Source organism: Marinobacter sp., assembly GCF_046484525.1.
Lineage (GTDB): Bacteria > Pseudomonadota > Gammaproteobacteria > Pseudomonadales > Oleiphilaceae > Marinobacter.
Map to the genome: position 1 here is coordinate 1 of NZ_JAWOIS010000059.1, position 89337 is coordinate 89337.

An 89337-nucleotide genomic window follows, 5' to 3' on the forward strand; every position below is an offset into this window, starting at 1 on the left:
GTGGAAGGCAGGGAGCGTGATGCATTGGTCGAATGGAAGGGCAGACCTACGGCCGCATCACCCTGATGTTCTGTGCCTTCACCGGTGCCCCGCGCATTCTGCGCCTCTACGGCCGGGGCGAGGTGATCCTGCCGGGTGAAAACGAATGGCAAGAACTCCGCGCCCACTTCCCGGCAGTACTGCCACCGGCACGACAACTCGTACGGATCAAGGTAGAGCGGATCCAGACCTCCTGGAGACCGGGCATCCCGGCTTCGCCGGGCAGATGCCCGAGGACGAGTGGGATGCGATCTCGCTGAACTATACCTCGGGGACGACAGGCGATCCGAAGGGCGTGGTCTATCACCACCGCGGCGCGATGCTGCTGGCGCAGTCGAATGCGCTGCATGCGCAGATGGGGCCGCATCCGGTCTATCTGTGGACCCTGCCGATGTTCCACTGCAACGGCTGGTGTTTCCCCTGGACCGTTACCGCCATGGCCGGCACCCACGTATGCCTGCGTCGCGTTGACCCGGAGAAGATCCTGCAGCTAATCCGCGATCACCAGGTGACCCACATGTGCGGGGCGCCCATCGTTCTGAACGCGCTGCTCAATGCGCCAGCCGCGGCCAAGGCCGGAATTGACCACGAGGTCAAATCCATGACCGCCGGTGCGGCACCCCCCGCCCAGGTTATTGGTGCGGTGGAAGTAATGGGCATCAAGGTGACCCACGTTTATGGTTTGACCGAAGTGTATGGCCCGGTGACCGTATGTGCCTGGAAGTCCAAGTGGGATGAGCTGCCGCTGGATGACCGGGCCCGGAAAAAGGCACGCCAGGGCGTTCGCTACCATACCCTGGCCGGCACAATGGTCGGTGATCCCAACACCATGGAACCTGTGCCTAAAGACGGCAAGACCATTGGCGAAATCTTCCTGCGCGGCAACACCGTGATGAAGGGCTACCTGAAGAACCCGACCGCCACCGAAGAGGCCTTCCGTGGTGGCTGGTTCCACACCGGTGACCTGGCCGTCTGGCACGAGGACGGCTACATGGAAATCAAGGACCGCCTGAAGGACATCATCATCTCCGGTGGCGAAAACATCTCTACCATCGAGGTGGAGGATACCCTGTACCGCCATCCGGCCGTGCTGGAAGCGGCGGTGGTTGCCCGCCCGGACGAGAAGTGGGGCGAGACTCCCTGCGCGTTCATCACCCTGAAGCCGGAGGCCGACGAGGTCAGCGAAGAGGACATCATCGGCTTCTGCCGCGAGCACCTGGCCCGGTTCAAAGTACCGAAAACGGTCGTCTTCACGGAGCTGCCCAAGACCTCCACGGGCAAGATCCAGAAGTTCGTGCTGCGGGATCAGGCCAAAAAGCTGGACTGATCCATTGACCGGCTGCGCCAGCCCGGCGCAGCCGGTATGTCACCACAAAAGCAACATCATCAGGCACACGCGGCGCGCGTGGGTCTGGAGACCATTTTATGCAAATATTTCACCGCAACAACGGCGAAGAGTAGCCGTACTGGCCCGCTGGCCCCTTCAAGATCCGACTCCCGTTTGTCCATTACCGCTGGGAATTCGCGGAAATGGTCCAGGCCCTGTTCGCCCTGCAGTTTCTGGTATTCATCATTTTCCTGGTGCTGTTTGCAATCAGCTGGTCAATCTTGCCGTTGCTTAGCGCTGCATCTGCCGCCTTCAGGTCGGGGTCGATGTTCCCTGCCGGCATGGGTCACATTGATTTCTGCTTCAAAACCATCCGTCCATCCGGTTGCCGGCGAACGCAAATGCAGGCTCATACCGGAACCCGAAGCAATGGCCTCGGCTATGGCGAGTCCCAGGCCGGAGCCGACTGCCTTGGTGTCGTAACGGGAAAACCGATTTCGTAGCGCGGCCAGTTGGTCAGGTGGCACGATGTCGCCTCCGTTGCAGACTCTCACTCTGCCATCGTCGGTCATGCTGACATCCACGGGCTGTTGCTCGGAGCCATGTTTCAGTGCGTTTTCGATCAGGTTGCGGGCCAGAATGGCAAAAGCATCCGGATCGAGGAGGGAGTTCACTTCATGGTCCGGCAACGTCAGGCGAATCCGGCCAGGCGCCAGAGGTTCAAAGTCGCGGCTGATCATGGTGAGTATTGGCACAAGGTTATGCGGTTCTTGTGAAAGGGCGCCTCCGCCTTCGGCCTTGGCAAGTTCGAGCAGCTTGCCGGACAATGTGGACAGGCCGTGCAGCGCCTCTTCGATCTCAGCCACATTCTCTCTCAGACGGTGATCCTCAAGCTGCGTTTTCAGCCGTTGCACCTTGGCCAGTGCCGTGGCCAGCGGGGTGCGCAATTCGTGAGCGCTGTTGGCGGTGAAACTCCGTTCAGCGTCAAGCGCGCGGTTCAGCCGCTCCAGCAGCCGATTGACGGCAACCGCTGTCGGTTCGAACTCTTCAGGGAGCCGGTCTTTGTCCACGGGTGAGAGGTCGCTGGCTCCCCGGGCTTCGATCGAGTGCTGGAATTCGATCACCGGGCGCAGGGATAACCGGACAACCCACCAGATTCCGAACAGGCTGACCGGAATCAGGACAAACAGCGGCACCAATAGAGCCAGGCCAGCTTCCAGCGCGGCTTCGTGCCGGTGGGCCAGGGGTTCGGCGACTTCAATGTAGAGGGTGTCACTGACCGCTGACGCGCCATAAATCCGATGTGTGGATGTGTTGGTGAAGCCTTCGAGGGGCGGATCCGCAAAGACACTGGGGTCGGCATCGTGGGACTGCAGCAGAAGATTGCCCTGGCGGTCCCTGACCACGTAGGTGAGGTACTCGTCATGCTCCTTCAGTGCAGGAGCGGTTTGATTTCCGGTAATGGTCTCGCGATTCAGGATGTCGGTAACCGCCAGCGGCAGAATGCGTTGGGCGGTTTCCTCAAGGGCGCTGTCGAAGACTTCGTTCATTTCATGCTGCGCCACCAGCCCGGATGCAGCAACGCCCAGCAGCCACAGGAGAGTGGCTCCCAGGGTGAGGCCAATACCCAGGCGTTTTTGCAGGCTGCGGTTATGTTTCATGGGTTTCCAGACGGTAGCCCATGCCCCGGACTGTTACGATGGCATCGTGCCCCAGCTTTTTTCGCATACGGCTGACATAGACTTCAATGGTGTTGCTTTCGATTTCCGCCCCGAAGGCATACAGCCGATCCTCCAGCTGCTGCCTCGAAAGCAGCATCCCGGGCCGCTGGATGAAGCCCTCGAACAAGGCCCACTCGCGGGCCGTCAGTTCCACCGGCTGACCATTGCGCTGAATGCGGTGATCGCGAAGATCCACCTCCAGGTTACCCACCTGTATCAGCGGATTCGGGTTGCCCCTGTAACGACGGGCGACGGCGGCCACACGGGCGGACAGTTCGGACAGATCAAAGGGTTTTATCAGGTAGTCGTCGGCACCGGCATTCAGTCCCTCAATGCGGTCAGATACCTGGTCCCGGGCCGTAAGAATAATCACCGGGGTGCTATTTCCGCTGGCTCTGATGGTTTTCAGAAAATCCAGACCATGGCCATCCGGGAGCATCAGGTCGAGAAGAATCAGGTCGTAGGTGGTGGTTTGGAAGCTGGCTTCAGCAAAACTCAGTGACGGCACCCAGTCCACGGCATGGCCATCTTCGGTGATCTGATCCCGCACGGCCTCTCCCAGGCCCACAGTATCCTCCACCAGCAATATTCGCATAGCTCACCTTTGATGCGATTTGTGAAAAAGATACTACAGCCTGAACCTGACAGCAGCCTTAAAAGTCAAGGAACGGCCCTGTTTTCTGATCAGCTTCAGCTGGCTGTCAGGTTCCGGCGCTAGCCTGATCGTGAAGATTCCCGGAGCTGATCTGAGGAGACACCATGATCCGGCTGATATTACCTTTCATTCTTGTGGTTACGGGCCTGTGGGCATGGAGCCTGACAACATCTGGCGGGCCGTGGTCCGTCTATGACCAGGGCCTCTTGCTCAGCGGGTGGTTATCCATCGCCTTGCTGTCCCTGACCATGATGCTGGCCCTTCGCCCGGCCTGGCTTGAGAGGCCCATGGGCGGGCTGGACAAGATCTACCGCACCCATAAATGGGCGGGCATTCTTGCGGTGACCTTCGCGGCGGCTCACTGGTTGATCGAGATGGGTGACGATGTCATCGAAGCGATCTTTGGTGGCGTCAGGCGACTCGAAGACCTGCACTACGGTGGGTTTATCGAGGTCATGCGCGATGTCGCAGAAGAGGTGGGCGAGTTTGCCATTTACCTGTTGTTCGCCATGTTGCTGATCACGCTGTGGCGAAAGTTTCCCTACCGGTACTGGCGGTATCTGCACCGGGCAATGCCTGCGCTTTACCTGCTGCTCGCGTTCCATGCGGTCTGGCTTGCTCCGCTGGATTGGTGGCGGCAACCCATCGGTTGGCTGATGGTAGCCCTGTTAGCAGGCGGCAGCCTTGCCAGCATGCTTTCACTGGCCGGAAGAGTCGGTCGACATCGTCAGGTGCAGGGCACCATCTCAGCCATCGATACCCCGGAACCGAATATCACCGAGGTGACTTTGGACCTGGGCCAGGCCTGGCAGGGGCACCGACCCGGGCAGTTTGCCCTGGTGACCTTCAACAAGCTGGAAGGCTCTCATCCCTTCACCATTGCCAGTGCCGATGGCGGTGATGGCCGGGTCACTTTCCTGATCAAGTCCCTCGGCGACTTCACCCGTAACCTCGCCCATAAGATCAGGGTGGGTCAGCCGGTGACCGTGGAAGGTCCCTACGGTTGCTTCGATTTCAATCGAAGAAATCACAAGGCCCACCAGATCTGGATTGCCGGCGGCATTGGTGTCACGCCGTTTCTCGCCTGGCTCGAAGCGGCGAGTGCCGCCAACCAGCCCGCACCCGAAGCGGATTTGCATTACTGCACCCGCAACGCGGACCGGGACCCAGTGGTAGGCCGGCTTCAGGCGCTTTGCCAGGATTTTCCAGGCATCAAGCTGCAGATTCACGACAGCAGCAAAGGGGAGAGCCTTTCGGCAGAAGCCCTGTCTGCCAGTGAGCTCTCGGGTGCCAGGGCTGAGGTCTGGTTCTGTGGCCCGGCAGGGCTGGGGCAGACCCTGGAGCGGGGGTTGCGCGCGGCACCGTTGCGTCTGTCACGCTTCCACAAGGAAGCCTTCCAGTTCCGTTAACCCGTCCCGGGGCGTTCAGGCCAGTGTCAGCTTTGCGCCCCAGAATAGCTGTTGTGGATTCAACAGGAGACATCCCATGAAAACCAAACCTGTGATTATCAGCCTCGCGGTACTGTGCCTAAGTGCACCGGTGCTGGCGGACGATGACTGTGACGATCCGGTGACTGACTGGCAGCCACGGGAACACTTGCGTCAGAAGCTGGAGGCGAAAGGCTGGACGGTCTACCGCATCAAGGTGGATGACGGTTGTTATGAAGTGAAGGGCCTGGCCCCGGAGGGATTTGGCGCTGAGGCCTCGTTCGCACCGGCCTCTCTCGAACTGATGGAGCTGGAGCGGGAAGACGACGATGACGATGACGACGATGAAGACAGTTATGACCGAGGTGACGGCAACGCCCGGGACAAGGCTCAGACCGATCGTCCGGTTCCCCGTAATGGCATCGTCAAGGGGCGTCCGACAGTGACCGTGGAATAACCCACTCATTGTTTTACCCGCTGTTTCTGCAATTCAACGTGATACCGGAAATACGGTATGAAGAGGTACGGTATGAAAAAGATTCTTCTTGTTCTGGGCCTGGCTGTCTCTGTCGCCTTGCCCGCTCTGGCTCAGGCTCGTGAAGTGACCTTCACAACCGAGTTGCTCGACTACGGCGGAGATGGCGCCTACATGGCCCTCTACATGACGGATGCGTCCGGTGCGTATCAGGGAACGCTCTGGGTTGCCGGAAAAAAGTCCAAGTACTACAAGCACCTGAGCGGCTGGGCCCGTGGCAGCAGGCTGGACCCTGCGGAATATGACGGGCTGACGGGCGCCAGCATCACCAGCGGCCGAACCCTGAAAATCACCCTTGATCTTGATGACGCTCTGATTGACAGCGGCCATGAAGTCCGTGTTGACACCGCGGTTGAGGATATGCGGGACAACCGGGCCGATGTTGCGGTACCGCTGACCACCGAGGGGGCGGGCAAGCCGGTCTCGGGGCGGGGTTACGTTCGCTCGTTCCGCTACGATTTTTAATGGATAGCGAGGAGCCAGGGTGATGTTGCGTCAATTGCACGGTCTGCCCGGTCTGTTTGCGGTGGTGTTTCTGGTGACACTGGCTGTTACCGGTTCAATCCTGGCCCTCGCACCAGCGTTGGACCGGGCCGGTGCAGTGGTTCCACCGGCCGGCGAGGTCAGCGTTGCGCAGATGGCAGGACGGGTGGTGGCAAACTACCCGGGTACTGAACAGATTGTGCGTGACCTCTCCGGCCAGGTGGTCGTTTACTACAGCCGTGATGGCCAGGCCGGGGCGGATCTGGTCAATCCGGTGACCGGCGAGCGTCTGGGGGCCTACCAGCCATCGGCGTTCTTTGTCTGGATCAGGGACCTGCACCGCTCGTTCCTGCTGGATACGCCAGGGCGGATGATGGCGGGCATCTCGGCCGCATTGATGTTGCTTGTCTGCCTATCGGGCATGGTATTGCTGGCTCGTCGGAGCGGTGGCTGGAGAGCATTGATGCAGCCGTTGGCCGGCACCGGCAGTAAACGGGTTCATGCCGAAGTGGCCCGGTTGGCGGTTTTGGGGCTGTTGTTGTCGGCACTGACCGGAAGTTTCCTGTCGGCCCAGCGATTTGGTCTCATACCCGAGGTCTCCGACCTGGGACCAGGTTTCCCGGCCGAGGTTTCCGGGGGCCAACCCCGTCCGGTGGACCAGCTTCAGGCGCTCTCAGAGGTTGATCTTAACGATCTCCGGGAACTGGTGTTTCCCTATCCTGATGACCCTCAGGACGTGTACTCCCTGACCACCACCGGGTGCTACGGCTTCGTTGATCAGGCTACCGGCGAGCTGCTGCAGTTCCAGCCCCGGTCCACCGGCAGCATGGTCCAGCAATGGATCATGAGGTTGCATACCGGTGAGGGCCTCTGGTGGCTGGGCGTGATCCTCGGTGTGGCTGCGCTTGCCGTGCCGGCGCTATCGGTGACAGGAGCTGTCATCTGGTGGCAGCGGCGCCGGTTGTCGTTACAGGCCCAGGGCAATGCCGCTGCCGCCGAGGCCGACGTGATTGTTCTTGTGGGGTCAGAGGCCGGTGCTACCTGGGGCTTTGCCCGGGCATTGCAGGCGGGCCTGACCAAGGTGGGATATCGGGTGCATTGCGTGGAGATGAACGCATTGGCGCATTCTTATCCAAAGGCTTCTATGTTACTCGTGCTGACCTCCACCTACGGTAACGGTGAGGCGCCGGCCTCTGCCGGGCGATTCATGGAGCGACTTCGCGACTTCAGGGCCGGAAGCGCGCTGAAATATGCCGTACTGGGGTTTGGTGACCGTCAGTTCCCGAACTTCTGCCGGTTTGCTCTGGAGGTAAATGAAGCACTGGCCGGCAAAGGGCTGAGCCAGATACAACCCGTTGAACTGATTGACCGCTGTTCCGCTGCCCGGTTCAGCGAGTGGGGTGACCGGCTTGGCACTGCGATCGGGACTCCGCTTTCCCTGAGCCATGATCCGGTCCCACCGCGCACCTTCCGGCTGGAGCTTGCAGAACGTGTGGATTACGGGCTGGCAGTGCAGGCGCCGACCAGCATCCTGCGCTTCCGTCTGGCAGACGCGCGGCAGGGATGGCGGTCCTGGTTTTCCCGGTCTGGCCGCAATAACCTGCCAGCGTTCGAGGCGGGCGACCTGCTCGGCATCCTGCCGCCACAAGGGGAAGAAGCGCGGTTTTACTCGCTGGCTTCATCTGCCAGTGAAGGGGTAATTGAGATCTGTGTTCGCAAACAGCCCGCTGGCCTTTGCTCCGGTTACCTGCATGGCCTGAAACCGGGTGACAGTGTTGAGGCCTTCATTCGCCAGAATCCGGGGTTTCGCCCGATCGCTGGCACAGTGCCCGTCATTCTGATTGGCGCCGGTGCGGGGATCGGTCCGCTGACCGGGTTTATCCGGAATAACACCGACCGCAACCCCATGTACCTGTACTGGGGCGGGCGAAGTGCGAATTCGGACTTTCTCTATCAACCGGAACTGGGGCACTACCTTGAGGATCGCCGGCTAACGGGGCTGAGTACCGCATTCTCAAGATCCGATGAAAGGGCCTACGTGCAGGACAGGCTCCGGCAGGATCAGACAGCCTTGCGGCAGATGATTGATACCGGTGCCCAGATTCTGGTGTGTGGCGGCAGGGACATGGCCGCCGGGGTGAAACAGGTTTTCGAAGAGATTCTTCAACCCTTGAGGCTGGAGGTGGATGATTTGAGAGTACAGGGGCGTTATCTGGAGGATGTGTACTGAGTCGGGCCTGGCCTTGATCCCGGCTTTCCATGAACTATTCATGTACGAAAAGGGCGCGGCGCATTGACGATTTGTCATATCGTGACAAATTGTCTCATTTATCCTGTCGTTGTCTTTTCGGCAGAATCCGGGTGAGGTTAAACTGGCTCTTCCGGTTAAAAAGTAGACGAAGTTCAATGCGGTGATAACAATAACCTGACGACAGGAGGCCACCATGTCAGTCAGCTCGACCCCGGAAGGGGTGTCTGTCGCACCCCGGCACATCCATTTCGATGTCAGCGAGGACCTGAAATCCTTCTGGCATGGCAACGACGCCTTCCGCACCGCCTTTTTCAATGCGTTGTCGCTCCAGTTTCCCGATGGGGAACAACAGTTCATCAACGCCGTGAGGTTTTACCGCGACAGGATTGAGGATCCCAAGCTCAAGCAGGAGATTCGGGGCTTTATCGGCCAGGAGGCTCTGCACAGCCGCGAACATAAGAGTTACAACGAGGCACTGAAGGCCCGTGGCTATGACATTGATGCGATCGACCGGCGGTTCCGCAAGCACATGGAATGGGTCGGCAAGTTGCCGGCAAGTCGTCAGCTGGCTGGCACCTGTGGTGCAGAGCACTACACGGCGGTTCTGGCCAATGCCATCCTGAAGAACCCGGAGTGGATGGGGGGCGCCACGCCCGCCATGAAACAGCTCTGGCGCTGGCATGCCATCGAGGAAACCGAGCATAAATCGGTTGCGTTTGATGTCTACCGGGCCTGCGTGGGTAATGAGCGATTGCGCCGGATCGTGTTCCTGTTCGTGACCTGGAATTTCTGCAAGTACACCTTCCTGAATACCTGCAGCCTGCTGCGCACCGATGGCAAGCTCTGGAGTGTCCGGACCTGGTTGGGCGGGCTGAACTTCCTGTGGGGAAAACCGGGCGTCATTCGCCAGTGCCTGCCCGAGTTTCTTGCCTACCTGCGCAAGGACTTCCACCCCTGGCAACAGGATAACCGGCGCCTGCTGGCCGAGAACCTGCAGGAGTTGGAAGGTCTGGATGCACCGAATTGAGCGAGTGCTGAAATTCCACCCCGCTTATGTAAAACTTGGCGACTCAAAAAAACGACAAAATAAAGGGCGTTCCCGAAGAGGAATGGCCCGCAGCTGGAGAGTCTCACCATGCGAGTAGGTTTGATCGTGGATTCCGCGTGTGATCTGCCCTATGAGTTCAGTCGCAAGCACGACCTCTTTATCCTCCCCGTGACCGCTGTCATCGACGGCCAGACCTACATCGACGAACACGACCCGGTCCGAACCCAGGAGTTCTACCAGAGCGGGCTCCTGCAGAAAGGGCATCATGCCCAGACCCATGCCTTCACTGAGGAGCAGATCCATGATCTGTTTATGGAGAAGATCGTCACCCAGTTCGATGTCGCTATCTGTGAAACGGTCACTCGTAGCCGTAGCCTGATCTTCGAGAACGCCACCAAGGCGATGAACAGTGTTCTGGCCAATTACGAGAAAGCCCGAGCTGCAGCCGGCCGGGAAGGCAAGTTCTCCATGCGGGTGATCGACAGCAAACAGATTTTTGCCGGTCAGGGCCTGCTTGCAGCCCATACACTGAGGTTGATCGGTCAGAAGCTCTCCAAGAACGCCCTGCGCCATGAGGTGGAGTCCTTCACTGACAAGATCTATACCTGTGTCATCCCCAGGGATCTTCACTACATACGCGAGCGTGCCCGCCGCCGCGGTGACAAAAGCATCTCGGCGGTTGTCGCCTTCCTGGGTAAGGCTCTCAACATTACGCCGGTGATTTTCGGGCAGGGCGCCGAAGCCCAACCGGTAGCGAAAACCCGCAACTTTGATGTGGCCGTGGAAAAAGTCATGAATTACGCGGCGGCGCGGGTCGATGCCGGCCTTCTGACGCCCTACGTCAGCCTTTCCTGCGGTCTGACCTGGACCGAGATTGAGGACCTGCCCGGCCTGAACCGGTTGCGGGATGCCTGTGAACGCAACGGTGTCGAGCTGTTGCTGTCCCAGATGGGAATTACCAGCAGCATCTATGTTGGACCCGGTAGCCTGTGTCTCGCCCTGGCAGCGGAACCCCATACCTTCAACGATTTTCAGTAATTGCGGGCGCCGGCGCTGTCGGCGTTCCCTAATCCGTTTGACCTCTCTGCAACCGTAAGCCCGTAGTTTGGGCAACCCCCCGGATGTCGGCTTCGTGTTAGCCTCGGAGTTGTTGTTTCCATCGCCCACAAGGATTGACCCTACCATGACCAAGTCCGCTGGCAGTCTGGCTGACAGGCTGTACGAAGAGCATGTCCGCCATGAGATGGCCGCCCTGAAGGGGGCGAAACTGAAGAAATTTCTAAAGCGGGAGCTTGACGAGCTGTTGGACCATGCCGGACGAATTACCCTGAACCGGGTAGCCAGCATCGATCAGGTGATGGGCGTGATCGAGCGCGTAGTCGTTGAAATGGAACTGGATGCCGGCATCCCCGAGCTGGCCGCCGAGATGGCAACGGAAGTCATGAACTCGCCGGTCCAGGCCAAGACCACCCTTGGCGAGATCATCTCCCGTGAGCAGGCCACCGGTTTCCTGGAGGAGGCTCTTGAGCTGCGACAGCAGCGGGAACGGGTCATCAGTGAGATCATGGCCCATCCGGTCTACCAGGAACTGGTGTCCAATGTGGTCTATCACGGGCTGGTCAACTACCTGTACGAAGACAACCTGATCGCCCGCTCCGTACCCGGGGTGGGCTCCATGATGAAGTTTGGCAAGAAGGTCGCCAACCGGGCGGTGCCGGGCCTGGACGAGACCTTTGAGCGGCGCATCAAGGCCTGGCTCGCGGACAGCCTGCCCGGCCTGATCGCCCGCAGTGAGGCGTTCCTGCACCGGGCGCTCAGCGATGACGAACTCCGGGACAGCGTGATGGCCGCCTGGGTGGCGGTGGAAGACAAGACCATCGCCGAGCTCCGCGAAGGGCTGGGGGATGTCGAGTTGCAGGAGTTCGTGGTCCTTGGCTATGAATTCTGGTTGCAGTTCCGCAGGACCGGCTATTTTGAAGGCTGTGCCCGGGCCGTGGTGGAGCACCTGTTCGCCAAGTACGGCGACCGGCCGGTGACGGACCTGCTGAATGATGTGGGGGTTACCCGCGAGGTGATTCGCACGGAAATCGAGGCCTACGGGATTCCGGTTACGGACGTCCTGCGGGAAGAGGGCTATCTCGAAGCCCTTGTCCGGCGCAGGCTTTCTCCATTCTACCGCTCTTCGGCGGCAAAAAGATTACTGGCCGGGGAGGAATAGGGGGCATGCTCTAAAGGGCACTGCCGTCGCAGGCAGGGTCACAAAAAAAGGGAAGCCTCGGCTTCCCTTTTTTATAATCGGTACCCGGAGCTCAGCGCTCCAGATACTGCAATTTGTTGGGCTTACCGTCCCATTCCTCGGCGTCCGGCAGCGGATCTTTCTTCTCGGTGATGTTCGGCCACTTGGCCGCCAGATCGGCGTTGATTTCCACAAACTGGACCTGATCCGCCGGCAGTTCGTCCTCGGAGAAGATCGCTTCGGCCGGGCACTCGGGCTCACACAGTGCGCAGTCGATGCACTCGTCGGGGTCGATTACCAGAAAGTTCGGGCCTTCATAGAAGCAGTCCACGGGGCAGACTTCCACGCAGTCCGTGTATTTGCACTTAATGCAGTTATCAGTAACGATAAAAGCCATAGTCAGATCCCTGGTCGTAGAGTGTTCAGTCTCATCAGGAGCCGGATAGTGCGAGCCCCTACCTTATAATTTGGTGCGCGATATTGTAGGGAGCGCTCCCTGAAGGGGCAAGCTTTCGCCTGCTATATCCTTATTACATAGGTCATTTCCGCGCAAATTTCCCGCTATTTATCCATTAAATCCCGCAGCTCGTAAAGCCGGTTCAGGGCCTCTCGGGGCGTCAGGTCATCGAGGTCGAGCTTCTTTAGCGCTTCTTCCACGGCGCTGGGCTCCAGGCTGGCAAACATATCACCCTGAAACACGGGCTCACTCACCCTCTGCCTGGCCCCGGAATGACCGGATTCGGGCTGCTCCGGGGCCTGGTCAGTCACGGGGGCGCTGGGGCTGGCGCTGCCTTCGAGATGGGTCAGCTGTGCCTTGGCATTGCGGATGACATCCTGGGGTACACCCGCCAGTTGGGCGACCTGGAGTCCGTAGCTCTGGCTAGCGGGGCCATCGTGAACGTTGTGCAGGAACACGATGCTGTCGTCGTGTTCGGTCGCGGTCAGGTGCACGTTGACGGCGTGCTCCAGGTCATCGGCCAGCTGGGTCAGTTCGAAGTAGTGGGTTGCGAACAGAGTATAGCAGCGAATGTTCTTTGCCAGGTGCTCGGCGGTGGCCCAGGCCAGGGACAGCCCGTCGAAGGTGCTGGTGCCCCGGCCCACCTCATCCATCAGCACCAGACTGTGCTCGGTGGCGTTGTGCAGGATATTGGCGGTTTCGGTCATTTCCACCATGAACGTGGAGCGGCCGCCGGCGATGTCATCGGAGGAGCCCATGCGGGTGAAAATACGATCCACCGGCCCGAGCCGCGCCCGGTTGGCGGGAACGAAACTGCCGGTGTAGGCGAGCAGGGCAATCAGGGCCGCCTGGCGCATATAGGTGGACTTACCGCCCATGTTCGGGCCGGTAATGACCAGCATGCGACGCTTGGTGTCCATCAGCAGGTCATTGGGCACAAATGGTTCGTCCAGAAGCTGCTCGACCACCGGGTGCCGGCCTTCCTCGATGTCAAAACCCGGTTGGTCGGTGAATTCCGGTGCGGCAAAGCGCAGAGAGGTTGCCCGCTCGGCGAAGTTGCTCAAAACATCCAGCTCCGAGAGGGCCTGGGCGGCATCCTGCAGCGGCGCCAGCTGCTCGGCGACGCTTTCGAGGACCTGGTCGTACAGCGCCTTTTCCCGGGCGAGTGCCCGGCTCTTGGCACTAAGGGCCTTGTCCTCGAATTCCTTCAGCTCCGGCGTGATGAAACGCTCGGCGTTTTTCAGGGTCTGCCGGCGGATGTAGTCCGCCGGTGCCTGGTCCGATTGCGCCCGGCTGATCTCGATGTAGTAGCCATGCACCCGGTTGTAACCCACTTTCAGGGTGCTGATGCCGGTGCGTTCCTTTTCACGGGTCTCCACATCCAGCAGGTACTGGCCGGCGTTTTCGCTGATGTTGCGCAGTTCGTCCAGTTCCTCGTCAAAGCCTTCCCGGATAACGCCGCCGTCCCGGATCACCACCGGTGGATTGTCGATGACGGCCCGTTCCAGCAGGTCGGCCAGCTCCGGATACTCGCCGATAATGGTGGCCAGCTTGACCACGTGGTGGGAGTTCACCGGTTTCAGGGTTTCCTGGAGTTCCGGTAGGGTCTGGAAAGCATCCCGCAGCCGGGCCAGGTCCCTGGGGCGTGCCGATCGCAGCGCCACCCGCGCCAGCACCCGTTCAATGTCGCCCACCTGTTTGAGCAGGTCATGGACCGGCTCGTAATGGAAGCCGTCGAGCAGGGCGGAGACCGCCTGCTGACGCTGGCGGACCACGTCCACGTCCCGAAGCGGGCGGTTCAGCCAGCGGCGCAGCTCGCGGCCCCCCATGGCGGTGGCGGAGCGGTCCATCACCCAGGCCAGGGTATGCTGGTGGCCGCCCATGAGGTTGGTGTCGATTTCCAGGTTGCGTCGGCTGGTGGCATCGAGGATCACCGCTTCTTCCCGGCGCTCTCGGGTCAGCTTGCGGATATGGGGCAGGGCGGTACGCTGAGTCTCTTTCGCGTATTGCAGCAGGCAGCCGGCGGCGCAGATGGCCAGGTGCAGGTCTTCACAGCCGAAACCGGTGAGGTCTCGCACCTGTAGCTGCTGGGTAATCACCCGGTGGGCCGTGTCTCCCTCGAATAGCCAGGGCCCCTGGCGGCGGATGCCGGTGAAACCTTCGAGGATCTCGCCGTAGGGAAAGTCCTCGCTGATCAGGATTTCCGCGGGACGAAGGCGTTGCAGTTCCCCCTGGAGTGCTTCCAGCCCGTCCAGTTCCGCGACCGCAAAACGCCCGCTGGAAATATCCAGGGACGCAAACCCGAACTGCTCCCGGTGGCTGTAGATGGCGACCAGCAGGTTGTCGCGCCGGTCCTCGAGAAAGGCCTCGTCGCTCAGGGTGCCGGGCGTGACGATCCGGACCACCTGTCGTTCCACCGGTCCCTTGCTGGTGGCCGGGTCACCGATCTGTTCGCAGATGGCGATGGATTGACCCGCCCGGACCAGACGGGCAATGTAACTCTCGGCGGAATGATACGGCACGCCAGCCATGGGAATCGGGTTGCCGCCGGACTGCCCCCGGGCGGTCAGGGTGATGTCCAGGAATTCGGCAGCCTTTCTGGCATCTTCGTAGAATAGCTCGTAAAAATCCCCCATGCGGTAGAACACCAGCTCATTGGGATGCTCGCCCTTGATTTTCAGGTATTGCTGCATCATCGGGGTGTGCTTGGATAATTCGCTAGAACCCTTGCTGTTACTCGCTTTCGGCATACTTCCTCATTTGCTTGGGGCAATCTTGGGGCAAAATGCACCACTTTTTTTCAATTCTTGCCAGATGAACTCGGCCTCATCCTCGGATTCGGAATCCATCCACCGACCGAAAACTCGAACTAACATGGAATAGTCTTTGTGGCCCATCTGGTTGGCTATGTACGCGATGTTACCATGGGCAGTAAGAGACCAGCAGGCATATGTATGCCGAGTCTGATAAGAAACACGGCGCCGGACATTGGCTCGGTTGAGGAGCTTATCCCACTTCGTCGCCCAGCTATTTGGAGATTTCTTGCCTGGATGGGAGCAACGAGAGGTGTCAGCTTTACTGTCTTTGTCTGGTGTCGAGAGATGTGAATAATTTCTGTCTCCTGAGTCTGTCCTTCACTCAAGCGCAACAGTGCATCCACTGCTTCCAGGGCAGGTGGCACCAACCAGACGGGACACTAGCTTAAGTAGTCCCTTATCAGGCACAGCTCGTCGTATGTATCGTTTGTTTCTTTCAACATCTTCCCTGGCAAGCGCGCACAGCTCACCGGGGCGGAGTCTTGTATAAACCGCGAGGGTCACTAGCCTGGATTTCTCATAGGTCACCAACAAGTCTCGCAGACTGGGCGGGTTACCGCCATGGCTGGTCAATTCCGGCCATGGTTGACCAATAACTAATCAATTTCTGTTGTCCGGACACACTGCCCCCTTTCCTCCGTTGAGTCGGGCCGGGGGAGCCCGGGCATTTACCCCGGGACCAGCCGGCACACCAGGTCAGAGAGTTCGTCTTTGTAAGGATAGGCGTCACTCATCAACACCCGTATGCCTCGGGTGTTGCGAATGATGACCGCGCCGACCTTGATCACCTTCAGCCGCCACTGATTGGTCCACCACTGCGTGCTTGAGGTTCGATCCGCGAACAGGCGCAGCTGTTGATCCTTGATCCGGTTCTCCATGTCGCCCCGGTCGCACCAGTTCAGCAATCGGGGACGATAGAAGCCGCTGCCACCCCGGAACACGATGCGGGTATCGGGCCAGTACTGCCGAATGAACCGTACCAGCAGGACCAGAATGGCCCAGCTGTGACGACTGTCGCTTCGGTTGCTGGTGCGTAGGTAGCTCACCAGCAGGAGACGGCCGCAGAACACGTACAGTGGAAAGTAACAATGGTGGTCGAAGTAGGCATTAAAGAACTTGCCGGGCTGGTCCCCATGCACCGGAACGTCGGTACTGTCAAAATCCAGCACGATTTCTTTGGGTGGCGCTTCATGCTGTTCAATGAAGTGATGCCACAGCAGTTCGTGGGCTTTGACCACTGCCTGTCGGTCCACTCGCTGCTCCATCCGGCATCGGAGGTGTTGTGGCCACCGGAGAAATCGGCTTCAATTTGACGGCGAGAGAGTGGCGAGAAGGTCAGTTTTTCAGGTGCAATTTTGGAAGCGGCTGTTCGTGTTCGGCGGATTGGTTAGGTTCTTGAAACTATAGCACTTTCAGCCGCTTTCTTTTATACCCGCATGAGAAATCCGGGCTGGTCAAGATAGTGGAGTATCCGCAGAGCAGTCGCTTGCTGCGTTAGACCGAGTATTTGCGGTGGAGATTGCTCCGAGGGAAGTGGCCTGTGTCATCGTTGAGCCAATTCAAGGAGAAGGCGGTTTGCGTTTACTTTGCCCCGATTTGCCAAAGCGCTGCGCGCAATTTGCGATAAGTATGATATTTTATTGATTTCTGACGAAATTCAATCAGGTTTTGGGCGAACCGGGAAGCGTTTTGGATTCAGTCATCTGGGCATTGAGCCCGACCTGTTGATATTAGGGAAAAGTATGCCATCAGGACTCCCTCTCGCTGCATTGGTCGGTTGTAAGGAATTGATGGATGCCGTTACCAAAAGGAGCGCTGGGAGGTACCTGTTCAGGTAATGCAGTGGCCTGTGCCGCTTCATTGGCAGTCATGGATATCATGCAAAACGAGGCACTAACCACATGGACAAATCAGCAAGAAGCGGCGATTGTTAATGCCTATCAGGCATGGAAAGGATGTGGGCGTTTCCCCATGCTTGGAGTTCCGACAGGCATTGGCGCAATGCGAGGCATTGTCTTTGAGCGGAGCCAAGTGTGATGGATGAGGGTCTCGACATGATAAAGCAGGCGTTGGAGACACTGCAGGAATGATTGCAATGGTTAGCGGGCTGAAAGTAATCCAGAGAGGTTGAAAAGGGTACCATGCAAAACAGAGCAAAAGTGGTTGATGAAAATTTTACTCGCCGGGTGAAAGCGGGAGATTTGCCATCCTCCCAAATTTCCTTGTCTCTCGAGGATGCTGGCTTGACCCCCTCGGAATTGGTCGAGTTGTTTGAATCGCAGCTGTTGAGCCGCCACCTGGACCTGCAGTCTCGGCTGCTTCAGGCGCGCGGTGAATCATTCTATACCATCGGCAGTTCCGGTCATGAAGGTAATGCGGCCATCGGTAAGGCGTTTGATTATCGGGATATGGCATTTTTGCATTACCGTGGTGCGCCGTTCTTGATCCAACGCAGCAAGCAGCTGCCGGGGGAAACCATTCTCTACGACCTGCTGCTCTCTTTTGCGGCTTCTGCCGATGACCCCGTCTCCGGCGGGCGGCATAAGGTGCTTGGCAGTAAAAGTCTTTTTGTGCCGCCGCAGACCAGCACCATTGCATCCCACCTGCCCAAAGCCATGGGGGCAGCCTACAGCATTCCCTTGGCCAAACGAATGAAGCTCGACGGCAACCTGCCCCACGACGGCGTGGTGCTGTGCAGTTTTGGCGACGCCTCCGCCAACCACTCGACCGCGCAGGGCGCGATCAATGCGGCAGCTTGGGCGGCCTACCAAAAAGTGCCAATGCCGCTGGTGTTCGTGTGCGAGGACAACGGAATCGGCATCTCGACAGCCACACCTAGCGGCTGGATTGCCTCCAGTTTCTCTAACCGTCCCGGATTGAAATATATCTACTGCGATGGCTTGAACTTGCTGGATACCTACCAGAAAGCCCGTGAAGCCGCTTTTTATGCCCGATGTTACCGGCAGCCGGTTTTTTTGCATATGCGAACGGTGCGCTTGATGGGGCACGCCGGATCCGACGCCCAGACTGTGTACCTGGAGCGTCAGGCTATCGAGGCCATGGAGGCGCAGGACCCCTTGCTGCATACGGCAAGGTTGCTGATCGACCAAGATGTGCTTACTGCAGTACAGATCTGTGAGCTTTATGAAGCGGTGCGCGAACGCACGGCGCGGGTTGCGGAGCAGGCGATCAAGCGACCGAAGTTGGAGACGCCGGCGCAGGTGATGGCTTCGCTGATTCCACCGAAGAAAAAACTACCAGCCTTCGAACGGGCGGCGCCTGAGGCGCGCGACAAGATCTTTGCGCGGGAGAGCCGTGCTCTCGGCGAACCGCAACATATGGCTCGGCTGATCAACTGGACTCTGGCTGACCTGATGCTGGAGCAGGAAAATATTATCCTGGCCGGTGAGGATGTCGGTCCCAAGGGTGGCGTCTACAACGTCACCAACAGGTTGTCGGAACGATTTGGTAAACATAGGGTGATCGACACTCTGCTCGACGAGCAGAGTATTCTCGGGCTCGCGATAGGGCTTGGCCACAACGGCTTCCTGCCGATTCCCGAGATCCAGTTCCTGGCGTACGTGCATAACGCCGAAGACCAGATTCGAGGGGAGGCAGCCACCCTGAGTTTCTTTTCCAAGGGCCAATTTACCAATCCGATGGTTATTCGAATTGCGGGGCTGGCTTACCAGAAAGGTTTTGGTGGGCATTTCCACAACGACAACTCCCTCGCCGTGTTCCGGGATATTCCCGGCTTGGTGGTCGCCTGTCCCTCTAACGGCGCCGATGCCGCCGGGATGCTGCGCGCCTGTGTAAAACTGGCGCAGGAGGAGCAGCGGGTAGTGGTCTTTGTCGAGCCAATCGCGCTCTACATGACCCGGGATCTGCATGAAGAGGGCGATGGCCTGTGGACCCATCATTACGTGCCGCCAGCCGAGGCCGAGCCAATTCTGCCCGGGGAATTCGGTCAGTATGGTGCGGGCCGCGACCTCTGTATTCTAACCTATGGCAACGGCTACTTCCTTTCCCGCCAGGCAGCGAAGGTGTTAGAGGAGCAACACAGGGTGGGTGTGCGGATCATTGACCTGCGCTGGCTGGCTCCGCTTAACGAGGCGCAGCTGGCGGAGGCGATTGCGCCCTGCGCGCATCTGTTGATTGTCGATGAATGCCGGAGGGCCGGCTCGGTCAGTGAGGCACTGATGGCCATGGTCCAAGAGCAGGTGCAGTCACAACGAGTGGAGCGGGGAGAGCCGGCACTGAGGGTCAAGCGCCTGACGGCGGAAGAAAGCTTTATCCCGCTGGGGCGGGCGGCTACCAGTACGTTGCCTGGTAAAGAGAGCATCCTGTCTTCGGCCTTGAATCTATTGGGCAAAGATGGCGCGCTGTCTACCGTCAACACCAAAACCGCTTAATCGGGCGACCTGGAGAGCAAGAATATGAAACAGAAAGCGTTGGTGATATGTCCAGGGCGCGGTACCTACAATAAAGAGGAGCTGGGTTACCTGCAGCGGTTTCACGTTGCAGAGGGCGGGAGTGACAAAGCTGAGTTTTTTGCACGTCTCGATAGCTACCGTGAACGCCAAAATCAAGTGCCCATAAGCGAACTGGACGGTCGAAAATCATTTTCCATGCGTGAGCATACCCGGGGGGACAACGCGTCACCGCTGATTCATGCTTGCGCTTATGCAGATTTTCTCAGTATCGACCGGGAGCGGTTTGACGTGGTGGCTGTCACCGGCAATTCGATGGGGTGGTATATAGCCCTGGCCGTCGCTCAGGCCTTGAAGGAGCCCGCTGCGATCGAGGTGATCAACACCATGGGCACCCTGATGCAGGAGGGCTTGATTGGTGGTCAGCTGATCTATCCTTTGGTTGATGAGGATTGGCGACTGATACCCGGGCGGCGCGATGCCCTGCTGGAGCTGATGGCCAGTGTCAACCGGCAGACAGAGGCAGAGCTTTATATCTCGATCGAACTCGGTGGCATGCTGGTATTCGGCGGCAATGAGGTGGCGCTTGCACGGTTGCAGGAGCAGTTACCTCCCGAACAGGGGCGCTTTCCGTTGCGTCTGCACAACCATGCCGCTTTTCATACGCCCCTGCTGGAGGCGATATCCGATCACGCTCAGCGGATCCTGGGCCGAGACCTCTTTAGCGCGCCGTTGCTGCCACTGGTCGATGGTCGTGGTTATATCTGGCATCCCTACAGCACCGATATTGCGAGGCTGCATCGGTATACCCTGGGCCATCAAGTTTATTTGCCTTACGATTTTTCGAAAGCGGTGGAGGTGTCGGTTAAGGAGTTTGCTCCCGACAGGATCATTATTCTCGGCCCCGGCAACACCTTGGGTGGTGCGGTCGCTCAGGCGCTGATCAACATCAACTGGCAGGGCCTGGCGTGCAAAGCGGACTTTATTGACCGACAGAAACAAGACCCTTATGTGTTGGCGATGGGTATGGAGGAGCAGCGATCAAAAGTTTGCGGCTAATGTGTTCCCGAACCACCGGGCTCCAAGTGCGTCCAGCGATCTCCAGGTTTCGGAACAAGAGCCACTCTTACATTTTTTTGACTGCTGCTGTCATTGCTAGCCAAATTTCTGGCCCCCTGCGCGGGGCTCGATAGCTGTGGTGTTTGGGAATCAAAGAGGTTGCTTCTGCGGTACTTGCAGGGTTAGAACAAGATAAACAGGTAGAGTTGTATGACACAGGTATTCAAGCTTCCTGACTTAGGGGAGAGTATAGAAAATGGAACAGTCGCCGAAATCTACGTAACCGCTGGTGATCTGGTTGAATCTGGCCAGGTGGTGATGGAAATCGAAACGGACAAATCGGTCGTCGAGATTCCCATCGATAGCGGGGGACTGGTTGAGAAGGTCATGGTGGCGGTGGGGGATGAGGTTTCGACCGGCACGGGTTTGCTTGAGCTGGATACTTCGGTCACTGCGGTAGCTGCTCAGGCAGGCCAAGCCGAGCCCGCAGCACCTCGGGTGGAAAGCGATATCGAGGAAAGTACGTCGGCTGTCAAAGTCGAGCAAGTTCCGCAGTCCATTGCCGTGGCATCACAAACTGAGCGTGCATATAAGCGCGTGGTTGATGTAGCGATCCCCAATCTGGGGGCCGAGCGGATGCAGGGGGTAGTTATTAATATCCCGACTGGTGAGGGTGAGTTGGTACGGAAAGGGCAGGCCCTGCTGGAGATTGAGACCGATAAGTTTGTGCTGGAAATTCCGGCGGAGTTTGACGGCCAGATCGTGGAAATCGTCACGGCTATAGAGGAACAGGTGGTTCCCGGGCAAGTGGCATTGCGCATTGCCACTGATTTTTGCTTTCCGGATCCAGCGGTTGCCATGCCTGAGGATGAGATTCCTGGCCGCAGACATGATCCAGTCGAAAAAAGTGTGGTGATAGCTGGACCGAGGACGCGTCGACTAGCCCGAGAGTTGGGTGTTGACCTAGGCGCGGTTGCGCAACGTCAGGGCCGGGAGCGGGTGGAAAATGTCGATGTCACTGCTTATGCCAGGGCCGTGATTGAAGGAGGCACAGGTACGCCAGTATCAGCGTCCAATGCTTCTGATAACCACGGCTGGTTGCAGGCAGAAATCGATATGACGAAACTGTCTGCATGGCTGGAGCAGCGATTTCCACATCAGGACCATTCGCCATGGCGGACGACGGCCCTGGTCGTCAAGGGGTTGGCCATGGCGTTGGTTCCATTGGACGGGAGTGATCCGTTGGTTGAAGTGAGGATGCCACAAGCGCAGCGGATGACTTCTGTAGTCATTGCGCAGCCCTGCCAACAAAGTCTCGGCCTGATTGCTCAACGCTTAAGTTTAGCGCCGGTTGAGAGTGAGTGGGTGCCCGGGCGAAGCGGCGCAGTGACCTTGGTGGACTTGGGGGCTACTGGTTTGCAGTGTATGCATATTCCTGTCGGCTGCGACCAGTTGGTCAATGTGGTGGTTGGGGCCAGTAGGAGAGAACATCAATCTGTCGAAGATGCCACGAAGGTACGGCTGATGATGCCCATCAGCATGAGTTTTGATACGCGTCAACTGAGTGTGGAGCAGGGGATGGCCTGTTTGCAGCGTTTGAAAGGGTTGTTGGAAGACCCCATCGCGTTCGCTTTTGGCGACTGATGCTCAGTGTTCTATTTCAAGAATACCATTTTACTCAGTGAAATAGCGCTGTTGATGACAATGGCTCTTTCAAGGCAAGTGCAACGTCGAACGATCTTATAAATCTGGCTTTTCCGTTTGGTTGAAAAAGACTCTCAATATCGCGCGTTTTATCTCTTCGCGAAGGAGATAGCGGGATACGCTCACGGTGATAGCCCCAGCCGGCGTGCCATCAGTGGTGGAGATGGCACGTCCAAAGCAAAGGAATTTCTTTTCATTTTCTTCATCGGGACATGTTGACGACTATGTTTCCGAGTTTGCGCTGTCGCACCTCGAAACTTCTTCTGCTCGAGCCACATGGACCACTCCATTATTCACCAGAGTGGCGGGCCTCTGAGGGATCTCGCAGCCAATGTTCTTGTTTTCCTGATAACTCAATGTAATCCAGTTTATCTGCGCAATAGACGGGGATATTCGAAACTGGAGGTAACGACAAAACTTTTTTTGTGCGCTTCGACCGTCCTGACCGATCAGCATGGAATCCATGAGCGGCTTGTTGTTGCCCGAGAACCCTATGTGTCAGCGTAATTGTCGCCTGAAAATGGAGCAATCAGCTTAAAACGACATAACCTATGCCAGTTTCGTGTAATTTCATTTTTCAGTTAATTAGAGCGTGATGACCAATAGTTTTTCGGTTTTGGCCGACCTATGACTGTCTTTGCATGGTTTTTCGTGGTTACCCTCTGGCGGCGATTTCAGACTTAACAACGAGCCACACCGGACTGTGATCAAATCTACACTGGCAGGTAGTGTTAATAAATTTCAGGCTGTCATTAAGGTGCAATTATGAATTTAGAAGTGGCGTTTATTGCCTATGGATCCTTTTTCGCGGCCGTCACCACAACATGTTTGCTTGGACTCATTTTCGCAGACGCGCTTGAAAAGAAGGCGCGACAATATCTTCGAGAGCGCAATCAGCGAGAATGAGTTTTTACCCGGGTTGCTCCCGCTGGTAGCCCCGGACGGGCGAGTGGAACAGCAGAATGGGTGTCAAATATTGAATCCGGATGGCCTGAGTTCTCTGGGGCGCTTGGGGCAGAGTTGGGGCAAATTCATCAATGTTTTACCGTGTTTCCGGGTTTTCTTGAACATCCAGGATTTGCTCAGCCATGCGCCCTGCAAGGCTTCAAGCTGTATAGGTGTACAGTATTTGGGCATCATCGGGGAGTGCTTGGAGAGATCGGTCTGGGCTACTGACATGGATGAGTCCGGGTTGCCTTGCCTTTGGATGAAGCCGTGAATTGTAAGAAAGTAACGGCGGCGATGAAATAAAGGGATTGTATCCCCATACAGGAAGGAGCGGATGATGGCGACGGGTGATCAGGAGCTGGAGCAGGCCGGGGTTCGCCTGGGTAAACTGCTGCAGAAGCAGGGGCGCACTATTGCCACAGCGGAGAGCTGTACCGGTGGTTGGGTAGCCAAGGTACTCACCGATCGCCCGGGTTCGTCCGCCTATGTGATGGCCGGTTTGGTGACCTACAGCGACAGCGCCAAACAGGCCTTGCTCGGGGTGTCGGCGGAAACCCTGGGACAGCATGGCGCTGTCAGTGAGCCGGTTGTCCGCCAGATGGTGGCCGGCGCGGTTCAGGCCGCGGGGGTGGATGTGGCCGTTGCGATCAGCGGCGTTGCTGGTCCTGGCGGTGGCAGTCCCGGCAAGCCGGTGGGGATGGTCTGGTTTGCCTGGGGCAGTGGTCCGGACCAGACCGAGGCCGTGGTCAGGCACTTCGACGGTGATCGTGATGAGGTGCGTCGTCAGTCGGTTTTGTTTGCATTGCAGGCAGTTAGCGGCTTCCTTGAAGGGGCGTGACATTTTTCTTGACCGGGTTCACGGGTTGGGGGTTGGTCTCCCCGTTAGCTTATGTTTTAATACTGTTCAAATATACAGGGAATCTGCTGGATGAGCACAGCCGTTTCCCTTCCGGATTCCGCTGCCAATACCTTGGAATGACTTGGCAGCCCAGTCGACAAGGGGTTTTGTACCAATGGAAGACAACCGCAAGAAAGCACTTAGCGCAGCACTGAGCCAGATTGAACGCCAGTTCGGCAAGGGTGCCGTCATGAAGATGGGGGATCAGCCCCGTGAAGCCATTCCTGCGGTGTCTACCGGGTCCCTGGGGCTGGACGTGGCTCTGGGTATCGGTGGTCTTCCTTATGGTCGAATCTGCGAGATCTACGGTCCGGAGAGTTCCGGTAAGACCACGCTCACCCTGCAGGTGATTGCTGAAGCCCAGAAGGCCGGAAAAACCTGTGCCTTCGTGGACGCCGAGCACGCCCTGGATCCGGTCTATGCCGAAAAACTGGGTGTCAACGTCGACGACCTGCTGGTGTCCCAGCCGGACACCGGGGAACAGGCCCTGGAAATCGCGGACATGCTGGTCCGCTCCAACGCCGTTGACGTCATCATCGTTGACTCCGTAGCGGCCCTGACGCCGAAAGCCGAAATCGAAGGTGAAATGGGCGACAGCCACGTCGGTCTGCAGGCGCGACTGATGTCCCAGGCACTGCGGAAATTGACGGGTAACGTCAAGCACGCCAATTGCCTGATGATCTTCATCAACCAGATTCGCATGAAGATCGGTGTCATGTTCGGATCTCCGGAAACCACCACCGGTGGTAATGCCCTGAAATTCTATTCCTCTGTGCGGCTGGATATCCGCCGCATCGGCTCCGTGAAAGAAGGCGATGAGGTGGTCGGTAACGAGACCCGCGTCAAGGTCGTAAAGAACAAGGTCTCGCCGCCGTTCAAGCAGGCCGAGTTCCAGATCATGTATGGAAAGGGCATCTACCACATGGCCGAAGTTCTGGATATGGGCGTCAAGGAAGGCTTCGTGGACAAGTCCGGTGCCTGGTACTCCTACAACGGCGACAAGATCGGCCAGGGCAAGGCGAATGCCTGCAAGTTCCTTGAAGAGAACATGGATATTGCCAACGAGATCGAAGCCAAGGTCCGTGACAAGTTGATGCCCAAGCCGGAAAAGAAAGAGGCCGCCGCTGAGGCGCCGGCGGAAGCCAACGGAGAACTGCTCTAAAGTTCGGTTTGTCGGGGGAGGATGCCATGAAGCGACTACTCATCGTTGCCCACGCGCCTTCCCCGAATACCCTCCGTTTACGGGACGCTGTTGAAGATGGCGCCCGCCACGAAGACATCGAAGCGGTCGAAGTGGTGGTCAAGGCACCGCTGGACGCCGGTCCTGATGACATCCTCGCCTGCGACGCCATCATCCTCGGTACCACCGAAAATCTGGGCTATATGAGCGGTGCCCTGAAAGACTTTTTTGACCGCAGTTATTATCCCTGTCTGGAGAAGACCCAGGGCTTGCCTTTTGCCTATTACATCCGCGCCGGCCACGATGGCACCGGTACCAATCGTGCCATCGAGAGCATTACTACGGGCCTTCGCTGGAAACTCGTACAGGATCCACTGATCTGTCGTGGTGAATACCGGGATGAGTTCGAGGAGCAATGCCGGAAGCTCGGCATGTACGTGGCAGCCAGCCTGGATGCCGGGCTGATCTAGCTGGCCAGGCGGTTGTAGAAGCCTTCGATGCGGGACAGGGCATTGTCCATGGCCCGGGAATAACCTCTCTTGTCGAGACAATAGCTGAACTGGACGCTGACCCGGTAGCCGGTCTGGAATGGCTGGCAATCCACCACCTTTGCACCAACCCGTGACTCGGCGATGTATTTTCCCTGCAGATCCATAAAGAGACGGGCGCCTGGAGTCATTGGTCGAGGGCACAGTACCGCCATGCCGTAGCGGTTGAGATCAAGACAGCTAACCGCGATGACATTCCTGCCTAGGCCAAAGAAGCCCCGTTCCTGTACGCGTACTTTCAGGCACGAAGCCGGATAGCGATCCTTGATTCTGCGATCAGCGGAATCATGCGTCATAACTGGGCATCCATTGCGTTTCTTGTCTTGTGCTGGCCTGAACCATGGCCGGGTGACCAAGTTTAGTGTCCGGATCGGCGGCTGAAAAATGACCGGCTGTGATTTTGTGCGCTGGTTAACAAAACCCGGGGAGGCCCTGGCTGCTAAAACTTTGGGTGAAACGCGACATGACGGCCCGCAGAATCTACAATGGGCCGCCAAAGAAAGACGATAAATCACCAATGCATTCTGACTGTTACAGGAACACACATTGAAGTCACTGCCTCTGCATCAGCTGTACAAGGCCTGCGTACTGAAAGACCTGCCATTCAAAACCACCCGGCAGCTGGAACCCCTGGCGGAGATTGTTGGCCAGAACCGCGCTCAGGAAGCCGTCCGGTTTGCGCTGGCGATGCCCCATGGCGGGTACAACGTCTATGCGGTCGGGCGTAACGGGCTGGGTAAGCGCACCATGATGCTTCGCTACCTGGAGCATCATGTGGATACCGAGCAGCAGAGCCATGACTGGTGCTATGTCGCCAATTTCGAAGAGCCGAGGGTGCCAAAACTGTTGCAGTTGCCGGGGGGCAAGGGCACCCAGCTCAAGCACGATATGGAAAAGCTGATGTCGCGCCTGGTCAAGGTGATTCCTCAGACCTTTGACAGTGACAGCTTCCTGGAGCGGTCCGAACAGCTGAAGAATGAATACGCGCAGAAGCAGGAAGAGGAACTCGAGAAAGTGGCCACCCAGGCCAAGCGCAAGAAGGTGCGCCTGACGGTCTCGACGCCCGGGGGCTATCGTCTGGTGGCGATGAACGGTGAAGAGCCTCACACCGCGGAGACCTTCCAGGCGCTGACCGAAGAGCAGCGGGACAAGTTTGAGGATTCCATCAACAAGCTCGAGAAGAGACTCCGCCAGGCCCTGCGCAAGATTGCCGACTGGGAGCAGGAGTACGCCGAGAAGCAGCAGGCACTGAATCAGGAGACCCTGGAGGGTATTTCCGGTCACCAGATTGATGAGCTGATCGGAAAGTATAAGGATCTGCCCAATGTGGTCGGTTACCTGGAAGCGGTACGTGCCGATCTGGTGGAAAACCTGGACATCTTCCTCGAAGATAACGACGAGCAGGCAGCCATCGCCTACGCCTCCCTGGACAAGAAAATGCCCCGGCGTTACCTGATCAACCTGCTGGTGCACCAGAAAACCAATGAGGTGCCGGTGGTGGTCGAGGACAATCCCACCTATCACAACCTGTTCGGCTACGTGGAGAACGTAACGTACAAGGGCACCGTGTTCACCGACTTCTCCCTGATCCGGCCGGGCAGCCTGCATCGTGCCAACGGGGGTTACCTGCTGATGGACGCCATTAAGGTCCTCGAGCAACCCTTTGTATGGGACGGCCTGAAGCGGGCACTGCGTTCACGCACCCTGCAGATCAATTCCCTCGAGCGGGAAATGACGCTGTCCGGAACCATTTCCATCGAGCCCGAGGCAGTGCCGCTGGATGTGAAGATTGTGCTGTTCGGGGACCGGGAAACCTGGTTGCTCCTGCAGGAATATGATTCCGAGTTCGCCGAACTGTTCCGGGTGACGGCGGACTTCGAGAACGAGATGTACCGCACCGACGACAGCCAGTTGCTGTACGCCAAGTTCATCGCCAGTCTGGTGGTGGAGAAGGATCTGCTGCATTGTTCCAACAAGGCAGTTGCCCGGATCATCGAGCACAGCGCCCGCATGGCGGAGCACCAGAACCGCCTGTCTCTGCATGCAGCCGACATCGCCAACCTCCTGCGCGAGTCGGATTTTTGGGCCCGCCAGGCCAAGGCCCGGCTGATCACCGAGGTTCACGTGGAGCGGGCCCTGGAAAGCGCCCGGTACCGCAGCAGCCGGATCCGGGACCAGTTCTATGATTCGATCCGCGATGGATCCACCCTGGTCACCACCACGGGCGCCTGCGTGGGCCAGGTCAACGCTTTGTCCGTGTTGTCCACCGGTGGCTTCGAGTTTGGTCTTTCCAACAGGGTGACCGCGACCTGCTACTATGGAGATGGTGGTGTCGTGGATATCGAGCGTGATGTGAAGCTCGGTGGCAACATCCATTCCAAGGGCGTGATGATTCTCACCTCGTGGCTGTCCTCCCTGTTTGCCGTGGAGGACCCGATGCACCTCTCGGCCAGCCTCACTTTTGAGCAGAACTATGGCGAGGTGGAGGGAGACAGCGCATCGCTGGCGGAACTGTGTGCGCTGGTGTCATCGCTGTCCGGTGTGTCCGTGCGCCAGGATCTGGCTATTACCGGCTCGGTCAACCAGTTCGGCGAGGTGCAGCCCATCGGTGGCGTGAACGAAAAGGTTGAAGGTTTCTTCGCCACCTGCCAGCTGAAAGGCGGGCTCACGGGGACTCAGGGCGTGGTCGTGCCCACTACCAACGTCCAGAACCTGATGCTCGACAGCGAAGTGGTCCAGGCTGTTCGGGGCGGGAAATTTGCAGTCTATGCCGTGTCCCATGTGGAAGAGGCCATCGCCTTGCTGCTGGGCCGCCCGGCGGGCAAGGCCGACAAGAAGGGCCGGTACCCGAAGCAGAGTGTTTTTGGCATTATCCAGCAACGGCTTGAAAAAATGCATGAACACGAGCGCCAGGAACACGCGAAAGAAGAACATAAGGATCCGTCAATTCACTGACCGGAAACGACAAGAAAACGGACAGGAGAGAATACACCCATGACTGATATTCAGCAGACGGTATACGTAGTAGAGGATGACGAGGCGGTGCGGGATTCGCTGGAGCTACTGTTGAAATCCGACAGTAAGCCGGTGAAAACCTATGAGAGCGCCAATGCCTTTCTCAAGGATTATTCCGACAAGATGGCCGGCTGTATCGTGCTGGATATCCGGATGCCAGGAATGGACGGCATGGAACTGCAGAAGAAGCTGAACGAGAAGCACTCGATCCTGCCGATCATTTTTGTCACCGGTCACGGTGATGTGCCCATGGCAGTTGATGCCATGAAAGAGGGCGCGGTGGACTTCATCCAGAAGCCCTACCGCGAGGAAGCCCTGCTTGAGAAAATCGAAGCTGCCCTGGAGCAGGATCTCGAGCAGCGCAAGACCCTGGACCAAAAGCAAGAGATCATCCGTCGCATCAAGAGTCTGACCCCGCGGGAGCACGAAATCATGGACCGCATGATCGCCGGTCAGGCCAACAAGGTGATCGCGATCGAACTGGAGATCAGCCAGCGCACCGTGGAAATCCACCGTTCCCGGGTGATGCACAAAATGGGCACCCACTCCCTGGCCCATCTGGTGCGTATGGTCTTGTCCGTAAAGGACCTTATCGACTAAGCCGGGTGGCACCGGCATGATAGCCGGACGTTTCTAACCGGCCACGTTTGTATGACTGAAGCTGTCTGCGAGAACTCCGAGGTGACGGTTCTGCTGGTTGATGACAACCCGCAGAACCTGAAAGTCCTCTACGAAACCCTGAAAGACAAAGGCTACCGGCTGCTCATTGCCAACGAAGGCGAGAAAGCGCTGGACCTTGCCGACCGGCATCAGCCGGAAGTAATCCTGCTGGACATCATGATGCCCGAAATGGATGGTTACGAGGTGTGCCAGCGCCTCAAAGCCGATCCCCAAACGGCCGATTGTGCTGTGGTTTTCCTGTCCGCATTGGATGACTTGCAGGCCAAGGTCAAGGGTTTCAATCTCGGCGGGGCCGATTACATCTCCAAGCCCTTCCAGTCCCAGGAAGTCATTGCCCGGGTCAAGACCCATGCCCGTGTGATCCGGCTCGAGCGGGAACTGCAGGCCCGCAACCGGGAACTGCAGGGCGACCAGGCCCGGATCCTCAATTCCATCAGCGAGGGTATCTACGGGCTCGACGAGAACGGCGTCATCGAGTTTGCCAACCCGGCTGCGGGCGAAATTGCCGGTGTTCCCGTTGACGAGCTGATTGGTCGCAACTTTTTTGATACCCATTTTGCCACCGCGTCGGACAACCCGGACGGGTTGCCGGTGCAGATGACCTGTCGCCAGGGCCAGGCCGAAGGCCAGCGCGACATACGCATGTTGCGCATGGACGGTTCCGGATTCCCGGCTGAGTACCGTGCCACGCCCAAGCTGGATAACGACGAGCTTCATGGGGCGGTTGTTGTTTTCCGGGATATCACTGCGGAGCTTGAGAGCGAAAGAGAGCTTCAGGAGGCCCGGGAACTGGTCCAGGAACAACGCGACCAACTGGCCCATACCTCACGCCTGACCACCATGGGCGAGATGGCCGCCGGCTTTGCCCACGAGGTGAATCAGCCGCTGACGGCGATCACCAATTATGCCCGGGTCGCCAAGCGCATGGTGGGCAAGGAATCCCCGGACCTTTCCCTGTTGCAGGAGACCCTCGACAAGATCGAGGCCCAGTCCCACCGCGCCAGCGAGATCATCCGCCGGATCCGTCGGTTCATGAAGAAGCCGGCGACCGGCAAGGAGGTGCTTTCAGTTCCCACCCTGCTGGAAGATACCCGCCAGTTTGCGGAAGTGGACATGCGCAACAATGAAGGCGGTATCCAGGTCACCATTGACGAAGATCTGCCCGAAGTTCTGGCTGACCCGATCCAGGTCCAGCAGGTGGCTCTGAATCTGATCCGCAACGCCCTCGAAGCAACACGCTCGGCCGATTCATCCGTGCCGGTGGAAGTCAGTGCGCGCCTGGCCGGAAACAGCTGTGTGCGGGTCGAGGTGCGGGACCACGGCGTCGGCCTTCCGGAAGAGGCCGAAGAGAAGCTGTTCCATCCATTCTACACCACCAAGGACGAGGGCATGGGTATCGGGCTGGCTACCTGTCGTTCGCTGATCCTGGCCCAGGGTGGCGAAATCGGCTTCGAGCGCCCCGAGGATGGCGGCGCCCGGTTCTTCTTCACTTTGCCGGTTGCCGGTGCCGAAGGAGAGCCCTGCAAGGCGTCAAAGAGCACCGACGAAAACTAAAGCCAGTCGATGCGTCCGCTCAGGTGGGGCGCATTGCCCTTGCTGTTCAGTAGCTGGTAATCACAGCCCTCTTTTCCCGATTGCCAGTTCAGTAGCGCCGTTCCCGGCAGGAACAGGGGTTTCTTGAACTGGCAGCTGACCCTCAGAGCACCGCTCTTCCATCCTTCCTGCTGCTCCAGCAATGCCAGTGCCCGGGCTTTGCTCCACATGCCGTGGGCAATGGCCCTGGGAAAGCCGAATGCCTTTGCGCTCAGGGCGTGCATGTGAATCGGGTTACGGTCGCCGGAAACCGAGCCGTACTGCCGGCCAATCGACTCCGGTGCCTGGATGCTCAGTGTGTTCGCATAGCGCTCCAGTTCCGGGCGCGCCGTTTTGCCCGCCGGCTTGTCGTTCTTCCGCGCCTGGCGAAACAGGTTGGTGCTGGTCTCCTCCCAGGCCAGGGCGCCGGCAGAGCGGGCCTCGGTAATGAGATCGAATTCGATGCCGCGGTCGGTGCGTTGCTGGTTGCCCAGGTGCACGGTAAGGTCCAGTGATTCGCCCTCGCCAATGGGGCGGTGTTGTGTAATGGTGTTGCGCAAATGCACCAGGCCCAGCAGGGGCAGGGGGAAGTCCGGTTCGGTGAGCAGTTTCAGGTGCAGTGGAAACGCCAGGATGTGCGGCCAGGTGATGGGGGCATGGGTATGCTGATCAAACCCGCAGATTTTCTTGTAGTCCCGCAACTGGCGAGTCACCGTGGATGCACCCAGGAGATGCGCTTCAATTGCCGGAATTTCAGGGGCATCTCCGGCGCCGGCCTTTTTCGGAAGCAGCGCTTTTGCAAACATCGGCATCAGTGGCGGCGGTGTGTGGCGGTAAATCAATGGGTTTGGCATGGTGCAGGTCTCCTTGTGGCCTGATATGCTCTAATATAAGACGATGGTCTTAGAGTCTGGCAAACCCGGCCAGAACAGGCATTGACTTGGCGAGCCCGGCCGGTTGTCCAGCCGGTCAAGGTAGTACCCATAAAAAATAAAAGCAGGATCCTATGCAGGAACTTCGTGACGCGGGAGTGATGTTACGCCTGATCTACGAGGCAATGAAGAAAAAGGGTATCGACACCGATGCCATCTTCAGTCGTTTGGGCGTGGATGAAAGTTACGTATACACCGATCAGTTGCGGACGCCCCACAGTGCGCAACTGTACTTCTGGCAGGCCGTGGAAGACGTATCCGGCGATCCGGATATCGGGTTGCACCTTGGGCCGCTGCTGCCCGCCTACAAGGGTCAGGTGCTTGAGTACCTGTTTCTAAGCAGTCCGACCTTCGGTGAGGGGTTGCGCCGGGCCCAGAACTACCAGCGCCTTTTGAGCGATGCGGCCAATACCGATTTCTTCATCGAGGGCGATGACGCCTGCATGGTGCTCGACGCCGCATCCGACGCCGTTCGTCGTCTGAAGCACTTCAACGAGTGCTTTGTCCAGGGCCTGATCACTTTCTTCCAGTCCGTTACCGATGACAATTTCTACCCGTCGCGCATCGAGTTCGAACATGATCGCGAGGAAGGGCAGGAGCACGCCCGGGAGGTCCTGGGTTGTGATGTGGCTTTCGGGGCTGACGAGAACCGGTTGTACTTCCCGGCCACAATGCTGGCCCACGCCTCGCCCCATGCCGAACCGGAGTTGCTTGACCTCCATGAGCGGTTTGCCAGCGAGCAGGTTGCGCGCCTGGAGAAGAAAGACATCGTGGGGCAGGTGGAACGGATTGTTGCCGAGCTGCTGGACAGTGGTGAAGTGACCCTCGATGCGGTTGCCGAACGCCTCGGTATCAAGCCCCGAACCCTGCGGACCCGCTTGACCGAAGCCGAAACCAGTTTCAACCAGGTGCTGGCGGAGTTCCGCTATCGCCTCGCCCGGCAGTTGCTGGCCACCACGGACGAATCCATTGATGAGATCGTCTATCTGACTGGCTTCTCCGAGCCCAGTACCTTCTATCGGGCGTTCAAACGCTGGTCTGGCATGACCCCGATCGAGTATCGGAAGACATCCCAGGGCAAGGATGCACTGGTCGACGCCATGTAAGAAAACTTTTTCGGACTTTTTTCAGGAAAAACGTTGACATGGTCGGGGGCGTCTTTATAATGCGCCCTCGTTGTCACCGAGCAGTCACACAGAGGGCTGCAGGCCTTTCGAGGCCTAGGTGGTAACCCACGCGGAGCGGTAGTTCAGTTGGTTAGAATACCGGCCTGTCACGCCGGGGGTCGCGGGTTCGAGTCCCGTCCGCTCCGCCATTTTTATCCCCCCTTTGTTTTCTCCTGATCCATTCCGGATTCTGAAATATTCCTGTCACACAAAGTGTTTACCTTGGCGATTAAAGTTCGCACGAGGGTAACGTCATGTCTGACTACGAAGAAGAGTTGCTGGAAACCCGGCTGGATGAATTCGAGGATGATGGTGAGTTTAGCGACGACGCCACTGAGCTTTAAGGTTAATCTCCTGTTTTTCTGTTCATCCGCATTTGCCGGCGATGCTCGCCGGGGCTGATTCCGAACCAGCGCTGGTAGGCTTTGTGAAAAGCCGGTGGGTTGGCAAAGCCCAGAAGCCAGGCAATTTCCGACAGGGAGCTGTTGGTTTCCCTGAGATAGTCCAGTGCCAGCTGTTGTCGGGTCTGATCCAGTAGCAGTCGGAAGTTCGTGCCCTCTGCCGCCAGTTGCCGCTGCAACGTCCAGGGCGAGGTGCCAAGCCGGGCGGCAATAGTGTGCAGCCCCGGCGTTTCGCCACGGAACAGGGGTGTCATCAAATGCCGCACCTGGTCCGAGGTGCTCCATCCCCGTTTGATCCTTTCCAGTTCACGTTCACACATCACGCAGAGTTGCTCGTGCATGGCCGGGTGCGACTGATTGCTCGGTTGGTGCCAAGCGCTGTTCTTGAGCGTCAGGTTGTTCTCTGCGGCGCCGAATTCCACCGGGCAGCGGAACCAGCTTTCAAAAAGATCATCCAGGCCGATGGAGGGATATTCGATGCGCACCCTTTCAAGTACGTCATAACGGCCGGTCAGGGTGCGTGCCAGCTGGGCCCAGGCTGCGAGCACCGAGTCCACGACGAAGTAATTGAACCGATTGTAGGGGCGGATCGAGTAGAAGCTGATTTCCCTCCTGTCGGGGTTGGCACCAGGATGGCCACGACTGTTCTGGCTGGTCAGCCGGGAATAGCGCACCAGTCTTATCAGCGCCTGCCCGATGGTTGGTGCGGTTTCCGCGGCCAGGCCAGCGAGGCCGGCGTCGATTGGGCGGGATAAGGCCCCCATTCGCAGTCCCAGTGCCCGGTTACCGGTCAGTCTGATGGCTGCTTCTCCCATTCGCATAAAGCGGGGGATGCTGATTCGGGCTTCCGGGGAGGCCAGGGCAGTCTCTTCCAGATTGAATTGCCTCGCCAGCGCCTCGTCGTCTGCCCCTTCCTCCGCCGCCGCGCGCAGTAGCACCGAGACATACAGGAGGCTGATGTCGCCGAGGGCGTTGCGGGTTTCGGGCTTTGAGGGTGTTCTCACGGGGCACTCCTGGTTAAGTGTCGTTCCAGGATAACATAAAGTAGTTTGAGGATATTGAGAGCGATCAGCTGGATCGCTACTTTGTGGCGTATAACGAAAGACAACCGCAACGCTGGCTTCCAATACGAGGAGATCAATATGACCGCAACACCGGGCACGCAGAAATACCCGCACCTTCTGGAACCGCTGGACCTGGGCTTTACCCGTCTGCGGAACCGGACCCTGATGGGCTCCATGCACACTGGCCTGGAGGAAGCAAAAAATGGTTTCGACCGTCTGGCAGCGTTCTATGCTGATCGCGCCCGTGGTGGTGTTGGCCTTATTGTTACCGGTGGTATCGGCCCCAACGAGGAGGGCGCGGTCTTCCAGCACGCGGCCAAGATGAGCACCGAGGAAGAGTCCGATCGGCACAAGGTGATCACCAAGGCAGTGCATGAGGCTGACGGCAAGATCTGCATGCAGATTCTCCATGCCGGCCGCTATGCCTATTCGCCCGCGCTGGTGGCACCATCGCCGATCCAGGCACCGATTAACCCGTTCAAGCCCAGGGAGCTGGAGGAGGAGGGCATCGAGAAGCAGATCAATGACTATGTAAACTGCTCGGCACTGGCCCAGCGGGCCGGGTACGACGGCGTCGAGATCATGGGCTCCGAGGGCTACTTCATCAACCAGTTCATCGTCACCCACACCAACCAGCGCACGGATCGCTGGGGTGGCAGCTACGAGAACCGGATCCGCCTGCCGATCGAGATCGTGCGCCGGGTCCGGGAGCGAGTCGGTGAGAACTTCATCATCATTTACCGTCTGTCCATGTTGGATCTGATCGAGGATGGCAGTACCTGGGAAGAGGTGGTCCACCTGGCCAAAGAGATCGAGAAGGCGGGTGCCACCATCATCAACACCGGCATCGGCTGGCACGAGGCCCGGGTGCCCACGATCGCCACCTCGGTCCCCCGTGGCGCCTTTACCAAGGTCACGGCCCGTCTGAAGGGGGAAGTGGGTATTCCGCTGGTGACCACCAACCGGATCAACATGCCCGATGTGGCCGAGAAGGTCCTGGCTGAAGGGGATGCCGACATGGTGTCCATGGCCCGTCCGTTCCTGGCGGACGCGGACCTGGTGCTGAAGGCTGCGGAAGACCGTGCCGACGAGATCAACACCTGCATCGGCTGCAACCAGGCGTGCCTGGATCACACCTTCAGCGGCAAGCTGACCTCCTGCCTGGTCAACCCCCGAGCCTGCCACGAAACCGAGCTGACCTACGTGACGACAGCCAATCCGAAGTCCATCGCCGTGGTTGGCGCCGGCCCTGCCGGTTTGGCGTTTGCGACCGTTGCGGCCGAGCGGGGTCACAAGGTCACCCTGTTTGACGCAGGCAGTGAAGTCGGTGGTCAGTTCAATGTCGCCAAGAAAATCCCGGGCAAGGAGGAGTTCCATGAGACCCTCCGTTACTACCGGGTGATGCTCGACAAACACGGCGTGGATGTCCGCCTGAACACCCGTGTCAGCGCCGATGACCTGAAAGCCGGAGGCTTTGATGAAGTGGTCCTGGCCACCGGTGTTAAGCCGCGGACTCCGGAGATCGAGGGTATCGACCATCCAAAGGTGATCGGTTACCTGGATGCGTTGCTTGAGCGCAAGCCCGTCGGCCGGAAGGTGGCGGTCATCGGTGCCGGCGGCATCGGATTCGACGTCTCCGAGTTCATCGTGCACCAGGGGGCTTCCGCGTCCCTGGACACCGGCGAGTTCATGAAGGAGTGGGGCGTTGATCTGAGTGCCGAACATCGTGGTGGTATCCAGGGGGTGACTCCGGAAGTGCCGGAGCCGGCGCGTGAGGTTTACCTGCTTCAGCGTAAGGCGTCCAAGGTGGGCAAGAACCTGGGCAAGACCACGGGCTGGATTCATCGGACGTCCCTTAAGAACCGCCATGTGCAGATGGTTCCGGGAGTTTCCTATCGCAAGATTGATGACGAAGGTCTGCACATCACCGTGACGCCAAAAGGTGCCGAGAAAGGTGAGGACAAGGTACTGCCAGTGGATACCATCATCATCTGTGCCGGCCAGGAACCGCTGCGCGATCTCCAGGCCGGTGTCGAAGCCGCCGAAATCCCGGTGCACCTGATTGGCGGTGCTGATGTGGCTGCCGAGCTTGATGCCAAACGGGCCATCGATCAGGGCAGCCGGCTGGCCACAGAAATTTGATCACAAAACGTTGCAGTTTTTATCTGTCCATCGACATTTGTCTGGCTAGACTATTGGAAAGCCTACGGTTATCCGTAGGCTTTCTGGTATTGGCGCATGCCGCTGGACGAATTTTCCGATGGAACGCTCCGGGGAAGCGCAGCGTGTAAGTGTCCAATTTCTGAATCCTGGAGATGGAATAATGGTTTCTGCCGATCAGGCAACTGATGGCTACTCAGCCGTGTTTTTTATGGAGGAGGGGCGTATAGCCCGTCAGATGCGCGCTTCCGAGTTCGGCGCTTTTCTCGACGGTTATGTCGGTTTATCTGACCTGGCGGAAACGGACGTAAAGGCTGTCCTGATCGAGCTGGGGGGCGACCTTCTGGTGCGTTCCCTGGTGTTCTTCAGGATCTGGTTTGATGACGAGGGCCGCGCCGACACCAGCTGGAATATTCCCATTGAGGCATTGGCCAAAGACGGTGCCAAGGGGCCGGATATGGGTGCGGGCCCGATCCGCCTGGTGTGTCGTAGCCAGTGCCCGGATCCGACGTTCGCCAAGGAGCTTTGGGACCCGGATATGACGCCGGGCAACAACCATTTTCAGGCCATCCGAAAAGCGGTGGAAAGCAATACCCTGAGATTCCAGAAGATTGAGCCCGTCCAGGAGGACATTCCCGTCCTCAAGGCCAGGGAAGAGCCGGCCGGGGAGAAGGAAGACGACGGGGCTGCGCCGGCAGACCGCGGCCGCCTGGCGCGGCTGATCCGCGAACAGCGATTACGCATCAAGACCCTGCAGAGCGTGCACCGGGATTCCCTGGCGGATCTCCAGCGCGAGCACCGCAATGAAATGCAGTTCCTGCGTAGCGAGATGGCCGATCTGCAGCAGAAATACGAACGCCAGCGGCTGGCCAGTGAACAGCTCAAGCAGCGACTCTCCGAGCGCAACGAGCAATACCTCTCCATGCAGGAGCAAATCGGGAGCGCCGACGAGGATAAAAAGCGGGATGACGCCAACGCCGGTGCTGAACTGGTTCTGCTCAGGGAGCAACTTGAGCGCAAGCAGCGTGAGCTGGAAATGCGTGACGAGAAAATTGTCTCCCTGGAGGAGGAGAATAACGAGTTGCGGCACCGGGAGCCGCAGGAGAGTTCCATTCTTGACCATCTGCGCAAGCAATCAGTCTTTCTCGTGGCCTACCATGCCGGCGTGGGCCACCTGACTCTGCCTTATGAAGACATTGAAGCCTATTTCACCAACCCCGTGGCCTATGCCTCCGATCGTTGTGGCATGAACGAACCGGCCTACCGGGAGTGGCTCGAGCACTATGAGAACCCGGTGTGCTGCCACAAGGACGGGGATGGCAACCAGTGTGCCGAACCCATCATGCGGGTCAGTCAGCCGGCGGAGTTCCGCCCGGGTGTGGACGACCACTGCGAACAGCACCAGGCCTGACCTGATCCGCGCATCTTTTTTCAGAATCCTACTGACTTTCGTTACACTGTACGCCATCGTTGCAGGGTAGCGGAGGTGCTGTTCCCTGTTGCATCCCGGGATCACAGGACATTTCATGGATCAGTTCAGGAATATCGGCGTAATCGGACGGATGGGCAGTGTCAAGGTGGTGGAGACGCTGAGACAACTCAAGCAGTATCTGCTTGCCCAGAACTACCAGGTCATTCTGGAAGAAGACACTGCGGGAATGGTTCCTGGTCATGGCCTGCAGGTGGCCAGTAAGAAACTGCTGGGCGAAATCTGCGACCTGGTGATTGTTGTCGGCGGTGACGGTAGCTTGCTGGGTGCTGCCCGTGAGCTGGCAAAGTCCAAGATCCCCCTGTTGGGGGTGAACCGGGGGCGTCTCGGGTTCCTGACCGATATCTCCCCCTCGGATCTGGAAGAGCGCCTCGGCAAGGTACTGGAAGGGGAGTACATCGAGGAAACCCGCTTCCTGCTTGACGGCAACGTCGAGCGTAACGGGCAGCCGCTCGGATTCGGCAGTGCCCTGAACGACGTGGTGTTACACCCAGGCAAATCCACACGGATGATCGGTTTTGACCTGTTTATTGACGGCCACTTTGTTTACAGCCAACGCTCCGATGGCCTGATCGTATCCACGCCTACCGGTTCCACGGCTTATTCACTGTCAGCCGGCGGGCCGATCATGCATCCGAAGCTCGACGCAATCGCACTGGTGCCCATGTTCCCCCACACCCTGAGCAGTCGCCCGATCGTGGTGGACGGCAAGAGTGAGATCAAGCTGGTCATCGGAGATACCAACGAGACCTACCCGCAGGTGAGCTTTGATGGCCAGATGAACATTTCCTGTGCGCCCGGGGATATCATCCGGATCACCAAGAAGCCGTTCAAGATCCGCCTGATCCATCCGACGGACCATAACTTCTATGCCACGTGCCGTGACAAGCTTGGCTGGGCAAGTGAAATCGCAGCGAGCTGATGATGGCTGGTAAGAATCGTTCCGCACATCGCGGCTTTGATATCATCGGTGACATCCACGGATGCGCCCATACACTGGAAAAACTCCTGGACAGGATGGGGTACCGCAAGGCCAACGGGGTTTACGAACACCCCCGGCGCCAGGCGGTATTTATCGGCGACATCATTGACCGGGGTCCCCGCATCCGTGAAGCCCTGCACCTGGTCCGGGACATGGTGGAGCATGGATCGGCCCGGATTGTCATGGGGAACCACGAATACAATGCCCTGGGTTATTGCACCCGTGCGCGTCCGGGCAGTGGCAAAACCTGGTTGCGGGAGCACAACCCGCGTCATGACCGACTGATCAGGGAAACCCTTGAGCAGTTCGATGCCCACCCCCACGAATGGAACGAGTTTCTGGAGTGGTTCTACACCATCCCTCTGTTCATCGAGGAAGAGGACTTCCGGGTGGTGCATGCCTGCTGGGACGGGGATCTGATCGAGAAGTTCAAACAGGTCCAGGGTGGCGCTTGCATTGACGAGGATTTCCTCCACGCCTCGGCGGCCATCGAATCTTTCGCCGGACAGGTAATGGATACGCTCCTTCGGGGTACGGACCTGCGTCTGCCGGAGGGTATGTCGATCACGGGCAAGGACGGCTATGTCCGCGAATTCTTCCGGACCAAGTTCTGGGCCGACCAGCCCCATACCTATGCCGATGTGGTGTTCCAGCCCGATCCGTTACCGCCAGAAGTGGCCAGGCACGTGCTGGCAGAAGACGAGCGCAAGCAGCTCATCAGTTACCCCCTGGACGCGCCACCGGTCTTCGTCGGCCATTACTGGATGGAAGGTCGTCCCGCGCCGCTGAAGCCCAATGTCGCGTGTATCGATTTCAGTGCGGTGAAGTACGGCAAGCTGGTGGCCTACCGGTTTGACGGCGAGCGGGCACTTTCCCGGGACAAGTTTGTCTGGGTAGATGTGGAGCGGCCGGAGGCTCCGGAGTACCCCACCAGCGAAGACAGTGTTACGCGTTAGCGGCTTGTCTTCCGGTGAGATAATACCCCTGATCATGAGGTGAGAATTGTATCGGGTAAAGCAGTTGGATACCTCGGTGAACCTTGCCGACTTCAGCCAGTGGCTGAAGGATCAGGGCGTGGGGCATCGAATCACAGAAGAAGGCGGCCAGCAGGTGCTTTGGCTGGAACATGAAGAGCACACCGGGCCGGTCCTGGCGGCCCTTGAGCGCTACCTCGCGGAACCCGGGCTCAGGGAAGTAGTAGCAAACCAGAACCGCTCGCCGGCCTTTGTCGGAGGACGCTGGCAGCCAGCACCCCGGCACGCGCCGATGGTCCTGGGGCTGATCGTTTTTGCCGTGCTGATGGTCTGGCTGACGGGGATGGGCTCCAATGAGGTCTCCGCCGTACTGATGGTGGTGGATCCCCGCAATTTTGACTGGACCACCTTCGGCAATCGCATTGATGCGCTTTCGACCACACTTGCCAGTGGCCAGGTCTGGCGCTTGATCACACCGGATTTCCTGCATTTCAGCTGGACCCACATCATTTTCAATTCGGTGATGCTCTGGTTCCTTGGTAGCCAGGTTGAGTGGTTTGATGGTAAGGGTCGGCTGATGGCCCTGTTCCTGGTGACCAGCCTGTTGTCCAATGGTTTGCAGTACCTGGTTTCAGGGCCTTTGTTTGGTGGCCTGTCCGGTGTGGTGTACGGGATTCTCGGTTATTGCTGGCTGAGCCAGCAGCGAGCGCCCCGATTCCAGTTCCCGCCGGCGCTGGTGACCTTTGCGGTGATCTGGATGGTTCTCGGTTTTACCCCATTGCCGGAAATGCTGGGGCTGGGCAGGATGGCCAATGAGGCCCACCTGGGTGGTTTTGTCGCCGGACTGCTCTGCGCGCTGGTTTTGCCCGTAAGGAGAAGGTGAGCGGTATCAAAAAAGCCCCGCCAGAGGGCGGGGCGTAAAGAGAGCTTGTAGCTCCTGATGAGAGAGACCAAATGATATGACCGTTGTCATTTGGCGACGTAATGATAAATATTATCGTTTGCATCCGTCAAACGATTCTGCCGATTTTTTTGTGAAGGTTTTTTTCAGGAGAGCGGAATGACTTACCAAGAGCTGATCGAACGTCTGGACCCGGCGGTATACCGGAACCTTCGCCAGTCCATTGAGCTGGGAAAGTGGCCGGATGGTCGCAAGATGACAGCCGAACAACGCGCTATCAGCCTGGAAGCGGTGATTTACTACGAGAACAAACACAACGTACCCGAAGAAGAGCGGGTGGGTTACCTGGATCGTGGCAGCAAAGCGGGAACGGCCTGTGATCCTTCCGTCCAGCACACCACCAGCCAGAACCGGGATATCGATCCGGACCAGTTCGTAGAGGTCAAGTCTTGAGCGAAGCCATCGATGTAACCGGCCGGTTGCGCAAGATGCCGGTAGAGGCGGGACAGCCGGTTTCCTACACCATTGCCGTTGGTGATGCCCGGGTTCCGTTGAATCACCTGATCGGTCATTCCATCCGGATCGATTTTGACGGGGTTATCCGCTGCATCCATTGCGACCGCAAGACCAAAAAGAGTTTCAACCAGGGCTATTGCTATCCCTGCTTCCGCAAGCTGGCGGCCTGCGACAGCTGCATCATGAGCCCGGAAAAGTGTCACTACCACCTTGGCACCTGTCGCGAGCCGGAGTGGGGGGAGGCCCACTGCATGGTCGAACACGTGGTGTATCTGGCCAATTCGTCCGGACTCAAGGTCGGCATCACCCGCGCTTCACAGGTGCCGACCCGCTGGATTGATCAGGGGGCGGTGGAGGCCATCCCCATGGTCCGGGTCAGAACCCGCTACATCGCTGGCCTGGTGGAAGTGGCATGCAAGAGCCATGTCACTGATCGCACCAACTGGCGCGCCATGCTCAAGGGTGATGTGCCGGAACTGGATCTGGTGGAAGAGCGTCAGAAAATGCTTGCGGCCATCGCCACCGATATTGCCGAACTGCGTGAGGTGCACGGTGACGACGCCATCCGGGAAGTGGACGAATCCGGGCTCGGGCTCAGTTATCCGGTCGAGGTCTGGCCGTCAAAGATCAAAACCCATAATCTGGACAAGACACCGGAAGTGGAAGGAATACTGGAAGGCATCAAGGGCCAGTACCTGATTCTCGACACCGGCGTGATCAATATCCGCAAATTTACCGGGTATGAGGTCCGCTTCCGGGCAGACGCCAGCTGAACAGAACTCCGTGGAGAATGTAATGCGTAGCAACCAGCCACAAACCATTTACCTGAGCGAATACAAAGTACCGGCGTATCTGGTTGATCATGTGGATCTCAGGTTTGAGCTTTTCGAGGACGGCGCCCGCGTACACAGCACGCTGTCGGTGCGCCGGAACCCGGAATCCAGTGAGGACGGTGCGCCGCTGGAGTTGGACGGCGACAGCCTCAAGCTGGAATCCGTCGCCCTCGATGGCGCCGGATTGTCGGCGTCCGATTACGAGGACCGGGGCGATCAGCTGGTCATCGCCTCGGTGCCCGAGCAGTTCGAGCTCTCCGTGGTAACCTGGATCGAGCCACGGAACAACACCCGCCTCGAAGGTCTGTACATGTCCTCCGGCATGTTCTGTACCCAGTGCGAGGCCGAGGGCTTCCGCTGCATTACCTTCTTCCCGGATCGCCCGGACGTCATGGCCCGTTTCCGGACCCGTATCGAGGCGGACAAATCGTCGTATCCGGTACTGCTGTCCAACGGTAATGACGTTGACCGGGGCGAGCTTGATGACGGCCGTCATTTTGTCACCTGGGAGGACCCGTTCCCGAAGCCCTGTTACCTGTTTGCCCTGGTGGCTGGCGATCTGGTGGAAAAACGGGATACCTTCCGGACCTGTTCCGGTCGCGACATCGACCTGCGCATGTATGTGGAGCCGCGGAATGCGGAGAAATGCGACCACGCCATGGACTCCCTGAAACGGTCCATGCGCTGGGATGAGGAAGTCTATGGTCGGGAATACGATCTGGATATCTTCATGATCGTGGCCGTCGACGATTTCAATATGGGCGCCATGGAGAACAAGGGCCTGAACATCTTCAACTCGTCCTGTGTCCTGGCAAGCCAGGATACCGCCACCGATGCCGCATTCCAGCGCATCGAGGCGATTGTCGCCCACGAGTACTTCCACAACTGGTCCGGTAACCGGGTCACCTGCCGTGACTGGTTCCAGCTGAGTCTGAAGGAAGGTTTCACCGTGTTCCGGGATTCCCAGTTCTCCGCCGACATGGGATCGCCGACGGTGAAGCGTATCGAGGACGTTACCCTGTTGCGCACGGCCCAGTTTGCCGAGGATGCCGGCCCCATGGCCCACCCGGTGCGCCCGGCTTCCTACATGGAAATTTCCAACTTTTACACCCTGACCATCTACGAGAAGGGCGCCGAGGTGGTGAGCATGATTCACAACCTGCTCGGGCCGGAGATGTTCCGCAAGGGCTCCGATCTTTACTTCGAGCGTCATGACGGTCAGGCGGTAACCACCGATGATTTTGTCCGCGCCATGGAAGATGCCTCGGGGCGTGATCTGAGCCAGTTCCGTCTCTGGTATGAGCAAGCGGGTACACCGGTGCTGAATGTCTCTGATGAGTTTGATCAGGAGCGGGGCCTTTATCGCCTGACCATCGAGCAGCACATCCCGGATACCCCGGGGCAGAGCAACAAGAAGCCGCAACACATTCCGTTTGCCGTGGGCCTGTTGGGCAGCCGGGGTGAGGCCCTGCCGCTCATACTTGAGGCGGGCGAGGAACACGCGCCGGCCGAGCGGGTGCTGGAGCTCACCGAGGCGAGCCATACCTTCGAATTCCACGGCATCAGTGAACGCCCCGTGCCCTCGCTCCTGCGTCACTTCTCCGCGCCGGTCCGGGTAAATTACCCGTGGTCGCGGGAACAGTTGCTGTTCCTGATGAGCCACGATCCCGATGGGTTCAATCGCTGGGATGCCGGCCAGAGGCTGGCGGTGGACGTGATCCAGTCCCTGGTGGGCGCAGCCAAAGACGCGGCGGTCGAGCCCAGACTGGTGACTTCCTATCGCCACCTGATCTGCGACTCCTCCCTGGATCAGGCGCTGGTGGCCAAGATGCTGCAGCTGCCTTCAGAGGCGTACCTGATCGAGCTGGCGGACAATGCCGATGTCCCGGCCATCCACCGTGCCCGGGAACGGGTGCTCAAGCACCTGGCCATCTCGTTGCGGGATGAACTGGTTGCCTGTTACCGGCGCAATTTCGAGTCTGGAGACTACGAGATTACCCCCGAAGCGATTGCCCGCAGGAGTTTGCGCAATACGGCCCTGGCATGGCTCCTGATGATCAATGACGAGGAAGGGCGTGAGCTTGCGTTCCGCCAGTTCCGTGGGGCCGATAACATGACGGATCGTATGGGCGCACTTAGGGCCCTGGTGAACTCCGACTACGGGGAAGACCGCAACCTGGCGCTGGAAGAGTTCTACCAGCAGTTTCGGGAAGATCCGCAGGTGATCGAACAGTGGTTCTCCGTTCAGGCTGCCAGCGAGCGCGCCGGCCAGTTGCCGCAGATTCACGCCCTGCTGGAGCATCCGGCATTCGATTGGAAGAATCCCAACAAGGTGCGTTCGGTCGTCGGTGCCTTTGCCGGGCAGAATCTGGCCGCTTTCCACAGTCCGGATGGTTCGGGCTATGACTTCCTTGCCGAGCAGGTCTGCCGGCTGGATGACAGCAATCCCCAGATCGCCGCACGGCTGGTCACGCCCCTGACCCGATGGCGGAAGTTTGCACCGGCGTATCGGCAGCGGATGCAGGCAGCGCTGGAGCGAGTCCGGGACAAGGCTGGCCTCTCCAGGGATGTGTACGAGGTGGTTCATAAATCCTTGGCAGACTGAACCCGGTGATATTGTCCGGCTGTGATGGTAAATCCGTCGTCACAGCCGGATACAAAATCGCACTTTCGGTCGATAGACAATAGTGCGCGATCGGGTAACCTGACTGAACGTCTCAATTTCTATGAGGCCACAATAAAAAAGCCCCCGGAAGAGGCTTCCAGACGGATTAAAGGTTAGATCATGAGATATAACAAAAAGATGCTGTTGGGCAGCCTGCTCGCCCTGTCTGTCTCAGCTGTACCCGCCTACGCAGCTGTCTCCCAGAGTGAGGCTGCCCGTCTCGGCAACGAACTGACGCCATTTGGCTCTCCGACGGCCGGTAACGCCGCTGGAACCATCCCCGCATGGGATGGCGGACTGACTGAACCGCCAGCCGGTTACAAGGAAAGCGGTCAGCACCATATTAATCCCTTCCCGGACGATGAGGTGCTGTTTACGATCACAGCCCAGAACATGGACCAGTACAGCGAGTACCTGACCGACGGTGTCAGGGCCATGTTCGACACCTATCCCACAACGTTTCAGGTTCCTGTGTATCAGACCCGCCGCAGCCATGCCGTGCCGGACTGGGTGGTCCGGAACACCCGGGATAACGCCACAAGTGCCAATATCGTGGGCGAGGGCGCCGGTATTGAGGGGGCCTACGGTGGCTATCCTTTCCCGATTCTGCATGGCAATGACGAAGAGAAAGCGTGGCAGGTAATCTGGAACCATCTGACCCGCTGGCGCGGTGTCTATGTCACTCGCCGTTCCAGTGAGGTGGCTGTTCAGCAGGATGGCGACTACTCTCTCGTGACATCTCAACAGGAAGCTTTCTTCAACTATTACAACCCGGAAGGTGACGTGAGTACCCTGGACAACGTCATCTTCTACTACCTGTCATTCACCCAGTCCCCGCCTCGGCTGGCCGGGGGTGCGATCCTGATTCATGAAACCATGAACCAGATTGTCAACCCCCGTAATGGTTGGGGTTATAACGCCGGCCAGCGCCGGGTCCGTCGCGCTCCAAACCTCGGTTATGATTCCCCGATTGCAGCTTCCGATAACCTCCGTACCGCCGACGATACGGATATCTTCAATGGTGCCCTGGACCGTTACAACTGGACTTACGAGGGCAAGCGAGAGATCTACATTCCCTATAACAATTACCGTATCGGGGAAAAAGGCCTGTCCTATGACGATATCCTCGGTATCTCCCACATCAATCCTGAACTGACCCGTTGGGAACTGCACCGGGTGCACGTGGTTGAGGCAACCTTGAAGTCGGGTGAACGTCATATTTATGGCAAGCGCCGTTTTTATGTCGACGAGGACAGCTGGAATACCGTTCTGCTGGACCAATACGACGGCCGCGGCGAGTTGTGGCGCGTCACCATGGGTCTACCCAAGAATTATTATGAATTACCCGGTGTCTGGACGGTACTGGACGTCTATCATGATCTTCAGGCCCGCCGTTATCACGTTCTCGGACTCGATACCGAAGAGCCGAATACCCGGGTATTCACCGACAAGGTTCCCAACAGGCGTTACTTCTCGCCGGCCTCGCTGCGCCGCAGGAGTGTTCGCTGAGGCGCGAGGATCGCAACCCCGCCCAGATGGATTGGCAATCAACATACCGGCAGCCGAGAGGCTGCCGGTATGTTTACAGTTAAAACCGGCTTTGCCGGACAGAGACACACAGTAAAAACAACCGATAGGCAAACCGAATGGCTACAAGCTTGATGCGTAAAACCCTGGGTGCAACCTGCCTTGGGCTTTCCATGGCCTGTGCATCTCCGACTGTATGGGCAGTGGGGGATTTGCTTGAAACACCGGCCCGTCCGACGGAACTCGCCCCACAAAGCCTGCTGAATGATGTTGCCGTTGCCGGCGACCGTATCGTAGCGGCCGGGGAGCGTGGGCACATCATCTACTCCGACGACGAGGGTCAAAGCTGGACCCAGGCCGAAGTGCCGGTGTCCGTTACCCTCACCGGCGTGGATTTTGGTATTGAAAATCACGGCTGGGCTGTGGGCCACAGCGGAGCTGTGCTGCATTCGAGCGATTCCGGGGCAACCTGGGAGCTCCAGCTGGACGGTATCCGGGCGGCTGAGCTGGCCATTGCAAGCCAGGAGGATGCCATTACCGAAATGGAGGAGCGCATCGAACAAGCGCCTGAAGAAGAGAAAGAAGACCTCGAGTGGGCACTGGATGATCTGTTTTTCCGCCTGGAAAACATGCAGGCGGACCTGGATATCGGTCCGGTCAATCCGTTTCTGGATGTCTGGTTCGAGAACGACAGCCATGGCTTCGTCGTTGGCGCCTACGGCATGATCTACCGCACGACCGATGGCGGGGAAAGCTGGCAGGACTGGTCACCGAAGCTGGACAACCCCCAGGGTTTTCACCTGAATGCCATTTCCAGGGTTGCCGGCGGTGCCCTGTTCATCGTGGGTGAGGCTGGCCAGATCCATGTGTCCATTGACGGCGGCGAAACCTGGGAGCGTCGTGAGAGCCCTTACCCGGGGTCATTGTTCGGCGTGATTGGCACCGGTCGCGTCAACGAGGCCCTGGCCTTCGGTCTTCGGGGCACCCTGATGTATTCCGCGGATCTCGGAAAATCCTGGTCTGTGGTCAATACCGGTTCCACGGCAACGCTCAATGATGGCGCAGCAGAGGGTGACCGGATCATCCTGGTCGGAAATGGTGGGGCTGTGCTCACCAGCGGCAACGGAGGAGATACCTTCCGGGAATACCTCCGTGATGATCGCCAGGGAGTAATGGGAGTGGTGCCGGTTTCGGACACCAATCTGCTCCTGGTGGGCGAGGGTGGCGTCAGGCACGCCGACCCCCAAGGCAAAAACCTTCAATAACGCCCTGATGTGGCAACAACAGAACCGATAATAGAGGGGCTTTTGAATGTCCAACCCGACGCATGACAAGGGCGAACATTACCTGACCACGCCCAAGGCGGAACCGTTCCTGGAACGTCTGATTTTCAATAATCGGGCAATCATCCTGGTTCTGCTGACCATCTTGACCCTGTTCCTCGGCTACAACGCGGTCAAGATTCAGCCGGATGCCAGTTTCGAGCGGATGATCCCGCTGGAGCATCCCTACATCATCAACATGCTCGAGCACAGGGATGACCTGGAAAACCTGGGTAACTTTGTGCGGATCGCCGTGGAATCCAAAGACGGCGATATCTTCTCGCAAGAATACATGGAGACCCTGAAGCAGATCACCGACGAGGTTTTCTACCTCAATGGGGTGGACCGTTCAGGTCTGAAGTCGCTGTGGACCTCCAACGTGCGCTGGGTGGAAGTAACCGAACAGGGCTTCCAGGGTGGCACCGTCATTCCGGATGACTACGATGGCTCCCGGGAGAGCCTGGAACAGCTGCGTCAGAACGTGCTGCGTTCCAATGAAGTTGGCCGGCTGATTTCGGATAACTTCAAATCCACGATTGTCTACGCACCACTGTATGAGAGCGATCCGGAAACCGGTGAGCCCCTGGATTACGGTACTTTTTCGCGTCAACTTGAAGAGAAGATCAGGGAAAAGTACGAAGCCCAGAATCCGAACATTGACATTCATATTGTCGGCTTTGCCAAGAAAGTGGGGGATCTGATCGAGGGTATCGGCTCCATCGCCTGGTTTGCCGGTATCACCATTGCGCTGACCACACTGTTGCTGTTCTGGTACTCCCGCAGTGTTTCCGGAACCCTGGTGCCGGTCTTTACCTCCATCATCGCGGTGTTCTGGCAGCTTGGTACCCTGCGGCTGCTGGGCTATGGCCTGGACCCGTACTCCGTGCTGGTCCCATTCCTGGTGTTCGCTATCGGTATCAGTCATGGCGTGCAGATCGTCAACGCCATGGCAGTGGAAGCGGCCAAGGGCTTTGACGCCATCACCGCTGCCCGGCTTGCGTTCCGCGCGCTTTATATTCCGGGCATGCTGGCTTTGATCTCCGATGCCTTCGGGTTCCTGACCCTGTTCTTCATCGAGATCGATGTTATCCGGGATCTGGCGGTTGCCGCCGGTATCGGTGTCGCTTTTGTGATCATTACCAACCTGGTGCTGCATGTACTGATCATGTCCTACTTCGGTATCTCCAAGGGTGGCGTGCGCCATGTGCAGAACCATGGTGAGAAGCAGGATCGCAAATGGCGCCTGCTGTCCAACTTTTCCCACCCCGGAGTGGCGCCGATCTCGCTGCTGATTGCAGTGATAGGCCTCGGTCTTGGCCTCTACTACAAGCAGGACCTGAAAGTGGGTGACCTGGACCAGGGCGCACCAGAACTGCGCAAGGACTCCCGCTACAACAAGGATAACGCCTACATCATCAACAACTACTCCACCAGTGCCGATGTCATGGTGGTGATGGTGAAGACACCGGAGGAGCAATGCACCCAGTACAGTGTGCTGAGGGCTATGGACTCGCTGCAGTGGGAACTGGCGAACACGCCGGGCGTGCAGTCCACGGCATCGCTGGCAGATGTCTCCAAGATCGTCACCAAGGCGCTGAACGAAGGCAACTGGAACTGGTATGCCATTTCACGTAACCAGACCATCATCAATGCCTCCATCCGTAATGCGCCTTCCGGGCTGATCAACACCGATTGCAGTCTGACACCGCTGCTGGTGTTCCTGGAGGATCACAAGGCTGAAACCCTGCGCACGGTGGTTGAAGTGGTCGAGGAGTTCGCCCAGACAAACAGCAATGAGGAGCATACGTTCCTGCTGGCTGCCGGTAACGCGGGTGTTGAAGCGGCCACCAACGAGGTTATCTCCAAAGCCAAGAACATGATGCTTGCCTTCGTCTATGGCGTGGTGAGCCTGCTGTGCCTCCTGACCTTCCGTTCCATCCGCGCGGTACTGTGTATCGTTATCCCGCTGGGTCTGACTTCGATCCTGTGTGAGGCGATCATGGCGGTCTCGGGTATCGGTATCAAGGTGGCCACCCTGCCGGTCATTGCGCTGGGCGTGGGTATTGGTGTGGACTATGGCATCTACATCTACAGCAAACTTGAGAAATACCTGCTCGAAGGCAAGACCCTGCAGGACGCGTACTTCGAAACCCTTCGCTCCACCGGTAAAGCTGTGGTCTTCACCGGCGTGACCCTGGGTATCGGTGTTGTGACCTGGATCTTCTCTCCCATCAAGTTTCAGGCGGACATGGGCTTTCTGTTGTTCTTCATGTTCCTCTGGAACATGATCGGTGCCATCTGGCTGCTTCCGGCACTGGCCCGCTTCCTGCTTCGTCCGGACCGCATGCTTGAAAAGGCGAGGACAGCGAAATAAGATTGCCAACGACGAACAAAAAAGCCTGCGTCGCGGGCTTTTTTGTTGTTGGGTCAATTGGTTAGAGAGCTAACTCTGGCTTTATTTATGCTGTAAAGTGGTTTATGTTCTCATACGGGCGCGAAATATGTCCGTTTGAGAGACGGGCATTCTTTAATTACAACGAACAGAAAAGGAACGACTCACATGACACTTAAACTCAAAGCTTCCGCTCTTGCTGTAGCCGCTGCGGTCAGCTTCGGTGCTGCCTCCACTTCGGTCTCTGCGCAAGAGCAGCGTTTCGTGACCATCGGTACCGGCGGCGTGACTGGTGTTTATTATCCCGCCGGTGGTGCCATCTGCCGTCTGGTCAACATGGACCGGAAAGAGCACGGTATCCGTTGCTCTGTCGAGAGCACCGGTGGTTCCGTGTACAATCTGAACGCAATCCGTCAGGGAGAGCTGGATCTGGCTGTGGCGCAGTCGGACTGGCAATACCATGCCTATAATGGCACTAGCCAGTTTAAAGACGATGGCGCCAACAAGGAACTGCGCGCGGTTTTCTCTCTGCACCCGGAGCCGTTCACCGTTGTTGCCAGCAAAGCCTCCGGCATCAAGACCTTTGAAGACCTCGAAGGTAAGCGGGTTTCCGTAGGTAACCCGGGTTCCGGCCAGCGTGCCACCGCAGAGGTGCTGATGGATGAAATGGGCTGGACCATGGACAAGTTCTCCCTGGCCGCCGAGCTGAAGGCAGCCGAACAGTCCCAGGCCCTGTGTGATGGCAACATCGATGCCTTCTTCTACACCGTTGGTCACCCGTCTGGTTCGATCAAGGAAGCGACTACTTCCTGTGACAGCGTAATCGTCAACGTGAGCAACGATGCGACCAAAACTCTGATCGGGGAAAACCCGTACTACCGTAAGGCGGTCATTCCGGGTGGTATGTACCGTGGCTCGGACGAAGATGTCACCACCTTCGGTGTGGCGGCAACCTTCGTCTCCTCCACTGACGTACCCGAGGACGTGGTTTACGAAGTTGTGAAGGCGGTCTTTGAGAACTTCGACAGCTTCAAGCGTCTGCACCCGGCTTTCGCTAACCTGAAGAAGGAAGAAATGGTACAGGATGCCCTGAGTGCTCCGCTGCACCCGGGTGCAGCGAAGTACTACAAGGAAGCTGGCCTGATCGACTGATCTGGCGTTTTGCTCAAAATCGGCCGCGGGCAGCCTCGCCCGCGGCCATTCATGATCTTCCCGATTTTTCCCTCTGACAGGATCCGGCTATGACAAATAGTGACCCGAGAGCCGGGGATGCCATCGATAAGCAGAAAGTTGAGGAATTCCTCCAGACCGAATCGGGCGGCAGGGCTGCAACAGGACCCGCCGCTGGCATTCTCTTTATCGTTCCTCTGCTCTGGTCTCTTTTTCAGCTTTGGATAGCGTCACCGCTGCCCTATATTTTCGAAATCGGCGTGTTCAATTCCACGGAAGCACGTTCGATTCACCTCGCATTTGCCTCGTTCCTGGCATTTGCGGCTTTTCCCATGATCCGGGGTAAGCACCAGAATCATGTTCCGGTATTTGATTGGATACTGGCCCTCGCGGCTGCTTTTGCGGCCTCTTACCTTTACGTTTTCTATGATCAGCTTTCCACCCGTCCCGGGGCGCCCAATACCCAGGACATGGTTGTGGCCCTCGGCGGGCTCGTGTTGTTGCTTGAAGCGACCCGTCGTGCTCTGGGGCTGCCGCTGACGATTGTGGCCGGTGTTTTCATCATCTATTCCCTGGCCGGCCCCTACATGCCGGACGTGATTTCCCATAAGGGCGCAAGCCTGAGCAAGCTGGCCTCTCATCAGTGGCTGGGTACCGAGGGTGTGTTTGGCGTAGCCCTCGGGGTTTCAACCAGTTTTGTGTTCCTGTTTGTCCTTTTCGGTGCCTTGCTTGAACGGGCCGGGGCCGGGAACTACTTCATCAAGGTCGCGTACGCACTGCTGGGCCATATGCGTGGAGGTCCTGCCAAGGCGGCCGTGGTCTCCAGTGGTCTGAGCGGAGTGATTTCCGGCTCCTCCATTGCCAACGTGGTAACCACCGGTACTTTCACCATTCCGCTGATGAAGCGGGTGGGCTTCCCCGCCACCAAGGCAGGTGCTGTTGAGGTGGCTGCGTCCACCAACGGCCAGCTGACGCCGCCGATCATGGGGGCAGCCGCGTTCCTGATGGTGGAGTATGTGGGTATTTCCTACATCGAGGTCATCAAGCACGCGATCTTGCCGGCGATGATCTCCTATGTGGCCCTGATCTACATCGTGCATCTTGAGGCCTGCAAACTGAATATGAAGGGTATTGAGCGCCTGGATCGTCCAACCCTTGCCCAGCGTATGTTGAACTGGGTTGTGATTGTGCTCGGCCTTTGCGTGCTGACCTTTGCGGTCTATTACGGCATCGGCTGGATGAAAATTGTTCTGGGTGAAGCTGCTATATGGGTTCTGACTCCCTTGCTGCTGGCGGTCTATATCGGGCTGGTCGGCTACGCCAGCAGGTTTCCGGATCTTGAGGAAGACGATCCGGAAACAGCTCTGGACGAGCTGCCTCCGGTCGGTCCGACCGTCAAAACCGGTCTTTATTTCCTGCTACCGGTGGTAGTGCTGGTCTGGTGTCTGACGGTAGAACGCTTCTCCCCGCAGCTGTCCGCCTTCTGGGCGACTGTGTTCATGATTTTCATCGTGATCACCCAGCAGCCACTGAAAGCCTTCTTCCATAAGCGTGGCGACTACATTGCGGAACTGAAGAAGGGCAGTGTTGACCTGGCCCATTCCCTCGTAACGGGTGCGCGGAACATGGTTGGCATTGGTGTGGCAACGGCCACCGCCGGCATTGTCGTGGGAACGGTAACGCTCACCGGTATCGGTTTGGTGATGACTGAGTTCGTTGAATTCATCTCGGGCGGCAACCTGCTGCTGATGCTGATCTTCACGGCCATCATCAGCCTCATTCTTGGCATGGGCTTGCCGACCACGGCCAACTACATCGTGGTCTCAACCCTGATGGCACCGGTTATCGTGACGCTCGGTGCCGAGAATGGTCTGCTGGTGCCCTTGATCGCGGTGCACTTGTTTGTTTTCTATTTCGGTATCCTGGCGGATGACACGCCGCCGGTGGGGCTTGCTGCCTATGCGGCCGCTGCGATCTCCGGTGCCGATCCGATACGCACGGGTGTGCAGGGCTTCACCTATGACATCCGGACCGCGATTTTGCCATTCATGTTCATTTTCAACACGCAACTGTTGCTGATCGGACTGACCGGCTGGGTAGACCTGCTCATCACCATCTTCAGTGCGGTGACCGCCATGCTGGTGTTCTCGGCAGCGACCCAAGGATTCTGGTTCACGAAAACCCGGTGGTGGGAGACGGTCTGCCTGCTGTTGATCACCTTTACGCTGTTCCGGCCAGGATTCTGGTGGGACAGGATCTATCCGCCGACGGAGGACCGGCCCGGCTCGGAGATCTTCCAGTATGTCGAGGACGTACCAGCGGATAGGCCCATTATTATCCAGGCTTCCGGCATGTCCATCGATGGCGACGAAGTGTCGAAATACCTGCGCCTCCCGCTGCCCAAGGCGGAGACGCCCCAGCAGCGACTGGCCCAGGCCGGTCTGGAGGTTTCTCCCCAGGGTGAGCAGATGGTCGTGGACTTCGTGAATTTCGGAAGTATTGCGGAGCAGGCGGGCATCAGCTTTGGTTGGACTATCGACAAGGTTCAGGTCGAGAAGGACCGGCCGCCCAAGGAATTGATGTTCATTCCGGCACTTCTGTTGCTGGCGGCACTGGCCTTCGGTCAGCTCCGGAGAAAGGCCAGGGAAGATGCGACACCGGCTCCGGCCTGACCGGCCAACAGGGTTTGTTGAGTCCGTAGTAACCCGGCGTTAACCCGCCGGGTTTTTTTCTGGTAGACTCGCCGCAGATCCGGGCCGCGGTTTGTGTCGCGGTGTCCCGGCACCATGTGATCTTTGGTATAGATCACCGCTGAGTAAACAACAGGAGTATTCCATGCCCGTCATTACCCTGCCGGATGGCAGCCATCGCAGTTTTGCTGAACCCGTAACCGTACACGACGTCGCGGCCGACATTGGCGCCGGCCTGGCTAAGGCCGCATTGGCTGGCAAGGTCGATGGCAATCTGGTGGACACCAGCCACGTGATCGACCGTGATGCTGAGCTGGCCATCGTTACCGATCGTGACGAGGATGGTGTCGACATCATTCGTCACTCCACTGCCCACCTGATGGCTATGGCCGTCCAGGAGTTGTTCCCCGGTGCCCAGGTAACCATTGGCCCGGTGATCGACAACGGCTTCTATTACGACTTCAAGTACGACCGCCCGTTCACCAATGAGGACCTGGCGCGGATCGAGAAGCGGATGGAAGAGCTGGCCCGGCAGGATATCCCGGTTTCCCGGTCTGTCATGTCCCGGGAGGACGCTATCAAGTTGTTCGAGGACAAGGGTGAGGAATACAAGGTTCGCATCATCCAGGATATTCCCGGTGATGAGGACCTCTCGTTCTACCGTCAGGGTGATTTCATCGACCTGTGCCGTGGTCCGCACGTGCCCAGCACCGGTAAGCTCAAGGCCTTCAAGCTCACCAAGGTGGCCGGTGCCTACTGGCGTGGTGATACCAGCAATGAGCAGTTGCAGCGCGTCTACGGTACTGCCTGGGGTAACAAGAAGGACCTCAAGGCCTACCTGAACCGCCTGGAAGAGGCCGAAAAGCGGGATCACCGCAAGATTGGCAAGAAGCTGAACCTGTTCCACATGCAGGAAGAGGCACCGGGCATGGTGTTCTGGCACCCGGATGGCTGGTCCCTGTATCAGGAGATCGAGCAGTACATGCGGGCCAAGCTGCACAGGCATGGCTACCAGGAAATCAAGACACCCCAGGTAGTGTCTCGTACCCTGTGGGAGAAATCCGGGCACTGGGACAAGTTCAAGGATGATATGTTCACTACCGAGTCCGAGAAGCATGACTACGCCATCAAGCCCATGAACTGCCCCTGCCATGTGCAGGTGTTCAACCAGGGCCTGAAGAGCTACAAGGATTTGCCGCTGCGCCTGGCGGAATTCGGCTCCTGCCACCGCAACGAGGCATCCGGCGCACTGCACGGACTGATGCGGGTGCGCGGCTTTACCCAGGATGATGCGCACATCTTCTGCGAAGAGGATGCCATCCAGGAAGAAGTGTCCGCATTCATCAAATTGTTGCACGAAGTCTATGAGGACTTCGGCTTTACCGAGATCCTGTACAAGCTCTCGACCCGTCCGGAAAAGCGGGTGGGTTCCGACGAAGTCTGGGACAAGTCCGAAGCCGCACTGGAAGAAGCCCTGAACCGGGAAGGTGTGGATTGGGAGTTGTTGCCGGGTGAGGGAGCATTCTATGGACCGAAAATCGAGTTCTCCCTGAAGGACTGTATTGGCCGGGTCTGGCAGTGCGGTACCATCCAGGTGGATTTCTCCATGCCGGGCCGTCTCGGTGCCCAGTACGTGGCCGACAACTCCGAGCGCCGGACCCCGGTCATGCTGCACCGTGCGGTGTTGGGTTCGTTCGAGCGTTTCATCGGTATCCTGATCGAAGAGTACGAAGGCGCGTTCCCGGTCTGGCTGGCGCCAACCCAGGTGGCGGTGCTCAATATTACCGATAACCAGCGTGATTATTGTCAGAAACTGGCCAAAAAGTGGGATTCTTTGGGCTTTAGGGTTAATGCTGACTTGAGAAACGAGAAGATCGGCTTTAAAATCCGCGAGCATACTCTAAACAAGGTTCCCTATCTGGTTGTTGTCGGCGATAAAGAAATCGAGAACAACGCGGTTGCGGTGAGAACCCGCAAGGGCGAAGATCTGGGGACTATGTCGGTCGACGAGTTCGAAGCGCTATTGGCCAAAGACGTCGAACGCAAAGGTAGAACCAAAACGGAGATCTGATTATTAAACAGCGAGCGAATCGGGGTGGGCGTACTCCAAAAGCGCCTATCAATGAAAATATCGACGCAACTGAAGTCCGCCTGGTTGATGCCGAAGGCAATCAGGTTGGTATTGTTCCCATTGAGGATGCACTCAAGCAGGCAGAAGAAGCGTCTCTTGACCTGGTTCAGGTTACGGATTCCGATCCGATCGTCTGTAAGATAATGGACTACGGCAAGAAGATCTTCGAAGAGAAGAAGGCCAAGGCGGCTGCCAAGAAAAAGCAGAAGCAGACGCAGGTCAAGGAAGTCAAGTTCCGTCCAGGAACTGAAGAAGGGGATTATCAGGTCAAACTACGCAACCTGGTACGTTTCCTTGAAAACGGGGACCGCGGCAAAATCACTATCCGCTTCCGTGGCCGTGAGATGGCACACCAGGAAATTGGTATGAAGCTCATGAACCGCATCGAAGTAGATATTGAGGAGCTGGCCCAGGTAGAACAGCGGCCGAAAATGGAAGGCCGCCAGATGACCATGGTTGTGGCGCCCCGCAAGAAGAAGTGAACCTGATCCAATGACGGGTCCCCCGCATCGGCGGGGGATTTGTCGTTCAGGGGCACATTTGTTTATCTAAAATAGAATGCGGAGTTTTAAAAATGCCTAAGATGAAAACCAAAAGCGGAGCTACCAAGCGGTTCAAGAAAACCGCGACCGGCTTCAAGCACAAGCAGTCCTTCACCAGCCACATTCTGACCAAGAAGAGCCCGAAGCGTAAGCGTCAGCTGCGCGGTACCAAGCTCATCGCCAAGTCAGATGTAGCAGCTATCAAGCGCATGACCGCGTGCTGAATCAGCCGCGCGAATCATCCCTGAGAAAGTAAAGGTAGAAGGATTAAAGTATGGCTCGTGTAAAGCGTGGCGTGGTAGCACGTCGTCGTCACAAGAAGATCATGAAGCAGGCCAAGGGTTACTACGGTGCCCGTAGCCGTGTTTTCCGGGTTGCCAAACAGGCGGTTATCAAGGCCCAGCAGTATGCCTACCGTGACCGTCGTAACCGCAAGCGTGCATTCCGCGCTCTGTGGATCTCCCGTATCAACGCCGGTGCCCGCGCAAACGGTCTGTCCTACAGCCGTCTGATCTCTGGCCTGAAGAAGGCGAATGTTGAAATCGATCGTAAGGTTCTGGCCGACCTGGCCATGAACGAGCAGCAGGCGTTTGCCGCTGTTGTTGAGAAAGCCAAAGCGTCCCTGTGATCGCTTAAGATCTCTCATCGATTGCTGATCGATCCGGCGTCTCATGGCATCATGAAGGCGCCTTCTGAATAGGGGAAGGGCACGCTCTTCCCCTATTTTTGTTTTAACCTACCCCATTTCTGGTTTGGAGCAGGGTCAATGGAAAACCTGGAGCAACTGGTTCAGGACGGGCTGAGCGCCGTTGAGAGTGCGGGCAGCCTGCAGGCACTTGATCAAATTCGTGTGGAATACCTCGGCAAGAAGGGTGTGATCACCCAGCAAGCCAAGACGCTGGGCAAGCTGTCTCCCGAGGAGCGTCCTGCTGCCGGCCAGAAGATCAACGAGGCCAAGGGGCAGGTGGAGCAGGCGATCAATGCCCGCCGCACGGATCTGGAAAAGGCCGCCATTGAAGCGAAGCTCGCCAGTGAATCCGTTGACGTTACCCTGCCGGGTCGCGGTCAGGATTTGGGTGGTCTGCATCCGGTGACCCGCACCCTGCAACGGATCGAAGAGATTTTCTCCCGCGCCGGCTACAGCGTGGAGCAGGGCCCGGAAATCGAAGATGACTATCACAACTTCGAGGCACTCAACATTCCCGGTCACCATCCGGCCCGTGCCATGCACGACACCTTCTATTTCAATCCTGGAACATTGCTGCGGACGCACACCTCGCCGGTCCAGATCCGTACCATGGAAGCCGGTAAGCCGCCGTTCCGCATGATTTGCCCGGGCCGTGTATACCGCTGCGATTCCGACATGACCCATACCCCCATGTTCCACCAGGTGGAAGGGCTGCTGGTGGAGAGGAACGTCAGCTTTGCCGACCTCAAGAGCACGGTCGAGGAGTTCCTGCGGGTGTTCTTCGAGCGGGACCTGGAAGTGCGTTTCCGTCCGTCCTACTTCCCGTTCACCGAGCCCTCCGCGGAAGTGGACATTGAGTGGGGCCGCGAGGCTGATGGCAGCATCAAGTGGCTGGAAGTGATGGGCTGCGGCATGGTGCACCCGAAAGTATTCGAATATTGCGGTATAGATGCCGAGGAGTACCGTGGCTTTGCATTTGGCTTGGGCGTTGAGCGCCTGGCCATGCTGCGCTACGGCGTGAATGACCTGCGCATGTTCTTCGAGAACGATCTGCGCTTCCTGCGCCAGTTCCGGTAATCATCCGGTCAGTTTGCAGGCATAAACGGCAATCAAACCAACAGGCAAAACCGCATCAGGACAAGGCAAGAACCATGAAATTCAGTGAACAGTGGCTGCGCGAGTGGGTAAATCCGAACATTGGCTCCAAGGAATTGATGGACCAAGTCACCATGGCCGGGCTGGAAGTGGACGGCTTTGACCCGGTCGCCGGTGAATTCAGCGGTGTGGTGGTTGGTGAAGTCCAATCCGTGGAACCGCACCCGGATGCGGATAAATTGCGGGTCTGCCAGGTGAGCGATGGTGAACAGACCGTTCAGGTTGTTTGTGGTGCCCCTAACGTGCGTCCCGGCCTGAAGGTTCCCTTTGCCGTAGTTGGTGCGGTACTGCCGGGCAACTTCAAGATCAGGAAGGCCAAGCTCCGCGGCCAGCCCTCCGAGGGGATGCTGTGTTCCGAGTCCGAACTGGCGCTGTCTGATGATCACGAAGGCCTGATGGAGCTGCCCGAGGATGCGCCGGTTGGTCAGGAGATGGCCGACTACCTCAAGCTGAATGACATCACCATCGATGTGGATCTGACCCCGAACCGTAGCGACTGCCTCTCGATCAAGGGCATCGCCCGTGAAGTGGGTGTACTGAACAGCCTTGTGGTAACCGAGCCTGCCATCGAGCCGGTGGAGGCGGTGCACTCGGAGGTTCCGGACATTCGAGTCGAAGCGCCGGAGGGGTGCCCCCGGTACCTTGGTCGGGTCCTGCGCAACGTGAACCTGAAGGCGGAAACGCCATTGTGGATGCAGGAAAAGCTGCGTCGCTCCGGTATCCGTTCCATTGATGCTGCTGTAGATGTGACCAATTTCGTGATGCTGGAACTCGGCCAACCCATGCACGCTTTTGATCGCGACGAGATCAGCGGTGGCATCGTTGTGCGTATGGCCAAGCCCGCCGAGAAACTGGTTCTCCTCGACGGCCAGGAAGTGGAGCTCGCCGGGGACACCCTGGTGATTGCCGATCACGAAAAGCCTATCGCCATTGCCGGTGTAATGGGTGGCGAACATTCCGGAGTCAGTGAAAAGACCCGGGATCTGGTGCTGGAATCCGCCTACTTTGACCCCATCACCCTGGCGGGCAAGGCCCGGCATTACGGCCTGCATACCGATGCCTCCCACCGTTTCGAGCGCGGCGTCGACTACAAGCTGGCCCGTGACGCCATGGAGCGTGCCACCGAGCTGCTCATGGAAATCGTTGGTGGTGAGCCTGGTGAAATCGTGGAAGTGGCCAGCGACGAGCACCTGCCTGCTGACCAAGTCATTGATCTTCGGGAGCAGCGGCTGGCTGATGTGCTGGGAATGGCCATTGACCGTACCACCGTTGAGGAGATCCTCACCCGCCTCGGGCTGCATATCGACAAGTTGCTGAAGGATGGCTGGCGCATCAGCGTGCCCAGCTTCCGGCCCGACATCACCATTGAGGAAGACCTGATCGAGGAAGTTGGCCGGATTTACGGTTACAACAACCTGCCGGTGACCGAGCCGACCGGGTCCCTTGGTCTGGTTGCCAGGGAAGAGGCAAAGCGGCCGGTATCCGCCATTCGAAATTATTTCGTGGCCCAGGGCTACCAGGAAGCCGTCACCTACAGCTTCGTGGATCCGAAAGTTCAGAAGCTGGTTGATCCGGAGCGCGACGGTATTGCTCTGGCAAATCCGATCTCGGCGGACCTGTCGGTCATGCGCACCACGCTCTGGAGTGGTCTGCTCAAGACCGTTGCCTATAACCAGAACCGTCAGCAGCCCCGTATCCGGCTGTTCGAGACAGGTCTGCGCTTCGATCAGGACGGCGAGCGCATCGATCAGCAGCCCATGCTGGCCGGTGTGGTGGTTGGTGGTCAGTATCCCGAAAATTGGGCAAACGGTCGCAGAACCGCCGATTTCTTTGATGTAAAAGGGGAATTGGAAGGTCTGTTCCGACTGCTGGGCATCGAGGTCCAGTTCGTGGCCAGCCAGCACCCGGCGCTGCACCCGGGTCAGACCGCGGAATTGATGCGCGATGGTGAACATGTAGGCTGGTTGGGCACGTTGCATCCACAAGTTCAGAAAAATCTGGAACTTAATGGCACGATCCTGATGTTTGAGCTATTCTTGAATTCGATCGTCACCGGATATGTGCCTAATTTCAAAGAAATTTCAAAATTCCCGGAAGTTCGCAGGGATTTGGCTATCATTATCGGGAACGATGTAGCGTTCGCCGAGGTGGAGCGTGTAGCCAGGAAGCATGCCGGTGAGCGTCTGACAGCGCTGCGTGCGTTCGATGTCTATGAAGGTGAGAGCCTGGGTGAGGGTAACCGTAGCCTGGCGCTGAGCCTGTACTGGCAGCATCCGGAACGCACCTTGAATGAAGACGAAGTGCATTCGCTCTTCAAAGGCGTCATTGATGCCTTGGAAGAAGAATTGGGGGCAACACTGAGGAGTTGACAGATGGCGGCTTTGACGAAAGCGGAAATGGCAGAGCGCTTGTACGAGGAATTGGGCCTGAACAAGCGGGAAGCCAAGGAAATGGTGGAAGCTTTCTTCGATGAAATCAGAGGCGCACTCAGCCATAACGAACAGGTCAAGTTGTCCGGTTTCGGCAACTTTGACCTTCGGGACAAGAAACAGCGGCCGGGACGGAATCCGAAAACCGGGGAAGAGATCCCGATCAGTGCACGGCGTGTTGTTACGTTTCGACCCGGACAAAAACTAAAACAGAAAGTGGAAGCGTATGCTGGAACCCAGTCATAACAACGAGCTCCCGGCGATCCCCGGGAAACGTTACTTCACCATCGGTGAGGTGGCGGATCTTTGTGACGTCAAAGCCCATGTGTTGCGTTACTGGGAACAGGAGTTTCCGCAGCTGTCGCCGGTCAAGCGCCGGGGCAACCGTCGTTACTACCAGCGGGCGGATGTTATTACCATTCGCCAGATTCGCAGCCTGCTCTACGATCAGGGTTACACTATCGGTGGCGCCAAGCAGAAGCTGAGCAGTCACGAGGTAAAGGAAGACACCTCCCAGTACAAGCAGCTCATCCGTCAGATGATTGTCGAGCTTGAAGAGGTGCTTGAGGTGCTTAACACGCCGGTCAAATAGATCGGGTGTCAGAACAGCAAGCCGGGGCGGCCCTCAGGGCCTCCCCGGCTTTTTTGTGGCTGTTACTTTTTCTTGCAGGTCTTGATGCCCAGAACGCTGTAGGCCGGGCAACTGCCCATCAGGGCAGTGGCCAGCGGCACAATGCCAATCCAACCCCAGGGTGTCTGGGGGCCTACGAACACCAAGGCAATCAGCACCACGCCAACAACAGCGCGGATGATGCGGTCGGCAGAACCCATGTTTACAGTCATCATTCAGTCTCCTTTGCTGATATGAGCTTATGATTTAACTTTAGGTCATACTTCCCGATAGTTCAGTGATAAAGTCACACTGGACCAGCCAACGTAACGGATAAGGACGTTATTCCATGTTCCACCACAGCATCCTCGATGCTCTGCCAGTGCAACTTCGCAAGGAGGCGATGGAGAAGATCCACGTCATGCGTTTTCCGGCAGGTCAGGTACTTTTCAGTGCCGGTGAGCACTGTCAGGGACTGCCGCTGGTGCTGCAGGGTAGCGTGAAGGTGCAGATGACCGGAGTGTCCGGTCACAAGATTGTGCTGTACCGCATGGGCAAGGACGACATCTGCACGCTCTCCATTGGCTGCCTGATGACTGGACGGGGTTACCGGGCGGAAGCCGTTGTCGAGGAAGAAGGGAAGGCGGCGATGATCCCGCGGGGAGTGTTTGACCGGCTGATGGACCAGTCCCCCGGCTTCCGTCTCGGGATCATGGAGTCCTACGGGCGTCGCCTGGATGATCTCATGCTGCTCGTCGAGGAGGTTGCCTTCCATCGTATGGATGAGCGGCTCGAAGAGTGGCTGCAGGCACGGGCCGGCCGGGGCGTAATCACTATTACCCATCAGGAACTGGCGGTTGAGCTCGGAACCGCGCGGGAAGTGGTTAGTCGATTGCTCAAGGAGCTGGAGCGCCGAGAGATGGTGTCACTGTCCCGTGGGAGGATCGAGTTGACAGGATTGTTGGATTCCTCGGCCTTGGTCCGGGCTTGATCCGAAAACAACAAAGCCCGGACCTTTCGGCCCGGGCTTTGTCAGGGAATTTGGTCGGGACGGCAGGATTTGAACCTGCGACCCTCTGCACCCCATGCAGATGCGCTACCAAGCTGCGCTACGCCCCGTTAACAGCTAGCCGTAAGAAAAAAGGTTTATCTCAGTGGCTTAGCGGGAGCGAAGTCTACACGAGCCTTCCAAAAAAATAAACAGGCTTTTGAAATTTCATCCCCTGAAAATCACCTCAGTTTCGTTTCCCGGAGCTTCATAATGAAGTTGGGGGGCTCGAACGAATCGGAGCGGGCCTCTGGCCAGTATTTGTCGAAGACAGTCAGGCCGGTTTTCTCTCCCGTCAGGAGCGCGCCGGGCTCCAAGAAGGGGTACAGATCCAGGTAGGAATGTACCTCGGTCCTGGAGGTGCGCCGGATGACATGCTCGGGTCCTAGCTCTGAGGGATGACGCAGGCCGGCGGCTTCCAGCAGGTTCTGCAGCGCACTGAGGGTGTTCTTGTGAAAATTGTATACCCGGACGCTCTTGTGCCGGACATCCAGTTTGTTGCCCCGCCGTGGGTCCTGGGTTGCCACGCCGCTCGGGCAGCGCCCGGTATGGCAGCTGAGCCCCTGAATGCAACCCAGTGCGAACATGTAGCCGCGCGCAGCGTTGCACCAGTCAGCCCCCAGGGCCAGGGTGCGGGCAATGTTGAATGCGGAAGTAATCTTGCCTGCAGCACCTATCGCGATGTCTTCCCGGAGGTCGGTGGCCACCAGGGTATTGTGGACTATCAACAGGGCTTCGGTCATGGGCATGCCCAGTCGATTGATGAATTCCAGTGGCGCCGCGCCAGTGCCGCCTTCGCCGCCATCAACGACAATAAAATCCGGTTTGATGTCTGTTTCCAGTATCGCCTTTACGATGCCGAACCATTCCCAGGGATGGCCGATCGCCAGTTTGAAACCCACTGGCTTGCCCCCTGAGAGCTCACGTAGATGGTCAATGAAGTGGAGCATTTCGACAGGGTTGGAGAACTCGGAATGGCTGGGCGGGGAGACGCAGTCTTCGCCGACTGACACACCCCTCGCTTCGGCAATTTCCGGAGTGACCTTTGCGCCCGGGAGAATGCCGCCGTGACCTGGTTTTGCACCCTGGGATAGTTTGAGCTCTATCATTTTTACCTGTTCGAGGGCGGCATTCTGCTTGAACATGTCCGCGTTGAAGCTGCCGTCCTTGTTACGGCAGCCGAAATAGCCCGAGCCGATCTCCCATACCAGGTCTCCGCCGGGCTGGCGGTGGTAGCGGGAAATCGAGCCCTCACCGGTGTCGTGATAGAAGCCTCCCATTTTTGCGCCGGTGTTCAGACTCAGAATGGCGTTCGCCGAAAGCGAGCCAAAACTCATGGCCGAAATGTTGAAAACACTGGCACTGTAGGGCTTGGCGCGATTCTTTCCGATCACGATCCGGAAGTCGGAATCGGTGATTCGCGTCGGAGTCATCGAGTGGTTCATCCATTCGAACCCTTCCTCGTACATGTGCAGTTGCGAACCGAAAGGACGCTTGTCGAGTACGTTTTTGGCGCGCTGATAAACGATGGCGCGCTGTTCACGGGAGAACGGGCGCTCTTCGGTATCAGACTGGATGAAATACTGGCGGATCTCCGGGCCAATGGATTCAAAGAGATACCGGAAGTTGGCCATGATGGGATAGTTCCGGCTGACCGTATGCCTGGTCTGGACCACATTGTAGGTACCCAGAGCAGTCAGCACTGCAAAGATGACGGGAACGATGTAGCCGTACCCCAGCCACAATGTAACCGGCAGTGAAACAACAAGTCCTGCAATGCTCAGGGCGTAGGCGCTGTAGCGCAGTGGGAAGGTCGTGGTTTTCTCCATGAATACCTCGGGTTGGTTCTCGGGACATGCCTGATGCACTGATTATATCGGTACCCGAAGTCTGAGGCAGTGGGTTGCCTCTTCGGACACTTGAAAACTCTCGAAATGAACTATTCGGCTTAGGGTAAGTACAATAAAACCATGATAGGGGGTTTTGATGTTTTGACCTCAAAACATTAGACTTGCGCGCTTGTAATAATTGAACTCCGATTCTGACATTGAATTTCTGACCCAGGAGGCGCCAAACGTGGGCGAGGTAGTGAAAGACGAATATCAGACGGATTACGTCGCGGGCCAGGACAACATTAACGTTCTGGGCCTTGATCTCCATAATTGGGTGTTCCCCGTTTCTGCTCTCATCGTCGTGGCTTTTGTCATCGGGACGCTGATGTTTCCCGGGCCGGCGAAAGAAATGCTCGATGGAGCAAAGTGGGACATTATTGCTGGTTTTGACTGGTTTTTTCTGATCAGTGCCAACATTTTTGTGGTGGTTTGTATTGCACTGATCTTCATGCCGGTGGGTAAAATCCGGATCGGTGGCCAGGACGCCAAGCCTGAGTTCTCCAGGCCGTCATGGTTCGCCATGCTGTTTGCCGCCGGTATGGGTATTGGCCTGATGTTCTGGGCCGTGGCTGAGCCGACCGCCTATTACACCGGTTGGTACGAGACGCCATTCAATGTTGAAGCGAATTCTCCGGAGGCGGCCAACCTCGCCATGGGTGCGACCATGTATCACTGGGGCCTGCATCCCTGGGCGATCTATGCCGTGGTGGCGCTGTCACTGGCGTTTTTCGCATTCAACAAGAACATGCCGCTGACCATTCGTTCAGCGTTCTTCCCGCTGCTTAAAGACAAGGTCTGGGGCTGGCCTGGCCACATCATTGATGTCCTGGCCGTGGTTGCGACCATCTTCGGCCTCGCAACATCTCTGGGTTTTGGCGCGCAGCAGGCCGCGTCCGGTCTCGATTACCTGTTCGGTACCGGCAATGGAATCAACGTTCAGATGGCCATTATCGTGGGAGTCACTGCGCTTGCATTGATTTCTGTTCTCCGTGGCCTGGAAGGCGGTGTAAAGGTCCTCAGTAATATCAACATGGGTCTGGCGGGGCTGCTGCTGTTCTTCGTCATTTTCGCTGGCCCGACCATGACCATTCTGGAGACCATGTGGGTCACCTCCTCAAGTTATGTGGTAAACATGGTGCCGTTGAGCAACCCGTTTGGCCGTGAAGATGAGGCCTGGTTCCAGGGTTGGACCGTGTTCTATTGGGCCTGGTGGATTTCCTGGTCACCGTTCGTAGGCATGTTTATCGCCCGAGTATCCAGGGGTCGCACGGTTCGGGAATTCATTACCGCGGTTCTCCTGATTCCGACTGTCATCACCGTTGTCTGGATGAGCAGCTTTGGCGGCGCTGCACTCGAGCAGATCCAGAATGGTGTCGGTACTCTGGCCGAGGAAGGTCTGACCGACGTCTCTCTGGCCCTGTTCCAGATGTTTGCCAACCTGCCGTTGACCGGTATCATTTCCTTGGTGGCAATCATCCTCGTGCTGGTGTTCTTCGTGACTTCCTCGGATTCCGGCTCGCTGGTCATTGATAGCATCACCGCCGGTGGCAAGACCGACGCTCCTACCGCTCAGCGTGTATTCTGGGCTGTCATGGAGGGTGCGATTGCAGCAGCGCTGATCTTTGGCGGCGGTGCAGATGCCCTGGGTGCGATCCAGGCAACAGCCATCAGTGCGGGTCTGCCGTTTACGGCTATTTTGTTGGTCATGACCTGGGGTCTGCTCAAGGGGCTCAGTCATGAGCGCAAACTGCTGGTAGCCAGGGGCGAACTCTGACCGTCAGCGAATAGTAAAAACCGGGGTCGAGGCCCCGGTTTTTTGTGTCTCATTTTTGAGTTCAGCGGCTGGTGAAGGTTGCCATGGCAAACTGCGCGCGTTCGCTTGGCGAAAAGTGGGGGCGCTTGAGTTTCTCGATAGCGCGGAGTCTTGGCAGGAGGCCACAGCCGTTCGCCATCTGGATTGCAAGGCCCGGACGGGCATTAAGCTCAAGCAGCAATGGGCCTTCATTGGCATCCACCACCAGATCCACGCCCATGTAGCCCAGCCCTGTGGCTTCATAGCAGCGGGCAGCCATCTCCAGCATCTCGTCCCACGCCGCTATCTCGATGTTTTCCAGGGCCAGGCCGGTGTCCGGATGCAGGGTGATCGGTCGGTTGAACTGAACCGCATTGAGACTGCGACCGGTTCCGATATCAAAACCCACACCGACGGCACCCTGGTGCAGGTTGGCCTTGCCGTCCGAGGCGGTTGTGGCGAGTCGCAACATCGCCATGACCGGATAGCCCTGGAACACAACGATACGGATATCGGGGACGCCCTGGTGGGAGTAACGGGCCAGGTCCGGATCGGACTGGACCAGGTTTTCGACAATGGCGACGTCTGGCGTGCCTGCCAGCGAATAGAGGCCCGCCAGGATGTTGGTCAGATGGCGTTCCAGGTAGGGAGCATCCACCCGTGCCCCCGAGGCCTTGATGTATTCATCGTCGTCCCGGCCGGTGATCACAGTAATGCCCTTGCCACCGGAGCCCTTCGCAGGCTTGATGGCGAAGCCTTCGAGGTCCTCGGCCATCTCCCGGAAGTGGGAGATCTCATGTTGCTCGCGGACGACCTGCAACAGCCGGGGCGTTCTGACACCGTACTCCGCGACCACCAGCTTGGTCTTCAGCTTGTTGTCCACCAGCGGATAGGAGGAGCGCTCGTTGTACCGGGCAATGTAGTCCACATTGCGCCGGTTCATGTTGAGCATGCCCAGCCGATTCAGTCTCCGGGGAGAAATCCACTCCATGTCAGTCGTACACCTTCATGGGTGAGAATCGACGAAGTTCGCTGAGCTTGTAGCCGGTGTACTGACCCATAAGCAGAATGAGCCCGAGAATTACCAGATGGAGTTCCGGGAAGTTGAAGGTCAGATGGCCCGCGATCGGGGCGCTCATGACCAGGTAGGCGCAGATGGCCACGAACAGGCTGCCCGAGCCCTGGATCATTACCTCGCGGACCCCCTCTTCCTCCCAGAGGATGGACATCCGCTCGATGGTCCAGGCGATGATCACCATGGGGAAGAAGGTCACCGTCATGCCGGTGTTGAAACCCATCTGATAGCCGATAATGGACAGGCCGGCGGTGATGAAGATGACCAGAATAATCAGAGCGGAGATCCTGGACACCAGCAACAGGTTGAGGCTGGAAAGATAGCCTCGCATAAGAAGCCCGATTGCCACCACCGACAGGAACGCGATCAGTCCGGGAAGCAGGGTTGTCTGCACAAAGGCCACAGCGATCAGAACGGGCATGAAGGTGCCCGAAGTCCGAATGCCGATCACCATTCGCATGAACGCCACGATCAGTGCCCCCAAGGGCAGGAGCAGTAGCATCCGGAACATGCTCTGTTCCTCGATGGGTAGCTCATAGAAACTCAGGAAGCCCAGGCCATTGGACTCCGCCTGCATCGTCGACAGTTGCAGCGCAGGTACGGTCTGACGGAGCATTGAATAGCTGACTTCCGAATTGTCTCCGCCGACCACGTCCAGCAGGGATTCGGAACCCTGGCGCCAGAGCAGCAGGTTCTCGGGGACACCCTGTTCCGCTGTCTGTGGGTCGAAGGTCAGCCACTGATCACCGTTATAAATTTGGAGGAAGGGCATCAATTGCTGGCGGCGGCGGGCATCCTCGAGCCGCAGGCCGTCTGCGGTGCGGGCGGGGATGCCAGCGTGATTGAGCATATCCACCAGCAACTGGAGGTAATTTTCCTCGGCCACCAGTAGCGTTGTGTTCTGGGTCCGGGTGTCCGGCTGCATCAGCCGGATCAGCTCCCGAGTCATGCTTTCGGGCGTGCTGGAGCGCTCGCGGGCCTGGGTCAGCACCTCCCGTACGGCGGTCGCCTGTGGTTCTTCCCAGAACATTTCTCGGGGTTGCGGCTCCCGTGCCAGGCGCCGGGGCCGCGAATTATCCGTGGGAATGAACTGGGCCTTGAAATAGAGGGTTTGCGGCCCCGAGACGTCGCGTTTGCTCCATTCTGCCCTGCGGCCGCCGGAGTTTTCCACGATGGAGAAACCATAACCCGGAGAGGCGGCCTGTTCAGAAATGATGCTGAAGCCCTGCGGCTGTTCCGGGATGTTCAGGCTTGCCAGTACCGGCTCACCGGTGCCGTCAAAATCCACCCGGGCCTCCACCATCCAGACCGGGCGCTGTTCACCGGTTAGCCAGGGGATCCCAAGTTCGACATGGCGCCAGACGGCCAGAGATATACCAGCGCCGATCAGCAGCAGTACGGCAACATAAAAAGGAATGCGTGAACGGGTAGTCAAGCGTCGTCTCCGTTCCGTTTGAGGTCCTTGGGTAGCTCGGTGGCAAACTCCTTGCCGACATCAATCAGCATCACATCCCGGAGGACATTCCGGCCGATCAGCACTTCGTAGGTCAGGTTACTGCGGTCGGCGAGGGTAAACTCGGCAACCTGCTTGTGGTCACCGATGGCAAACTGGAGCTCCACCACCACCCTGCGCTCAGAATCCTCTGTACTGGCCTGGATGATGCGAACACGGCGGGAAATCTCCTTCTCCATGGTGACCAGTTCGTCGGTGCCCGGGACCGGGACATCAAAACGCACCCAGTTGCTGCCATCCCGTTCGAAACGGGTGATGTTACGGGCATCCAGGGAAGAGGTTTCGGCGCCGCTGTCGATCCGGGCGGTATAAACCAGACCGGGTTCCGCCAGATAGAATTTTTCCACTTCGCCAACCACTACCTTGCCTTTCAGGCGGTCGGCACGGCCGGTGTCTTCGAGTGTCGGGCAGACCGGCTGTGGTGGAGTCGGTGGGCAGACCGGCCTTTCGACCTTCTTTTCGATCGCTTCCAGGATGGTCTGGGTGGACAGCTGCTCCCGTTGCAGGAGCTGCTCATGGCGAACCGCTGCATTGCCCTCCATGGTGACCAGCGTTGCCCGCTGGGATTGTACCGAGGAGTTCAGTTCTGTCAGGTCTTTTTTCGGAACCATGAAGTAACGGTCCGACGAGCAGCCTGCCAGCGCCAGGCTCAGCACGGCGGCCGCGATGACAGAAAGGAGGGGGAAACCAGCCCGTGAACGTTTGTAACCCATGAAATACCCCTGAGCCGGCAGACAATAACGCCCGGACAACAAGGGCGCACTGATGGTCTGTGCCTTGAATTTATTCAATTAAGGCCGGGGAGTATACCGCAACGAATCTGTGTAGTGACTTTACAGTTGGTTAACGGGCAGCGCGGATTATTCGGACAGGAAGGGGCCTTCGCCGAAATCAGTCTGGGAACGCAGATACTTCTGAATCACCGGAGAGCAATTCAGATAAAACAACAACAACTCGCGCTGGATATCCTGATCCTGGATACGGGAGGCAAAGCTGATCAGTTCCCCGATGGCGCTGTCATTCTCGCTTCGACTATCCGGAATAGAGAAACTCTGGCCATAGCGCTCTTTCAGGATTTTTGTAAGGCGTTCAAGATGGAATTCACCGGTGTGGGTAATGTAGGGCAGTATCCGGAAACCTTTCGGATAGGTTTTCTTTCTCCCCTCCAGAACACACGACGGTATGTCATCCCTGGTCCGGTCACCCTGCCAGAGTTCTGATCCCAGTTTTCGCCACAGTTCTTTCAGCATAACTTGCCTGTCCATCCTCTGACTGCGGATTCGCCCCGGCCGTGAAAAAAATGTAATCAAACTAAAAAGGACGAACACTTTATTCTTTTAGTGGATATTAAGAAGCACGTCCAGAGTCAGATACACACCGGTAATGAATTTGCCAATCAGTCGAGGTGCCGGACCTCTACTGATACCTATGAACGGGAGGCAACGCAAAAGGTTCCATTGTTACGTTAAACTGTTCGTCATTATGTGATCATCGGGGCAAACCAACCAGGAGCGTCTTGCAGTGCCGGAAGCGATAACCCAATGGATAGTGGCCTCGCCGGAATTGATGGCTGGATTAGTGGGAGTGCTGGCACTGTTGACAGTGCTGCTTGCGATATTCCTGATGCGCTCAGCCCGCAAGGCCGATGTCTGGCAAAACCGGGCCATTGATGCTGGGACACGGGTCGCCGGTCTGGAATCGGAGGTAGGCGGCAAGCGGCAGTGGATTGAGCAGCTCGAGGGCGAACGCAAAAACCTGCAGAACCGGATCGAAGATCTTTCCGGCGAGTTGCACCGTGTGAGGGTGAGACTTCGGGAACAGGAGGTGGCCCTGGACCGGGAGCGCCGATCGGCGGAGGAGAAGCTGGAGTTGCTGGAGCGTAACCGGGATGCGCTGAAGCAGGAGTTCGAGAATCTGGCCAACCGGATTTTCGATCAGAAGAACGAACGCTTCACCCAGCAGACCCGCACCAGCCTGGACAGCCTGCTTAATCCCTTCCGGGACCAATTGCAGGATTTCCGCAAGCGCGTGGAGGACGTGTACACCACTGAGACCCGGGATCGCCAGGCACTCCGCAGCGAAATCAAATCACTGCAGGAGCTGAACCGTCAGATTACCGAGGAAGCGGCCAACCTGACCAGGGCCCTGAAAGGTGACAAGAAGATCCAGGGCAACTGGGGCGAACTGATCCTGGAACGGGTGCTGGAGAAGTCCGGCCTGCGCAAGGGCGTGGAGTACGAAACCCAGGGTAGTTACCGGGATGGTGATCACCAGCTATTGCGCCCGGACGTGGTGGTGCACCTGCCGGATAACCGGAACCTCATTGTGGATTCCAAGGTATCCCTGCTGGCCTACCAACAATGGGTCAACGAGGAAGACGAAAGCATGCGGGTGGATGCGCTGAAGCAGCATGTCGAGGCGGTGCGGACTCATATCCGTGCACTCAGCGAGAAAGACTACAGCCAGCTCCACGGTCTGCATTCGCCGGATTTTGTGCTGCTGTTCATGCCCATCGAGCCGGCCTTCGTGGCAGCTTTTCAGCAGGACGAGAACCTTTTCGCAGAAGCCTTTGAGCGAAAGATTATTGTGGTCACTCCGACCACGCTCCTGGCCACACTGCGGACCATCGAGAACATCTGGCGCTATGAACGCCAGAGCCAGAACGCCCGGAGAATTGCGGACCGGGCCAGCGCCGTATATGACAAGCTGCGGGTGTTTGTCGAGGCCATGGAGCGCCTGGGCAGCCAGTTGCAGACGGCCCAGGGGACCTATGATTCGGCCATGAATACGTTGACCCGGGGCCGTGGTAACCTGATTTCCCAGGCGAACCGGTTTGTGGAGTTGGGCGTGAGAGTCAAGAAAGAACTTCCCCGGGGCATCCTGGAGCAGGCCGAAGTGGATGTCGGAGATACCGAGGTGGAAGCGGCGATGAACGCCGATAACCAGCAGGAGTAAGAGCGATGGCAGTAGCATCTGGAACATTTCAACGACTGGTCCGGTCCGTGGCCCTGGTTGCCGCCCTGTCGGCCGCCGGCCAGGTGCAGGCCCTGGCTCCGGAGCATGAGATACGCCGGTTGATGCTGGCCACCGAAGAGGCGGTTAATGCCGGTAACTGGGGAGAAGCGGGGGAGTATCTAAACCGTCTTCAGCAACTGGACGCGGAGAAACCCCCGGAGTATTTTTTCTACCGGGGACAGGTGATGCTCAAAGCCGGTCACTTCAATGAGGCACAGGCCGCCCTGGAGGCCTATGTAACCCAGGCCGGTACTGAGGGAAGTCATTATCAGAAAGCCCTTAAGCTGATCACCGATGTGGAGCGCACCCGGAAGTCCGGCGCAGCCGCGCAGAATAACGGTGAACAGCCACCTAAGGTGGCCGTGATTGAACCAGCGGGTAACCAGAATGCTGCCTCACTCAGGAAGCTTTACCTTGCCGACAGCGACCGGGAAGCCCTGCTGACTCATCTGAATAGTCTGCTCGACGTTGCAGGCTGGCGCGCGGACCAGACGGTTGTGCGTTTGGATAAACCTGCTGATGTGGCCTACGAGGTGAGTGTGACCGACAGCGTTATCAGCTTCCAGGAAATTCGGCGCGAGGCCGGTAACCGCCTGGTGCGCAAGACCCAGACGATGGAAGTCTATGGCGTAAACCCGATGATTGAATGGGGCTGCGAGGCGGCGGTGGCCAGTTGCTGGATTTACGACCCCCGGGATGGATCCCGTTTGATGCAGCTCGGCTATCACCGGGAGCGAGCTGGTGACATTGCGCAGACGCTGGGGCAGCTGGTTCGCCATTTGCAGGCGCCTGACGGCTCCTGATCCTGTCAGGACTCCAGATTGCCGCGCTCGCCCTCGCGATAGGCACCGGGGGTGACACCAGTCCATTTCTTGAAAGCGCGGTGGAAGGTGGACGGCTCGGTAAAACCGACTTTCTCCGCAATATCATTGATTGGCAGATCCTGCCGGCCAAGGTAGTAAATCGCCATGTCCCGCCGTAGCAAATCCTTGATCTCCTGAAAGGACGTGTTTTCCTGTTTCAGGCGTCGGCGGAGGGTTTGCGGGCTGGTATGCAGCTCCGCCGCAATCCACTCGAAGTCCGGCAGAGGCTTCGAAAAATCCCGGCCAATCAAGGCGCGAATCCTTCCGGTCCAGGTGTTGCTTTCGTCGGGCCGGGAGAGCAGGTCCGCCGGTGAGGTCTTGAGGAATTGGCGCATCTCCGGCTTGTCCCGGATGACCGGCGCCGAGAGAAAGCGCTTGTTGAAGGTGAGGGCGGTCTGGCCTGCCTCAAACTCCATGGGGCAGTGGAAAATATGCCGGTATTCGTCGCCGTGGGACGGGCGAGGGTAATCGAACTCGGCCTTGTCGAGCTCCACCGGTTGACCGATCAGCCAGCTGCCCAGACGATGCCAGATCACCAGAATGCTCTCGCGCAGGAAATAACAGGGGTCGTAGATTTCGCCTTCAATCCGAAGCACCAGCCGCGCCTGCTCTTCTTCGACGTTCAGCTCCATGGTCACCATAGGCTCGAACAGGCGTGAGAACTGGAAGGCCTGGCGATAAACGGCTTCAAGATTGGGGCAATCGATTACCAGAGCACACATCGTGGCGAAGGTGCCGGTGCGTGCGCGCCGCGGGCCCATGCCCATGAACTCATCCCCGGTGCGGTTCCAGAGCACCTGCATCAACCGGCTGAACTGGTCGCTGCTGACCCGCGCCATTTCGATGCGTAGCAGATCCGGAGAAATACCTGCCTCTTTCAGCATCTCCCGGGTATCCAGCCCCCAGGCCTCTGCACCGACCAAAGCTGCCTGTACAAAATGTCTTGAAACCGTCAGATTGGGCATTGCGTTCGCCATTCCATGAAAACGAAACCCATCATAAAACCCCGGGGAAACATTGCAACCGCCCTAACTGCCTGACGCGTGGAAGAATTGGCCAATCGGAATGGGGTAACCGGCAGTTGGCCCCGAGGGCAAAACACGGCAGCATGGGTGAAAAACAATCGTCAGAACAAGGAGAAAACCATGGCAGGCCCTCTGAACTCACTGAAGGTTCTGGATTTCAGCACCTTGCTGCCCGGCCCCTATGCCACCATGCTGCTGACAGACATGGGGGCAGAAGTACTGCGAATCGAGGCGCCGGACCGGGTGGACCTCACCAAGGTGATGTCCCCCTTCGACGGCAAGTTCAGTACAGCGTTTTCCTATCTCACCCGCGGCAAGGATACCCTGCAGCTCAATCTGAAGAAGGAGGGGGCTGCCGACAAGGTCAAGGAGCTGGTCAGGGACTATGACATCGTGGTCGAGCAATTCCGCCCCGGTGTGATGGACCGTCTGGGCATCGGCTACGAGACCCTGCGTGAAATCAACCCCGGGCTGATTTACTGCGCCATCACGGGCTACGGCCAGACCGGCCCCTACCGGGACCGCGCCGGCCACGACATCAACTACCTCTCCATCGCCGGCGTCTCCAGCCACTGCGGTCGCGCAGACAGCGGTCCGCCTCCCATGGGCATCCAGATCGCCGACGTGGCCGGCGGCTCCCACCACGCCGTCATGGGCATTCTCGCGGCCGTTATTGAGCGCCAGCAGACCGGCAAAGGCCAGTTCGTGGACATCAGCATGACCGATGCCGCCTTCGCCCTCAATGCCATGTCTGGCGCCGCCTGCCTGGCTGGTGGCGTGGAACAGAAGCCTGAGAGAGGCTTGCTCAACGGCGGGTCATTCTACGATTACTACCAGACCAGTGATGACCGCTGGCTGTCAGTGGGTAGTCTCGAACCGCAGTTCTCGGCACGCCTGTGTGACACCCTGGGGTTGTCCGAGATGAAAAGCCTGGCATTGAGCCAGAAGCCGGATGATCAGAAGCAGCTTAAGGCTGCGATCAAGGACAAGGTGGCCGAGAAAACATTGGTGCAATGGCAGGAAATCTTTGCGGGGCAGGATGCCTGTGTGGAGCCAGTGCTGACGGTTTCAGAGGCGGCGGAGCATCCGCAGTTGAAGGCCAGGGGGATGGTGATTGAGGTAGATCGGGGGGATGGGGAGATGCAGAGGCAGATTGGGTGTCCCATAAGGCTTTCATCCTGAGTCTCACTACGCCATATCATTCATTAGGCCCCGCCAGGAATCATTTATGAACAGATCAGGAAAACTCTGGCAAGAATATCGTACAAAGCTTCGAGCATTTATTCGAAGCAGGGTTTCTGATGAAACTATCAGCGATGACATTCTTCAGGACGTGTTTTTGAAAATGCATACTGGATTGGTTTCCCTGAAGGACGAGACAAAGCTGAAAAGCTGGCTCTACCAAATAGCGCGAAACGCCATTATCGATTATTTCCGGTCTCAGAAGCCGACCGTGGAACTTGCTGATCAGCTTCCGCATCCAGAGATCGAGCCCAACGAAAAGACCGCACAAGAATTGTCGGAATGCCTGGAACCCATGATACAACTGCTGCCCGAGAATTATCGGGATGCAATCATTCTATCTGAAATAAAAGGATTGACGCAGAAGGAGGTCGCAAAATCGCAGGGCATTTCACTTTCCGGTGCCAAATCCAGGGTACAACGCGGGCGCGCCCTTTTGAAAACTATGCTATCTGATTGCTGTCAGCTTGAGTTCGACCACAGTGGCCGGCTCTGTGATTACGAACGGAAGGACGGAGTTTGTGGTGCCTGTTGATCTCCGGCGGCTGCTGATCGTTTGCGTCTTTTTTGGGCTTTCTCCGTCTATAGGGTGGGCGTTGCCCAATAACCACAATTCCTATAGAGGAGGTTCCAAGTGGACCAAACAAAAGAGACACAGGCGACGAGGAAAGTTTTGAATGTCGATCTGCTCGTCATTGATCTTGACACCTGCAAGCGTTGCGTCCCAACCGGAGATCAGTTAAGAGCCGCGGTGCAAATCCTCAAACCGGTAGCTGATGCACTGGGGATCACGCTGCAACATCACGAGATCGTTGTTCAAACACCGGCAGAGGCAAAGGCGAATGCGTTATTGAGTTCACCGACGATACGGCTGAATGGCCGGGATATAGCTCAAGACATTCGTGAGTCGGAGTGTGAGTCATGCGGGGAGTTTACAACCAGCAACGCCAGCGTTGACTGCCGTGAATGGCACTACCGTGGTGAGGTATTTCTTTATGCCCCCCTCCCCTTATTAGCTGAAGCAATCATGGGTGCCATGCTGAATATTGATGAAATGCCGCTGGTGGTTCCAGAACCCCTTGAGGAATTGCCTGAAAACTTGCAACGGTATTTCGACAACAGGAAGGATGGCGAAGTCGCCTCATCCTGCTGTGGCTAGTGTCCCGTCTGGTTAATTCGCTGACCTACTGCGTGGCGCTGACTCGATTTGGAACCACCAAACCTTCGCCATCGCGCCTTGCTCTCAAGGCTCTCAGTGGCTCAGTAGGTCAGCGAATTAACCAGACGGGACACTAGGGGATGGAATGCGATGTGCACGTTACTCATTCACGCCTTGAATCAATGAATCCACTGGCTGAATAATGCCATCAACCCGGACGTACAAAAGCATTGCTTCGCTCCACCTTTGCACGCGGGTTATGGCGAGCGTTGAGGCATTGAGTGGCATAAAAACAAGAAAACCCAGCAGGAGCTGGGTTTTCTTTTAATGCATCTTTAAATCCTAAGGATTCTCAGGAGAGGGAGCCTCAGTTTTTACGAACATTGCGTTATTGAATTGAATTTCTGTTCCATCATTCGCGAAAAACGAGATTATGTTTGCAGCCATATCAGCAAAGACAGCCTCTTGAGTTTCGGTTTCCGGTTTAATGAGGGTGGTATGGGTGCCAGCCTCAAACCGCACCGCATTAGCATTGGCTATCAGCGCGCCAGTCGCTGAGATCGTATCTGCCTCCAGATTCATGAACAGGGGCTCGGTGCCTGCCAATGGAGCCGGCAAGGCATCGCCCAGGGGACGGGTATAGGTGCCTGCGTAAGCTACATCTGCAGCAACCGGGATCGTTTGATCCTGGGTGGCTCTGTCAGATCCGTCACCATAGATTTCATTCAGATAGATCTTGCTTCCGCTATTAACAACGGATTCTCCGAAGTTGAGTGGCTCTGCGCTGTCCAGGCTCGCTTGAGCCACATTAAAGTAAAGCTCCAGGTTGCTTGTGCCTTGAGTGAGTCCAGCTTTCCCAAGACCTGCGAGAACGCCCGCGCTGATTGAGGGGGAGTTCTCAAGCAATTTCACGATGCTTGCCCCAGGCGTAACAAGTGCTGCTGCGGAGAAGGGAGTAATGTTGCCGTTCCCAATCGTATCTGCCTGAGCAGTGTCGTTCACCAGGGATACAAGTGATGTTCCCAGAATCCCTCCCAGGGAATGGCCTACGAAATACACTTTTGAACCGCCGGTGCCGTCAGCCTGAATGTCCACATCCGCTACAGCTTGGGTTAATGGGTCTTGGTTGCCATCAAAGTTGTCCAGGTCGATGCCATTAAGGTTGACAAGACTCGCGTTGAGGTTTAGCAGATCGACAACACCTTGGCGGTTGTTATCCCTTGCTGCTGGCAAATTGGATAAATTCAGGAAGTATTGACCGGAGTATCCCAAGGATTCTTGCGGATCCGTGCTGTAGACCATCCGGGTTGGATTGCCGCTCGCATCCTGAGCCCAGCCGAAGTGACGCTCGTTCATTGGGAATGGGCTGTCGACGAATTCGCCTCCGACCAATGCTTTGTCCACGCTCAAGGCCAATGACGGATCGGCCTCACCCGTTGCCAGTTCGGGCGCAATGCCGTGGAGAGGCAGATCGATGGCAACGGTTACAAAGCAATAGTTACCCAACTGGTTGGCCAGGGCTAAGCTGTGAGACCGATTGCCAAAGATTCCATGTTGGTAAATGACGACATTCCAGGGCTTCACCAAAGCACAGGTCGCGCCACCGCCACCCGGAATAGCATTGTCGGGGTCTGGCACAGAGACGAGCATGGGTACGTTAACGGGCGTTGCGTTTTCAGCTGCAAACGGGAAACGGAAAGTCACCTTGTCCGAAGGCGGTGTCTCACCGCTGGGGTCAATCGCACCGCCAACAGTGGTGGATGCCGTCCACGTAGAACCCAGGTTGGTCGGGTCAGTGTCGGTCGGAGTTTTCAGGTAATACGGAAGCTCCAGACTGGTCTGGAATACGGAGCCCGCCTCGGGCAGGCCGAGTGCAGCCGATGGTGCCCGTGTGGCTTCAATAAACTGGGTGCCGATTGGACGCGGTGCCGGATTGCTGAAATCCGTTCCTGCCAGAGCAGTTTCTGTGCCTGCGGCACCGGCACGCAGGTTTGCATCGCCTACATTCGCAACCGCGCCATCAGCTACCGCATCAAGCGTTCCCCACTGTGTACTTGGGTCCAACGTCTCAAAGGTATCAGCATTGGCAGCGAGATACGTTGCAATCGCTTCCTGGCGGGTGGATTTCACCGCGTTCTTGTAGAAGAACTGCGCGGGCGAAGTCGCCGCCTCGAGAACGTCGGTAGTGCCTCCTGTAGTGAATGTCAGAGAAAAAGCGACATTGTCGGCACTCAGTGCCGGCAATGAAGCGGCTTCTCGACTGGTATTGGTCAGCCCATTGAAGTAGCCTTCAGCCAACGCTTCCCAGCCTTGAACTGCGCCACGGACTGGCTCCAGAGCCGAGTCGCCAAGGGGCTCTTCCGGATTGCTGATATTCTGATACGAGGGAGAACCTACCAGGCTTTGGCCCAAAGAGTCTTTTACCTCATCCGTAATAACCACGAGGTACTTCTTTTTAGGATCAAGCGGTCGAAGCGGAGTGATCCGAAGCACATTATCTACGCCGCCGTCGAGTGATACCACCTCAGCTCGAAACTCATTATTGAAGTCGAATACAGCCGCAGCGGTTTCCGGGCCAGGAGCAGCTTGTAAAGCAGCGAATGCGAGACCGAGGTCGAAGGTGGGGGTTTCGCCCGGGAAGGATTCGCGATCGAGCACTTCAGTGATGTCTCCGCTCTCAACCAACTCAGCAATCAGGTTGGTGTAGAAGGAAGAACTGTTCAGCAGTGAGTCACCACCCGGAAAGTTCAGAGAAAGAAGAAAAACATTCTGCTGGGGATTGGGAGCCGGAGTTCCACCACCTGCATCAATTACAGGCTGCGCTTTCACTGTTTCAGGATCGATGGAACCAGACAGCTTGATATCGAACTGGGCGGTTGTTGAAGAACCATCCATGAAATCGAGAGCATGGGTAATCGGATTGTCGGTAGAACCGCTTAGTGTCCCGTCTGCGCTGGCACCCTGCTCAAATTGGAGGTCGCTGGGAACAGGCAGTTCACTGGTCAGAGGATTAAAAACCGGCCAGGTTTTACCCGTAAAGTCCGGGTTGCTGATTGAATATTCCGGATTAGCATTCGCCCCCTCGTCACCGCTGCTGAAGCAGCCTGTAAGTCCAACGGAAGACGCCACGGCAAGACTTATTAGTGTTTTCTTGAACATGGGTGGAACCTTTTCCTGTTGTTGTGTCGTTATGTTCTTCTGAAATTTTGGTCAGCGCTTTGAGCCAATTTCGTACCTCTGACTATAGCGACAGTCTGGCAAGTGTTGATCAGCCAAAAGTGTGATTCTGGCCTTTATGGCCATCCTCGCGCAGATGGACTCCGGCCTTCCTGAAAAATAGTTGGCAATGAACACTTTGTCGAGCTTCCTTGATGGCTTTTGCGCGTCAATCGAAAGAAGAAAAATCGGGACTGCGGTTCTCCATGAACGCGCGGAATGCCTCAGCGGCTTCGGGTGATTTCAGGCGTTCACTGAACAGCGCACCTTCGGTAAGCATGGTCTTTGTCAGGTTTTCCATAATTGGTCGGTTGCGCAGCTGTTTGGAGGCGCGCAAGGCAGCGGGTGTTGGTGCCGGCTACCACAAGGTCGCAATGCAGTAGCATGGTAGTGCCGATGCCCACTGACGGGCTATTGACCGCGGCCACCATCGGTTCGGTGGCGGTTGCCAGCAATAGAAGGAAACGGCCGACCGGGGGTTCCTTTTATAGCGCCTTCACCTTCCGTCACATCACTCGTTCGAACGATTTTCTGGTAAACTCTCGCCTCCCGATTTTTCGATGACACGAAATAACGAAACAAGCTGATGAGGCGCCTATGACCACCGTAATCCGCCAGGACGACCTGATTGAGAGTGTAGCGGACGCGCTGCAATTCATTTCCTATTACCATCCCAAGGACTTTATCCAGGGCGTGTATGAGGCCTACCAGAAGGAAGAGTCCCAGGCGGCGAAGGATGCGATGGCCCAGATCCTGATCAACTCGCGGATGTGTGCCCAGGGCCACCGTCCGATTTGTCAGGACACCGGCATCGTTACGGTTTTCGTGAATATCGGTATGGACGTCAAGTTCGAGTGCGACCAGCCGCTGGACGACGTGATCAACGAAGGCGTCCGTCGCGCCTACACCCACCCGGACAACGTGCTGCGGGCTTCGGTTCTGGCCGACCCGGATGGCAAGCGCCAGAACACCAAGGACAACACCCCGGCCATCATTCACTACAAGATGGTCCCGGGCGACACCGTTGAGGTTCACGTGGCTGCCAAGGGCGGTGGTTCCGAAGCCAAGTCCAAGTTCGCCATGCTGAACCCATCCGACTCCGTGGTGGACTGGGTGCTGAAGATGGTTCCGCAGATGGGGGCCGGCTGGTGTCCGCCGGGCATGCTGGGTATCGGTATCGGTGGTACTGCCGAGAAGGCGATGGAGCTGGCGAAGGAATCCCTGCTGGATCCGATCGACATCCACGATCTGCAGGCGCGCGGCGCTTCCAACCGCGCCGAAGAGCTTCGTCTCGAGCTGTTTGAGAAAGTGAACGAGTTGGGTATCGGTGCCCAGGGCCTCGGCGGCCTGACCACCGTGCTGGACGTGAAAGTGAAGGATTACCCGACCCACGCCGCCAACAAGCCAGTGGCGATCATCCCGAACTGCGCGGCCACGCGCCATGCGCACTTCACCCTGGACGGCACCGGTCCGTCCCTGCAGACCCCGCCGAGCCTGGACGACTGGCCGGAGATCACCTGGGAAGTGGGTGAGAACGTACGCCGCGTGAACCTGGATACCGTTACTCCGGAAGACGTGAAGGAATGGCAGCCGGGTGAGACCGTTCTGCTGTCCGGCAAGATGCTGACCGGCCGTGACGCCGCCCACAAGAAGATGGTGGACATGATCGAGAAAGGTGAGGAACTGCCGGTGGATCTCAAAGGCCGCTTCATCTACTACGTAGGCCCGGTGGATCCGGTACGCGAAGAAGTGGTTGGCCCCGCAGGCCCGACGACCGCGACCCGCATGGACAAGTTCACCCACACCATGCTCGCGAAAACCGGCCTTACCGGCATGATCGGCAAAGCCGAGCGCGGCCAGGTGGCCATCGACGCGATCAAGGAGTATGGCGCGGTGTACCTGATGGCCGTGGGTGGTGCTGCTTACCTGGTGTCCAAGGCGATCAAGGGAGCCAAGGTGGTGGCCTTTGAAGAGCTGGGTATGGAAGCCATCTATGAATTCGAGGTGGAAGACATGCCGGTGACCGTGGCGGTGGATTCACGGGGCAGCTCCGTGCACCAGACCGGGCCGGTGGAGTGGCATGACAAGATTATTGCTGCCAAGGCGGTTTAAGGGCTTGAAGTTGGGGTCAGAAGAACGGAGTTCTTCAGACCCCTTTGCTTGGCGTCGACTCCGGGGTCTGATGAAAGCTTTCATCTGACCCCTTTTTAGTTTTGGAGTTTGGCTTAAGTTGGGGTCAGAAGAACGGAGTTCTTCAGACCCCTGTGCATGACCCCTCAGCTGGAACAGCTGATATTCAAATGCTTCCCCCAATCCGGCGGCAGCGCTGCATACTTCTCAAACTCCGGCTGCTCATCAAACGGCCGCCTGAGCACCTCCAATAACTCCTCCATCGGCTGATAATCCCCGTTCTGAGCCTCCAGAATCACCTGCTGGGCCAGGTAGTTCCTCAGGATGTACTTCGGGTTCACCTTGCGCATGGCGTATTCCCGTTCGTCGTGGGCGCGGGTTTCTTTTTGCAGGCGTTGTTCGTAGCGCTCGATCCATTCATCGGCCACGCTGCGGTCCACAAACAGGTCGCGCACCGGGTCGTGGCCTTTGTCGTAGAGGTTGGAGAGGCCCCGGAAGAAACGGGTGTAGTCGACGTGGTGTTCGTGGAGCATGCTGAACGTTTCCATGATCAGGCTGAGGTCGGAGTCATCCGGTTCGGCCAGACCAAGCTTGTCACGCATGTTCTGCAGGAATCGTTCGTTATAGATCACCTCGTAACGCCTCAGCCCCCGGCGGACGCTGTCTTCGTCCATCACCGGCAACAACGCATTGGCCAGGTACTGGCAGTTCACAAAGCCGACCTGGGGCTGGCGGTTGTAGGCGTAGCGGCCTTCCTGGTCAGTATGGTTGCAGATATAGCCGGCGTCGAAGTCGTCGAGGAAGGCGTAGGGCCCGTAGTCAAAGGTATCACCGATGATCGACATGTTGTCGCTGTTCATCACGCCATGGCAGAAGCCCACCGCCTGCCAGTCGGCGATCAGACGGGCGGATCTTTCAACCACTTCCTCGAACCAGCGGGTGTGGCGCTCGTCCTCCGGCAGGTCGATCAGGTGCGGGAAGTGCAGGGCGATCACATGTTCGATCAGAGACTTCACCGCTTCCGGCCCCTCATGATGGGCGGCGAATTCGAAGTGGCCGAAGCGGATATGGCTCCCGGCCACCCGCATCAGCGCGGCGGCAGTCTCAATGGTTTCTCGGCGAATCGGGTCCCCGGCGCTGACCATAAACAGGGCCCGGGTCGTGGGGATGCCCAGGAAATGCATGGCCTCGCTGCACAGGTACTCCCGGATGGTGGAGCGCAATACAGCCCGGCCATCGCCGAAGCGGGAGTAGGGCGTGGTGCCGGCGCCCTTGAGATGCCAGTCCCAGCGCTGGCCATCGGGGCCGACAGTCTCCCACAGCAGCAGGCCGCGGCCGTCTCCCAGTTCCGGGTTGTACATGCCGAACTGGTGGCCAGTGTACTTCATGGCCACCGGGTCCATGCCTTCCAGTAGCTGCGTGCCGGCCCCAACGCCGGTCCATTCTTCTGCCGAGCTCACATGAAAGCCCATCTGGCGCGCCAGTTCATGGTTAAAGGTAACCATTCTGGCGTTGGTGAGCGGCTTTGGCTGTACCCGGGTGTAAAAACTGTCCGGAAGCTCCAGGTAGCGATGTTCGATCCGGAAACCTGCGTCATTCATACAATGCGTATACTCTCAGTTGGTACAGATTCTGCTGCTTTTAATTCAAACCAATTCAGGAAACCACCGTGTCTGTAAACGAACTCAACATCACCATTGAGACCCTGATCAGCCAGGAAGGTCTGCCTTGCTCATACGGACACACCGTCGAACAGACCATTCTGCCCCTGGCGCACCGGATTCTCGAACTCCGGCAACGGCTGGGGCGGCCGGTACTTATTGGTATCCATGGGGCCCAGGGCACCGGGAAATCAACCCTGACCTTGTTCCTCAAAGAAATCCTGAGCCGCCACCATCGCACGGCCACAGCCAGCTTCTCCATTGATGATATCTACCTTACCAGAGCGGAGCGGCAGAGACTTGCCGGACTCGTGCACCCGTTGTTCATCACCCGCGGTGTGCCGGGCACCCACGATGTGTCCCTGGGCCAGAAGGTGATCGACCAACTCCTCGCCGCAAAACCCGGTGACAAGACCGCAATTCCCGCCTTCGACAAGGCTCGGGATGACCGTGCGCCCCGGAACCAGTGGCCGGTATTCGAAGGCCCGGCGGAGGTCATCCTGGTGGAGGGCTGGTGCCTGGGGGCTGCGCCGGAACCCGAAGAAGCGCTGGCCCGGCCGGTCAACACCCTGGAAGCCGAGGAGGATCCTCATGCCACCTGGCGCAGCTATGTGAATGAATGCCTGAAAGACAGCTACCGGGCGTTGTTTGACCGGCTTGATTTGCTGGTGATGCTCAAGGCGCCGTCCATGGAGTGCGTTCTGGAGTGGCGCACCTTGCAGGAACACAAGCTGGCGGCGCGCCTCAGCAACGCACCAGGACAGGGCGGCGGCGATGCCAGTGCCCCATCGTTGCGCATCATGTCAGACGAAGAGGTAGCCCGATTCATCATGCACTACCAGCGCGTAACCGAGCATTGCCTCCGGGAAATGCCGGGCCGGGCCGATGTCCTGATTCCGGTCGGTGCGGACCATTCACTGGAGGCCCCTCAGTTCAGGGAGCCTTCGGCCGCCAGTTAGCAACCCCAAGCGAGGAAATACCATGCCCAGGCCCCACCTGATTCTGTTTACCGATCTCGATGGCACATTGCTCGACCACGAGGACTATTCCTGGGAGGCCGCCCGGCCCGCTCTGGCCAGGGTAAAAGCGGCCGGAATACCCTTGGTCCTCAACTCCAGCAAGACCGCTGCGGAGATCGCGATACTCCGGAACGAACTGGGCAACGGCGATCCCTACATTATCGAAAACGGTGCAGCTGTGGTGATTCCGGCCGGCACTTTCGGCAATTCCTCGGAACAGGTGGTGAATTTTGGCGCATCCCGGGCGGTGGTGTTGGCGGCCCTGGGCCGGTTGCGGGCCGCCGGTGCACGTTTTCGGGGCTTCGAGGACATGTCAGCCGAAGAGTTGTCGGATCTCACGGGCCTGGATGTCACCGCGGCTTCACGGGCGATGCAACGCCATGGCACCGAGCCGCTGATCTGGGAAGGTACCGAGGATGAGCTGCGCCAATTCGAGGCCTCGCTGGCCGCTGACAACCTCCGCCTGGTGCAGGGTGGCCGCTTCTGGCACGCCATGGGGATCTTTGATAAGGCCGATGGGGCCCGTTTCTTGCTCGGTCAATACCAGGAGCGCTATGGCAGCGAACCGGTACTGGCCATCGCACTGGGTGACAGCCCGAATGACCAGGGCATGCTGGAGGCTTCCGATGTCCCGGTGGTGATCCGGGGCGTCAACAGCGAGAGTGTCCAGCTGCCGTCAGACCGCCGGCCCATACGCTCCCTCAGATCTGGCCCCGAAGGCTGGAATGACTGTGTACTCAACCTGTTGCTTGAGTACGGGTATTAAAGAGGAGAGCCGCCATGGGCGACTTTTACCAGAACGGCATAGTGACAACCCTGCATAACCTGGTCCGTCGGCCGGTCGAGGAGATGGAAGCGGAGCTGATGAGCTTCCGCAAGGCCCGACCGATGTCCCTCGTCCTTCCCTCGTTGTATTCGGAACTGGAGGGGCCCGCGCTGAAAAACATCGTCAGTGAACTGGCGAAGGTGCCTTACCTCGATCAGATCGTCATCGGGCTGGATCGCGCCGATGAAGTGCAATACCGGCATGCGCTCGAGTATTTCTCCGTGCTGCCCCAGGAGTTCAAGGTACTCTGGAACGATGGCCCGCGCCTGCGCGCCCTGGACCTCAAACTGCGGGAGCAGAACCTGGCGCCGACCGAGATGGGCAAGGGCAGGAACGTCTGGTACTGCTTTGGTTATGTGCTGGCCTCCGGTGTCAGCAAGTCCGTGGCCCTGCACGATTGTGACATCCTGACCTATTCCCGGGACCTGGTGGCCCGCCTGATTTACCCGGTGGCCAACCCCGCGTTCAACTATATGTTCTGCAAGGGTTACTACGCCCGGGTGGCGGATTCGAAAATGAATGGCCGGGTCAGCCGCCTGCTGGTGACCCCGTTGATCCGGGCCCTGAAGAAAGTCTGTGGCCCCAGCGATTTCCTGGATTACCTGGACAGCTATCGCTACCCGTTGGCCGGCGAGTTCTCGTTCCGCACCGACGTCATCAATGACTTGCGTATTCCCAGTGATTGGGGCCTGGAGATCGGCGTACTGTCCGAGATGAAGCGCAACTACGCCACCAACCGGCTGTGCCAGGTGGACATCGCTGATACCTACGATCACAAGCACCAGGAACTGTCCCCGGAAGATGCCAGTCGGGGTCTGTCCAAGATGAGTGTGGACATTGCCAAGGCCCTGTTCCGGAAACTGGCGACGAACGGCGAAATCTTCTCCAATGAGAAATTCCGAACCATCAAGGCCACTTACTTCCGGATTGCCCTGGATTTCGTGGAGACCTACCAGAATGACGCCGTCATGAACGGCCTGACGTTCGACCGTCACAAGGAAGAGAAGGCGGTGGAGTTGTTCGCCCAAAACGTGATGCGGGCCGGGTCGTACTTCCTGGATAACCCTATGGACACGCCGTTCATCCCGAGCTGGAACCGCGTCACCAGTGCCCTTCCGGACATCAAGGAGCAATTGTTGGAAGCGGTGGAGCTGGATAACGAGGAGTACCGGCCATGAGCCAGCCCCTCAAGACCAAACTGGTCGGCATGCTGGAGGTGGTGTACCCGGAACTGGACTGCGATTTCCTGGCGGAGCAGCTGCTGGGCACCATGGAGCTGGCCCTGAACCGGGAGCCGCCACCAGCACACCAGAACAACTGGGACGAGTCGGATATTGTCCTGATCACCTATGCCGATACCGTCCAGCGGGAAGGTGAGAAACCGCTGCAGACCTTGCACCGGTTCCTGACGGGTTGTCTGGCCGAGGCGGTTTCGGCGGTCCACATCCTGCCGTTCTTTCCATACAGCTCCGACGATGGCTTTTCAGTCATGGACTACCTGGCGGTGAACGAGTCCCATGGCTCCTGGAGTGATGTCGAGAAGATTGCCGGCGACTTCAAATTGATGGCGGATCTGGTGATCAACCACATGTCCGCGCGAAGCCGCTGGTTCGAGAACTTCCGCAAGCGGGTGGATCCGGGCAAGGATTATTTCTTTGAGGGAAACCCGAAAGACGATCTGAGTGCCGTGGTACGGCCCAGAACCTCGCCATTGCTGACCCCGGTGCAGACCGAGGATGGCGAGCGGTACGTCTGGTGTACCTTCAGTGAGGACCAGGTGGATTTGAATTTCGCCAATCCCAGGGTGCTGATCGAGTTTGCCGGCATCATCAAACAATACCTGGACCATGGCGTGGTGATGTTCAGGCTCGATGCCGTGGCGTTTCTCTGGAAAGAACCCGGCACGCCCTGCATTCACCTTCAGCAGACCCACGAGCTGATCAAGATTCTGCGACTTCTCATCGAGCACCATACGCCGAAAGCGGTGGTGATCACGGAAACCAACGTGCCCAATCGCGAGAACCTAACCTATTTCGGGAACGCCAACGAAGCGCATTTGATCTACAACTTCTCCCTGCCGCCACTGCTGATCAATACGCTTGTGACGGGGAATTGCCGGCATCTCAAGACCTGGCTCATGAGCATGCCACCGGCGCAGATGGGAACCACCTACCTGAACTTTATCGCCTCCCACGACGGCATCGGTATGCGGCCGACGGACGGGCTGCTGGAGGACGACGAGAAACAGCGCCTGATCAATACCATGGAGTCATTCGGCGGCAGGGTGTCCTACCGCCGCACCGCCGATGGCCGCGACCAGCCTTATGAGATCAACATCGCGCTGTGGGACGCCCTGAAAGGCACAGCGGAGGGCGGGGCGGATCACTGTCAGCTGCAGCGCTTCCTGTGTGCGCACACCATCATGCTGGCACTGGAGGGGATTCCGGCTTTCTACATCCACAGCCTTCTGGGCACGGAAAATGATTATGCCAGGGTGGAGAACACCGGCCGACTGAGATCCATCAACCGCGGGCAGTGGCAGCTGGATAAACTGGAGGAAGAGCTGGAAAACCCGCTGTGCCACCACAGCAAGGTCTACCACGAACTCAAGCGCCTGATCGGCATCCGCCGCGGCCAAGCCGCCTTCCACCCCAACGCCACCCAGTTCACCCTCCACCTGGGCCTGCAGATCTTCGGCTTCTGGCGCCAGAGTATGCGCCGCGACCAGTCCGTGTTCTGCATCCACAATATCAGCAACGAAGTGCAGCAGGTGGCCCTGAGTGACATCAACCTCATCGGCACCGATCACTGGGTCGACCTGATCTCCGGAATGGCCATCGATGACCTCTCCGGCAGCATCACCCTAAAGCCCTACCAAAGCGTCTGGCTCTCCAACCAAACAGGGGGCAGATGCTCAGGGGTCTGATGAAAGCTTTCATCTGACCCCATCTTCAAGCCCAACTCTGGGTTTCCCACGCAATTTCCAGTGTTTTCTCGACTTCGGCCCAGACAGGCTCACCGGCACTCAGCCGGTTCACCACACAGCCCGTGAATTCCCGTAGTCATGGCGTCACAAGATTCAAAAATCCGTAAAGGTGGATTAGGGTCCCGGTGATGACTGAGTTTTTGACCAGGTCAATGGGCATCAGCGTATAAGCGACAGCATCCGCCGGGTAGGCGTACCAAAGCTGGTAATCCCTGCGGATTTGTACCAGGTGGTACCCCGCCTCCGTTTTGTACATTCGGGCTTCAACTTCAACTGATTTGTCGTTGATGCTGGCGGTTACCGGTTGCCATTCCGGGGTTAGTTTCTGGACGGGGAGAATTGCATCCCCGACGTGCTTGAATTCTTGTCTGGAGATGTGCGACTTCCACTCGAGTGCGTAGAAAAAATTGTCATCCATTCTGTATTCGAATTCGGTAACGGGGATCCGTGCCGATTCTGAACCAGACAGGTGGATAACCTCTCCTTCCTGAGTTCTTTCACCAATAACGTCAAAGGTGTTTGTCATCGTCATAGCGCACCCTGATTGCATCAGCATGAGAGCGGCTAAAAACGAGAGGGCGACGATGCTCGATAGGTAGTGATTCAACAATACGTGGCAGATATAGCCGACTCCGTGGCTTTTCATTATGGTTTCCTGTCCTTTGGGTACCAGAAGCGCGTCAGATTACCCCATAACTGCTCCACCATTCCGATTCCAAGTTCACGTCTCCAAGTCCGGGGGAAACCCGGGGTTAGAAGAATGCTTTCTTCAGACCCCAAGGCCATGCTCAGGGGTCTGATGAAAGCTTTCATCTGACCCCATCTTCAAACCCACTGTGCTCAGGGGTCTGATGAACTCGTCCATCTGACCCCAACTTCAATCCCATCCCCCCAACTCTGGATTTTCTCCCAAACCGCTGGTACCTTCTCCAACTTCGCGGGCACCCCCATCAAGGATCCGATGGCACATTACCCGCACCGATTCAACGGACCGAGTCAACCCTTCAAGGACTGAAGACATGCCCCAGGCAAGCGGACTGCAGTTCACCGCCCGTGTCGGTGACTTCCCCTCTGATCATTTCGCCGTGGTCGCCTTTGCGCTGACC

The 89337-nt window shown here is 57.8% G+C and carries 70 protein-coding genes, 2 tRNA genes and 2 pseudogenes; 54 read left to right on the forward strand and 20 right to left on the reverse strand.

Going from position 1 to position 89337, the window contains the following annotated elements; genetic code table 11:
* Nucleotides 1–238: 238 nt before the first annotated feature.
* Nucleotides 239–1366: pseudogene (locus tag R6W86_RS12610) on the forward strand (AMP-binding protein); the annotation flags it as partial.
* A gap of 275 nt (nt 1367–1641) precedes the next feature.
* Here the strand turns inward: R6W86_RS12610 and R6W86_RS12615 are convergent.
* Nucleotides 1642–3027 (reverse strand): ATP-binding protein, encoded by a 1386-nt coding sequence (locus tag R6W86_RS12615; RefSeq protein ID WP_410329722.1) that lies wholly within the window; start codon nt 3025–3027, stop codon nt 1642–1644.
* Entirely contained in the window at nt 3017–3682 is a 666-nt protein-coding gene (locus R6W86_RS12620) for a response regulator (RefSeq protein WP_410329723.1), read from the reverse strand. The genes R6W86_RS12615 and R6W86_RS12620 overlap by 11 nt, the downstream gene beginning before the upstream one ends.
* 164 nt (nt 3683–3846) lie before the next feature.
* On the opposite strand from R6W86_RS12620, the gene R6W86_RS12625 reads away from it, so the two are divergent.
* From R6W86_RS12625 to R6W86_RS12655, 7 genes are all read left to right on the forward strand, one after another.
* Entirely contained in the window at nt 3847–5151 is a 1305-nt protein-coding gene (locus tag R6W86_RS12625; RefSeq protein WP_410329724.1) for a ferric reductase-like transmembrane domain-containing protein, read from the forward strand.
* A 76-nt stretch (nt 5152–5227) separates the two neighbouring features.
* Complete coding sequence (locus R6W86_RS12630) at nt 5228–5626, forward strand: PepSY domain-containing protein (protein ID WP_410329725.1); 399 nt, start codon at nt 5228–5230, stop codon at nt 5624–5626.
* 72 nt (nt 5627–5698) lie between these two features.
* Nucleotides 5699–6169 (forward strand): DUF2271 domain-containing protein, encoded by a 471-nt coding sequence (locus R6W86_RS12635; RefSeq protein ID WP_410329726.1) that lies wholly within the window; start codon nt 5699–5701, stop codon nt 6167–6169.
* A 22-nt stretch (nt 6170–6191) separates the two neighbouring features.
* The gene (locus R6W86_RS12640) at nt 6192–8417 is read left to right on the forward strand and encodes a PepSY domain-containing protein (RefSeq protein WP_410329727.1); all 2226 of its coding nucleotides are present in this window, start codon (nt 6192–6194) and stop codon (nt 8415–8417) included.
* Nucleotides 8418–8631: 214 nt separating this feature from the next.
* Nucleotides 8632–9465 carry a metal-dependent hydrolase gene (locus R6W86_RS12645; protein WP_410329728.1) on the forward strand — a complete coding sequence of 278 codons (834 nt, stop codon included), beginning with the start codon at nt 8632–8634 and terminating at the stop codon, nt 9463–9465.
* Nucleotides 9466–9573: 108 nt separating this feature from the next.
* Nucleotides 9574–10524 (forward strand): DegV family protein, encoded by a 951-nt coding sequence (locus R6W86_RS12650; RefSeq protein ID WP_410329729.1) that lies wholly within the window; start codon nt 9574–9576, stop codon nt 10522–10524.
* A gap of 145 nt (nt 10525–10669) precedes the next feature.
* Complete coding sequence (locus R6W86_RS12655; protein ID WP_410329730.1) at nt 10670–11704, forward strand: hypothetical protein; 1035 nt, start codon at nt 10670–10672, stop codon at nt 11702–11704.
* 91 nt (nt 11705–11795) lie between these two features.
* Here R6W86_RS12655 and fdxA read toward each other — a convergent pair whose 3' ends face one another.
* From fdxA to R6W86_RS12670, 3 genes and pseudogenes are all read right to left on the reverse strand, one after another.
* Complete coding sequence (gene fdxA / locus R6W86_RS12660) at nt 11796–12119, reverse strand: ferredoxin FdxA (protein ID WP_372986655.1); 324 nt, start codon at nt 12117–12119, stop codon at nt 11796–11798.
* Between the two features lie 164 nt (nt 12120–12283).
* Entirely contained in the window at nt 12284–14929 is a 2646-nt protein-coding gene (gene mutS / locus R6W86_RS12665; protein ID WP_410329731.1) for a DNA mismatch repair protein MutS, read from the reverse strand.
* A gap of 734 nt (nt 14930–15663) precedes the next feature.
* Nucleotides 15664–16266: pseudogene (locus tag R6W86_RS12670) on the reverse strand (transposase); the annotation flags it as partial.
* Nucleotides 16267–16635: 369 nt separating this feature from the next.
* Here R6W86_RS12670 and R6W86_RS12675 point away from each other — a divergent pair.
* From R6W86_RS12675 to R6W86_RS12710, 8 genes are all read left to right on the forward strand, one after another.
* Entirely contained in the window at nt 16636–16833 is a 198-nt protein-coding gene (locus R6W86_RS12675) for an aminotransferase class III-fold pyridoxal phosphate-dependent enzyme (protein ID WP_410329782.1), read from the forward strand.
* Nucleotides 16790–17032 carry a hypothetical protein gene (locus tag R6W86_RS12680; RefSeq protein WP_410329788.1) on the forward strand — a complete coding sequence of 81 codons (243 nt, stop codon included), beginning with the start codon at nt 16790–16792 and terminating at the stop codon, nt 17030–17032. The genes R6W86_RS12675 and R6W86_RS12680 overlap by 44 nt, the downstream gene beginning before the upstream one ends.
* 104 nt (nt 17033–17136) lie before the next feature.
* Entirely contained in the window at nt 17137–19407 is a 2271-nt protein-coding gene (locus tag R6W86_RS12685) for a thiamine pyrophosphate-dependent enzyme (RefSeq protein WP_410329732.1), read from the forward strand.
* A gap of 24 nt (nt 19408–19431) precedes the next feature.
* The gene (locus tag R6W86_RS12690; protein WP_410329733.1) at nt 19432–20484 is read left to right on the forward strand and encodes an ACP S-malonyltransferase; all 1053 of its coding nucleotides are present in this window, start codon (nt 19432–19434) and stop codon (nt 20482–20484) included.
* Between the two features lie 210 nt (nt 20485–20694).
* Nucleotides 20695–22128, forward strand: coding sequence for a biotin/lipoyl-containing protein (locus R6W86_RS12695; protein ID WP_410329734.1), 1434 nt, complete (start codon nt 20695–20697; stop codon nt 22126–22128).
* Between the two features lie 1345 nt (nt 22129–23473).
* Nucleotides 23474–23974 (forward strand): nicotinamide-nucleotide amidohydrolase family protein, encoded by a 501-nt coding sequence (locus R6W86_RS12700; protein WP_410329783.1) that lies wholly within the window; start codon nt 23474–23476, stop codon nt 23972–23974.
* A gap of 175 nt (nt 23975–24149) precedes the next feature.
* The gene (recA, locus tag R6W86_RS12705) at nt 24150–25196 is read left to right on the forward strand and encodes a recombinase RecA (RefSeq protein WP_092004504.1); all 1047 of its coding nucleotides are present in this window, start codon (nt 24150–24152) and stop codon (nt 25194–25196) included.
* Nucleotides 25197–25222: 26 nt separating this feature from the next.
* Nucleotides 25223–25684: a flavodoxin family protein gene (locus R6W86_RS12710; protein ID WP_410329735.1), complete on the forward strand. Its 462-nt coding sequence runs from the start codon at nt 25223–25225 to the stop codon at nt 25682–25684.
* On the opposite strand, the gene R6W86_RS12715 is transcribed toward R6W86_RS12710, so the two are convergent.
* On the reverse strand, nt 25681–26058 hold the full coding sequence (locus R6W86_RS12715) for a PilZ domain-containing protein (protein WP_410329736.1): 378 nt from the start codon (nt 26056–26058) through the stop codon (nt 25681–25683). The two genes, R6W86_RS12710 and R6W86_RS12715, sit on opposite strands and share 4 nt — an antisense overlap.
* A gap of 250 nt (nt 26059–26308) precedes the next feature.
* On the opposite strand from R6W86_RS12715, the gene R6W86_RS12720 reads away from it, so the two are divergent.
* From R6W86_RS12720 to R6W86_RS12730, 3 genes are read left to right on the forward strand one after another with little or no spacing between them, the layout of a single operon-like run.
* Nucleotides 26309–28717: a Lon protease family protein gene (locus R6W86_RS12720; RefSeq protein ID WP_410329737.1), complete on the forward strand. Its 2409-nt coding sequence runs from the start codon at nt 26309–26311 to the stop codon at nt 28715–28717.
* Nucleotides 28718–28756: 39 nt separating this feature from the next.
* On the forward strand, nt 28757–29377 hold the full coding sequence (gene fixJ, locus R6W86_RS12725) for a response regulator FixJ (protein WP_410329738.1): 621 nt from the start codon (nt 28757–28759) through the stop codon (nt 29375–29377).
* A 51-nt stretch (nt 29378–29428) separates the two neighbouring features.
* The gene (locus R6W86_RS12730; protein ID WP_410329739.1) at nt 29429–31012 is read left to right on the forward strand and encodes a response regulator; all 1584 of its coding nucleotides are present in this window, start codon (nt 29429–29431) and stop codon (nt 31010–31012) included.
* On the opposite strand, the gene R6W86_RS12735 is transcribed toward R6W86_RS12730, so the two are convergent.
* On the reverse strand, nt 31009–31884 hold the full coding sequence (locus R6W86_RS12735) for a MaoC family dehydratase (RefSeq protein WP_410329740.1): 876 nt from the start codon (nt 31882–31884) through the stop codon (nt 31009–31011). The genes R6W86_RS12730 and R6W86_RS12735 overlap by 4 nt on opposite strands.
* A 152-nt stretch (nt 31885–32036) precedes the next feature.
* Between R6W86_RS12735 and R6W86_RS12740 the strand changes: the two genes are divergently transcribed.
* Nucleotides 32037–33068 (forward strand): AraC family transcriptional regulator, encoded by a 1032-nt coding sequence (locus R6W86_RS12740; protein ID WP_410329741.1) that lies wholly within the window; start codon nt 32037–32039, stop codon nt 33066–33068.
* Nucleotides 33069–33200: 132 nt separating this feature from the next.
* Nucleotides 33201–33277, forward strand: a tRNA-Asp gene (locus R6W86_RS12745).
* A 197-nt stretch (nt 33278–33474) separates the two neighbouring features.
* On the opposite strand, the gene R6W86_RS12750 is transcribed toward R6W86_RS12745, so the two are convergent.
* Nucleotides 33475–34533, reverse strand: coding sequence for an AraC family transcriptional regulator (locus tag R6W86_RS12750; protein ID WP_410329742.1), 1059 nt, complete (start codon nt 34531–34533; stop codon nt 33475–33477).
* Between the two features lie 138 nt (nt 34534–34671).
* Here R6W86_RS12750 and R6W86_RS12755 point away from each other — a divergent pair, with 138 nt between their 5' ends.
* The 21 genes from R6W86_RS12755 (at nt 34672) to R6W86_RS12855 (ending at nt 61751) form a co-directional block, all read left to right on the forward strand.
* Entirely contained in the window at nt 34672–36735 is a 2064-nt protein-coding gene (locus R6W86_RS12755; RefSeq protein WP_410329744.1) for an FAD-dependent oxidoreductase, read from the forward strand.
* A gap of 181 nt (nt 36736–36916) precedes the next feature.
* Nucleotides 36917–38164 carry a DNA repair protein gene (locus R6W86_RS12760; RefSeq protein WP_410329745.1) on the forward strand — a complete coding sequence of 416 codons (1248 nt, stop codon included), beginning with the start codon at nt 36917–36919 and terminating at the stop codon, nt 38162–38164.
* Nucleotides 38165–38279: 115 nt separating this feature from the next.
* Nucleotides 38280–39164: an NAD(+) kinase gene (locus tag R6W86_RS12765; RefSeq protein ID WP_410329746.1), complete on the forward strand. Its 885-nt coding sequence runs from the start codon at nt 38280–38282 to the stop codon at nt 39162–39164.
* 2 nt (nt 39165–39166) lie between these two features.
* The gene (locus R6W86_RS12770) at nt 39167–40180 is read left to right on the forward strand and encodes a metallophosphoesterase (RefSeq protein ID WP_410329784.1); all 1014 of its coding nucleotides are present in this window, start codon (nt 39167–39169) and stop codon (nt 40178–40180) included.
* A gap of 46 nt (nt 40181–40226) precedes the next feature.
* A complete protein-coding gene (locus tag R6W86_RS12775) occupies nt 40227–41081 on the forward strand; it encodes a rhomboid family intramembrane serine protease (protein ID WP_410329747.1) in 855 nt (284 codons plus the stop codon).
* A 177-nt stretch (nt 41082–41258) separates the two neighbouring features.
* A complete protein-coding gene (locus R6W86_RS12780; protein WP_410329748.1) occupies nt 41259–41552 on the forward strand; it encodes a YeaC family protein in 294 nt (97 codons plus the stop codon).
* Nucleotides 41549–42388: a DUF2797 domain-containing protein gene (locus R6W86_RS12785; RefSeq protein ID WP_410329749.1), complete on the forward strand. Its 840-nt coding sequence runs from the start codon at nt 41549–41551 to the stop codon at nt 42386–42388. Before R6W86_RS12780 ends, R6W86_RS12785 begins: the two co-directional genes overlap by 4 nt.
* Before the next feature lie 22 nt (nt 42389–42410).
* A complete protein-coding gene (gene pepN / locus R6W86_RS12790) occupies nt 42411–45053 on the forward strand; it encodes an aminopeptidase N (protein WP_410329750.1) in 2643 nt (880 codons plus the stop codon).
* 180 nt (nt 45054–45233) lie between these two features.
* Nucleotides 45234–46622, forward strand: a complete 1389-nt coding sequence (locus R6W86_RS12795; RefSeq protein WP_410329751.1) for a DUF1329 domain-containing protein — start codon at nt 45234–45236, stop codon at nt 46620–46622.
* A 137-nt stretch (nt 46623–46759) separates the two neighbouring features.
* Nucleotides 46760–47905, forward strand: a complete 1146-nt coding sequence (locus R6W86_RS12800; RefSeq protein WP_410329752.1) for a WD40/YVTN/BNR-like repeat-containing protein — start codon at nt 46760–46762, stop codon at nt 47903–47905.
* 46 nt (nt 47906–47951) lie between these two features.
* Complete coding sequence (locus R6W86_RS12805; protein ID WP_410329753.1) at nt 47952–50336, forward strand: efflux RND transporter permease subunit; 2385 nt, start codon at nt 47952–47954, stop codon at nt 50334–50336.
* Nucleotides 50337–50522: 186 nt separating this feature from the next.
* Nucleotides 50523–51506 carry a TAXI family TRAP transporter solute-binding subunit gene (locus R6W86_RS12810; RefSeq protein WP_410329754.1) on the forward strand — a complete coding sequence of 328 codons (984 nt, stop codon included), beginning with the start codon at nt 50523–50525 and terminating at the stop codon, nt 51504–51506.
* Between the two features lie 89 nt (nt 51507–51595).
* Nucleotides 51596–54196 carry a TRAP transporter permease gene (locus R6W86_RS12815; protein WP_410329755.1) on the forward strand — a complete coding sequence of 867 codons (2601 nt, stop codon included), beginning with the start codon at nt 51596–51598 and terminating at the stop codon, nt 54194–54196.
* Between the two features lie 163 nt (nt 54197–54359).
* A complete protein-coding gene (gene thrS / locus R6W86_RS12820) occupies nt 54360–56285 on the forward strand; it encodes a threonine--tRNA ligase (RefSeq protein ID WP_410329756.1) in 1926 nt (641 codons plus the stop codon).
* Nucleotides 56282–56827: a translation initiation factor IF-3 gene (gene infC / locus R6W86_RS12825; protein ID WP_410329785.1), complete on the forward strand. Its 546-nt coding sequence runs from the start codon at nt 56282–56284 to the stop codon at nt 56825–56827. Before thrS ends, infC begins: the two co-directional genes overlap by 4 nt.
* Before the next feature lie 92 nt (nt 56828–56919).
* Nucleotides 56920–57111, forward strand: coding sequence for a 50S ribosomal protein L35 (gene rpmI, locus R6W86_RS12830; RefSeq protein WP_092004438.1), 192 nt, complete (start codon nt 56920–56922; stop codon nt 57109–57111).
* A 50-nt stretch (nt 57112–57161) separates the two neighbouring features.
* Nucleotides 57162–57515, forward strand: coding sequence for a 50S ribosomal protein L20 (gene rplT / locus R6W86_RS12835; RefSeq protein ID WP_410329757.1), 354 nt, complete (start codon nt 57162–57164; stop codon nt 57513–57515).
* Between the two features lie 138 nt (nt 57516–57653).
* Entirely contained in the window at nt 57654–58652 is a 999-nt protein-coding gene (gene pheS / locus R6W86_RS12840) for a phenylalanine--tRNA ligase subunit alpha (RefSeq protein WP_410329758.1), read from the forward strand.
* A gap of 74 nt (nt 58653–58726) precedes the next feature.
* Nucleotides 58727–61099 (forward strand): phenylalanine--tRNA ligase subunit beta, encoded by a 2373-nt coding sequence (pheT, locus tag R6W86_RS12845; RefSeq protein WP_410329759.1) that lies wholly within the window; start codon nt 58727–58729, stop codon nt 61097–61099.
* 3 nt (nt 61100–61102) lie between these two features.
* On the forward strand, nt 61103–61405 hold the full coding sequence (gene ihfA / locus R6W86_RS12850; protein WP_007151838.1) for an integration host factor subunit alpha: 303 nt from the start codon (nt 61103–61105) through the stop codon (nt 61403–61405).
* Nucleotides 61386–61751, forward strand: coding sequence for a MerR family transcriptional regulator (locus R6W86_RS12855; protein ID WP_410329760.1), 366 nt, complete (start codon nt 61386–61388; stop codon nt 61749–61751). Before ihfA ends, R6W86_RS12855 begins: the two co-directional genes overlap by 20 nt.
* A gap of 62 nt (nt 61752–61813) precedes the next feature.
* On the opposite strand, the gene R6W86_RS12860 is transcribed toward R6W86_RS12855, so the two are convergent.
* Nucleotides 61814–62002: a DUF2892 domain-containing protein gene (locus R6W86_RS12860; protein ID WP_410329786.1), complete on the reverse strand. Its 189-nt coding sequence runs from the start codon at nt 62000–62002 to the stop codon at nt 61814–61816.
* 116 nt (nt 62003–62118) lie between these two features.
* On the opposite strand from R6W86_RS12860, the gene R6W86_RS12865 reads away from it, so the two are divergent.
* On the forward strand, nt 62119–62760 hold the full coding sequence (locus R6W86_RS12865; protein WP_410329761.1) for a Crp/Fnr family transcriptional regulator: 642 nt from the start codon (nt 62119–62121) through the stop codon (nt 62758–62760).
* A 51-nt stretch (nt 62761–62811) separates the two neighbouring features.
* Here the strand turns inward: R6W86_RS12865 and R6W86_RS12870 are convergent.
* A tRNA-Pro gene (locus R6W86_RS12870) sits at nt 62812–62888 on the reverse strand.
* A gap of 111 nt (nt 62889–62999) precedes the next feature.
* Complete coding sequence (locus tag R6W86_RS12875) at nt 63000–64646, reverse strand: FMN-binding glutamate synthase family protein (RefSeq protein ID WP_410329762.1); 1647 nt, start codon at nt 64644–64646, stop codon at nt 63000–63002.
* A gap of 247 nt (nt 64647–64893) precedes the next feature.
* On the opposite strand from R6W86_RS12875, the gene R6W86_RS12880 reads away from it, so the two are divergent.
* Nucleotides 64894–66483, forward strand: coding sequence for a BCCT family transporter (locus tag R6W86_RS12880; protein WP_410329763.1), 1590 nt, complete (start codon nt 64894–64896; stop codon nt 66481–66483).
* Nucleotides 66484–66544: 61 nt separating this feature from the next.
* Here R6W86_RS12880 and R6W86_RS12885 read toward each other — a convergent pair whose 3' ends face one another.
* The 4 genes from R6W86_RS12885 to R6W86_RS12900 all read right to left on the reverse strand — a co-directional run bounded on the left by R6W86_RS12885 (nt 66545) and on the right by R6W86_RS12900 (nt 70339).
* Nucleotides 66545–67492, reverse strand: coding sequence for an alpha-L-glutamate ligase-like protein (locus R6W86_RS12885; protein ID WP_410329764.1), 948 nt, complete (start codon nt 67490–67492; stop codon nt 66545–66547).
* 1 nt (nt 67493) lies between these two features.
* Entirely contained in the window at nt 67494–69011 is a 1518-nt protein-coding gene (locus R6W86_RS12890) for an inactive transglutaminase family protein (RefSeq protein WP_410329765.1), read from the reverse strand.
* Complete coding sequence (locus tag R6W86_RS12895; RefSeq protein WP_410329766.1) at nt 69008–69802, reverse strand: ATP-dependent zinc protease; 795 nt, start codon at nt 69800–69802, stop codon at nt 69008–69010. The genes R6W86_RS12890 and R6W86_RS12895 overlap by 4 nt, the downstream gene beginning before the upstream one ends.
* 147 nt (nt 69803–69949) lie before the next feature.
* On the reverse strand, nt 69950–70339 hold the full coding sequence (locus R6W86_RS12900; RefSeq protein WP_410329767.1) for a hypothetical protein: 390 nt from the start codon (nt 70337–70339) through the stop codon (nt 69950–69952).
* Between the two features lie 373 nt (nt 70340–70712).
* Between R6W86_RS12900 and rmuC the strand changes: the two genes are divergently transcribed.
* Nucleotides 70713–72044, forward strand: a complete 1332-nt coding sequence (gene rmuC / locus R6W86_RS12905) for a DNA recombination protein RmuC (protein ID WP_410329787.1) — start codon at nt 70713–70715, stop codon at nt 72042–72044.
* A gap of 5 nt (nt 72045–72049) precedes the next feature.
* Entirely contained in the window at nt 72050–72907 is an 858-nt protein-coding gene (locus R6W86_RS12910) for a hypothetical protein (RefSeq protein WP_410329768.1), read from the forward strand.
* A 5-nt stretch (nt 72908–72912) separates the two neighbouring features.
* On the opposite strand, the gene R6W86_RS12915 is transcribed toward R6W86_RS12910, so the two are convergent.
* Nucleotides 72913–73932 carry an AraC family transcriptional regulator gene (locus tag R6W86_RS12915; protein ID WP_410329769.1) on the reverse strand — a complete coding sequence of 340 codons (1020 nt, stop codon included), beginning with the start codon at nt 73930–73932 and terminating at the stop codon, nt 72913–72915.
* Between the two features lie 180 nt (nt 73933–74112).
* Between R6W86_RS12915 and R6W86_RS12920 the strand changes: the two genes are divergently transcribed.
* The 3 genes from R6W86_RS12920 to R6W86_RS12930 all read left to right on the forward strand — a co-directional run bounded on the left by R6W86_RS12920 (nt 74113) and on the right by R6W86_RS12930 (nt 76393).
* Nucleotides 74113–75174: a CaiB/BaiF CoA transferase family protein gene (locus R6W86_RS12920; protein ID WP_410329770.1), complete on the forward strand. Its 1062-nt coding sequence runs from the start codon at nt 74113–74115 to the stop codon at nt 75172–75174.
* 46 nt (nt 75175–75220) lie between these two features.
* The gene (sigZ, locus tag R6W86_RS12925) at nt 75221–75769 is read left to right on the forward strand and encodes an RNA polymerase sigma factor SigZ (protein ID WP_410329771.1); all 549 of its coding nucleotides are present in this window, start codon (nt 75221–75223) and stop codon (nt 75767–75769) included.
* A 99-nt stretch (nt 75770–75868) separates the two neighbouring features.
* Nucleotides 75869–76393: a DUF2703 domain-containing protein gene (locus R6W86_RS12930; protein WP_410329772.1), complete on the forward strand. Its 525-nt coding sequence runs from the start codon at nt 75869–75871 to the stop codon at nt 76391–76393.
* Nucleotides 76394–76735: 342 nt separating this feature from the next.
* Here R6W86_RS12930 and R6W86_RS12935 read toward each other — a convergent pair whose 3' ends face one another.
* Both R6W86_RS12935 and R6W86_RS12940 read right to left on the reverse strand, forming a co-directional pair.
* Complete coding sequence (locus R6W86_RS12935) at nt 76736–79552, reverse strand: hypothetical protein (protein ID WP_410329773.1); 2817 nt, start codon at nt 79550–79552, stop codon at nt 76736–76738.
* Nucleotides 79553–79778: 226 nt separating this feature from the next.
* Nucleotides 79779–79910, reverse strand: a complete 132-nt coding sequence (locus R6W86_RS12940) for a hypothetical protein (RefSeq protein WP_410329774.1) — start codon at nt 79908–79910, stop codon at nt 79779–79781.
* 296 nt (nt 79911–80206) lie between these two features.
* On the opposite strand from R6W86_RS12940, the gene R6W86_RS12945 reads away from it, so the two are divergent.
* Complete coding sequence (locus tag R6W86_RS12945) at nt 80207–81721, forward strand: fumarate hydratase (RefSeq protein WP_410329775.1); 1515 nt, start codon at nt 80207–80209, stop codon at nt 81719–81721.
* Between the two features lie 164 nt (nt 81722–81885).
* Here R6W86_RS12945 and R6W86_RS12950 read toward each other — a convergent pair whose 3' ends face one another.
* Entirely contained in the window at nt 81886–83340 is a 1455-nt protein-coding gene (locus tag R6W86_RS12950; protein WP_410329776.1) for a protein adenylyltransferase SelO, read from the reverse strand.
* Nucleotides 83341–83408: 68 nt separating this feature from the next.
* Between R6W86_RS12950 and R6W86_RS12955 the strand changes: the two genes are divergently transcribed.
* Genes R6W86_RS12955 through R6W86_RS12970 form a run of 4 tightly spaced genes read left to right on the forward strand, consistent with a single transcriptional unit; the run spans nt 83409 to nt 88171 of the window.
* Nucleotides 83409–84359 (forward strand): hypothetical protein, encoded by a 951-nt coding sequence (locus tag R6W86_RS12955; RefSeq protein ID WP_410329777.1) that lies wholly within the window; start codon nt 83409–83411, stop codon nt 84357–84359.
* Between the two features lie 22 nt (nt 84360–84381).
* On the forward strand, nt 84382–85185 hold the full coding sequence (locus R6W86_RS12960; protein WP_410329778.1) for an HAD-IIB family hydrolase: 804 nt from the start codon (nt 84382–84384) through the stop codon (nt 85183–85185).
* 14 nt (nt 85186–85199) lie between these two features.
* Nucleotides 85200–86423, forward strand: coding sequence for a glycosyl transferase (locus tag R6W86_RS12965; RefSeq protein ID WP_410329779.1), 1224 nt, complete (start codon nt 85200–85202; stop codon nt 86421–86423).
* Nucleotides 86420–88171 (forward strand): sugar phosphorylase, encoded by a 1752-nt coding sequence (locus R6W86_RS12970; RefSeq protein WP_410329780.1) that lies wholly within the window; start codon nt 86420–86422, stop codon nt 88169–88171. Before R6W86_RS12965 ends, R6W86_RS12970 begins: the two co-directional genes overlap by 4 nt.
* A gap of 136 nt (nt 88172–88307) precedes the next feature.
* On the opposite strand, the gene R6W86_RS12975 is transcribed toward R6W86_RS12970, so the two are convergent.
* Nucleotides 88308–88877: a hypothetical protein gene (locus tag R6W86_RS12975; protein ID WP_410329781.1), complete on the reverse strand. Its 570-nt coding sequence runs from the start codon at nt 88875–88877 to the stop codon at nt 88308–88310.
* Between the last annotated feature and the right edge of the window lie 460 nt (nt 88878–89337).

Excerpts from the sequence above, each read along its gene's own strand:
- R6W86_RS12615 (WP_410329722.1), bottom strand. The coding sequence starts at position 3,027 with ATGAAACATAACCGCAGCCTGCAAAAACGCCTGGGTATTGGCCTCACC.
- R6W86_RS12620 (WP_410329723.1), bottom strand. The coding sequence starts at position 3,682 with ATGCGAATATTGCTGGTGGAGGATACTGTGGGCCTGGGAGAGGCCGTG.
- R6W86_RS12625 (WP_410329724.1), top strand. The coding sequence starts at position 3,847 with ATGATCCGGCTGATATTACCTTTCATTCTTGTGGTTACGGGCCTGTGG.
- R6W86_RS12630 (WP_410329725.1), top strand. The coding sequence starts at position 5,228 with ATGAAAACCAAACCTGTGATTATCAGCCTCGCGGTACTGTGCCTAAGT.
- R6W86_RS12635 (WP_410329726.1), top strand. The coding sequence starts at position 5,699 with ATGAAAAAGATTCTTCTTGTTCTGGGCCTGGCTGTCTCTGTCGCCTTG.
- R6W86_RS12640 (WP_410329727.1), top strand. The coding sequence starts at position 6,192 with ATGTTGCGTCAATTGCACGGTCTGCCCGGTCTGTTTGCGGTGGTGTTT.
- R6W86_RS12645 (WP_410329728.1), top strand. The coding sequence starts at position 8,632 with ATGTCAGTCAGCTCGACCCCGGAAGGGGTGTCTGTCGCACCCCGGCAC.
- R6W86_RS12650 (WP_410329729.1), top strand. The coding sequence starts at position 9,574 with ATGCGAGTAGGTTTGATCGTGGATTCCGCGTGTGATCTGCCCTATGAG.
- R6W86_RS12655 (WP_410329730.1), top strand. The coding sequence starts at position 10,670 with ATGACCAAGTCCGCTGGCAGTCTGGCTGACAGGCTGTACGAAGAGCAT.
- fdxA (WP_372986655.1), bottom strand. The coding sequence starts at position 12,119 with ATGGCTTTTATCGTTACTGATAACTGCATTAAGTGCAAATACACGGAC.
- mutS (WP_410329731.1), bottom strand. The coding sequence starts at position 14,929 with ATGCCGAAAGCGAGTAACAGCAAGGGTTCTAGCGAATTATCCAAGCAC.
- R6W86_RS12680 (WP_410329788.1), top strand. The coding sequence starts at position 16,790 with ATGCCGTTACCAAAAGGAGCGCTGGGAGGTACCTGTTCAGGTAATGCA.
- R6W86_RS12685 (WP_410329732.1), top strand. The coding sequence starts at position 17,137 with ATGCAAAACAGAGCAAAAGTGGTTGATGAAAATTTTACTCGCCGGGTG.
- R6W86_RS12690 (WP_410329733.1), top strand. The coding sequence starts at position 19,432 with ATGAAACAGAAAGCGTTGGTGATATGTCCAGGGCGCGGTACCTACAAT.
- R6W86_RS12695 (WP_410329734.1), top strand. The coding sequence starts at position 20,695 with ATGACACAGGTATTCAAGCTTCCTGACTTAGGGGAGAGTATAGAAAAT.
- R6W86_RS12700 (WP_410329783.1), top strand. The coding sequence starts at position 23,474 with ATGGCGACGGGTGATCAGGAGCTGGAGCAGGCCGGGGTTCGCCTGGGT.
- recA (WP_092004504.1), top strand. The coding sequence starts at position 24,150 with ATGGAAGACAACCGCAAGAAAGCACTTAGCGCAGCACTGAGCCAGATT.
- R6W86_RS12710 (WP_410329735.1), top strand. The coding sequence starts at position 25,223 with ATGAAGCGACTACTCATCGTTGCCCACGCGCCTTCCCCGAATACCCTC.
- R6W86_RS12715 (WP_410329736.1), bottom strand. The coding sequence starts at position 26,058 with ATGACGCATGATTCCGCTGATCGCAGAATCAAGGATCGCTATCCGGCT.
- fixJ (WP_410329738.1), top strand. The coding sequence starts at position 28,757 with ATGACTGATATTCAGCAGACGGTATACGTAGTAGAGGATGACGAGGCG.
- R6W86_RS12730 (WP_410329739.1), top strand. The coding sequence starts at position 29,429 with ATGACTGAAGCTGTCTGCGAGAACTCCGAGGTGACGGTTCTGCTGGTT.
- R6W86_RS12735 (WP_410329740.1), bottom strand. The coding sequence starts at position 31,884 with ATGCCAAACCCATTGATTTACCGCCACACACCGCCGCCACTGATGCCG.
- R6W86_RS12740 (WP_410329741.1), top strand. The coding sequence starts at position 32,037 with ATGCAGGAACTTCGTGACGCGGGAGTGATGTTACGCCTGATCTACGAG.
- R6W86_RS12755 (WP_410329744.1), top strand. The coding sequence starts at position 34,672 with ATGACCGCAACACCGGGCACGCAGAAATACCCGCACCTTCTGGAACCG.
- R6W86_RS12760 (WP_410329745.1), top strand. The coding sequence starts at position 36,917 with ATGGTTTCTGCCGATCAGGCAACTGATGGCTACTCAGCCGTGTTTTTT.
- R6W86_RS12765 (WP_410329746.1), top strand. The coding sequence starts at position 38,280 with ATGGATCAGTTCAGGAATATCGGCGTAATCGGACGGATGGGCAGTGTC.
- R6W86_RS12770 (WP_410329784.1), top strand. The coding sequence starts at position 39,167 with ATGGCTGGTAAGAATCGTTCCGCACATCGCGGCTTTGATATCATCGGT.
- R6W86_RS12780 (WP_410329748.1), top strand. The coding sequence starts at position 41,259 with ATGACTTACCAAGAGCTGATCGAACGTCTGGACCCGGCGGTATACCGG.
- pepN (WP_410329750.1), top strand. The coding sequence starts at position 42,411 with ATGCGTAGCAACCAGCCACAAACCATTTACCTGAGCGAATACAAAGTA.
- R6W86_RS12795 (WP_410329751.1), top strand. The coding sequence starts at position 45,234 with ATGAGATATAACAAAAAGATGCTGTTGGGCAGCCTGCTCGCCCTGTCT.
- R6W86_RS12800 (WP_410329752.1), top strand. The coding sequence starts at position 46,760 with ATGGCTACAAGCTTGATGCGTAAAACCCTGGGTGCAACCTGCCTTGGG.
- R6W86_RS12805 (WP_410329753.1), top strand. The coding sequence starts at position 47,952 with ATGTCCAACCCGACGCATGACAAGGGCGAACATTACCTGACCACGCCC.
- R6W86_RS12810 (WP_410329754.1), top strand. The coding sequence starts at position 50,523 with ATGACACTTAAACTCAAAGCTTCCGCTCTTGCTGTAGCCGCTGCGGTC.
- R6W86_RS12815 (WP_410329755.1), top strand. The coding sequence starts at position 51,596 with ATGACAAATAGTGACCCGAGAGCCGGGGATGCCATCGATAAGCAGAAA.
- thrS (WP_410329756.1), top strand. The coding sequence starts at position 54,360 with ATGCCCGTCATTACCCTGCCGGATGGCAGCCATCGCAGTTTTGCTGAA.
- rpmI (WP_092004438.1), top strand. The coding sequence starts at position 56,920 with ATGCCTAAGATGAAAACCAAAAGCGGAGCTACCAAGCGGTTCAAGAAA.
- rplT (WP_410329757.1), top strand. The coding sequence starts at position 57,162 with ATGGCTCGTGTAAAGCGTGGCGTGGTAGCACGTCGTCGTCACAAGAAG.
- pheS (WP_410329758.1), top strand. The coding sequence starts at position 57,654 with ATGGAAAACCTGGAGCAACTGGTTCAGGACGGGCTGAGCGCCGTTGAG.
- pheT (WP_410329759.1), top strand. The coding sequence starts at position 58,727 with ATGAAATTCAGTGAACAGTGGCTGCGCGAGTGGGTAAATCCGAACATT.
- ihfA (WP_007151838.1), top strand. The coding sequence starts at position 61,103 with ATGGCGGCTTTGACGAAAGCGGAAATGGCAGAGCGCTTGTACGAGGAA.
- R6W86_RS12855 (WP_410329760.1), top strand. The coding sequence starts at position 61,386 with ATGCTGGAACCCAGTCATAACAACGAGCTCCCGGCGATCCCCGGGAAA.
- R6W86_RS12860 (WP_410329786.1), bottom strand. The coding sequence starts at position 62,002 with ATGACTGTAAACATGGGTTCTGCCGACCGCATCATCCGCGCTGTTGTT.
- R6W86_RS12865 (WP_410329761.1), top strand. The coding sequence starts at position 62,119 with ATGTTCCACCACAGCATCCTCGATGCTCTGCCAGTGCAACTTCGCAAG.
- R6W86_RS12875 (WP_410329762.1), bottom strand. The coding sequence starts at position 64,646 with ATGGAGAAAACCACGACCTTCCCACTGCGCTACAGCGCCTACGCCCTG.
- R6W86_RS12885 (WP_410329764.1), bottom strand. The coding sequence starts at position 67,492 with ATGGAGTGGATTTCTCCCCGGAGACTGAATCGGCTGGGCATGCTCAAC.
- R6W86_RS12895 (WP_410329766.1), bottom strand. The coding sequence starts at position 69,802 with ATGGGTTACAAACGTTCACGGGCTGGTTTCCCCCTCCTTTCTGTCATC.
- R6W86_RS12900 (WP_410329767.1), bottom strand. The coding sequence starts at position 70,339 with ATGCTGAAAGAACTGTGGCGAAAACTGGGATCAGAACTCTGGCAGGGT.
- rmuC (WP_410329787.1), top strand. The coding sequence starts at position 70,713 with ATGCGCTCAGCCCGCAAGGCCGATGTCTGGCAAAACCGGGCCATTGAT.
- R6W86_RS12910 (WP_410329768.1), top strand. The coding sequence starts at position 72,050 with ATGGCAGTAGCATCTGGAACATTTCAACGACTGGTCCGGTCCGTGGCC.
- R6W86_RS12915 (WP_410329769.1), bottom strand. The coding sequence starts at position 73,932 with ATGCCCAATCTGACGGTTTCAAGACATTTTGTACAGGCAGCTTTGGTC.
- R6W86_RS12920 (WP_410329770.1), top strand. The coding sequence starts at position 74,113 with ATGGCAGGCCCTCTGAACTCACTGAAGGTTCTGGATTTCAGCACCTTG.
- sigZ (WP_410329771.1), top strand. The coding sequence starts at position 75,221 with ATGAACAGATCAGGAAAACTCTGGCAAGAATATCGTACAAAGCTTCGA.
- R6W86_RS12935 (WP_410329773.1), bottom strand. The coding sequence starts at position 79,552 with ATGTTCAAGAAAACACTAATAAGTCTTGCCGTGGCGTCTTCCGTTGGA.
- R6W86_RS12940 (WP_410329774.1), bottom strand. The coding sequence starts at position 79,910 with ATGGAAAACCTGACAAAGACCATGCTTACCGAAGGTGCGCTGTTCAGT.
- R6W86_RS12945 (WP_410329775.1), top strand. The coding sequence starts at position 80,207 with ATGACCACCGTAATCCGCCAGGACGACCTGATTGAGAGTGTAGCGGAC.
- R6W86_RS12950 (WP_410329776.1), bottom strand. The coding sequence starts at position 83,340 with ATGAATGACGCAGGTTTCCGGATCGAACATCGCTACCTGGAGCTTCCG.
- R6W86_RS12960 (WP_410329778.1), top strand. The coding sequence starts at position 84,382 with ATGCCCAGGCCCCACCTGATTCTGTTTACCGATCTCGATGGCACATTG.
- R6W86_RS12965 (WP_410329779.1), top strand. The coding sequence starts at position 85,200 with ATGGGCGACTTTTACCAGAACGGCATAGTGACAACCCTGCATAACCTG.
- R6W86_RS12970 (WP_410329780.1), top strand. The coding sequence starts at position 86,420 with ATGAGCCAGCCCCTCAAGACCAAACTGGTCGGCATGCTGGAGGTGGTG.
- R6W86_RS12975 (WP_410329781.1), bottom strand. The coding sequence starts at position 88,877 with ATGAAAAGCCACGGAGTCGGCTATATCTGCCACGTATTGTTGAATCAC.